Below are 115343 nucleotides of genomic sequence, written 5' to 3' on the forward strand. Positions count from 1 at the left end.
TTTCGTACCTGTTTGGTCTATGTTTTTGGTCGGAGGTCACTCCTCCAACCTGATAGATAAAATTACAATCAACAGGAACACACATGAAAATAAAAACACTCTCACTAGTGCCAGCTTTAGTGTTGGCAGCGGGTATCAGCCACAGTGCTTTTGCTGCGCAAGGAGTCGCATTTGTGCACGGTACAGGCCAGCAAAGCGATGCGTATAATGACTATTGGACTGGTAGCTTTGTCGACACGGTTCGTCAAGGTTTACCCAATAGCAGTAATTACACCGTCATTAATTGTGATTTTGAGCAGTATATGTGGGCAGATGCGGCATCTGGTTGTTTAGCGGGGCAGCTTACTACATTTATCAATAATAAAAACATCACCGATTTAACCCTGATCACTCATTCTAACGGCGGTAATGTGGTGCGTTGGATTTTATCTAACCCAACATGGGATAGCCGTTATCCAAATATTATTAGCAAAGTCACGCGTACTATTGCCCTGGCTCCTTCAAGTGGTGGTACGCCTTTGGCTGATGCGGTTATTGCAGGTAATTCGTTTGAGCAAAGCTTGGGTTGGCTGTTAGGTTATGGCAACGATGCGGTTAAGCAACAACAGGTGTCTTGGATGGCGTCGTATAACGCACAGTGGCTATACGGCACACCGAACCGCCCGAGCTTACCGTCTCGATTTGAAACTGTGGTAGGTAGTGACGTTGAATCAGCTGTATGGGACAGCGACAGTTATTGTGGCGGCTATCAAAATCAAGTGGGTCTTGAAGTAACACAAAACTGGTTAGACAGCTGCTCAGATGGTTTTTTAAATTGCAGTTCTCAGTCGTTAGCTGGGGTGGTGTGGTTTACCGATAAATCACGAACTCAAGGTAGCGAACCTTTGAGCCATCAGCAAAGTCGTCGCAATTGTTTTGGCTTACCAAACATACTTAAAAATCGAATTTAGGAGCTAAGCCATGATTAATAAGTTAACCACACTTTGTGCTGCAATGATGCTTGTAAGCACGGCGACGTATGCTAATGAGCAAACGGTTTATCAATTTCCTCAGGTGCAATCTTCATCTGCGGTGCAGTTACACATGCTTGAAAAAGATAGTGTTGAGTATTGGCAGAAGGTTTCGGGCAAAGAGCTTAAGCGCGGTGTGCCACTGTATGTAAACCAAGTAGATAATTTTATTCGTATCGCGCCAAAAGCACGCTTTGATAGTGGTGAAGTGTTTAAGCCTGATGATTTACAGCTCGATAAGTTATCAATCAGAGATGCAAACTCGCAGCTGTTATCAGTACAAGCTGTTGCGTCACAACAAAAAATGCAAAATGCTGGATTTAATGATGGTAGTGTAGGGCTTAGGCTTGGTCAGGTAGGTGCTAAGGCAATGTTAAAAACAAGCCAAGCCCTAAACGACAGCGATACTTATTTAGTACATGTAATTGAAAAAGGCTCACGTAATGCCTTACATGCTAAAACACAGTTTAAAGTGAAGGATCAGCAGCAACGTTTAGGCATACAGTTAAGTATGGGTCAAAAGCGCTTTAAAGATAAGCAGGTAAAACTAAGTTTATACAGCCCTAAAGGCGAGCAGCTTGATGTGCGTTATGAAAATGGTGAAGCGGTGCTTAAATACCCACTTGAAACCCTAGGTGCCGTAAATGGTTACTATGAACTTGAGGCAAGTGTTAAAGCGGTGGTAAATGGGCAAATAGTTAAACGCTCTATAAAAATGCCGTTTGTGCACAGTTCGCAAACCATCACTATGGATAACGCGAAAGTGACAGCTCTTGGTAATAATCAATACCAAGCTCAGGTACCTGTGCAAGTAACCGATGCTGGCCGCTACGCGATTCGTGCAACGTTAACAGGCATGGGCGATAAAGGTAAACGTGTAAAGCTTGCAACGGTTGAGGTCGCAAAGCAGATTAATGGTCAAGATAACTTTATGATGCCGTTTTCTGTGACTAAAGCTGCCAAAGCACCATTTGAGTTGGTGGATATTGAACTTACCGATCAAACACGAATGTTAAAGTTTGCAGGAGAATAAAGGTCAAGCAATATGCAATGGGTTGGAGGTTGTAGTGCAACCTCCGACTTTTTAGGGATTATTGATAGCCGCTTTAGGGAATTATTTAGCGAGTATGAATACGCTGGTAATGGATTTATTCGTTATTCGCCAAAACGGGTATTTCTGTCATTGTGGTTACTATTTTTTCAATACATGCGTGTTTGTCTACAACCCACAGTCCGTAACTTATGGGTAGCATTTCAATGCCAGCACGTTTGAATCGTTTGTAGGTGTTTAGCTCAAAAAAAGTGGCCCAAGGGCCAGGAAAACCAATCAGATCAACCGCTAAGTAGCGGCCATTGTAACGACATAAAATATCAACTTCTGTGCCAGCAATTGTGTAACCTGGCCATGTTTCAATAGCTCGTTTATTCAGTTCATTGATTACCTCATGCTGAAATTGATCAAGTTGGTTATGAACAGAGTGTTTAGCTTCAAATTCACTGATGCTTGTAAGGTACTTTTGTAATAGGTTTTGTTTGGGAAGTTGGGTTGCATCAACCGATAAAAATAGCACTTGTAGTTGGCGTGCTCGGGTGATTGTGACGTTAAAAACATCCGCTTTATTTAAATAGGCTGCGGCTCGTTTAGATTCATTGTCGAGTGAAAAAGAGATCAACATTATATCTCTTTCTTCGCCCTGAAAGCCAAACGGGGTAGCGGCACGTATTTTATGTTTTGTTATCTCCGATTCACTAAAGGTTGTGGCTATTTCTTTAGCTATGTCGTCGGCTTGTTGCCTAAACGGTGAAATTACCCCTATGCTATGGTTAACCCCCGTTTTTTCATCTTCCTGTATTTGTGTTTTTATAAACTCTATAACACTCAAGGTTTCTCGATGATTTACCCCTGTTTTATTTCTTATGCCGTTAATGCTTTTTACATGTAAATAGCCACTGCTGGTACAGGGCTTATGTTGCATTACTTTTAATTTATTTTGATAAAAGTGCTGGTTACTAAAGTGAATAAGCTCTGGCTTACTTCTAAAGTGTTCATCAAGAAATGCAATGTCTGCTTGGCTATTAATTGAGTTCAGTGCTAAATCTAAAATTGAGTTATCACGATAACTTACTACACCTTGGCTATTATGGGATAAGTTATGTTGTGTTTTAAAATGTGCTTCTTTATGTTTTGCCAAAAAAGAGTAGTGTCTTAATTGTTTAGTATCGCCTACGATGAGTGCTCTTTTTGCGCGATAAAGGGCAGGAACACAACTACTAATATTACATTGAGTTGCTTCATCAATAATAACAAGATCAAACATTTCTGCTTTTAGTGGCAGAACACGGTGTAAGGTATTTAAGCTCACTAACCACACTGGAAATGCAGACAAAAGCGCACTGTACTCAATATTATCAAATAACTCGAACTGTCGTTTTGATGTGCGGCTACGTATTGCTTTATTAAAGGCTTGCAGAGACTGGCGCTGTGTTTCTACAAGTGTTTTAAGGTTTTTGAGTTTCAGTGCATTTAAATAGTTACTCGCGAGTAACTCTCTTTGCATATGTTGCGTGTTTATTTTATCTAAGGCTGACCACTGCTTTGTTAGTTGTTGAATTTTGCTTTTCACTAAAGTTAAGTAAAGGCGCTTTAGCCATTGAGGCGATTTGTCTTCAATATTTTTTAACCGTTGTCCTCTAATAATCGCTTTTTCACAAAACTTTAGGAAGCGTAGCTCTAGCGTATTTAATTGGCTGTTGAGCTGTGTAAGCTCTTGCTCACATTCATTGGGCTCTTTATTTAATTCATTTGAAAAATAGCCTGCTAGTAAAGATTCTAAATAATCTTTTAGCTTCGATAAAAATGCGTTTTGACCCGCTCTTATAGAGATATCACTTAAGTTGAAGTTTTCATCGAGTTTACTGGCAATGACGTCTAAAGCCGCATCATTATTTGCGACAACAAGCACTGACTGACCCCTTGCTATGTGCTCAGCAGCAACAGCGGCTATAGTGTAGCTTTTACCTGTTCCTGGCGGGCCAGATACACACCCTAATGAGCTATTAGCAGCAATTTCAATCACCTTTTTCTGCGAAGAGGAGAGCAATCCTGGCAAGTAATTAAATTTTAGTTGTGCTGCGTTACCAGTTGTATTTGTATGGCTAAACAGACTAGCCAGTGGGGCAGGCAATGTGTTTGAAGCTGTAATTTCTTCTAACTCATGGAGTATACCGCGAGAGCTTCTTGAGCGCTCAACAAAGGTAAGCATAGATACCGGTAATAACGAGGCTGTTTTTCTTTTTAGAGCACGCTGAATGGCGCTTGCATCTGTAAGCTCGGGATAGTTAAGTAACTCAAGTAGGTTAAGCTCAATAGGGCTGCCTTTGAGTCGTGAAGTCCAATAATGAGGTGATTGAATATCTACAGAGTTGGTAATGTGATGAACTGAGTCTTCCTCAGGCATCAGTAGTTGAATCAACGGTTCATTGACTTCAGGTACTGGGTTATTAGTTGAAAAGTAATAATCTTCACCGTCTTTTTCTATGCTTGCTTCGTTGAATAAAATAGGGGAAACAACCGATTTCATTTCACCTTTTATGTCTAATTTACCAACGAGAATAAACCTGACATAAAGCAAAACCCGCTCGCGTTGATATATTTCAACACGTTTAACCATTTGCTCGGCAAATTCGCTAGGCAATGGAAGCCGAGGTAAAAAGCCTGAGCCCAGCTCATCTTTTCCTTCGAGAACGAAACAATCTTCCTTTTTTAACTTATTGAGATTCCATAAATTAAGATCCGCGCTATCTTCTTTATAGCAATCTCGGTAATAAGAAAGGATGTTTTGAAGGTTCAAGATTAAATTCCATTTTTAAAAGTCAGTTTGCTGGTAATTTATAACATAAAACTTGGCGTTAATAGTGAGATTAACAGTAGATATCGGCATAGATCATACAAGTTTTGCTTGTAAAAAGTGTTACATCCGCTTTGGCAGATACTTGAAAGAAGTCACTGTAGTGGTTAACCATTTTTGGCCACCTCGTTATAAGTATTTCCAATACTGTTTTTTAGTATTGGCATCGTTTTAACGTAGGCCTTTTGAGTAATTTCAAATAGGTGAGTTCTCAGTGTTTAAAATTTACAGAACAAGATTACCTTACATTTTCACAAATTGGCTACTGAGCCTAGCGCTAGATAACCACAATTAAAGCGCTCTACAAGAGCTTTTTCATTGGGGATGAATACCCATTAGTACGATCATAATAGTGCAAGATTTTTCAATCGACATCTAGCTCTTTTATTTCTATTTATTTATAATATTACAAATGATAATAATTTTTGTTAACGATTGAGTTTTCACCTTGCCAGTAGAAGGGAGTTATGTGAGTGAAAACTTAATCGATTAAGTTTTGCTTAAGAGTTAAAATGAATAAATCAAACCTATTTAACGTGTCAGTTCTTTCGCTTGCTATTAGTGCACTTTTTTCACCACCGGTAGTCGCTGTAACATCATCAGATATAGAGAAGATATCTGTATCTGGAGTAAGACAGGCTTTTCGCGGTGATGTACCTATGAATCAGCAGCCTCAAAGTATTGAATTTATTTCAGCCAATAGTCTTGAATTTGCTGGTGTAACTGAGCTAAACGACATTTTTGATCTAACGCCAAGTATCACAGAGCAAAATGATTTTGGTGGTCTATGGGAGAGTTTCGCGATTCGTGGCTTAGTGGGTGATGAGAATATTCCATCGGGCTTTTTAATTAATGGCTATTCATCGGGCAGAAGCTTTAGTGGTATCCGCGATGCAAGCAATATTGATTATGTTGAAGTTATGAAGGGGCCAGGTTCTGCACTTTATGGGCGCTCAGAACCTGGTGGAACGATTAACATCATGACGAAAAAACCACAGTTTGAAGAGCAAGGCTATGTAAAAGTAACTGCGGGGAGCTGGCAAAACTACCGTGCTGAGGGAGATTACACCAATGCACTTTCAGAGCAGATTGCTTTTAGAGTTAATGGGGCGGTGGAAGATAGTGAAAGTTTTAGAGATTATCATGAAGCTCAAAAAACAGTTGTAACCCCTTCAATTCTTTGGCTTATTTCAGAACGCACGAAGTTAAATTATGAACTTGAATATGTTGATCAAAGCACAACCTTTGACCGCGGTATTGTTGCAATTGATGGTGATATTGATGCATTACCTATTGAATCATTTTTAGGTGAGCCAAACGATAAGCCGACAGAAGTTGATACGATTTCTCATCAGCTTACATTTGAGCATCAACTTGGGCAGTGGTCACTTTTAAATGGTTTTAGTTATAGTGATTCGAAGTTTATTAGTGAGTCGAGCGATGCCGAACTAGCACCTGCTAGGCAAATCTATTTTATGGATGGTGTAACATTAAGCAGACAACATAACCAACGTGACTTTCAAACCAAGTACTTCTCTACTCGACTAGAGCTCAGTGGTAGCATTGATACTGTGGGTTTCACTCATCATTTACTAATAGGTGCTGATGCCAGTAAATTTGATTTTGATAAACTTTGGCACCGATACCGTCCAACGATTGATGACACTCGATATGCAATCAATATGTACGAACCTGAGTATGGAAAAACAGCCCCAGAGGGAGCTCTGTTATTTGACAGTTCGGAGGTTCAGCATAGTTATGGGGTTTACATTCAAGATCAAATTGATCTGACTGAACAATGGAAAGTGCAGGTAGGTGGTCGATTTGATTGGTTTGATCAACAAATAGATAATCACATAAACAAACAAAGCTTAAAGAGCGACCAAACTACGTTCAGTCCTCGTGTGGGTATTGTGTACGCATACTCTGATGAGATTCAATATTATACTAGTTACTCTGAAGGCTTTAGACCAAATAGCGGCTACGATAAAAATGGTGATGCATTTGAACCTGAAGAAACAAGCTCTTTCGAAGTGGGTGTTAAATTCAGTTCAAATAGTGTCAATGGTAGCGTCACAGTATTTAGTGCAAAAAAGACTAATATGCTGACTACTGATTTGCAAGCAGGTATATCAACGGCGCTTGGAGAGGTAAGCAGTGAAGGGGTCGAGCTTGATTTACATGGTTACATCTCAGATAGTACATCTTTTGATTTTGCCTATACTTATACAGATGCAAAAACAGCCAATGATACAGTTAATACTGATTGGTGGGTCAAGTTACCCCAAGGCAGTCCTTTGTTGAATATCCCTAAACATAGCGCTAATGCTCAAATCAAAAGAGACTTAAACGACTTAGTGGACTTCGATGCAACAGTTGGCGTTGCGGTGCAGTATGTTGGTGAGCGTTTAGGCGAAACGATAGATCTAGACTATTACTTACCTTCTTACACCTTGGTAAACTTGTTTGCAAATTACGCTGTTAATAATGATGTCACTATACAGTTTAATGTAAATAACTTACTAAATAAAACTTACTACGCTAATTCTTATTCTGCAATTTGGACACAACCAGGTGAGCCGGTTAATTATAAGTTGAGCTTAAAATATAGCTTCTGACAATCTTAATCCAGTAATAGAGGAAAGGGGGCACCTTTCCTCCTAAAGTACGCTTTGCTCTGTTTTTTATTAACAGCCAATTTCTATTACAATCTATAAAACGACTTAATTTAGAGTATGTGTTGAACTACTTAGCTCACCTTTATTTTGCAAAACCGACAGCTGATTCACATTTTGGTAATTTGCTAGGGGATTTTGGCGGGCGTAGGCATGTAAACGGCTTGCCTATTACAGTCAAAAATGCGCTTGAGAATCACTATTTAGTAGACCGATTTACCGATGCACATCCTTTAGTAAAAGAAGCTAAACACTTCTTTTCTCCACAGCGTAAGCGTTTTGCCAGTGTTGCAATTGATGTGGTATTTGATCACTTCTTAATTCAGCATTGGCATCGTTTTAACGACCAGCCATTAGCAGATTTTAAACACCAAAGTTATGGGCTGTTAAATACACGCCAAGCCTTGATGCCCTCCCGTATGCAACAAGTTGTCACGAGTATGACCAATAATGACTGGTTCAAAGAATATGAAACAGTGGCTGGAGTAGGGCTTGCGCTTGATAATATCGCAAGGCGTATTCGTTTTAGTAATAACTTTTCAGGGGCTGCTGAGGATATTACCCGTCACTACCATGAGTTAGATGCCGTTTTTTTAGCATTTTTTCCAGAGCTAGTTGAGCACGTGAAGATACACAATCTTGAAAGATGATAGGTTGTACTAAACAGTGTTATGTATTTACTGTTTAACTAAGCAAGTATTGGTAGTTTATTTATAAAAATAGAATAATTAATGCGCTGTGTTTTTCTTTGTACTATTTATAGTATGTTTTTAGTTAAGTTTATTTTTTACTTATTTTATTCTTTCGTTCGGTTTTGTGTTTGATAATTATTTGATTCTATATATTTCATGTGCGATTCAAATTAATGCAGTTGAAGCCTTAAGTCTTATTTAGTATTGTTTTTTCGTAATATATTTAACAAGGAATTTTATTTCTAAGCTAGTTTTAACTAGCTGATGTTGTAATAAAAAGGGTTTAACACTGTTGATAAATGAAATGACGTATTAAAAATAAAATTTTATCAACTGGTGTGGTTAAATCGTTTATTTAAAGGTGTGAACTTTACTTAAGTTCACACCTTTTTAATTATAGGCTCAAGTTATACCATTTATGGTATTAAAACCGCTACTTGTCGATAGACAAAGTTAATCATCAGGGCCTTTTAAGGTAAACACTAAGTGCCTGCGCATGTCTTTTAGAATCACGCCTTTTTTCAGCATTGCTGCACTCAAGCGTTTCTGCCATTTCAACAGCTCAGGGTTTGCTGCATCTAATGTTTGCTGGTTTTCAAACTGAAAGCACAAAAGTAAAGAGCCTGGGAATAAGTGATATTCAACATCAAACCAGCATTGCAGCATACCTTCGAGCTCAGCGCGGCCTTGCTCTTCAAGGGCGTCGGCAACGTTAAGAACCAGTGCCTGTTGCTTTTGTTGTACTTTCGAGAGTGTTTTCATTGGGTGCCTTGTATTCATCAACAAAATTTAAATCATTAAAAGTAGCCACTTCTAATGATTGCGTGCAATTTACCATAGATTTTTTATTTGATGGCATTTTAGTTTTGAGCGAGGTTCGTTTTATATTTACTCATGGTGCTGGTTCAGGTATAAAATCTTTAAATAGCAATAAGTTACTTATTACAAATTTTAATATAAAAAGGAATTTTTATGGGGTCGATGGCCAAGCATTCACTTGAATTAGATTTAAATGACAAGAACTGGTTTCGATACGCCGCTTTTAAAGGGAAGTCGTCATTAACCGAGGATTCAATAACTGAGTTAGAGACATTACCAGGCCTTGCGGTTTTATCTGGCAAGGCAGAAGTTCTGTTTGCATTTATGGTATTCGCTATTTCGCTATCGGCCTTTTATTTAAAAGGTGCAGTGCTCCCTTGGTTGGCTTTTTTGATTTGTCTTGGTAGTTTTTTAGCTGTGTTTATCACAAAACGCATCATGACTTACAAAAAGTATGGCTTTGGCTTTAAATGGGCAATGAGCATAAGTAAGAATGAGCTTAAAATTGATAAATTGACGTTTAAAAAGCACACAAATCGTACAGTTACAATTGCTAGAGACGACATTGCAGAGGTGATATTTAATTATACAATGGATCTTAAGTACAGGCGGAAGTTTGGTGAAGCACATAGGAGGCTACCAAGTTTGCATGTTTGTGAAATCCACTTAAAAAATGGCGATACGCTTGAAATTGACGGGATGCGGGTAGGGCTATTTAACGTTTTATACTTAATGGTATTCCATGATTACCCGCTGAGTTTTAGAGGGACTCTAGCCGGTGGTGCAGGCAATGTTTCAATTTTATTGCTTCGCATGTTTGCTCTTTCGGCAATTGCGAGTTCACTTAGTATGCTTTTTTTAATTTGAAATAGAGTGTACGTTAAAGCTCACATTACAGACGTTCTGTGAGCTTTAATAATCGTATTAGTTTGCTAATTGGCAAGCATTATTAGCAAGTTTCCAAACGCCCCATTGGTCTGAGCTAGTCGGTTGTTCACCTTTAGTCCACCAACCGGCTCTATAAATATTTCCTTCATAGTTTACTAGTTGGTTTGCTAGATAGACTGTGTCTTTATCCCATTGGCTTGCACATAGTGTGCTGTCTGAAATTGTAATAGTTCTAACCACTGTTGAGGTTTGTGAAGCACTGTCAGATACTGAATAGGTTAGGGTGTATTGACCAACTCTTGAGTTATCAACACGACCTGAAACTGAGACGTTAGCTGTTAAATCACCGTCCTCAGTGTCATTTGCTGTGACACCTGCCATTGGTTCAAAAGTACTACCTAGGGCAAGCTTCACGTTATTAACCCCGCTGAATAAAGGCTTATCACTAAACACCTCGACTTTGCGGCTTTCTTTACTTTCGTTACCAGCAGAGTCTTTAACAGTATAAACGAGAATATATTGTCCGAGAGTTGATGTATCGACACGGCCCGTGACGACAATACTACTGGTGAGGTTATTGTCTTCTTTATCGATGGCGCTTACATTTGCTAGCTCGTCAAATGAGGCTCCTTGGCGAACTCTTGCGTCAGTTATACCACTTAGTACAGGTGCATTTTTTGGAGGTTCAATAATTTGACCATGAATAAAGGGACCATAGTTTTTTATAAAAGTGTTGTTATACATTGCACCTGCGGCATTCGTCCCCATGTCCCAATTGATAGACCAAGTCATCACGCCTTTGAGAGGCTGTCCTTGCTGAGTTAATTGATTAAAGGCACTGTAAAGCGTTTCAGGATTTTGAATAAACCCAGATGCCGCTGCATCCATATTGGCAGGAATACCAAACACGAGTTTATCATTCGGGATTTTATGAAAGCCGCGAGTACCATTTGCTAAAGAGTCAGCCATATAGTAGATGAACTCCTGCTTTAGAGATTCATTTGTTTGGGCAACCCAACCTACACCATCAACAAAAACACCGTCACCACCCTGATTATAAAACTGCGGGTTTATCCAATCATAATACCCTGCAAGTGCGGTAATATAAGGAATGTACTTACCACCTTGTCTAAGGTAAGGAAATTCTGGAGCCATGGTAATTAAAAAGTTTTTACCTTGCGCTTTGTAATGATCTTTTACCAAACGAAGTGCGGCAGGTATCACGGTTTGATTATTAGCTGCTGTCACGGCTGCTTGTTCAAGATCAATATCGAGTCCGTCAAAGCCAAATTTATCGGTAAGGCGAATTATTTCGTCGGCAAAAGCGTGTTCATCGCCCTGTTGTAACTCTATATGGGCATCGGCACCCCCTAAAGCGAGTAATACGCTACGCCCTTGGCGGTTTAGTTCACTAATTTCGTTGATAAACGCTTGTTCTGATAAACCTATGTTTGGATCTAAGCGAAAAGTGGGAATGCGGCCTTCTGCTACATCAAATACTTTCATAAATGAGACATTAACCACGTTATATTGGCTATTAACTTGTTTTAAACTAACGCAAGGTGCCTTCCCGCCTTTATAGCCTGCACCATCACACCAATTATGCCAGTAACCGACGACAACGCCACTTTGTTGATTGACCATTAGGTTACCATCATTTGCATTTGCTGGGAGTATTGAGAGTACAGATACGCTTATTGCAGTCATTGCAAACAGGTTTTGGGTTATTCTAATCATGTTGTTTAATTCCTTTCATAAAAAGTTACTTTCCTACTAAAAGCATACGTGCGTTTAGTTGATTAAACTGAACTTTGAACCATTATTAGGTACAATGTTCGGTGTTAAGTTATATGTGTTGATGTGAATTTAATGTGAATGGTAAGCGGCTTAAAAAGCGTTTAATTAACTTTTTATGTTTGGAGTTAAAGTCACTATTTTTGGCGCCCATATAAATACAGGCGTATTATTGTGTTTAGTTTGAGGTTTAATTAGGCAATAAAATCTAATGTGAGTAGTAAGCGCTTTTCCCCAGTTGCAACCTGTGGTGAGCGATGTACAAGGCCTAAACCTTCATTGTCTTGCCATGTTTCTCCTTTTAATAAGGCAACATCACCGACAGTTAATGATTGCACTTTAGTGTGTGGGGCAATTAAACCAGATTCCTGATCACTTAAACCTTGGTTTCCTGCACCCAGTTTACTGCGGTCGAGTCCGCTATTCTGTAGCCATTCAGAGCCACTACCGCTATAGGTGCTCACTAATCGACAAGGAACACGATCAACATGAAAGCGTGGGCACATAGCCCGCTCAAGTACTTTTAGTCTTAAACCCACACGATTAAGCTCAAATAAATAGCAAAACATATCAACAAGCTGAGCAAGATCGGCTTTAAGCGCTTTTGCTTGAGGTCGTTTTTCGAGTGCTTTATCAATGTCTGCCGCAATCGCGTTTTGATTGATCACAGCGTTAATACTGAGATCTGCAAAGGCTGCAACAGTCTCGGTTACTTCAGTTTGCAGCTGCTCTGATAAGCTACGCTGCCAAATTGCGATGTTATGCTCGGGTTTATAGATTTGTGAAAATACCACTGGGCTTAATGCTATTGCTGCCTCTGCTGGTAGGTTATCAGTATCATGTTCAAATGCGTGGGCTGTCATTTATGCTTCCTCCCAAATTGGAAATGGATCGGGTAGTGTTTGCCAAAGCTCTTTTCCTGCTAGCAGTTCATCATCGCTAAGCAAGCAGTTGTCGAGTGCGCGTGTGATTTCTGCTTGATTGAGGTTTTGACCAATAAAAACCAGCTCTTGACGCATATCGCCAAAGGGTTCTTGCCAAACTTGGTTAATTGAATTTAAGTAATCGTTATCGGTTGGCCACTGATCTTTTGGTAAGGCCTTCCAAAATATCCCGCCAAAACCATAACGTGCAATACCGCCAGCTTGGTTCCATTGACAAGCAAACTGTGGTCGAGAGGCTAGCCAGAAATAGCCTTTTGAGCGGAGTAGTTTGCCTTCGCGTTGATTATTATGGATAAAGTTATAAAATTTCTCGGGGTGAAAAGGACGCCTAGCCTCATAGGTAAAGCTACTAATACCGTATTCTTCGGTTTCTGGGATATGCTCACCGCGCAGCTCTTTTAACCAGCCTGGTGCTTGTTGCGCTTTTTCAAAGTTAAACAAGCCTGTGCCTAAAATTTTATTGATATCAATTTGACCATTTTCAATGGCAATAAGCTCTGCGGAGGTATTTAATGAGCTTAAAATGGCTTTTAAACTTTCAAGCTCATCTGCGTTAATTAAATCGGTTTTACTAATTAAAATCACATCAGCAAATTCAACTTGATCGATCAGTAAGTCGGCAACGCTGCGCTCATCTTCGTCACCTAAGTGTTCAACGGTTTCTTGCAAAAACTTGGCTTCGTTAAAGTCTTTTAGAAAGTTTACAGCATCAACTACTGTGACCATGGTATCAAGCCTAGCAACATCTGAAAGTGATACGCCGTCTTCATCGGCAAAGGTAAATGTTTCGGCGACCGGAAGGGGTTCTGAAATACCGGTTGACTCGATAACCAGATAATCAAATTGCCCCGTCTCTGCTAAAGCGCGTACTTCTATGAGTAGGTCTTCACGCAGAGTACAACAGATACAGCCATTACTCATTTCAACCAGTTTTTCTTCGCCGCGATTAAGTGACACATCGTTTTTAACTGTCGCCGCATCGATGTTTATTTCGCTCATATCATTGACGATGACAGCTACTTTTTTGTCTTGACGGTTATTCAAAATATGGCTGAGTACGGTGGTTTTACCTGCACCCAAAAAACCAGAGAGCACGGTGACGGGGAGTTTGCTCATGTTAGTGACCCTTAAGTAGATTAAATAAAATAACGCTAAATGTTTTGTTATAATATATCAATTTCGTATCATTTAGAAATAGCTATACCTGATCTCGTTAGACTATTTGGCAGTGTACTTATAGGTACAGCTCACTTAAGCTTTATAATCGACTGCTTAATAAGGATTTGTATGCGCTTAACCAAACTGTTTTTAACGCTTTTTATTACTTGTTTGCCTTACACTTTATCGGCAAGTGAGGAGTTCGCACCTGAGCTTCCTGAGGCTATACAAGAAATTTACCCCACAGTAATGAATAAGCAAATTTGGGTTGCTGGCGGTATCTCTACTGAGCTGCCAGCATCAACGGGTAAAATGACGGAAAAAGTGCACTTTTGGTCACCTGATTATGCAACTTGGCAATCAGCTCCAAGCTTGCCTGAAGGACGCCACCACACCTATTTAATTGCAGTAGAAAACAAATTATTTGCCTTTGGTGGTTTTGTTAATACCCAAGGTCAGTGGACCAATAGCCGTGATGTATTAATGCTAGGTAAGGGCGCCAAAGCATGGCAAAAGGTGGCGCGTTTACCTTTTGCGTTAAGTGAAACAGTAGGTGCAGTGCTTAATGGAAAGTTGCATTTAGTGGGTGGCCGCAGTCCAAGTAATGAACAAAATGGGCAGTGGCAACATAGTTTAGATAAAGCAGAACACCTTGTGTTCAACCCAAATAACTATGAGTTTGCTAAAGCAGCACCGTTACCATTTGCACGTAATAGTGCGGCAAGTGTGCAGGTGAATGGCCGCTGGTTTGTGCTTGGCGGCAGAACCGTTGGTGGCGAACCTTTAAAAGATGTACTTGAATACGTGCCAGAGCAAGATCAGTGGCTAACTCATCCGGCCCTGCCAAAAGGTAGGGCAGGGCACGCTGCGGCAGCAATCGACAACATGATCTACATTTTTGGAGGGGAGCATAATCAAGCTGTCGATAGTGAAATCTTTAAATATGATGTACTTAAAAAGCAATGGCATAAAGTGACCACGTGGTTAGCCCCTCGCCATGGATTGGGTGCTGTTACTTTAAATAATCAAATTTGGCTAATAGGCGGCGCAAAGGCTGTCGGATTATCACAAACAACCAATGAACTAACATCTGCGCATGAGCTATTAAATAAGCGCTAATACAAAAATGTAAGATTCTGATTTGGTTTTAACACATTAAAACCAAATCAGAAAAGATTACAAACGTTATGTAACCTATTTACTTTATGTTGTAACGCTTTTTATTAACTTATTGTTTGTAAGGCTATTTTTTATTGGTCTCTTTTTTGCTCACTAGTTTTTCACGTGTACCCACGTGATGTTATATAAACCAGTAAATAAGAAAGGGAAACTCATGGCAGAGTCATTTAAATATTCAGGTCAAAAAGGGCATGGTGGCGAGCTTCACCAAACTGCGAACAATCAACATCCTACCATGACAACAGCACAAGGTTGTCCTGTTAGTGATAATCAAAACTCCTTAACAGCAGGCAAGCGCGGCCCAACATTAATGGAAGATCACGTCTTTCGTGAAAAGATGTTTCATTTTGATCATGAACGTATTCCAGAGCGAGTTGTGCACGCAAGAGGCTATGGTGCACATGGTTACTTTGAAACATACGATACACTTGAGGATCTTACGTGCGCGGATATTTTTCAGCGCAAGGGAGAAAAAACACCTGTTTTCACACGTTTTTCGACTGTGGCAGGTAGCAAAGGTTCACCCGATTTAGCACGAGATGTGCGTGGATTTGCAGTAAAATTTTATACCAAAGAAGGTAATTGGGATTTAGTCGGCAATAATATCCCTGTTTTTTTTATTCAAGACGCAATGAAATTTCCAGATTTGATCCACAGCGCCAAAGCTGAGCCTGATCGTGGTTTTCCGCAAGCACAAACGGCGCATGATAACTTTTGGGATTTTATTAGTTTATCGCCTGAGTCTATGCACATGGTTATGTGGGCAATGTCAGACAGAGCCATTCCACGGTCATTACGTTTTATGGAAGGCTTTGGTGTGCATACATTTAAGTTTGTTAATGCAAAGGGTGAGCAGAAGTACGTTAAATTTCACTGGAAACCAAAAGCAGGAATGCAGTCTGTGGTGTGGAATGAAGCATTAAAACTTAATGGTGCAGATCCTGACTTTCATCGTCGCGATATGTGGGAATCAATTCAAAATGGCGACTTTCCAGAATGGGAGCTAGGTGTACAAGTATTTGACCAAGCTTTTGCAGATGAGTTTGAATTTGATGTTTTTGATGCTACAAAACTTATACCTGAAGAACAGGTGCCAGTAAAAATTATTGGCCGTATGGTGCTCGATAGAGTTGTCGATAACTTTTTTGCAGAGACAGAGCAAGTTGCTTTTTGTACTCAAAACATAGTGCCAGGTATTGATTTTACCCCTGATCCACTATTGCAAGGTCGTAACTTTTCCTACTTGGATACGCAAACTAAACGGTTAGGCGGGCCAAACTTTACTCATATTCCTGTTAATGCACCTAAATGCCCAATGCATCACTTTCATCAAGATGGTCATATGGCGATGCATAATCCTAAAGGGCGAGTAAATTACGAACCCAACTCGTGGCAAGGTGATGAAAACAACCCTCGCGCATGCCCTGCACATGGTTTCAAAAGTACAGACGAAGACACACAAGGTGGCAAGCTGAGATACCGCTCAGAAACCTTTAGCGACCATTACAGCCAAGCAAGGCAGTTTTATTTAAGCCAAACTCAAGTAGAACAATCACATATTCAAGATGCGCTGGTTTTTGAGCTTTCAAAAGTTGAGCATTTAGCGATAAGGGAGCGTGTCGTGTCTCATTTACTTAATATTGATAGCGAATTAGCTAAATTAGTGGCCTCTGGCTTGGGCTTACAAACAATGCCAGAACCTGCCGAAGCTGCACTTGAAACACGCCAAGACCTTCCAGTGTCTGATGCCCTGAGCATTCAAAAAAGTGCGCTAAATACATTCAAAGGGCGTAAGCTGGGTATTCTTGTGAGTGATGGCTTTGATGCTCAGCTATTTGATTCATTGCGTTGTGCGCTTAAAGAGCAAGGTGCAAATTTTGAAGTTATTGCTGCTCAAGTGGGTGGCGCGAAAAGCTCGATTGGTGAGCATCTAAGTGCCGATCAAGTTATTAATGGTGGCCCTTCGGTTTTATATGATGCGGTGGCGCTACTGACAACAAAAGAAGGGGCCGAAAAACTGAGTCATATTCCTGAGGCAAAAGACTTTGTTTCAGATGCGTTTTCGCATAATAAATTTATTGGTTATAGCAAGGATTCAGTTGAGCTGCTAAAAGCGGTTGGGCTTGCTGAAAACCAAGATGATGGCGTCATTGATTTAGGCACCTGTCAGGTAGATGAGTTTTTGAATAGATTAAAAAATCTTCGCTATTGGAAACGATAGAAGCACACCTCAAGGCGGGCTTAGCTCGCCTCGAAAGGCTGTATTACTTAAGGTAGTAAGGAAATGTAATGAAACTGATTTATGTTGATGATAATTTGCCAGGAATTACTCGAAAACGACATTCAAAATGCTGGCTTTACTACGACCCCGCTGGCAAACGAATTACAGCAAAAAAAGAAATTAAGCGTTTAAATGCGCTGGCATTCCCCCCTGCATACAAAGATGTTTGGCTTTGTCCTGAAGAAAATGGGCATATTTTAGCAACAGGGTATGATACAAAAGGCAGAAAACAATATCTTTATCATCCAGATTTTAGAGAGCAGCAGGAGCTAAAAAAGTTCGAGGCCTGTGAGCTTTTTGGCACCAAACTTCCTTTATTGCGAGCTAAATTATCTGAATACTTACAAGGTAATGAGCTGGATTATCAACGAACATTAGCTGCGGTTGTCCGGTTAATGGACTTAGGTTCATTACGTGTAGGCTCTAAACGAAACGCGAAAAAAAATAACAGTTTTGGTGCAACAACGTTACGTAATCGCCATGCCAAATTAACGGGTAAAAATATTCGCTTAGAATATAAAGCTAAATCTGGCAAAGTGAGAGAGGTTAATCTTACAGATCGTGTTTTAAGCAGCATTATTAAAGAGTTGCAAGATTTACCAGGGCAAAATCTATTTCAATATAAAGAAGGTGGGGAATGTATTCCCGTGACCTCCCGTGAGGTTAATCAGTTTATTCAGCAAGTGATGGGAGAGGAGTTTAGTGCTAAACACTTTAGAACATGGCGCGCCAGTGTTTTAGCATTCGAAGCTTTTTATAATGCTAAGAAAAAGCTCCCTTTGTGCGATATGCTAGAAACGGTATCGAGCCATTTGGGTAACACACCAACGATAGCCCGTAATTCTTATGTTCATCCTGCGCTGATTGATTTATGTAAAGAAAGTGAAGCCACACAGGTACGTACAAGACAACAACTTAAGTTACCGCGTAAAACAAAATACTTGAGCCGATATGAACGTGGCTTACTACTTTTTTTAGCACAGTAACAGCTGTCTAATTGATGACGATTAGATCAACCACTCGATTTACATTTATGCTCACTGTCTGATAAAAATGATGTTATATTTGTGTTCTTAGCTAAAAGTAATAAAATAATACAAATTAAATTTACGACCAGGTTTAAACATGACATTACAAACAAACAGCCCGTTAGTCGAACAGCGGGCCGACCCGTTTGTGCATAAGCACAGCGATGGTTTTTATTATTTTACAGGTTCTGTACCAACGTATGATCGCATTGAACTGCGTAAATCTGCGACATTAGAAGGCTTAAAAGACGCTGAGACCTTTGATATTTGGTTTAAGCATGACAATGGCCCAATGAGTCGCCATATTTGGGCACCTGAAATTCATTATCTGGATGGTAAATGGTACATCTACTTTGCAGCCAGCCAAGAAGACGATATATGGGCATTACGCCCGTATGTATTGGAATGTAAAGGCCAAGATCCATTAAATGATGAATGGGTTGAGCTGGGTATGATGCAAGCGGCTGAGGATGATGAAAAGTCGTTCACAGACTTCTCACTGGATGCGACGATTTTTGAGAACAATGGCAAACGTTATTTCTGTTGGGCAGAGAAAACCGGCGGCCAATTTGCTGCATCAAACCTGTATTTAGCTGAGATGGAATCACCAATTAAGTTAAAAACAGCACAATTTATGCTAACTACGCCTGATTACGATTGGGAGCGTGTGGACTTTTGGGTAAACGAAGGCCCTGCGGTACTTAAAAATAACGGCAAAATCTTTATCGCTTTTTCTGCCAGCGCAACAGGTGCATGTTACTGCATGGGCTATATGGAAGCAGATGAAAACAGCGATTTACTTGATCGAAATTCGTGGACTAAAACACGCATGCCAGTGCTTGAAACAAGTGTTGAAAAGAAAATTTTCGGCCCTGGTCATAACTGTTTTACCGTTGCTGAAGATGGCGAAACACCATTATGTATTTACCATGCCCGTGACTATGAGCATGCCGTCGGTGAGCCAAGTGTGGTGCCAAAAACGGATACACGTCCACTTGAGGAAATTGTAAAAGATCCGCTTTACGATCCAAACCGACATGCCCGCATAATGGAAGTAAAATATGACGAAAATGGCCGACCATTATTCGAATTGTATTAATTAATGTTAGCTTCAATTCAGGCCACCTCTAGGTGGCTTTTTTATTTCTGTATCCTGTTTTGTTTTCTTAAAGTTAAATTTGTTTACATAAAATAAACAAAACACTTTATTTTGGGAACGAATGGTTTAGACTTTACCTCTTAAGTATTTTTATATTACAAATTTGAGAGGGATAGTTTTGAAAACAATAAACGTCATTAAACAAATTGGCTTGGCTAGTCTATTTCTGAGCTGTTTACCAGTACAAGCGGAAAATTGCACTGCAATGCCTGAATCAGGTCAGTTGTATTCTGTTATTAACCGTGGGTCTGGCTTAGCGTTAGATATTAATACAAGTGATACAAGTGCAGCGCCTAATGTCATAACTTATGACTATTGGGGAGGAAATAATCAAAAGTTTCAGTTTATTAAAGAAAGCGATGGATATTGGATTATCCGATCTAAGTACAATAATAAGGTGTTAGATGTACTTGATTCATCGCAGTCAAATGGTGCTAATATTATCGTTTATGATGATTGGCAAGGAGCCAATCAACGTTGGCAACTTAAAGCATCGTCATCAGGTGGTTTTAATATAACGAATAAGTTAACCAATAAATCATTGACTGTTGCAGGCTCAAACAATGCGGCTAATGTGTATCAAAATGATGACGCAGGTATAAGCTCTCAAAGGTGGTTTATAAACCCTGTCGATACAACGTGTGGTAGTGACGGAGGCACTCAGCCAACACCAAGTGATTTAGTTGGTTTTGCTGCACAACCAGGTCAAGATGGCCTAACGACAACAATCGGTGGCGGTAATGCAACACCTGTTAGGGTTACAAGCTGCAGTGCTTTAAGTGACGCTTTAAGCTCGCCTTCTGCTAAAGTGATCCACATACCTGATAATACGACGATTAACTGTCTCACTAACAATAGAACGGTGCAAGCATGTCCTTTAGATTGTGGCCAATGGAATGATTACGGTAAAACATGGTACCGAGTGCCTGTAGGGAATCAAAGCTGTAGTGAGCTGGGCAGCTCTTCCAATTCACCAGTTAATGTAACACGTAATGAGCGCCGTATTATTGTAAAGTCCAACAAAACGTTACTAGGCTTAGGTAAAAACTCAAAAATTGTTGGTGCTAGCTTAGTTATTAGCAAGCAACGTAATATTATTATTAAAAATGTCATGCTGGAAAATATTAACCCTGCACTCGTCGAAGCGGGCGATGGCATTTCAATTGATGATAGTAGCCATATTTGGGTCGATCATATGGCCTTTAATAAGATAAGTGACGGTTATATCGATATTGATAATAGTCAGAATGTGACCCTCAGTTGGAATCGTTTCTATGGTTATAACACCCAAGTTTGCGCTAATCAGCATTGGTACACGCATTTATTCAAAAACTCGCAAGTAACAGCACATCATAACTTTTGGGATACTGCAGCAGGGCGTAATCCAAAAATAGATGGTTACAACTCACGGGTTCATATGTTTAATAATTACTGGAAAAACATTACTTATTTTGCAATTAGTGCCAGTGATGGTGCAGAAGTATTAGTCGAGAATAACTATTTTGAAAACTCAGCAAAGCCACATTGGAATCAAGGCTCGGGTTACTTCAGTGCATCAGGAAACATTTACACAGGGCGCTCAGCGACAGATCAATACCGTGATAATGGTGCAACAGTGTTTAGTGATGTGCAGCTTTACCCGTATAGATTAGAGAGTGCAAATACTTTGGGGAGCCAAGTAGATGGAGGAACGGGCCCGCAATAGGTTATAGGTTTTATTGCTCAGCGAATGCATTAAACACTCGCTGAGCTAGTTAACTAGAGTGCTACAAGGCTGTGTTCGAGCATAGCTTTGATTTGTTTAACGATTTTTGCTTCTGTCTCTGGCTCAAATTGCGCAATACGAGGGGTATGAATATGCCCTGTTGGAATATCTGAGTTAAGTTCATCACGTAGGCGAATACTACGGTACGAAATTTCGTTTGATAAGTAACCACCGCCACCACCTTTTACTGCGATGGCACCTTCAAGTTCTTTGAGTGATGTTGGCTCAAAAGCCTTTTCAAGTGTAACGACCTTGTGATTATCGTTAATTGGGAAGGGGCCTTTCGCTTTTTGCATTTGCTCTACGGGTAGGCTAAACGTCACAAACTCATTACCTGGTAAGGGACGGTTATGCAAGCTTGATATTTTTGGGTTAGTTTCTGTTCCACCATAAACAATATTGGCGTTATCGGGTGCCGTTACGCTGCGACGTTTACCAGGGAAGCGTTCTAAGTCAAAGTCTTTACTACCCATACTGATGGTAGCAATCATATCTACGTTGTTTAGTGCATAATACGGTGCAAGTAATGATTCGATAATACCTTGATCAAAGTCTTCATAGCGCACAGGCACCATCACTGTGTTGATCTCCGCAGTAATACCCTGATAGCTAATTACTTGCCCGTCGAGTAATAATGCGGCCACGCCAGATGGATTACTTTGGTTGATATTTCTATCAAGTAAAAAAGGATCAAAGCCGGTAATTAATATACGTTTGTCGGTTTTTTTACTGAAATCAAGGTCGGTACGACCACGGCTACCATTTTCTAGCATGGTTAACAGCGCAGCTTGCTCGCTGTCAGTGATTGCAAACTGGGGCTTGCTGGTACGAATAACTTTACTTGAAAGTAAGCGTGCCCAATAAAGTTCACGGTCGTCGTAGCTGTTGGTTTTTTTGATCCGTGCTTTTGCATCACGCCATAATTGTTTTGAGTAGTCATCAATAAGATCACTTGCTTGCTGGTAGCTTGTGGTTGCTTGCCAAGCATTTTTAAAATGACTTATGTCATCACTGTAAGCGTTTAAGACCTTTGGCATTGCCTTTGTCGCTTTTTCAATACGCAGTTCTTCAACGGTTAAATTGGCTGCAAATGCCGTAAATGAGAAAGCGATTAAGCTGGTGGCAAGTAAAACTTTTTTCATGATTATCCTATTGTGTAACAGCAAGTTTTTAGGCTTTTGTTAACTATCCTATGGATAAAAGCTGATCGCAAATAAAATCGCCCGTTGGCAAGTAAGTTCATGCTATTTAAGTGAGTTCGATAATCGATATAGAACTTTTATTTGATGAATTTAATATACCGATTTCAACGCATAATGAGTTTGGTTTTTTTAGTATGCGTGTTATTCAATAGTTTCCGGTATCTTGCTGGTGTAATATGCATTATCGCTTTGAATTCTTTAATGAAATGCGGCTGGTCAGTAAAGCCACACTGTTGAGCAATATCTGCAAAGCCCATCGTCGGGTTATCTTTTATTGTTTGTTTGGCCATTTTTACGCGGTAAATTCGTTCAAAATACTTAGGTGTAACGCCACACTGGCTTTTTATTTGCCGTTCAAGCTGCCTCTTACTTAATGGAGCCAGTTGATAAGCGGTTTGCAGTGGCGTTAACTCAATCAGTTTACTAATTAATTGCTTTGCATATGTGTGACCAATACTAGGTTGGTAGTTAAAATGCGTGCTTATGAGCGCCTCAAAAGCCTGCAGATTGGCGTTTTTTTGAAGGCCTTTGGCAATAGCCATTAATGATTGCTCACAAATAAGTGGGTGGTTGTGGTGTTTGAACTCAGCTAAAACAGTTGGGTTAAAGCGAATACCACAAAATTGTGCATTTTCTGAAAATGTGATCTTTGCTGCGTGAGTAGACGTTTCTTGAAATGCATAAGGTGGAGAAAGCGCTTTATCATCAAGTAAAAGCGCCCCTGCAAGAGGAAAAATTACCCCAGTCGCACCATCGCAAGCAAGCCATTGCTCACCGTGTGAATGCGCCGTCGCATACCAGATAGCTTGAATATAATTAGCGATGTCACCCTCAGGTGTTTTTAGTTCTAAAGTTAAATGGTTACTCATTAAACTCAACGTCAGGTTTAAACATTTTCACAATGCGGTTCCAGCTGTTGATTGCGTTAATAGCAATCGTCAGTGCAACTAACCCCTGTTCAGAAAATGTATCACTAAGAGATTGATAGAAAGTATCATCAATAGGTTGGGCAAGTGTCAACTTTTCGCATAATTTTAAAGCCATACGTTCTTGTTTTGTATAAATTGGCATGTCTTGCCATGCACTTAAACCAATAATACGGTTGGTCGTTTCACCGTATTCCCTTGCTTGTTTGGTATGCATTGCAATGCAAAAAGCACATTGATTTATTTGTGATACTCTTAGTTTAATCAGCTCCCATATTGTTAGACCAAAACTTGTTTCAACCGCTTTTTTAATTAATTGTTCTTGCTCAACAAGGTGTTTGATTAATGCAGGTTGAAGGTTGTAATAGTCACCACGTTTCATCGTAAGTTAGCCTTTTAAAATTAAATGAGAATTCAGTTTAGGCCGATTGCAAAGTTGAGGATTGCAAAAAAACGACGTTTATATGGGGAAATTCGGTTTACCTAGTTCGCACCAAAATTTTAATCCTGTTATGCTAGGCCGATTAGCAATCACTGAGTATTTAAGATGATTAACGATAATGATGTAATCGAAACTTTAGACGAATTAGAAACGTTTTTGCGCCTTGTTGAAAATGGTGGCTTGGGGCTAGAAAATGTTGCGGGTGTTGCGCTTGCTACAAATAACAGTGATGGTCGTCCATTTGTCGCTGTGCTGGATGATAATCATCAGCTTTTATTAGGACGTTATGTGAGTAGTGACGTTTATGAAAATGGTAAAGATATGGTGAGATACGGCACTAAAAAACCGCATTAAGTACTATTTTGTACCTAAAAAATTTTATTTTAGGGCTGCAATATAATAGTATGTTCTTAATAAACACTGAATCAATATAAAAAAAGGGAAGTCTATGAAATTTTTAAGTGTTATTTTATTAGCCGTTTTAATGAGTGGCTGTGCAAGTTCAAGCGACGAGCAAGCAAGCAATGATGGCTTAATTTGTAAAAGGGAAAAACCAACCGGCAGTAACATACCAACACGTGTATGCCGTACTCCTGAGCAAATTGCTGCGATGGAAAAGGAAAGTAAAGAAGGTATTCGTGATATCCAGCGAAACAGTACAAATACAGTAAGAATGAATTAGTACAAGTACTAAACGACTTTACATTATAAAAATGGCCGCACTCATTAAAAGTGCGGCTATTTTGTTTATATCTTTGCGTGGATACTCATCGCAATACTGCGCCTTAGTTTAGGCTTGTTGTGTGGTTAATCAACTGACGCTTTAAAGTTGTCAAATTGCCAATGCACTGCTGTGCCATCGTTGTCGGTTGGTGTGTGACCAATACTGCCGACTTCGAGTTGACGGAGAGTACCTGGCTATTTTAGGATTGCTTAGCGTGCTCCAGTTACTAAGGAGCACAGTCGATTGTCAAAGCCTTACTGAGAGAGTTGTTGGTGGATGTTATCAACCAGTTCATTTGGAATACATAACTGATTTGCTAACGCTTCTAAATAATGTTTAGAGATACTCTGGTTTAAGTCGATGGCACTGGCACTTGCAACATACACTTCAATACCCATTTGAGCGTTAGGTACAGCATTAATAAGCGCTGATAGTTGCATGGGTTTTCTTAGCTCATCGAATAACATCGCTTTTTCTTGTGCACTCAGTTCTAGGGTATCGACTTGTGCAAAAATCTTTTGTCTCTCTGTGTCGTCAATATGGCCATCTGCATAGGCGGCAGCGATCATTGCTCGCATTAATAAGAGTTGCCCGTCGGTGTGGTTATCATCAATGACTTCATTAAATGACTGCTCTGGCATTGCTGCTGGAGTAAAGTCAAAAGTGCGAGAAGAAGTAGCTTGAGCTGTTGTTGGTTTTTGCTCTGAATATTGCTTATATGCTTTCCAAGCAAGGCCACCAATGGCAGCAAGCGCACCATACTTTACTACTTTTTTCCCCGTTTTCTTGCTTTTGCTTCCCATTAAGCTTGTTAGTCCACTACCAGCCACACCACCTAGCAAGCCACTGAGCGCACCCGATTTATTTAAATTACCTACTAGTTTTTGCAAGTCTTTCATTATTATCTCCTTATCATCTACTACTGAGAGTAGAGTTTTTAGAAACAAAATTAAATAAGTATTATGTTACCAAGCATGATAGAGCGCATTTTGTTGGCATTTTCCGATCTAGCCAATTCAAATAAAAGTAAGCCTGTGGTTAGTTTTGTGCCTTTATAAACTTCTGCTAGGTTTGTAGTTGGCATTAGAAAGGTTAAACAGTACTTCTCGTTTTTTGGTGAGTTGAATAAGTGCAATTCGTACTGCTGATGGTTATCAAGCTTTGGAGAAAGAGCAATGCATTTATTTTGCTAAAAAGGTGTATTTAGCTTGATAGTTGCTGGTACTATTTTGTCACTTAGGTAAAAAAGAGTGGGGCATATGTTAAGATTTTTTTCAATCAACCAAGGTGTAATAACACAAATCGAACCAGCCCCCGATACGCCATTAGCCACATCCATTAAAAATGCCCATTGGATTGACACGATTAACCCAACAGGCGAAGAGCGTCGCGCCCTCGCGAGTACCCTAAATATTACTTTGCCTGCGGCTGATGATGTTGAAGAAATTGAAGCGTCGTCGCGTTGCTTTATTGATCATGAAGGGCTTCATGTACATGCTCTGTTTATGTCGCCAAATGAAGGACGTTTTAATACGGTGACAGTTGCGTGTTTACTGCAAGATAATTGTTTATTGACGATTCGTGATGATGAATTAGCTGATTTTCGTTTATTAAGACTCCGTGCTCGTAAAGGGCAAGTGGCGTGTGATAACCCTAAACAATTACTCGTAACTTTATTTGATCAAAAAGTCGAAAATCATGCGGATATGCTTGAAGACATGCACCATCAGCTAGAAAATCTCAGTGCTTATGTACTTGAAGAGGATGGCTCAGACTTAGAGCAAGCGGTAAGTCGGATTGCACGGCTTGAGGACAACAACGGTAAAGTACGCTTATGCTTGATGGATACTCGCCGCAATATTTCGTTTTTACTGCGTTACCTTGGCGCACCTACTGAAGACCGTGAGTCACTTCGCGAGATTGTACTTGATATCGATACCCTGATGTCTCACTGTACTTTTTTGTTTGATAAAGTTAATTTCTTGATGGATTCAACTCAGGGTTTTATCAATATTGAGCAAAACCAAATCATTAAAACTTTCTCGATTGCATCGGTGGTTTTTTTGCCTCCCACAGTGGTTGCAAGTATTTACGGTATGAATTTTAATAGCATGCCAGAGCTTGCGTGGGCTTGGGGCTACCCATTTGCTATTGCCATTATGCTACTGTCCGGCTTCGCGCCTTATTTATTTTTTAAACATAAAGGTTGGCTGTAAAGGCATAAAAAAGCCCAGCGCTAGCTGGGCAAGGGGTCTTCGGATAGAAGTGTTAACCTTTTAATTCGCCTGTAGACGATTCGATATGTGCACGAACAAACCATTGGAACTGTTCAAGCTCTGCAAGTTGGCCTGTGATCATATCCTCAGAAACAGGGTCTAATTCAGCAAGTTGCTCAAGCGCCTTACGGTGATCTTTATTGACGCCGTTATAAACTTTATCAAGAGCAGTTAAGTGATCAGATACTAGCCCTTTGCCTAGTGAGTAATCTTTCCACTCGCGGCGATCAACGATTGACTGTGGTGTGCCAACCGGAACACCGCCCATAGTTGCAATACGCTCGGCAATAGTGTCGGTCATTTCTTGAACGGCACTTACTTGTGGATCAAGCATTTCATGCACACCGATAAAGTTTGGACCGACAACATTCCAGTGGATATGCTTAAGAGTAAGATGTAAATCGATTAAAGCGACCATGCGCTTGTCTAAAATAGCAATTGTATCGGCTGCTGATTCGTTATTAACGCCTGGGGCCGTGAATTCAGCGACTTTTGATGATGTATTACTCATTACTCCTCCGAGATTCTCTAAAATTGTATTTCCATAAAGCTTTTAAGTTACTTAGTCGTTACTTAAAAAGCGAAGTTATTAGAGTAGAAGCAATCGTTATGCCGATATCTGAAATTTTTTAAGTTGATGATTTTTAATGTTTTATTTTTGTTTTTGTTTTCAGGGCGCTCAACAAGATACTGAATGAATATGAAAAGTCTGCACACTCTATGTAAAAAATTCAGTGTGCAGAAGCTAGGAACATAAATCGTTAAGAGAGCAGGGCCGCTGCTAAACGAACAAAGTCAGAAGAAGTTAAAATACCAACTAAGTTATTATCATCATCGACAACGGGCATACAGCCGTGTCGATTTTCAACAAAAAACTTTGCTACTTCATGCAATGGTTGATTAGGTGAAATACTTGTGAAATCAGTGGCCATAATATCTTGCACTTTAGTTTGCTTTTCTTTTCGTTCAAGTGCACTGGCACTGAAGTTAGCCATAATACTCATTACTTGAGCGATCATGATCTTTTGAGTCAGCATGCCAACTAAACCACCATGCTCATTAATGACAGGAATGTGTCGAATATTTTTTTCTTTCATTAAGTTATGAGCATCATGCAATGAGTTTGCTGCGGTGATAGCCAGCGGATCGGGCGTCATCAAGTCTGAAACAAGGTGTGTCATGGTAAAGTCCTAGTAATTTAATCATGTTGGTATCAGTGTAGCCTGAATATGATTGAGTGCACTTCACCTAGATCAAAGTTTATGATTAATTACTTAATTTTTTTAATGATTAGGAATTAAAATTAAACTGTTCAAATGATTAAAATGTGGTTTCAATTCGGTTGCGACCATTGTTTTTAGCCGAATAGAGGGCTTTATCTGCTCGGTTAATTAAGTCGTCAAATGTGTCTGCTTGTTGCCAATGAGTAAGGCCAAAGCTGGCTGTGAATGAAATGATTTGTTGTTTATATTCAATTTGACTTGTTTCTATGGTCTGGCGAAGCTTTTCAAGTTTTTGGTAGGCTTGCTCTGGGGATTTTTCGATACTGAGAATGAGAAATTCCTCGCCCCCTAAACGGCAGCATAGATCTTCTCGGTGTAGGTGACGTTGTAAAAGCTCTGCTAACACTTCCAGCACTAGGTCTCCTGCTTCATGCCCGTAGTTATCATTTATGCTTTTAAAAAAGTCGATGTCTAAAGCGCTTGCATAAAGGAAAGTCGCATGCTGATTAGTCAATAACTGCCGTTTGTCTAAAACATACTGAAGACCTCGACGGTTATATAAATTTGTGAGTGGATCCTTGAGTGATAGTTCAGCATAGCGCCGTTTTTCATCGATTAGAAGGGTGGTGATAAGCCCAAGCCCTGTCATGACAAATACCGTGGCATGAGCAACCACGGTTAATGAGTAAAGTGTCAGTAGGTTATGTGAATGAGTGATAATAGTTAACTGAGTAATAGGCACTAAAAGTAAAATACATTGTGCTGCTAAGAGCACAGTATTACCTATATTGCTCTTGTATAGTGCTCGGGTAAAAGTAAAGTAAATAAGGGCAGGTAACGCGGTTAGAGTAAAACATGCCTCTACTAAAGCAAGTTGGTTAATACTGTTTGTAAATAATACGCAAACTGAAAAAATAGCACCGTGGCCAATCATTAATCGATTAAAGCGGCACTTTTCATCGTGGTTATAAATCGAGAGCTGAAGTAGTACCATTGACAGAATATAAATAATAACACTGGGCCGAAAATCACTGGGAAGCCCGAAAATATTTTGTATCCACAGCCAAGCAAAGCCAGCAACACCTAGATAGAAAAATAAGTTAAAGAAGACAATTGACTTACTTTTAAAACGGCTAATCATTAATCCGGTTGCAATGACCGAGCAGGTTATTACAGTGATCAGCAAAAAAACAAAGAAGCCGTGATAAAAATAACTTTCGAGGTTTATAGCCATAACTCACATAGAAAAACGAGCAATAGTTAAAAGCTTAGCATAGAAAGATTTTTACACTAAAATCTACTCTGTTGTTGTGCTGGCCTTTTTGTGCTGCGACAAGTTCAAAATAAGCTAAACAATACAGAAACGATTAATAGCCCTGCCATAATGTGATTAAATCCTTTTAATCGTACTGGATTTCTGAGGTAGTGTTGAAGCTTTTGTCCGAGCAAGGTCCAAGAGCACACGCATGGTAAGTTAACGACGCCAAAAACGATACTAACAATAAAAACAGAGAGTAGATTTTTATCAGGTGCGTAAAGACCAATAGCACTTAGTGCCATTGCCCACGCTTTTGGATTAACCCATTGAAATAATGCAGCTTGGGTAAAAGTAAAGGGCTCACTCTTGTTATTAGAGGCTTGTTGCCCATTGCTAGTGGCAATCTTAAACGCAAGATAGAACAGGTAAGCAACACAAAATACTTTGAGAATCAGGTAGCTTGATGGAAAAAAGTCAAACACTTGCATAACACCTAGTCCAACAAGTATTAGCATTAACATGAATCCAAGTGTTACGCCAAGTAAGTGTGGCATTGTTCTACGAAAACCAAAATTCGCGCCAGAGCTCATTAACATCAAATTATTAGGACCAGGTGTAATTGATGAAACTAAGGCAAATAGCGCCAGTGCAGTAAGGATCTCAAAAGTCATTATCACTTCTCCATATTTTTAGAAATGCAATGATAGCTTGATGTTGATGCAATTTTATCGCTTAATGTTGTTTTCATGGTTAATTTGAAGCAATAATGAATGAAAAAAGACAATATAAATAACAGAATATTGCATGAGCTAAAGCGCAATGGCCGTATGGCTAATGCTGAGCTTGCAGAGAAAGTTGGATTATCACCATCAGCCTGCCTACGAAGAGTACAGGAACTTGAACGCTCAGGCGTTATTTCAGGTTATCGGGCTGTTATTAATAACCAAGCAGTGGGTCTAGGGTTTATAGCCTATGTGGGGGTTGGCCTGAATGAGCACTCAACACGATCGCAGCTAGCATTTGAGCAAGCCCTTGAATTTATTGCTGAGGTTAAAGAGTGCCATAACGTGACGGGTTCGTACGAATATTTGCTAAGAGTCGAAACAACAGACCTTAAAGCCTATAAATCGTTTCACGCTGATGTACTGGGCTCAATCCCTCAGGTGAGAACAATTACTTCACATGTGGTTATGGATTCGCCAAAAGATGAACGAGCTTAATAGGTTAAAATGATTACTATTGTTATTTTATAAAGTTATTTAGTTTTAGTTTTTTCATATAAATAAAAAATGAATCTCAAATTAATATAAATAACAGAAATACAAATAATAACATTACCTCTGTTAAGCTAAAGTTAATTCTTGTGTTGACAGAATGTCCCGATTAAAGACGTATACCATTAAATATAATAATATTTATGGTGCTTATGTTCTGATGTTGGTAGTTGGACTAATAATTTTTGTTGGTTTATTATCCACGCCTAAAATTTCACATGCAGGGACAATAATAAGAATGGATCTTCACACATTGCTCATTTGCACCGCCCTAGTAAGCTTTATTATGATGCTTACAATGGCAGCGCTTTTCATCGTTAGTCGTAATGAAAAATACTTGCTTGATTGGCTTGTTTGTGGAGTGTTATTTTTTGTATCTAACTTAGTCGGAATTGTTGCGACTCAAGTTTCTCTTTCCTGGATTTTCCATCCTTCTTTTGCTAATGCTTGTTACCTTGGTGCACATGCAGCCTTATTTAGTGGTGTATCACGTTGCTTATATGGTCGCTCCACTTGGGGGTTGGTCGTTATAGTATTTGTGGGTATTTACTTGCTTAATCTGGTTCCTCCTTTGGTTGAGTCTGTTGAGTTAAGAATCGTAGCCTTGTATCCAGTAATTGCGGCGCTTGATATTTCAGCAACTATGGCACTTTGGAAACACCGCAAAGAAGAAGTCGGCAGGGGATATTATTTATTAATAGGTATTTTATTTATATTCGCTGCTCAACTTTTAATACGAGGTTATTTTTTATTGGCGGGTGTAGAAAATTATCCGTGGTTAGATAAAGGTCTTTTATTAGATATTGGTAGTTTGGCTGTTATCGCATTTGTATTTTTATTAACCATTTCATTTTCAGTCGTCGTAACATGGCGAAAAGAGCTAGCCCTTAGAGAATACTCTTTTACTGACCATTTAACAGGTTGGTATAACCGAAAAGCGCTTGAAAAGGTCGCTAGTAATGAAATTAAACGCTGCTCCAGAAATAATTTTCGCCTCGCATTCATCGTGTTTGATATTGATTATTTTAAATCAGTGAATGATAGGTTTGGTCATATACAAGGTGATAAAGCCTTGAAACATGTCACCAAGATAGCAAAGCAACAGTTAAGGGGGTATGATCATAATTTTCGCTTAGGCGGCGAAGAGTTTGCTGTTTTGGTCAGCCACTTAAAGCCTCAAGATGTTGAATTGCTTGCACAACGTATTCGTAAAAAAGTCGCAAGAACACCTTTAAATATTGAAGGTGAAGCAGTGCACTTAACCATTAGTGTGGGTGTTGCGATATCAAAAAATCAAGAAACCTCTTGGGAGGATGTTTTAAAGCGTGCGGATGATGCCCTTTACCGCTCTAAGCATGATGGCCGTAATTTAGTAACGAGCTATGGTGATTTGGCCGAGGCTTAGCACTAGGTAACTCGCTTTAAATTAAACCTAAATCAATCGCTTTTAGAGCGGCTCGTGTTCTATCGCGCACATCTAGCTTTCGTAATATAAACGATACTTGATTACGTATTGTACCTTCTGATTTATATAATGCTTGGGCTATTTCTGAATTTGAGTAGCCCGCAGCAATTAAATTAAGTACCCTCAGCTCACTTTTACTTAACTTATCAGGCAATAAGGTTGGCTCACTGTGAGACTTAATTGGATTGTTAAGTATTCTCTGCGTAATTGCCGGTGAAAGTGCAGAGCCGCCACTAGCCAGTGTTTCGATGGCAGACACTAGTCGTTCTAAATTAATATCCTTTAATGCATAACCTTTTGCACCATAGCGAATACATTCAAGTACTTGCTCACTATCATCGAAAGTTGTAAGCACTAATACTGGGTGAGTGAATTCCTGTTTCTGCATTGTTTTGAGTACGCCAATACCATCTAAAATAGGCATGCGAATATCTAAAAGCACAACATCCACAGCACATTGATTAAGTATTTCTAAAGCAGTGCGACCATTATCTGCTTCAGCGACAACGTGGATGTTGTCTTTTAACGCCAATAAGCTTTTGAGCCCTTCTCTTAGTAAAGTTTGGTCATCAACTAATAGCACATTAATCATAATGTTACGCCAATGTATGTGGGTTAAGTTTATGGGGAAGGGTTGCATTAATAGCAAAGCCGTTATCACAGTGCTTGAACTCAATGGCTCCTTTGACTAGAGCCAGTCGCTCTTGCATACCTTTTAAACCGTTACCTAAATTAAGTTCAGTACTTTTATTGCCATTATCTTTTATATGTAATTGCACAGTTTGATTTTCGAGCCGTAAAGTAACGTTAAGCTCATCGGCATCACTATGCTTTATACTATTTGTTATCGCTTCTTGAATTGCATGAAATAGGGTTTGTGCTAAGAGTGCATCGCTTATTTTGATCGCCGGATCATATTCAAGCATAACATTTAAGCCTGCAACATCACTGCATAAAGAGTGCAGAGATGCGTATAAGTCGATAGTTTGGTTTTCACGCATAGATGACACTGAATCACGCACATCACTGAGTAATAAGCGCGTTATCTGCTGGGCTTTAGCAATATGCTTAGGTGCTTGGACGCTTGCGCAGTGACTCGCTACTTCTAAATGAATACTCAGCCCTGTTAAATGGTGACCAAGGGTGTCATGTAAATCACGGGCTATGCGAATACGCTCATCGCGAGTGGCAGTGTCGTTTAAAAGTGATTGCGTTGCTTTTAATTCACGTAATAAATGCGCGGCTTGCTCTTTCGCTTTACGTTCAGAAATAAGCCGTGTTGCAAAACGATATGCAAAGCTATTGTACAAGGTAAATGCTAGGCCATTTAACAAAACAAACTCTCTATTGAAACCATAATGAAGAACTAACGCCATACAAAAGGGCAAGCATATAAGGAGATAAAGTATTGATTTTCTTGGCTCGTAATCACTGAACTTAACTAAAAAAATGATCAATAAAATAGCGACAAAGCCAATATTAAATAACCACATTAATAGTAATACATTGGTGACAGTGACGTTTAAAATAACAGTTTGATAAACCTTAAAGTGGCGTCTAAAAAACTCAAAGTAAATTAAAAATGCGAAAAAGCTAGTAAATAAACAGCTGATCAATACAACATGCATCGGTGTGTAATCAAGTGGTGGAGGCGTGCTGAGCGACCATGCATGCAAGGTGTAAATAAACACAAATAGCCAAGTGACTGCTGAAAGCAGAAAGTCGCTGCGCTGTACAAAAAGACGTAAAAATTTGTTCATGTCTTTATTCTAATCCGCATTTATCTGTTTATGTATATGACAAATGTCACGTTTAAAGTTGTGACATTTGCAGCATGTTTGCCCATCAGATGAGCGTTATATTGTTATTAAACATCAATATAGGGACATTATCATGACCAAACATGAAATTCTGCGAAATAGTCTATTTTCTTATCCGTTCATCCTTGCTTATTGCTTTGCATCATTATTTATCAATGGTGCTCAAGCAAAAGAGCAAACAGATAAATGGCAAATGGATGTGGGAGCAGGGCAGCTTGCAATCGATACTCCTTGGCATGGCTACGATATACAAACGATGTCGCTTCCATACTTTAATGCGCGTAAAGGTGCGTGGCGTATTGGTCCTAAATACGGCTTAGTGCAATATGCTTTTTTATATGGTGCAGAATTTGAAGCTACCATGGGGCTTAGTTTTCGTGATGAGACCTATGATAGTAGCTTAATTTTTAGTGATGAGTTGTCAGACGATGAGGTATTTACAAATTATAAAGATGGCAAGGGCGAGCTTACTTTTAGAACTCAGTTACAGTACAAACAGTTGTTTTTACGTTTAGCGCAAGATGTTTCTAACCACTCACAGGGACTTACCTTACTTGCGCAGTATCGTCTACCTATTTACGGTAAAGGTTTGGGTTTACAGCTTAGTGCTGATCTTGGTCTCTACTGGCAAGATGAAAAGTACACCCAATACCTCTATGGCATCTCTAAGAAGAACATTGCCCCAGAATACGGTCGATATGCTTATCAAACTCGCTCTGCTATTAATCCATTTACTGCCTTGAATCTTGCTTATATTTATAACGAACATTGGTCCATCCAAGCGACTTACCGAATTGAAACGTTAGACTCAACAATTAAAAAAAGCCCATTAGTTGCAGACAGTGCTAAGCAGCAGTTGGCCGTTTTTGTAAATTATCGTTTTGAAAAGTAAGGGATATAAATGAAACTGTTAAGTACAATTCTTATCTTTTGTTTGCTTGCTGGCTGTAATAGCGCAGAGGATGAGGTATTCAATGAAGATGATTTATATGAGCCTTTTTTCTCGAGTGATTATTATGTGTATAACTTCAGCGAGTACCCAATTGATTTTTATATGATGAATCTAAGAAATAGCACCTCAGCTGACGCAATTTATAAACAGCATAATTATCAACAATCTGTGGATGCATATAATGGTTTTACCAAGCTCAGCTTTAAACGCTCAACCCTTGGTAATGTTGGTTTTGCAGCTTTTTATGATGATGAAATCAAAGCGCAAAGACAGAAATGGATTGCCAATGATACAGAAAATTATTTAATAGTATATGAGGCAAATTCACAGCTAAAACTTGGCTTTTTAGCCCGAACGAACGCTATTGATATTACCGGTGATCCCATGGTTCGACTTGTAAGCTTTGCAGGTGATATGAATTATACCTACAAGCGTGGTACGAGCTTACTCTTAGAGGAAATTGCTACGAGCTACTTGCCTATTACTGATTGTGGCACTGATTTGCAAATTATTGGGTATGAGTATGACTTTTGCAGTTTAGAGAGTCGTGGTTATTTAGTTTTAGTTCTTCCTAATCAGTCGCTTGCGATTATTGAAGAGTAGCTACGACAGTGGTTCATGACATTTTTGTGAATATTGTGATAATGTAACTTTTTGCTGCTTTATTGCTTTATAATGCTTTTTTATTTGTATGATAAAGCTGCTTTCAGCTTGGAGTTAACATGGTTTCACGTCGAGAATTTTTAGTAGGGGCAGGTACTTTAGCTTTTTTAGGGTTGTCTAAAAGTGCCATGGGGAATGTTTCATTCAGTGACCTTAAAGCAACAATTAGTGGTTTTGGTCCATTACTTCCAGATCCTAACAAATTATTAGATTTACCCGCAGGGTTCAGTTATCAAGTTATTTCAAGCCTAGGGGAAAAAATGTCTGATGGATTTACGGTCCCTGATAAAGCCGATGGTATGGGCTGCATCGCACTTGGTAATGACCACGTTGCTTTAGTGCGTAATCATGAGCTAAAGCCAAAAGATTTAGCAAAAGCTGAAGTAAGTATTGCAAACCATAAAACCCCCCTCGCATTCGATACCAACAGTGACGGTGTTGCATTACCAGGTGGAACTAGCCACATCATTTATAACTTAAAAACACACCAAAAAGAGCAAGAGTATTTGTCGTTAGTGGGAACTATTCGGAATTGTTCTGGAGGAATTACCCCATGGGGCACATGGCTAACCTGCGAAGAAACCACCGATACTAAAGCTGATGGATTCAATCAAGATCATGGTTATATTTTTGAAGTACCAGCAAATAGTAAAGGCCTAATTAAACCAGAGCCATTAACAGCAATGGGGCGATTCAACCATGAAGCTGCAGCGGTTGAGCCGCGTACGGGCATTGTTTATTTAACGGAAGACAAAGGCGACAGTGTATTTTATCGTTTTATTCCGAATGAATATGGCAAGCTGCATAAAGGCGGGCAATTACAAGCCATGGTTGTGAAGAATAAACCACAATTCGATAGCCGTAATTGGAATAAAAAAGCCATGGGGTTACATCAAGAATTTGAGGTTGAGTGGGTAAATCTGGATAACCCTGAAAGCCCAAAAGACGACTTACGCCTGCGTGGATATAAACAAGGAGCAGCATTATTTGCCCGTGGTGAAGGTATTCATTGGGGCGATAAAGAGCTGTACTTTTGTTGTACCAACGGCGGTAAAAAACAACTGGGTCAGGTTATGAAATATCAGCCATCAGAGTTTGAAGGCACGGATAAAGAAGGTGAGCGACCTGGTAAAATCTCCTTGTTTGTCGAAAGTAGCAGCAAAACCCTTTATAACTTTGGCGATAACTTAACTGTGTCACCTAATGGCCATTTAATTGTGTGTGAAGACCAATATACCGATGTGGTTGATAATCACTTGCGCGGTGTAACACCACAGGGCCAAGTTTATAATTTTGCTCGTTTAGTTGCGCAAACTGAACTGGCAGGTGCCTGTTTTTCACCAGATGGTAGTACTTTGTTTGTGAATGTTTACTCACCTTCAAAAACACTCGCTATTAGAGGTCCTTGGCATCAATTTAGTGCTTAAGTTATTCGCTCTCATAGTCATTTTTTAAAGTGGCTATGGGCATGCTTTGCTTTAGGTATACTTTTTTGTGACGCTTTATAGGCGTGTTTGCTAATCCATTTGGTTATCTTTTTCATTAAAGCAGGCGGAAAATCATGGCCCATACCAGGCACGACTCTTAATTTGCTGCGCTTTATTAACAGTGCGGTGTTGATACCCGCAGACAGTGGCATAACAGGATCTGCACTGCCATGGATTACTAAAGTAGGGGCTTTAATTTTCTTTAAAAGTTGCTCGCGATAGGGCGTTGCGGCAATGGCTGCAAGCTGACGTTTAAAGCCAGTTTGATTTGTGTAGGCCCGCTCAATATAGCGCTGTGCGTTGGCGTATAAAGCGTTTTCATCTTGTGGGTAGGCTGGACTGCCAATGAGTTGATTTAGCCGAACATTATATTCAATAGCGGCTTGTTTATTGCTGCTGCGAGGTCTTATTTTGGCAAGCTTTACTAGTAGGTTGATATTGGAACTTGAAAACGACAAAGGCGAGCTGCTCGACATAATAGAGGTTAAGCTCAGCACGCGTTTTTTATATTTTGCCGCAGCTATTTGTGCAATCATACCCCCCATAGAAGCCCCCACTAAATGGGCTTTTTTTATGCCTAAAGCGTTCATGAATTGCTTTACATCGCGAGCCATGTCATCTAACGAGTAAGGTAAATTAGCGCGAATAGGAAAGCGCCGACTTAGCCAATGTTTTAGCAAGCTCGGGTTACCAAACTCATCTAGTTTTGATGACAACCCCGCATCACGATTATCAAAACGGATGACCCTAAAACCTTTTTCAACGAGTCCATAATAAAGGCTGTCTGGCCACACCGTGTATTGCGCCCCTAAACCAATGATCAAGATAATAACAGGCGCATGTTTATCGCCTTCATCTTGATAACTAATAGATATGCCGCTGGCTGTAAGGATATGTTCCATAGACTGACAAATAAGCTTACGCAGGTATCATTAGCTTAGTGTGTGAAGTTGGCAGTTTAGTGACAGTAATAAGAATAGAGTCAGTAAGAGAAATAGACAGCACATAACTGCATGCTGTCTATTTTCAGAGAGTTAAAAATTAGAAGTAAGCGGTAACGCCAATCCAGAAGTTACGACCTTTATCTTTCACGTTGTAGTCGTCTGTGAATGTTACTTCACTAACTACACCGCGACCTGTTAGGTACTCATATTCACCATCACCATTTAAGTCGGTATAGCTTGTGCTATAAGACGTGAAGTCTTCGTCTAATAGGTTGTTTACACGGGCATTAATTTGCACGTACTCATTTACATAGAACTGCGCACCTAAGTTAAGTAGATTGTAGTTTTTATAGTAAAGAGCTTTGTCGTGTACGTTATCCCAACCGCGGTAACGATCTGAACGATATACACCTTGAAGGTACAGGTTCATAAAGTCAGTGGCTTCCCAGTTTAGGGTAAGGTTAGCCATATGCTCAGCTGAGTTAGTTAATGGCTGACCTTCTTCTGGACCGCTCTTTTGTTCGCTATCAGTCCACGTATAGTTACCGTTAATCGATACCGTTTTAGTGATAGTATATTGGCCTGCAATTTCAACACCTTGTAGGTCTACTTCATCGATATTGATTTTTTGGCTGTAGCTATCGTAGCCAAGTTGATCGTACTGACCTAAGTTCACACAAGGGCGAACATTGTTCGTTTGCTCACAGCTTAAAATAGTATCGCCGCGGGCTATTTTGTCTTCAAACTTGGTGTTGTAGTAAGTCACATTGATATTGTGATCGCCGTCTAAAGAGTTCCAGTAAAGTGCGATTTCTGAGTTCACACTGGTTTCTGGCTCTAGATCTGGGTTACCCGCAAATGGGCTTGTACCTTGGCCACCAAACCCGGTGATACCGTCGTAAAGATCGGTTGTTTGTGGTGTTTTATAACCTGTACTCACACCCCCTTTTAACGTCCAAGTATCTGATAAGTTGTATACACCGTAAACGCGAGGTGATACTTGGCTGCCAAATACATCATGGTCATCGTAACGAGCACCTAATGTGAAGGTAAAGTTGTCTGTTGCCATCCAGTTATCTTCGGCAAATACCGAGTACATGTTTTGCTCTTGTACTTGACCTGCTTGGTCACTTTCAAGGCCAAATACGCCGTCTTTTAACTCGCCGTCGATAAGTTGGCCACCCATTGCTAGGTTATGGCTACCAAAACGCCCTGTAATTGGAATATCAAAACGTAAGTCATAGGTGTATTGGCTGCTTTCAAGTGGACGAGCAGGGCGTGGTAAGAAGGTTTCTTCTGCTAAGTCTTTACGTGCCTGCTCATCTAACCCTTCGTATTCGCCAGTACCATCGTACATAGCTTGCAGCTCTAAACGCTCGCTTACACTAAGTGGTAAAGTACGGCCGTTATTTTGTGTATCAACATAAGAAACAGAGGCCTTAACGGTCGCCCATTCAAGCTCGCCATCGTAACTGAGTGACCACCATTCACGGTCAAACTCTTGATCAGCTGCATAACCAGCACGCGGGTTAACTTGACCACGGCGGTCTTGCCAAATTGATTCAATATTGTCTTTTGTGCCAAGTGGGTAAGTAATCGTGCCCGATTCAATGTCGTAGCTAGGCGTGTTGTCATACACTTGGCTTGAGTTATCATAATCAAAACGTAGATGATGAGACTCAAACGGGGTATAAGTTAAAGTAAAACCATACTGCTCGTTTGTGTTATCGACTGTACGACCACCACTACCAAAGCCAAGTGAGCGAACATGTACAACACCATTCGGATCCGTTGCTGGTTCGAATGTTGGCGATGATGCTTGTTGTTCATATACACTGCCGCGCACACCTAAGCTTAATACGTCTTTGATAAGCGGACCCATCACACTAAAGTCAGTGGTAATGTCATCACCAAAATCATCGTTTTGCTGTAATGAACGGCTAAATGAAACAGCACCGCTCCAGCTATCAGTGTGCTTTTTAGTGATGATATTAATTACACCGCCAAGTGCATCAGCACCATAAAGCGTTGATGCAGGCCCGCGAATAACTTCAACACGTTCAATGGCATCGACCGGTGGTACGTGGTTAAACGCGTTGCCACCAAAATTGTTTGGGTAAATATCACCATGGTTATTTTGGCGTTTACCATCAATCAATAACAGGGTGTACTCGCCTGTTAAACCACGCATACTCACACTGCCTTGGCCCGTTTTATCTCGTGTCGTGCCAATGTCGATACCTTCTAAGTACTGCACAGCATCTAGCACTGATGTAAATGCATGAGATTTTATATCTTCGTTAGTGATGATAGAGATACTTGCGGGCGCTTCAGTTACTTTCTGTTCGAAGCCCGTTGCAGTGATGACTAAGTGTTCCATATCTTGCTTAGGCTTAGCATCGTCAGCAAACGCTGAAAACTGAGCTGCAATAGCCAGTGTTAATAAGCTTGGTTTGATTGATTTCATTGTAGGTTCCAGTTCTTTTTATAAGTTATCCATTTATTGGACGTGCGTATGGTACAGAAATGGCGAATACAATCAATAATAATTTCTATTTAGATTAGTCTTTTTCAAGTTCACTTAACGGTATTCTCAATAAAGTTGCGTTAGTTTTTAGCTAATTAATACGCTGTTACAAACAAGTTTAGATTAAATGCCCAAGGCTGATTCAGTTCCTGTATAGTGTTTAATCATCATCATAAAAATTAAAATAATGAATTCAGATATTTCTTTAGCGCGCTTTAAGCAGTTTCCTGTGCTTATGTGGATCTTCTTATTTGGCTCGTTCATTACCCGTGGCAGCTATTACATGGTGTGGCCATTTCTTGCGGTGATCTTGTACGAAAAGTTTGCTTTAACAGCAACAGAAGTTGGTTTGGTGCTCACCAGTGCTGCCGTGATTTCGGTGTTTACCAGTTTTATTGGCAGCAGCCTGTCAGATAAAGTGGGCCGGCATACATTGATGTACATCACAGGTGTGTTGTACATCGTTTCTTTCTCGCTGTTGGCTGAGGTTGAAACCGTGGCAGGTTATGTAATTGTGATGACCATGTGCTCGATTGCTACTGCGCTTTGGCGACCGTTAACCAGTGCGGCGATTGGCGATATTATTGACGATGCGCAAACTCGCGAGCTGGCCATGCAGTCGCTCTATTTTATTGTTAATGTAGGCTGTGCTGTTGGCCCATTAGCAGGCGTATGGTTAGGTTTAACTGGTGAGCAGTCGAGCTTTTATGTTACCGCAGGGGCATTTGCTATCTTATTGGTGCTACTTGTTTGGGGTTTCAATTTTAGTCATAAAGCAGCAAAAAATACTGCCGCAGTCGATGAACTTGAAGAGAAAAAACCAGCAGAGCAGGGTCAACAAATTCTGCGTATTTTATTGGCTGATAAGCTGCTGCAATGTTTAATTTTAGCCAATATTTTGTGCATGTTTATTTATGCGCAAATGGATAGTTCACTCATACAATACCTAACTCGTGCAGAGGCTCCTGACTTATTAGCACTGATTTCTGCATTGATATTTACCAATGCATTGGTGATCATCTCAAGTCAATTTCTGCTGTTAAAAATGATGGCGCGATTTAGCCTAACGGTGCGAATTCAAATTGGCTTGGTGCTACTAATGGTGTCGCAACTTTGGCTAGCACTTAACCCAATAGATTTATTTTGGGGCTGGATTGGTGCGATAGTTGTGATGAGTTTGGCCGAAACCATTTTATTTCCGACGATGAACGTTCACCTTGATAGGCTTGCACCTTCTCATCTTCGTGGTGCGTACTTTGGTGCCGCTTCGTTTTATGATTTAGGGTTTGCTTTAGCGCCGCTCGGTGGTGGTTTAATTTTAGATTATTACAGTGGTCCAACTTTGTTCTTTGTAGCGGGAGGGCTTTGTCTTGTAGTGATTTATTTATATGCCATACTCGAAAAGCTACCTAGGCCCAATTTTGCAAAGCCATTAGCAAAGTAAATTTATAACGTGAAATTGCACAACAGCTGCTACCTTTATAAGTCACACATTTAACGTTGAGGTGTAATATGGCTGTTTCTGCAATTCCTAAAGGTTTCCATGCGGTAACCCCGTATCTGGTTATAGACGGTGCCACTAAGGCGATAGAGTTTTACAAACAAGCATTTGATGCCGAACTTATAATGCAAATGCCTTTACCAGATGGCGGAGTCGCTCACGGCGAAATAAAAATTGCTGATTCTCATATCATGCTATCTGATAACTGCCCTGATATAGAATTTAAGTCTCCACAGCAATTAGGGGGCTCTCCAGTGAGTCTTATGCTGTATGTTGAAGATGTTGATGCGGTATTCGCAAAAGCCTTGTCGCTAGGCGCAAAAGAGCTGCGCCCTGTGCACGACCAATTCTATGGCGACAGATCAGGGACGTTAGAAGACCCGTTCGGTCATATTTGGACTATAGGCACACACAAAGAAGATCTTACTGAGCAAGAGCTTATGCAACGCATGAGTGAGTTGATGAGTAAAGAGCAAGATGCTTAAACTTTCTGGCAGATAAAACTAAATAGCTCATTTACGCGTATCATTATTAAAATAATATGAGCGAAACCATGAAAGAGCGTGTTTTATACTGGCTACAAAATGATTTACGGCTGATTGATAATGTCATCTTGTCTGACTTAGCGGCGTTTCAAGGCGAACTTGATTTAGTGTTTGTTGTCGAGCCGCGTTGGTTCAAGCAGAGTAATTATCAATTAAAACCCTATGGCGAGCAAAAGTATCGGTTTTTACTTGAGAGTCTGCATGCTTTTGCTGATGCACTGGAAACAATAGGGCAAACCTTACATGTTATAACTGGTGAGCCTGAAACCGTTATTAGTCAGCGGTTAAAACAATACGCTATCAGCAAATTAGTTTGTACAGAGCAAGTCGGTTACTACGAGCAAAAGCAGCTAAGTAAAATCAGCGAGTTATGTCCAGATGTTACCGTAAAAACCTATCAGCAAGATACCTTATTTACAGAACGAGACTTACCATTTCAGCTTCATAATTTGCCTAAAAACTTTACCGCCTTTCGCAAAAAAGTAGAGTCTGAGCCAACATTCGTTGCGGCTCCGCTTGAGGCAGTATCTCAACTGCCACATCCTGTACAGCTATGTCCAGAAGATGTGATCCCTGAAAGTTCAGCTCAATCGGGGCGTTTTAATGGTGGTTTAGTTGCAGCCCAGCAGCATTGCAATGACTACTTCTCATCTAAAGCACCCAGTAGTTATAAAGAAACACGTAACGAGTTAGACGGCTTTAGCAATAGTACAAAATTCAGTGTTTGGCTTGCCAGCGGTACAATAAGTGTTAAGCAACTTTACCACGAGGTTGCCAAATACGAACAAGAAAATGGTGCTAATGAGTCAACCTATTGGATTAAGTTCGAGCTACTTTGGCGTGAGTATTTTAAATGGTATGCGAAGTTGTTTGGTGCAAAGCTGTTTCGTTTTAAAGGGCAAAAAAAGTCACCTCCCTTACATACATTTAACAGTCACCGATTTTTAGCTTGGTGCCAAGGCAGGACACCATTTCCACTAGTGAATGCAATCATGAACGAACTCAATGCAACAGGCTATATTTCTAATCGTGCACGGCAAATTGCAGCTAGTTGCTTAGTTAATGAGTTTGCAGTGGATTGGCGATATGGGGCTGCCTATTTTGAGCAACAGCTTATTGATTACGATGTGGCTGCGAATTGGGGGAATTGGCAATATATTGCAGGTGTGGGTGTTGACCCTCGGGGCGGTCGCCATTTCCACATAAATAAGCAAACAGCCTTATATGACCCGACGGGACGTTACATTCGTAAATGGGACGGAGAAAGGCAAACTACACCGACTATTGATAATACCGATGTGGTTGATTGGCCTATTTAACCCTTGATTTGCGCTAAATCAAACATTCAATTTTCATTTTTAGAGTTTTTAACCTTTGTTATCTAAAATAATAAATAAGGCTTGCTTTTTCGTGCTAGCCAGATAACAAGGCATGCTATGACATTCAGTGATGGTTATGAAAAAATAAAGTCCCAATTAGGCTTTGATATAGCAGAGTCAATATTAGAGTGTGGTGACGCAGGCATTTGGCTGTGGAACGTACAAACAGGTGAAACCGTTTTTAATGAAAAATGGGCAAAAATTATTGGTTTTTGTTTAGCTGATTTACAACCTGTTTCAATTGAAACGTGGTTAAACCACGCTCATCCTGATGATTTACCCCGTTCACAAGCATTATTAGAAGCACATTTTAATGGCCTTTCAGAACGTTATATCTGCGAAGCTAGGATGAAACATAAAAATGGGCATTGGGTAAAAGTTCTCGATAAAGGTCAAGTAAAAAGCTGGGATAAACATGGCAAACCTGAGTGGATGTTTGGTGTACACATTGATATTACCGAGCAATGGCAAAAAGAGTGTGAAGTAGAATCCTTACATAATAAATTACAAAGGTTTACAGATAACTTACCTGGCTTTGTGTATCAGCACGTTATAGATAAACATGATAACGAATCATTTCCTTTTGCCTCTTCTAAAGTGAAGGACATTTACGGCTGCTCTGCTGAGCAAATTCTTCAAAACGCTGAGCTGGCCATGCAAGCTGTCCATCCTGATGATCTGGAACGTGTTGAGCAAAGTATTGCAGATTCAAAAACAAACCTCACTCAATGGCATCAAGTGTATCGTATAAATCACCCAATAAAAGGGGTTATTTGGGTTGAAGGAAAGTCATCACCAATTGCTCAAAGTGATGGCAGTATTGAGTGGAATGGCTATTTAGAGGATGTGACAGATGAGGTTAAGCGTAATGAAAAAATAAAATTACTTACGGCGGTTTTTTCGACAACGAGTCGGGGTATTTTAATTACCACTCCCGCGCCTAAAATTGTTGATGTAAACCCCGCATTTGAGCGTATAACGGGTTATAAAAAAGAAGATGTTCTAGGTAAAAGCCCCGCAATTCTTTCAGCAAAACAACAACCCGCAGAGTTTTATGCAGCTATGTGGAAAGAGTTGCTATTGTCAGGCCGGTGGCAAGGAGAAGTATGGAACAAGCGTAAATCGGGCGAGGTGTTTCCTGAAATGTTGTCGATTGATGCTCTTTACGATGAAGCGGGCTGTGTTAGTCATTATATTGGTGCGTTCGATGATATTTCTTCGGTCGTCGAAAAACGTCAGTTTTTGACAGAACTTGTAAATCAAGATCCACTGACAAAATTGTTGAACCGGCGAGGCTTAGATATTCAGTTACATGCTTTTATGCAAGATAAGCAAGGCACACAGCACTTTGCAATTATCTATATTGATTTGGATAATTTTAAACTGATTAATGATACGTATGGTCACGAACAAGGCGACAACTTACTAATTACAATTAGTGAGCAGCTATTACTTCAGCTGCGAGAACAGGATATTTTAGCCCGTATTGGCGGAGATGAGTTTGTGGTTTTACTGCCATCACTCTCATCTTTGAAGCCATGTAATGAAGTCGCTATGCGCTGCACAGAGGCCGTTAAACGCGCAGCTAAAAAGTATCACACGTCTTATCCTGTGAGTGTAAGTTATGGTATTTCGCTATATCCAATTAATGGTAATAGTATTAAAACTTTGCTTCAGCATGCAGATACGATGATGTATAAAATGAAACAGCAACATAAAGTATAATATGTTTAGAATAGCACAAGGAAGAAAGGCCTTTCACAACAAGGCCTTTGGGTAACATTACAAAAGCAAATCAGCGATTGTGTAGTTGTTGGTTGATTTCATCAAAAATGCTTGCATCATCGATGGTTGAGGGAATTTGCAACTCTTCACCATCGACCAATTGGCGCAAGTTCTTTCTAAGTATTTTACCTGAACGGGTTTTCGGTAGGCGTTCAACGTGCAAAATATTCTTTAAACAAGCAATCGCTCCTATTTGATGCCTAACCGAATGAATAAGCGCTTGCTCCACCTCTTTACTGTCGCCAAGGTAGTCATCTTTTAGCACAATCATTGCCATTGGCAGTTGGCCTTTTAATGTATCGTTAACGCCAAAAACGGCACACTCAGCTACAGCAGGGTGGGCTGCAACAATCTCTTCCATTTCGCCGGTGGATAAGCGATGTCCTGCCACGTTAATAACATCGTCTGTGCGTCCCATAATGAATAAGTAACCGTCATCATCAATGTAGCCGCCATCACCAGATAAGTAAAAGCCTGGGTACTCACTTAAATAACCCGCTTTAAAGCGCTCATTATTTTGCCAAATAGTGGGTAAGCAACCTGGCGGCAAAGGCAGTTTCACTACCACAGCCCCGTTTTCGTTTGGTGCGCAACGCTCGCCATTCATATCTAAAATTTGTACATCAAAGCCTGGGGTAGGCACCGTCGAGCTCCCAGGCTTTGTAGTAAGCTGTTCTATACCAATAGGGTTGCAAGCAATAGCCCAGCCCGTTTCAGTTTGCCACCAGTGATCAAGTACTGGTAATCCGGTGTGTTCTTGAAGCCATTCGTAGGTGGGTGGATCTAGCCGTTCACCCGCTAGAAATAAACGCTTCAATGACGACGTGTCGTACTTTTTAAAGCCTTCTGCGTTAGGATCTTCTTTTTTTATTGCTCTAAATGCTGTTGGGGCACTAAAAAGTGCTGTGACATTATATTCGGCAACAACTCGCCAAAAGGCACTGGCGTCAGGTGTTCTAATGGGTTTACCTTCGTACAACACGGTTGTACAGCGATAAATTAATGGGGCATAGACTATATATGAATGACCGACTACCCAGCCGATATCTGATGCAGCCCAAAAAACCTCACCAGGCTTCATGCCATACACAGTTTCCATGCTGTAATGCATAGCTACCGCATGACCGCCATTTTCTCTAACAACGCCTTTGGGTGTACCTGTTGTGCCAGAGGTATAAAGAATATAAAGGGGATCGTCCCCATTCACTGCAACAGGCTGCGCTTGTGGTGCATTTTCACTTGCCGATTGCCAATCAATATCACGGCCATCTTGCATTGTCGCAATAGCTTGTTCACGTTGAAACACAATGCAGTGTTCGACTGGGTGTTTTGCATTGTCTAATGCTTCATCGAGCAGAGGTTTGTATTCAATAATGTGATTAATTTCAACGCCGCAAGAGGCAGTCAGCACCAGCTTTGGCTTCGCGTCGTCAATACGTACAGCAAGTTCATGTGGAGCAAAGCCCCCAAACACCACAGAATGTATTGCACCAAGGCGTGCACACGCTAGCATACCAATCACTGCCTGTGGGATCATGGGCATATAAATAACGACTCGATCGCCTTTTGTCACACCAAGGGATTGCATGAGCCCCGCAAATTGAGCCACTTGAGTTTGTAGCTCGCCATAACTGTATTGTTGTTTAGTGTTGGTAACTGGGGAGTCGTAAATAAGCGCAGTTTGCTCAGCAAATCCTGCCTCGACGTGCTGGTCTAGGGCTAAGTAGCAGGTATTCAACTTGCCATCGGCAAACCAGTGATAAAAATCGTTTTTGTCATATTGATACGGTTCAGTGGGTACATTAAACCATGGGATCCGTTTACTTTGCTCAAGCCAAAACTGACCTGGGTCGCGCTGAAATTGTGTATAGTGTTGTTTATATTCGCCCGCCATGATGAGGCTCCTATATTTTTAGTGAGAGATGTTTACAACATGTTAAAAATATAGGGCGCTTTTTGATTAAATAATATGCGACCTTGGTCGGCAGTCATTTAGTGTCGGGTATTAAAGACTACTCTTTCGCTGAGGCTTTGCTGCGCGGTGCGCCAAGTAAAATTCCAATGTGACAAATACATACGGACAAAAATGCACTTAACCCTAATGCGCCGCCATAGCCATTTAATAGCGGCACTAAATACTCAAATAATATTGAAAAAAGCAATGCCGAGATAGCGAGTGTAAAAATTCCAAAGCGTTTTGGGGCACTCATACCAATAAACGTACCGCCAAAAAAGGCAACGCTGTACAGCTCAACATCTGGCGTAACAAAGTACAGTACACAATATGCAATAATTGATAATGATGCAGACGCTCTAATACCGTCAAAGCGATTATGATGAGCTAACAAGTAGGTTGCAAATGCTGCCAGCACAACAAGTGATATGATGACTGAGTTCATGCAACAACCCCTTTAGCTAACATGTAAAGTGCAACACTGGCAAACGCGATACTGCCTAATCGCCCACCAAAGCCAGCAAATAGGTTCATGGTTAAAATGTATAAGCATGCACCTAAAAATGAAATAAGCCCAAGCTCCCAATAATTCGCAATTAAGCTTGAAGAGCACATACCCGCGAAACTACCCGCATAAATAGCTGAGTAAGGGTGTGACTTAAAATACCTTGGAAAAGGAATAAAGGTACCTAGTAAACCAGTCCCCGCCGCTGCAACAACAATCGGTACGTTAAACTTGTCGTGCAATATAAAGCTTAAAAAGCAGCCACAAAAGAAACAAATATACTTAACTAAAAAAAAACTAAAATGAGAGGACAGGGTATGAATATAAAGTTTAGAGGAATGTCGAAAGTGCGGCTTGAGCGGTTTCATACTTACTTTTAGGTAGTTATAAAGGAGCTAATTTTCACATTTTCTACTCATAAAGTACAATGCGAAAAAGCGCAGTCGATTGGCAGCGTTCAACTTGCGCTCAGTCGTAATTATTTTTAAGCAGGCGCGAGAGCAACGCGCCTGCTCTTAAGAAATTACTTCTGATACTGCTTGAACCACGCAAGTGTGTATTCAATTTTTGAGATCATACGTGAAGGGCGACCTGCAATCCCGTGAGGTGAACCAGGTACACGAATAAGCACGGTATCTACTTTTTGCAGTTTTAGTGCTTGATAGAATTGCTCTGATTCTGAAATAGGCGTACGGCGGTCTTCTTCACCTGTCATAATAAGTGATGGCGTGGTCACGTTACCCACTAATGAAAGCGGTGAACGTTTCCAATAGTGCTCAACATTGTCCCAAGGCATACCCGGAAATTGGTTACGAATTTGGCCAATATAGCTGTCGGCTGTCAGGGTTTTACTTAACCAGTTGATCACCGGTTTAGTAATCGCCGCAGCATTAAAGCGGTTTGTTAAACCAACTGCATAAGCCGTTGCAATACCACCCGCTGAACCACCAGCAATAAACAGGTTATTTTTATCAATAAAGCCCTTTTCAATCATCGCATCAACCGCTGAGTTATGATCGGCAAAATCTTCCTCTGAGCTGTATTTACCATCAAGTAATAGCGCAAAGTCTTTACCATAACTTGTTGAGCCACGGTAATTTACATACACAACTACGTAACCTTCTGCGGCATAGCGTTGTAACTCAGCGGTAAAACTTGGGCCATACGCAAGGTGCGGGCCGCCGTGAATTTCAACCATCAGTGGGTATTGTTTGTTTTCATCAAAATCAGGAGGGGTGATATACCAACCTTGGATTGCTTGGCCATCGAACTGAGACTTCACATTCAACTCGTGTACTTTACCAAGCTTTTTATGGCCTAATACATCTTCATTTAATGACGTAAGAGTTTTGCTTTTACCTTTGTAAAGATAACCTAGATCAGCAGGGCGGTATTCACTGCCTGTTGTAAAAGCAATGGCCCCATTATTTGCCATACTAAAACTACCACTAATATACGGGCGGCCAATTGATGTACCCGAGAGTGTGTCTGTTAAGTCAGTGACTTTGCCACGACTTGAGACCTTAGCCAGTTTACGCTTACCAAAGTCATCATACTGAATGATAAAATCGCCATCTCCAGACCACTTATAGTCTGCAACTGAGCGGTCTAGCTCCTTGGTTATATGGTTGACTGACTTATCGTCTAAATCAAGCATTGAAAGGGTTGAATTAATGTAAGGCACAGGGGCATTGTCGCGAGCGATAAATGCAAGCTCGTCGCCATCTTCACTATAATGAGGATTGGTTTCTCGCCCTGGTTGGTCGGTTAGCTGAGTTAGTTCCGCTGTGTTGATATTAATTTCGTAAAGATCAGACTCGGTCGTACGGTATTCCCATTCACTATTTCGATCTGCTGAAAACGCGAGTTTTGTATTATCAGGGCTCCATGCGAGTGGACCACGATGTTGATAGTCGCCCGTGGTTAGTTGACGAGGTGTGCCACCCGATACAGGAATAACAAATACATGTCGGTAGGCAGGTTCAAGCATACCCGCACCATCCGCTTGATAACGTGCTTTCTCGATTACTTTTACAGGTTTTGACCAGTCTGCGCCTTTTGGTTTTTTAGGGAGTTTGACCGATTTAGCAAAGGCTGTTTTGCCTTCTGGGATATTCATTGTAAAGGCGATTTGCTCTGAGTCATGAGACCAAGTTAAATTGCCAACTGATTTTGGAAGCTGAGTTAAGAGGGCTTGTTTGTCTTGCGCTAACCAATAAACATGTAATTGATTAGAACCACTTACATTACTGGTAAAAGCAATTTTTTTGCTATCCGGTGACCAAGTCGGTTGGCTGTAACTGTGTTCATCAGCGAAAAGAGGAGTGTGCTGACCTGATTTTAGATCGTATAGCCAAAAGCTACGTTTATTACCATCTTTCATGATGTCGTAGCCGCTGCGTACGTAGACAATTTTTTTCCCATCAGGACTAATTTGTGGGTCGCCAGCGTACTCTAATTGAAAGATATCCTCAGAAACAAACTTGTCGTTTGCATAAACAGGGGCCGTATTTGCAGCACATAGCAAGCTGGCCCCGATTATCATTGTTTTTTTAAATTGCATGGTATGGTCTTTTTTATTTGGAAAATTTCATCCTAGAAGTAGACTTTTATTCACGCAAGCTCAATGAGATAAAGTAGCATTAACCAAAGGTGAAAAATCCATCCCAGCGCGCATCTAAACGTTGCTTTGCTGTTTTTAAATCAACCGCTTGATATAAACCTTGGGTTTCTTCAACAAGGTTGAGCTTGACGAGTTTGCTAAGTGCATCGTCAATTTCAAAGTCGAGTTGGCATTGCTGAGTGCTGTAAAACCATGCTTCAATGCGCTGATCTAATTGGACTGAGCTAATTGCTTCATCTGCTTTGAGTAAAAACGTATAAGCGAGCAGAGCTTCTTTTACATCTTCCTCTTCGGCTGCATCTACTAAGGTATGAAAAACGCCCGCATTGTTATCGAGATTTTTAAAATATAAGTTATCTGCCAAGGCTTTCATAAAGCGAATTTTACGGTTTTTAAACTTGCTCCATTCCTTAAAAATAAAGCTGCCAAATACACCCATACCAATAGCAAAAGTAATAAAGTGCTGTTGGCTCATGTGCACTTCTTCGCTGCGCCAGCCTCCCCAAAAAGCAATCATGGCAATTAACAGTAAAATAGATGCACCTAATTTAGTAACCAATACCACAGTTCCGCCTACCAAAGCTGAAGAGCCAATAATAAGTTTATCGATAGGGCGCATTTTCACTTCGCTATTTGGAAATAGCATTTCCAAGTCAGCTTTTGGAACATTCTGAAATAGCTTAACAATGGTTGAGCTAGGCTCAAAACCCATAGGCTTTTTGCCCTTCTCTAAAAAATATTGTTCATCTTTAAAGCGAATGAATATGGCAACGCGATCGTAATTAGTAAACTGAACTTGCTTTTTTCTTAAGCCCCACCAAGTACGTAGCGTTTCTGTTTTTTGAGATTCTCCACGGCGATAGAACACCACTTCGGCAAAGTCAGCAAACTCCACAGCTAAACGTACTTTAAAAAGCGATTCTTCATTAAGTGCTTCTTGTAAGTCCTGATTGGTGATGGTTTCATAATTTGCTGCATTAAGCACAGTGGCAAACTGTTGCGCGAATTTAGCTTGGTGCGCTTTACGTGTTTTATCGTCAATCGGGTTTAATAAACGTGTGTCTGCATTGGGATCAAACGGGGCATAGTTATTTTTTAATGACTCTAATAAGTCATGGTATTGGTAATGAATAACACTTTGCAAAATAGTCGAAAATTCAGCGAATGACTGATGATCCGCTTCGTTTAGATAGGCTTGGCACAGGGAGATAATGTCGTATTTACGAAAAGGAATAAAGCGAGCGTTCGTCATTTCTAAATAGCGTGTTATTAAATATGGTTGGCATCATAAAAAAATAATCACGTAAATGCGATATTTTAAACAGAATAAGGCTTAACTTGGGCTGTTGGAGCCTGATAACTAGGTATGTGCTGTGAGTTACAATAACTATAGACTATCTATAATTATGTTAAAAAATGCTTAAAATTGTTTTTACAGGTGTTTTTCACTTAGTGACGTTTGCGGTAAAGTGGTGAACTAACCGCAAACCAGAGTAAAGCGAAAAATGTCCTGATGATAAACATTTAAGCTCTACTTATTTCGCTTCACAACAGACGGGATTGCCCAAAAAAGTATACAAATTAAAATAAAAAGTGAAATTGTTAAGTATATATTTTCAAAAGAAACCCAACATAGGAATGCAATTATAGCCGCAATATAAAATACAAATTGCTCTACAAATGCGTAAAACACTTTTAATGTATTTTGGAAAAAAACCTTCATTTACAAAGCCCCTTTAGATCAATGTTTTCAGGACGAAGACAAAACTCTGATACAGGCACTGGTGCGGGGGAAAGAGCTGTTAACGCATTCATTTTGACTAGCTTTTTAACTCATCGTAGGGTGGGGATAGTAGTTCTTCTAAAGGGATATTGACGTTTCCTTCTGCTTCTGCTTTTTTGTATAGTTTAACCAATTGACATAGTTGCCTTTCATACATAAAAATACATTCTTGATAATCATCAAGATCGACAGTTTCTGATTGCGATAAAAATTCATAGTATTTGATAGCATCTTGTAATGCTTGAATGCACACAGACATCATTCGGTGATCAGGAGTTTGCATGTTTTCTAACCTGTATTCTAATTCCGGCATCTCTCGCTAATTCATCTAGCGCGTCTAAAAACTCTGTTACTGGCATATCGTAATTTGGGGAAATTGAATAATGCCATACAGGTCCATTATCCTTTGTCTTTTTTCTGGGGATAACATGGTCTTTTGTGATGATAAGCCTATTTCTGATAGGGGTTCCTGCGGGGATTATAAAATACTCCCATTTTTTGTAGCCAAACATACCATCAGTATTTACAACTGAAGTACCTTTACCTTCCTCAGATTTGACATACTGTTTTCCATTAACCTCTGAGTTGTAAACCTCAACATCAGGCTCTCAAATCTTACCATTTTGAAGTCTTTTTCGAGCAAGGTCTGGATACAGTGGGTTTGTCTTGATGTTAACCTCATCAATATGTAATCCGCGCCAGAGTGTAAGGTCATGATCCGAGCGGTATATTTTCTCAAGATCACCACGCTCAATTATAATGTTTTCCATTGTTCTCATATAGATCTTCCTGTATCCATGAAGCTTAAAAGTGCCAACTCCCGCTAGAGCAAAATTCGATTGGATGGATGACAAAAACTAGCACTTACTTTATTTACCCGCTTAAACAAATTAGCAGCATTGTTTATCAATAACAATGAGATTATGTTTGTTAGAAGCGGAGCGTTCAAGACAACTGTGCCACAAGTAATATCCTACAAGCGCTAAGCAGATCCCTTTAAGCTCATTGGTTCTACTTTAGGTAATTTAAATCATCCTGAAGGATTGCTTTTAGATTAATTACTCCATTCCAAATACTGTTTTTATCTGAAGATTATTGCAATTTTCTGTACTTATTTTTGCTCTTTGTTACTGTTTTACTCACTTGCCGTCATGGTGGTTGTGCTTGATGAAAAAAACAATGATACCAGTAGAGGGCGGTGTTAATTCACCACCGGCTTCAAAACGATTAAAACAATGCTTTATTAGCCTATTCATTATTACTCTGTTGGGTATTGTTGTTGGTTATTTGTCGATTTACCATCACCTCGAAGCAGACATTTACATAAATGGTGTACTCTCTGATGTTATCAACTTACTAATTCTGATTTTTATCTTTTCGTTTGTGCAAACCTCGGCAGTTGTCAAAGTCAGTTATCTATTTCTCAGTAGTGGTATATTTCTATGGAGTATCGGCTTAACGTTTGATTTTTTAGATGAGTTTGTTTATCAGCCTAAGTGGATAGGTATTTACGTTGAAGACATGTTTAGAACAATCGGTATGCTGATTACGGGAGCAGGGCTTTTTTTGGCGCTATCAGATCTCTCTAAAGCATATAAAAAGTTAGCTGACGAACTAAAAACAGATGTACTAACCAAGGCTTATAACCGCCGCTATTTCTATCATTTCATGCAGCAAAACCAAATAAAAAAGCATAGTCTGGCAATAGTGGACATTGACCACTTTAAAGCAATCAACGATCAATATGGGCATGACGTGGGCGATCAAGTGTTAATTGATTTTGTTGATAGATGCCAGCAGAAGCTAGACCCTGCGATTTTATTTGCCCGTATCGGAGGTGAGGAGTTTGCCCTTTTTATACCTACAGATGATGTGTTACAGCTAAAGCAAATATGTGAACAATTAGTGTGCTTAGCAAATAATGTAATGGTTACGTCTAATAAAGTATTAAGCGTGAGTGTAGGCTCCGCGACAAAGCGTCATGCAGAGACTTTTGGCTGTACGATGAAGCGTGCCGACCAAGCGTTGTATAAGGCTAAAAATGCAGGGCGAGGACGCTATAGCCACTCTTTGTAAGGGACGGTTAAGGATTTTTGCTGTACGCTAAAACGAACACGACTCTTAAGGATAGATGATGGCAATAGGAAAAAAGCTTAAGCAAAAAACGCGGCAGTTTGTTGATTCTAAACATATGCTTAAATCGATTACGGTGGCATCCTTTTTAGAGTCAACCATAGTGCCTATCCCGTTAGAAGCGGTGCTTGTTCCTTTAATGCAAGCGCGCCGTGAAAAACTCTGGCTTATTGCGCTAATGGCGACTGTTGGTTGTATTATTGGTGCAGTATTTGGCTATGCCTTGGGTTATTATTTGTTTGATATTGTTGGCGATTGGGTCATAAATACCTTTTCGAATCCAGAGCAGTTCGAACAAGTGAAGCAAAAAATGCAGTCACAAGGTTTTTGGTTTGTTTTAACGTTAGGTATTGTGCCCATTCCGTTTCAGATTGCGATGCTCGCTGCTGGCGCCACGAAATACTCCATTGTATTGTTTTTATTAGCGACGGTTATTGCCCGCTCAATACGGTATTTTGCTTTAGCTGCCGTAGTATATTATGCGGGTAATCAAGCTGAACGTATTATTCAAAAGCATAAAACCAAAGCGTTGGTAGGTATCTCTATTCTGGTCTTGTTGCTTTGGTGGTTAAGTACACTGATTTAATCCTTAGCGCTTGATTTACTGTAAATTATAGAAATAAAAAAGGTGCTGAGTTACCTCAGCACCTTCCTAAGTTCTGCAACTTCATTATTTAAGTGCTTTTTTTACTTCACGCCAGTCAATAATTTTAAAGTTTTGCGGCGCTTGTGGCATTCGGTTATACCCATCTTGCACTATGAGTACACCTTCAGGGTAACCAGGTAAAGATGCAGGTGTAACGGTTAAGCCATCAGTTTCTGATACACCGTCAATGGTTTGTTCAAGGTTATTGCTTATTGCAAATTTACCCGCAAATTCAAGGCTAGGTGTACTACCATCAATTATTTTATAGAGCACATATGTATAGTCACCTTGGCTAGAAACCACTAAATAACGGGCATCTTTAGCGTGGTAGATTTCCATGCCTTCGATATCATCCACCAGTATATCGTTTACTGTTTGTAGCATAACAGGTTCACTGCCAGCGTTTGGCTCAGCACCTATAAACCAAATACCTTCATCTTCTTCGCCTAAGAATAGCTCTGCGGTTGTATCATCAGCACTACACCCCTCAGGTTGGCTTGGAACACTAAATTCACGTACTAGTTGTGCTGATACACCCTCATTATTACCAGTTAGTTTATATTGTTGAAAAAGCCCCGATTTATCATTCATAAACACATAGTTGCCTGTGTTTGATGAATACATACACATACCGTAAATTTCTTTTAGAGTAGTTGGCAGCTCAGCTAAGTGTTGTACTTTATTTCGTTTATCAACGGTATACACACTAATACTGTTATAAGTACGATTACTGCCTGCTATCCACGTATTTGTAGAGTTATCAATGCTTGAATGTTGGCGTACATCTACATTATTTAATCGGCCTGTTTCCAATGCTTGTAGTTCTTTGCCTGCAAGGTCGTATACCATCAAGCCACGACGTTTATCAGTACCCAGAATTAAGCTGTTAGCTGCATTATTAGGGTTAACCCAAATAGCAGGATCATCGGCGGCATCACCAAAAGCACGCACTGCATCGGTTTGTGCTTGTGCATGGATATAAGTAATAGCCGTTGTTTTAGCCTTGTTTTGTTGCTCTGGCAGGGCGTCGATTTGCCCCTTAAGATAATGACCTGATTCATCATCGTAAAGCACGATATCGGCTTGATTGTTGTTAAAGCGTATTGCAGCAGATTCGATTGCAAATTCATCTGCAAATTGCCAGTTGTTAAAGCGCTTTGTTTTGCTCTCAAGGCGGTGCAATTGGTTATTTTCTGAGGTCGTGAACCATAAGCTACCGTCACTTGTTGTTGCTAAACCGCCAACCTCTGGGGCTAAAGTGCCAAATGGTGCCATCATAGCAAGGGGTTTTTTATCGGCACGAGATTCGGCATCAGCGTTAATTTGCCAAATGCCTACTTCGCCTTCACTTACATAAAGGGTTTTACTGTTATCATCAACCGCACAGCCTGATGTTTCACTAACCCCTGCAAATTCGCGCAATTCAATATTTAATGAGCGCTTATTTTCAATATCAAATACTAAGGTTTCACGAATAAGACCACGAGCGTCTGCTACAAACGCCGACACAGCTTGAGTCGTTGGGTTTGCAAATAAGCACACTGCCTCTGGTTTTGCTTTTGGTGGTGTAATACGGCTAATTTCAGTTAACTGCCATTTCGGTGTTTTTTGTAAGCTAAAAATAACCGCTTGGTCAGTTTCGTTATCAATACTTGCAACGAGGTAGTTATTATTATTGATTGATTTAACAGATAAGGCTTCAAAATTCCCTTTTTTAAGAATATGCGTAGCGCCTTTCGCATCTATCAGTTGTAAGCCTTGGCTTTGTGAGCTTAATAGCCAAGCGTCATCAGCAATGGCTGCTGCTTGTGAGCCTTGCATATTTTCAGTTGTGCCAAAGGCAGTTAATTGGTTTTTACTTGGTGCCTCGGTTGCCGTTGTTTGGCTACAGGCTGCGAGGGTGCTTAGCAATATTGCACTGGCAGCAAGGTTTAGTGGTGTTGTAAAATTCATGGGATCCCCAATTATAAAACAAGGCAGCAGTGAGCTGCCTTAATAACTCTTTGTGTATTAAAACGCGTAGCGCAGCATTAACTGAATGACTGGGCCTGCTTCTTCAGATTCCAGTTCATACTCGTCAAAGTCGCGGTTGATTTGGTCATCAACGGTGTCGAACTTGTTAAAGCTCTCGTCTTTGCTTGCATCTAGTAGGTTTGAGCCCACTAGACGAAGCGTGACGTCTTGCCAGCGTTTTTCTACGAATACTTCAAGGTCTGCGCCGTAGTGTGTAGTCACTTCTTCACCCACGATACGACCATAAGCATCACCTTGTTTACGGTAAGTTGCACCGAATGAAGCGCCTAAATCAGGTAGGTCTTGAATAAAACCAACGTTAAATACATAGTCAGATTGGTCGTTAAATTTACGGCTACCAAAGGCGTCATCTACTTCTGAATCAAGCCATGAGTAGTTAAAGAATACCCCAGTGTTTGGCATGCTAAGGGCCGAAAGAGGCGTTGATAAGTCAAGTTCAACCCCTTTCACAGTACCATCACCTGTGTTACGTGGTTGCAATATATAGGTGCCTTCGCCTTCTGAGCCTTCTACGCCAGTATTAGCAATTTCAATCAGGTCAGAAACATCACGGTAGAATACATTGAGTCCTACTACGCCGCTTTTGCCTAAGCGATACTCATAACCAAGGTCCATACCCCACGATGATTCTGGCTGAAGGTCTGGGTTACCTAAAAAGTCGTTATCACCTAATTCTTTTTCAAGTAGAGCTGGGGTGATGTAATCAAAATCTGGGCGGCGCAGGCTGCGTGCAACTGAGGCACTTACACGGCCGTTTTCAGAAACGTTGTAGCGTAAATGGGCTGACGGTAAGAAAAAGTCGTAGTCATTGTCTGCTGTTACACCTTCAGTTTTATCGGTAATGTTTGAGTCGGTTGACTCATAACGCACACCCATTTCCCACGAGAAATCTTGATCTTCGTGTTTTACCAGTGCAAACACATCTAAGCGGTCTTCTTCAAGTGTATTTACACCGCCAGCCGCTGCTTCAAACTCGTTGTTAAAGCCTGCCAGCGACAGTGGGGTTTTGCTGAACTGATCCCAGCTTGCAAAGTTTTGTTCGCTTTCCCCTTCGGCTTGATAAACCGCCGTATCACGTTCTTTACCTTGTAAAAACGCACCAAATTGAATGGTTTTATTTTCACCCGCAAATAGGCTGTGTTGCCATTGCAATGACCACTCTTTATCGTCGATATCAACGGTTTCTTCCTCTTCTTCGAATACCATAGGAAGTTCAGAGGTATCAATTTCTACTTCTTGTTCGTACACAGACTCTTCAAAGCGTGCAAACCCTAATTTGAATTTACTGGTGCCACCAAAAAGTGGTAGCTCATAGCCTGAGTTAATGTTGTAGTTGGTTTGATCAATGTAAGATACATTGGCATTGTCGGTTTCAAGATTCCCCCCTTCAACAATCGAATTGCTGGTGGCGGTTGGGTCGTCGTATTCAAATGAACGTTCATCTTCTGTTCGGTCTGTATCAACCCAAATAGCGCTTATATCGAATTTACTGCCATTATCAAAGGCGATTTCGTAGCTGGCATTGAGTGAGGTATCGTCACCGTCGCGGGTGTCGGTTTGATCTTCGCGGTTATCAAACTCTTCCGTTTGATAATTGGCGTTATTTTCAGGGCTGTCGCCATAGCGTCGGCTTGATTTTTGTTTTGGGTTATAACGGCCTTGTAAGTTTGCGCCAAGTAATAAGCGACCACCTGCAAATTCAGTACCGTAAACGCCTGCAAAGCTTTCTTTTAATTCGCCATCATCATAACGTAGGCCACCCGCACGCAAATAACCACCATCTAAACTGTAGCCATCACGAAGAACGATGTTTAGTGTACCTGCAATGGCATCGGCTGAGCGGTTTGCACTTGATGCACGAATAATTTCTACACGCTCAATGAGCTCTGCAGGAATGCGGTCAACAAAAAATGAGCGGTCTGCACCTGCGCCTGGCACTTCTTCGCCATTAATAAGCACCTTAGTATAAGCAGGGCTCAAGCCTCGCATACGTGCTCCATCTGATTCTAAAACGTCAGACAAAAACGTCACACTTGGTACACGCTTCAATGCGTCACCTGCGGTAAGTGGCTCAAAACGCTGGAAGTATTCTTGCGAATACTCAAGTGTGGGGGCAAGTTCTTGTGAACGGTTGCGATAACCAATTTCACCATACACAACAAGCTCTTCTGAGACTTTTACTTTTTTTTCATCTGCCGTTTGTGCATCTTGTGCATAGGCACCGAATTGGCATAAGGCGAGAGCGCTGACTAACGCCTTCGTTTTAAATTGTTTCATGGGGTTGCTCCTGATTGTCCTTGGTTTGGAGAGCAAACTACCCAGCTTAAATGACGCAAATGTGACAAAAAACCGCTAACAACCAGTAAAAACAAGCAATTAAAGGTGTTTTGAAAGCATTTTGAGCTGCAATCACCCCATTCAATTAAAGTAAATACAACGCTGAAAGGGGTTAAAAAGGGAGCATTGTCGTTTTGCTGTCACATCATTGAGCTAATATGACCCTGCTGCTTTAAATGCTAACGGGTTAGCATGGCAGTGTGATTTATTGTTAGGTATAGAAAATGCGATTTAACCCTTTTACTCATCATCGATTGTTAACCAATGTTGTGATTGCCCTGTTTGTAATTGCATTTTTGCTAAGCGCACAAGCAGGGGAGTTAAAACCACTTGCCGACATTGCATGGTTAGATATTTTAGGTGAAGGTGGCATTGTGTTGATGACACTGACATGGATTGCAGCACTGCTTATTTCAAGGCCTCCCAGTAAAGTCACCAGTTTTTTAGTTTTGGGGCTTGGGCTTTTTATGTTTTCAGCTTCTCTCGATTTATTTGATGAATGGCTGCATCAGCCCACTAATACTTGGCTTACTTGGATCGAATCTTTACCTGCCCCTGTAGGGATGATTTTTACAAGCATTGGTCTCTATCAATGGCACAAAGAGCAATATGTATTAAATCGCCAACTAAAACGTCGTGAAGCAATGCATCGCGAGCATGAGTTAGTGTGCTCGATAACAGGGCTTTACAAAGCCAATTATTTGCAAAGCGTACTGAAAGATCAATTAACCGTGCCACAACCCTTGCAGTTGGCGGCAATTGATATTCGAGACTTTTCAAACTTTAACGCTGAATTTGGCTTTATGGAAGGCGATCGCTTATTGAGCGAAGTAAGCGAACTGGTGTTAATGAACTGTCGCTTGAGTGATGTTGTGTGCCGCTATGCAGGTGACTGTTTTATGGTGTTGATGCCAAATACAACTGAACAGCAAGGCAAAGAGTTGGTAACGCAAATAATCGCCGCGCTGACACATTGTGCTTTTAAAGTTGAAGGCGCTAAACAGGCTAAGTTTCAACATGTTTCGTCTGCTTTAGTGAGCCGAAAACAAGATGATTCAGCGCACAGTTTGAGCGCTCGCTTGCATACCCAGTTACAACAACAAAAACAACAAAGAGTGAGTCATAGTGAAGCCGTATCTTAATCAAGATGACAAATACCTCACTGCACAGGGGCTTATCACCACGCTAGTAGAGCTTGCTTTGAGCCGTGGAGTGGAGCTTCATAAATTGCTTAGAGGCACAGGGGTGTTTGAGCAAGACTTAATGAGCGTGCAACATCAGTTTAGTATTTCACAGCAAGTACGTTTACTGGCTCAATTTAAGGTGTTGATGAAATCCGCTGACAGTGGGTTTTTGCTTGGCAGCCAGCTTGCTAACGATACCTCCGTTGCCGCCCAAGGCGTACTGCAAAGCCAAAGTATTGGTCAGGCACTTAAGCAATTACACACATTGCGTATGCAATTGGCTCCGTTGTTGTTTAGTTATAGTTATCTACACAATGAGCAATATCATATTGTGCTGCAAAACGCTGTCGGCCTTGATGATGAAATGAGCCAATATGTTATGGAAATTTACAGTGCAGCGTTTTATCAAACCCTTAAAAAAGTAGCGGGCGAGCGTATTCATTGCCAATTTGACTTTGCTTATAAACGTGCCAGACATAGCCAAGAATACGAGCAACATCTAGGCTTAAAAGTTGCGTTTGAAAAGCCAATAACGCAATGGATATTAAATAAAGAAGTATTGCGAATGAAAAATCCTGCTTTTAGTAGTTTTCGTTTTTCGCAAATTAACTCACAGCTTGCAGCATACAATTATGCCAATACAACGTTTGTCGAGGCTGTAGGGCGATTAATTTATCAAAATCCTGCTCTTAACTTAGAGCAAGTGGCCTGTGCTTTTGCTATGAGCTCAGCAACCTTTAAACGTAAACTTAAAGCGCATAATGTGCGTTTTTCAACATTGTATGATGAGCAAAGTAAGCGTAAAGCGATTTACCTGCTTGCCATGCGTAAGCAATGTAATGAGCAAGTGGCTATGCGCTTATCGTTTTACGATATAGCAAACTTTAGGCGTGCGTTTAAACGCTGGACAGGGATCACCCCAAGCCAATTAAAAATTTAGTTTAAAAATAAATTTATTGAGTAGCAGTTATTTTTATAAAGCTAGGTTAGACTGTTGTTATTGATGTATTTAACCGAGTTTGCAGATGATTGAATACCCTGTTGACCAACTTCCGCAGCTCATTGATGAGCTACTACAGTGTGATACCACCACCCGTAAAAACAAGTTACTTGCTGATGCCAAAGAAAAACTCTCTACAGAGCATCTTTCGCTTTTATTTGAAGCCTTACCAAAAGAACAGCGTTTAGAGATATGGCAGCTACTTGATGAAGATACACAACACGAAATTTTCATTAATTTAGGTGGCGATAGTTGTCGTTGGCTATTACAAAGCTTAGATGAAGCTGAGGGGTTTAAGTTACTTGATGAAGTCAGTGTTGAAGAGTTACTTGAACTGGAAGAAATCATTCCTGAGCGGTTTGTTGATTATGCCCGTCGCCAACTCGATGAAGTTCAAACAAAACAATATGAGCTAGCACAACAATATAATCCAGAACAATTAGGTCACTGGTTAGATTTTGATGCCTTAAAAGTGTCGGAAAAGCTTACCGTGGCAGGTGCCCGTAAGATTTTTCAAAAAGGGTTACCGCAATATACCGAAGTAATTTATTTAGTGAGTCGCAAAGGCACATTGATAGGTGAAGTGGCAATCAATGCTCTATTTAAAGCCAACGATAACGACAGCTTACTTGATTATGCGAACCTTGATGTGTCGGCTTTGCATGCTGATGATGACCTATATGAAGCTGCTGAAGTGGTAATACATAGCGAAAAAATGGCCATGCCGGTGGTGAATGCCGACAACAAACTGCTAGGCCGCTTATCAGTGTCATCGGCGTATGAATTACGCCAAGAAGTAACCGACGAAGCCGCTGCTAAAGCGGGTGGTCTTCGTGAAGACGAAGACCTGTTCTCAAGTGTAACAAAGTCTGCAAAAAACCGCGGTATTTGGTTGGGTATTAACTTGGCTACTGCGTTTTTAGCTTCTTGGTTTATCGGCTTATTTGGTGCGACCATTGAACAGGTTGTAGCACTTGCGGTACTGATGCCTGTGGTTGCGTCGATGGGCGGAATTGCAGGAAGCCAAACGTTAACGGTTATTGTGCGCGGTTTAGCACTAGGTCAGGTGACAGACTCTAACCGCAGAGCACTATTGAAAAAAGAACTTAGGGTTGGTGCATTAAATGGATGTGTATGGGCGTTTGTAATTGGTGTGCTCACTTACTTCTGGTTTAACGACGGAATGCTGAGTTTAACCATTACGATTGCCATACTATTAAACTTAGTTGCTGCATCACTATCAGGTGTGGTGATCCCATCTATTTTGGATAAGCTTAAGATAGATCCTGCACTTTCGGGCTCCGTTATTTTGACTACAGTCACTGATATTGTCGGCTTTGTCACGTTCCTTGGTTTGGGTAGTTTACTGCTACTTTAGCGTCAAAAATAAACAAGAAGCCTTTATAAAGGCTTCTTGTTTAATTACATTTGTAACAATAAATTAAAAATATACTGTCAAAATTCATTCTTTTTTGTTACTTTTTATATGTGTACTCACTGGAAAGTAGTGAATGAAAAATAGATTAATGCTGTTATTACTCGGTTTGTTGTCTTTTCAGAGCAGTGCTTCTGAAAACTTCAGTGACCATGAGGTTTATTGTGCGCAGCGAAAGCAATTAAGTTGCCTAGACTATATAAACCTACAGCTTAAAAACAGTGAGTTTCATTCAGACCGTTGGTATGAAATTAAGTCTTATCAGTTTGATTATTATTATGATCAAATGGACTTTCTTCCTTTAAAAGAACATACCGAACCTTTCATTCAAACTCCCGAACTACCTGAAGTATTTCAAGTTCAGGTGTACTTTTATTACGCTAAATCAATGCATTACCTCGGGGAGCACGAAGTAGCTCAAAAATATGCAACGAAAGCGTTTGAAAAGCTACAGGCTATTTTTGACTCGTTTGGTAACCCAATGCGCATGGTTGAATTGGCAAATTTACAGCATGTATTTGGTAATAAAGAAACGGCTTTACAAATTCTTGATAAAGCCGAGCGTCGATTTGGTAAGAGCAAAGACCCTATTTTTCATTTTGAGTTGTCATCAAACAAAGCCCATGTATTTCATTCTTTGGGTGATTTAGAGAGTGCTTTGATCAGTAGAGAGGCCGCAGTTGACTGGATTTTAAAGACCAGTCATGCCCGTAAAATAACCCTTGCACTAGGGAACTTGGCACGGACTCATCAATTATTGGGGCATTACTCAAAAGCAGAACGCTATTATCAACAAGCACTTGAGTATATGAGTGAATCAGCTGATCAACTTATTTTTGCTATCTAAAAGTTACGTTTAGCCGAGCTAAACTGGCAAGCAGGTAAACATGAGCAAGCTGTTAAGTGGTTTAAGCAAGTGCATAAAGAGGATATTCGTCAAACGCATACCGCTCTTTATACACAGCTTAAAAGCGCGCTTTAGATAGAGTAAAAACAGCCTGATTTTTCAGCTTCGCCTGGCGCTAAAATTTGCAAATGAGTCGATTCACCCTGCTGCATCATAGGTTTCATAGCCTCATCAAATAACTTAGCCGCTTTTTCCATTTGTTTAGCTTGCTCATTTAACGCTTTAAAGTCGGCATCATGAGAAGCAATGAGCGAATCAAGTTTATGAGTTAATTCATCTTGCTCTTTTAATAAATCTTTGTTGATTCTTAGGTGGTTTTCATCTTCTACCACGGCCTTTACTGTAATTGCTTCTATTTGCTGTGAATATTCTGTGACTTGCTGCTCCATCTCAGTGAGGGGAAGCTCCAGTGATTCAAGTTTTTCTTGCTCACGCTTTAATTGTTGATAGGCGGCGATTTGCTCATTGTTTAACGTGCCTTCATGCACTTTTTTACAGTCCTTAAAGGTGATAACACGGTAGTTGTTATCGTCAATTGTTGTGCTTGCGTTAGAAAGACCAATACAGGCAGTGGTGGCTGCGGCAAATAGAGCTGATGCTGTGATGCGTACTAAATTCATAATGCTGTCCTTAATGGGTTGCGTTATTAAGTTAGTCGCAGCAAGTGTGAAAAAAGTTGGTTAAACGAGTTATATTTTTATAAGGAAGCGGTGCTAGCCTAAGCCAGCACCGATTATTTTTAGAAGTTATAAGTGATGTTACCGTAGATGAAACGGCCATCTAAACTATAAGGTGTAAACGCACTATAAGTGAAAATTTGATTAAAGTCGCTGTAACCTATGTTGCTTACAGTATCTTGTGGGTACTGATCAAATAAGTTGTTTGCGCCAACAGCAAATTTCCATTGTGCAGATGGGCGGTATGCCACCTCTAAATCAGTGATCCATTTTGCATCAATGACTTCATCACCTTCTGGTGTGCTTGATGTATCCACCACTTCGCCGTAACGCGTGGCGCGAAGTGTTGTTTGGAAGTTTTCAACGTCCCATGTTGCAGACAAGTTCCATTTATTTGCTGGCGTGCCTTCTTCAAAGCGGGTAATTTCACGACGCGCAAAGTATTCGTAGCTATCACCAAGGGCTTCAAGCTCAGCAGGGTTTTCTTTAACATGAGTAACTTCGGTGTCATTAAAGTTAACAGCTGCACTTAAGCGTAAGTCACCGTAGTTTTCTAAACCTAATGAATAGGTTGCAACAATATCAACACCTTGCGTACGTGAATCAATGGCATTGGTGAAGTAGCGAACACGTTGAGTATTTTGCTCACCGGCCTCGGCTAAAATAGCCTCGACGGCAGGGCCACTTAAGTTCTCAGACAACACAATACGGTCATCAATGTCGATGCGATATGCATCAAGCGTTAAACTAAAGTTACCTTGCGTAAAGATAAAGCCCGCAGTCATGTTAACTGATTCTTCTGCATCAAGGTCACGAGCACCCAATGCGCGCGCCGCAGGTTCATCAACAGGGAACAAACCAACTTCACTTGGAATACCATTTTCAAATACCGTGCTTACCGATTTGTAAGACGTTTGTGCAAGTGACGGCGCTCTAAATCCAGTACTAATTGCACCACGTAGAGACAATGATTCATTCACGCTGTAACGAGAAGCCAGTTTTGATGTAAAAGTACTACCAAAGTCACTGTAATCTTCAAAGCGGCCAGCAAGAACTACATTCCAGTCGCTTGTAAGGTAGGTATCAAACTCAGCAAATACAGCGACATTATGGCGGCTTTCATCAGTTGCACTGTCAGGTGAAAAGCCTGCTAAAACTTGTGCACCACCGGCAGCAACAGGGTTACCTGCATCATCAAGTACCGTGATATAAGAAGCTGTTTCACCTGCTTTAATCTGGTAGTTTTCGTGGCGATACTCTGCACCAATGGTGACAAACACATCGTCAGGTAAGCCTAAATCAAGCGTGTTGCTGGCATCCATGTTAACTAAGTATTGCTCATACACAAGCGCACCGTTATCAAACTCTGTTGGGCTATTTACACCCATTGACGTGTTTAAACTGTTGCTAACACCTAAACCAAAGTCATTACGACCATAGTTGCTGCTTAGATCCCATGTCCACTCATTGGTTTCGCCGTTCAGGCCAATAGCAAATGAGTAGTCATCTACGTCGGTATCAATTTGTGGCAAGAAACCGTCAGGATATACTTCAGGTAAGTTACGAGAGTCTTTCGCACGGCGGTAAAAACCAGCCGAATTACCTTTACGGTTTGAGTAACTAGCAAATGAATAAAGCGATAACGTGTCGTTAAACTCATAACCTAGGTTATAGAATAGGGCGATATCTTCGATATCGGCTTTACCAAAACGGTGGTTGTAGCGGTCAAAGTCGAATTCACGTGGGTCTAGGTTACCGTTTACATCGCGGCTATATTGTTCACGCTGGTCAATACCTGAGCGGTTAGTTGGCTCGTTATTACGCGATTCAATTGAAATATTAATAAAGCCATTATCTGCAAATGAGAAACCCGCATTAGCACTTGCGGTGCGCGAAATACCATCGTTTAATTTGCGGTCAGCGCCTTTTGCAAAGCTTAAGTTGCCTTCGCTATCTGCGCTTGTGCCTAATAACTGTGGCGAGCCTGCCATTTGTGTGTCGTACTCACCATAGGTGTAGCTTACACTACCGCCTTCGTCGGCATCTTTTAGTACAATGTTAATTACCCCAGCAATGGCGTCAGAACCATATTGCGCGGCAGCGCCATCACGCAGTACTTCTACGCGTTTAATTGCTGAGGTAGGAATATTATTTAAATCAACCGCCGTTGAACCGCGGCCCACTGTGCCACCTAAGTTTAATAGGGCACCCGCGTGGCGGCGTTTACCGTTGATTAATACCAGAGTGTGATCAGGTGCAAGGCCACGTAATACAGCAGGTTTTGCGTGGTCAGTACCATCGGCAAGGGTTGCACTTGGGTAGTTAAAACTAGGCAACTGAGAGGCAAGTACTTGGCTAATTTCAAGCTGACCTGTGCTTGCTAAGTCGCGGCTTGTTAATAAATCAACCGGAACAGTACTTTCTGACAAGCTACGTAAACTACGACGTGTGCCCGTCACTGAAATAACTTCAATATCTTTTGCTGTATTTTCAGTAGGTTGCTCAGCAGCGATTGCTGTCACTGATGCAGCAAGCGTACTTGCGATTGCAAGTTGCAAAGGTAATTTGTTGAATAATGCCATTATTGATTTCCATCTGACTTATCTATTTTAGCGCAGTGTAAAACGTATAATGGGAACAAACAAATAACATAAAAGTATAGTATATGTGTAACTAACGCGACTTGTTAATTAGTTTTTTACGTTGTTAATTATGTGTTTACGCGCTAATGCTGATCTTGTTGCGTCCCTCTGTTTTGGCACGGTACAACGCGGTATCGGCTGCGCAAATTAACGCCTCTGATGTACGGTATTGGTTATTAAATTCACACGCAATGCCTTGGCTTACACTTATTCTAAAATCACTGGGCAAACCTATATCTGTAAATGACATTGCATTGATTTTAATTTGAATATGTTTTGCAATTGCTGCGGCTGTGTCTTTTTGACACCTTGGTAATATAACGGCAAATTCTTCACCACCGTAACGCGCTGCTAAACAGTCATGAGAGGGCAGTGACTCGGCAATTATACTCGCTACTTTTTGTAAGCACTTATCACCTTTAACATGACCGAATCGATCGTTAAATAGTTTAAAATAATCAATATCAATTAATATAGTACTAATAGCCTGATTTGTTTGCACACTTTCTTGCCAATGTTTTTTTAATGATTCTTCCAAAGTAAGGCGGTTTGCAAGGCCTGTTAAGTGATCGGTTGTGGCTTGTTTTATTAAGCGGTTATATTGCTCTTTATGTGATGATAAATCATGTAAAACGCAAATAAATAAATTATCTGCAATAGCGATATTTTTAGGTAAGCTTGATATACATAAATCAGCATCAAGTGTTTTATTGTCGGCACGATTAATTTTAACTTCGTTTGGCCCTAAACTAATTGGCGAGTCTTTATGATCTAACCAGCTTAGTAGGGTATACATATATTTATCGCGGTCGGTATCGTGCAGGTAATGCAATAGGTTTTGACCAATTAACGCCTCTTGGTTATCACCAAAAAGTTGCGCAGCCATCGGGTTGGCAAATTCAAACGTGCCTTGACCATTGATGATAAAAACACCCTCAGCCATGTGTTGAAACATTTGTGCAATTAAAGCGAGCTGATCTGAGTTTATAGAGTTAGGTAACGCCCCCCCTGCGTGGTTTGTGATTTTGCTTGTTTGTTTATTTTTGTTGTTGGAAATAGACACACTCGTTCCTTTTTGCCAATGCAAACGTTTTTGGTGTCTATAAAGTTACTTAAAAAAGTGCAAATAAACCTTCCGGTAATCTTCTGGTTTTAAGTTGTTGTTTTAAAATAATAAAAGGCTCATTCTAAAGAGCCTTTAACAACATGATTTTAGTTTTCTCTATCATTTTCTACTTGTGGATCTGTACTTTCATAGTTTACACCGTTGCATTCAACATTAAAAATCATACAAACTATTCCTTTATTATCATCAGCGTCTGTAATATGAATACTTTGACCATTATCAATAATTTCATAGCTAAAGTCTTGAACACAGTTACCTTCAAGATTTGAAAACCTTGCTCCCGTAAATTGAAAACCTTTAGCAATAGTTGCCTCATCTAAAGTATATATTCCAAGGCTGTTTCTTTCTTTAACAGTACCACCACCTGAAACTTCTTGGCCATTTTGAAAATACGTAAATACCGCCTCATTGTTACTGTTAAGTGAAATGTTGACTGTAAAGTTGTAAGTTTGATTTTCGCGCATGTTGTTACCTTCTAATTGCGTTTTATAGTTTAAAGTTAGTAATACCTAACTCGATTAGTTTATTTCTAATTTCACTAATTTCACTTTCTTTTTCTAAGCAGGTATAAGCTTGTAGAAGAGGGTGGACTATTTTAATGCTTTTACTGCCATTGTTATTTTTTTTTATAGAGCTAATAATATTTTTACAGTTAGCTTTTCTAATTTCTTTGTCCTTTGCAAGCTTTGCTTTTATCAAGGTTATTTTTATAAATTCAGAGAAGTTTTCCATCTTTGAGGTGTTATTAATCCTCTCTTTAAATTCAGTGCTGCTTTCTAATTTTTTTAAAAGGCTTTCTGCTTTATTTAAATTGTTACGATTAATGAAGTAATGTATTAGACTAATTTGCATATTCACAACTTCTAAATTAGAAAACCCATTTATATCAATGTAATTCCTTATCCCATCTATTTTATTACTTTTGATGCTTTTTTCTAGTAGCATCAATTGATATGAAATAGCTCTATAATATTTACGTTTGAAGTATTTGTTTTCGGGATCTTGCAGACGAGCTTTATTTATAATGTTAGCCGCTTTTTCAGCTTTTAAATAAGCGCTACGTTTTTCTGGGAAATAACTTAAAAGATAGCTTTGTTGCATATAGGTATTAGCTAATAGATTTTGTAAGCTTGCATTTGTAGGTGTGAGTTCAATCATTGAGTTTAGTTGGATAACCGCTTGCTCTAACATGTTTAATGCTTCGTTTAGATTACCTAGATTTTCTTCTGTGCTAGCAATCCAACTGAGAGTATCAGCCTTATCTCGTAATAGGTTTTTATTGTTTGGTTTAAGCTCAAGTGCTTTGTTTTTTAGGTCTAAGGATTTAATAAAGCTTTGTTTGGCAGGTATAAAGTTTAACTGTTTCAAATACAGTGAGCCAAGCGAGTTATGTGAATAAGATAACTCTACAATGGAATTAAAGTCATTGGGTGCTAACGCGTACATTCGCTCGCTGTATTCTTGATACCGTTTGAACCAAGGCTCTGTAGCAGGGTAGTCAAGGTTATCATAATGTAACTGCCCTAGCCAAAATGCATTAGCCCCTGCGAGCATCAGTAAATCAAGGTTATTGGGTTGAATTTTTAGTAAAGATTCTAGGCGCGTTCGCGCATTTTCAAAGGCGGTAAAGGCTTCGTCGGTTTTGCCGCGCGAGTAGGCGACTTCGCCCATGGCCTCTAAGGTTTGAGCGTACTGAAAGCGGTTATTAAACTGAGCTTGTTTATCGCTAAAGTCAAATAATGACGCTGCTTCTTCATCTTGATTGGAAAAATACTCAAGAGCCTTATTGCTAATACCATCCAATAAATCCATGCGCTTAACGCTTCTGAGTTTGTCGGCAAATTCACCGACCATAAAACCCAGTAAACTCTCAGCTTCTTGGCGTTTTTGTTTTGCTACTTGCTCAGCGTGGTAGCTACGCACGCTCATAAATGTAGCAATAAAGGTTAAGCACACAAGTGTTGCTGCCGTGATTTGTAACACACGCTTTTTACGTTTTGCTTTTTTATTAGAGGCTTTTATTAAAGCAAGTTCATCGTTCGACAAGCTAAACATAGGGTTACTCACAAGGCTGTGTGCTTCTTGTAAGGGTTTACCTTGCGCTAGTAGGAAGTCGGTGTGTTTGTGTTCAAGCAGCCATCGCTCGGTGGCAAGTTGCACACGGCTTTTTATCGCTAAGCTTTGTTGATGCACAGCTACCCAGTCGATAGCGCGCTGCCAATGACGCAGCAGCGCTTCGTGGGCAAGGCTAAAACAGGCTTGTTCATTTTTAAGGTGCGATACAAACAAACGACTCTCGACCATGGCTTGCACAAGCTTAGTCTGTGCGGGGTTTGTAAGCTCGCTCCAACGTGCCGCGCGGCTGGTGAGTGTTTCGCCGTCTGGGTTTAGCGTGATCAGCCTTGAAAGCACAACGGCAAGTTCTGCTTGTTGCTCATTGGGTAATTGGCAGAATACCTGCTCGGCTTTTTGGCCAATCGCTCCTTCAATGGTGCCTAGGGCTTGGTATTCTGAAAATAGCAGTTCGCTGTCTGGGCTGCGCTGCAAATACAGCTGCTGCAAGGTGTATTGCAGCATAGGCAGTGCATCAGGGTTATTGGCGGTGTCATTACACAGCTGCTCATCAAGGGGGGTGTGATGTTCTGGGTGTGTTTGCCAACTTAAACCCGCTGCAAGTGCAGGCAAGCGGATCATTTGCTTTAGCTCTGAGCGTGTGGGTGCTAATAAATCAAAATGTGCGCCATTGGCTTTACCTGCCATTAAACTTGGTTGACTCACCACTTGCGGGTAAAAATCATTACGGCAAGCGCTAAAAATGATTATACAGTCACTGGTTGCTAAGCATTCTATGAGTTTTAAAAACTGACTGCGTTCGTCATTTGTGAACAAAGGCGATGATAATAAAACTTCTAAGCGGTCAATAAATAAAAATAAGTAGGGTTTGGTGTGTTCATTATTAAGCTCAGCCAGTGCAGCTTTGCAGCGACTAATAATATGCTCTGGTTGTGAGGTTAATAACTCGCACAGTGTTTCAGCACTCATATCACTGAGCACTGGGGCATCGTTTATTTCTAAATCGAGCAGGGTAGAGGCTAAATCTAGCAATAAGCGGTCTTTATTTACATCGGCAAAGTCTAATTGGCAGTAACTATGAACACGTATGCCATCATAGCCACTGGTATTCATTAAGGCAGGTAATACACCCGCGTTTACAAGGGATGACTTTCCTGAACCACTCGAACCTAAAATTAAACAAAAGGCACGGCCAAATTGAATCTGTGCAGATACTCGCTGTAATAAGGTTTCTATTTGCTTGTTGCGACCAAAAAATACTCCTGCTTGATCAGGCGAAAAAGCACTTAACCCAACAAAAGGCGAGTCACCTTGCCAAGCTGTTTGGCTGGCTTTTTGCTCTTCATCAAGGGGGAAGTTTATATTGGCAATTACGCGGTAACCACGCTTACGAATGGTTTCGATGTACTGCGGGTTACTGGCTTTGTCGTCGAATGCTTTACGAAGCTGCGTAATTACCTTGTGTAGCGGGTTATCGCCAAGCGCTACATGTGGCCAGCAGTGGCTGATAATTTCTTCGCTGGTTAACAGTTCACCCTGTTTTTCGCACAACAGCAATAATACATCCATCGCTTTTGGTTCAAGATGTTTGACTTGTTCGCCACGTCGTATTGAATTTGTGCTTGGGGTAACTTGCCATTCGCCAACAAAAAACAGCGCCGTACTCATAGTTTATCTTCTTTTTATTATTATCGGATGGACAGATTCAGATTCTGTTCAGGTAATTCTAGATTAATACAATATTATGAGTTTAACAGCAAGTCTGTTGTCTTTTTTGAAACTAAAAAAATCTTTACATGTCGTGTTTATAAAACTTTTTGTAAAGTTTATTTGACTTTTTGTTTTTGTAGGTTAATCTTTAGTCAAGTTAACTTTACTTTTAAGGTGAGAATAATGAATCAAACAGGATTAACATTTAAACAGCGCAATAAACAAAATACTTTAAACCTTGCTAAGTGGACGGTAGCGTGGTTGCTAACGCTTGCTATTGCCTCGTTTGGGCCGCATTTTTTATGGCAAGATCAAACGGTGATAACTGTTGCCGCAATCGTTATAAATATACTTGTTGGCGTGATGATGATTTTAGCAAACAAGCGACAGCTTCAGGGCATGGATGAATTACAGCAACGGGTACAACTCAATGCCATGGGGATCACACTAGGTGCAAGCTTGGTATTTGGGTTAGCCTATTCGTTGTTACAATCGAGCGGATTAGTGCATTTTAACGAAGATATCTCACATTTAGTTTTGTTTATGGGCGTGACCTATTTAGTGTGCATTTTAGTTATGAATAAGCAGTTAAATGACGAGGATGAAGCATGAAAAACCGCTTGAAAGTGCTGCGTGCTGAGCATAACTACACCCAAGCAAAATTAGCCGAATTACTCGATGTATCAAGGCAAACAGTGAATGCCATCGAAAAAGGTAAATTTGACCCAAGTTTGCCACTGGCATTTAAAGCCGCACGTTTGTTTAACTTAAGTATCGAAGAGATATTTCAGGATGAATAAAGGTGTTGCAAGCAGTAGGTGGCGTTTAACAGCGAATGTTAAAGCATTCTTGTTAAACGCCATTTCTCTGGACGATATAAAATCGCAGCTACATTTTTTGCTAACTTTCGACTCGTAGCTTTTTCATTTGTATCGCGCTTAATGACCACATTAAAAAGCCACCCAAAAAGAGCGCCGCAGATACATAGCCTGTTTGGCTTGGCAGTGCGCCTTCGGCAATGGCCATACCGCCAAGCCAAGGACCAATGGCATTGGCTGTATTAAACGCACATTGCACGAGTGCGCCTATCATTGCATGGCCTTGTGGTGATACATCCATTAACAGCGATTGGATCACAGTACCTAAACCAACGCTAAAGCCAATAAAGAAAATAACCGCATATAACAGCCAAATATTGTGGCTGGCGCTCACATAACTGGCTGCAAATACAACAGCACCAATTAGCGCTGCCCCAGTGGTTTTTAATGGCGAGCGGTCAGCGGCTTTACCCAGTATATAGTTCCCTAAAGTACAGCCAATTCCAAACATAATCATGGCAATAGAAATCGTGTAAGCTGGTGTGTGAGTCACCACTAAAATAGTGTCGGCTATGTAGGTGTAAACACAAAATACGCCACCAAAACCAATAATAATGATACCTAGAATCGTCCACACCAGCTTATTTTTAAGCACACTGAGTTCATCTAAAATCGACGTGGGTGTCGTATTTTTTACGTTGGGTACGTACTTAACAATGAGTGCCAAAGCCACTAAAGCGAGTAAGGCAGTACCTGCTAGGCAATAACGCCAACTAAAGTTTTGCCCAACGAGGGTAACCATAGGCACACCGACAATTGTTGCAACGGTTAAGCCCATAAATACTTTTGACATAAAGCTTGCGCGTTTGTCGGCAGGGGCAATGTCGGCGGCGAGTAAAATAGCCGCGGCAAAGTATGCACCATGTGGTAAACCGCTCAAAAAACGAAATAAAATCAGCTGTTCGAGTGAGTTTGCAAAAGCGCTTAAGCCATTGAATAAAAACATCATACTGACAAACATCAAGAGCGCATTACGTTTACGCATATTTGCTGTGGTGATCATAAAAAGTGGTGCACCCACAACGACACCAATTGCATAGGCACTAATGGCATAACCGCTTTGTGCGGGCGTTGATGAAAATGTTTCGCTGATCAGGGGCAGCATTGGCATCATAGAAAATTCAGACAAGCCTAAAATAAACGTGCCCAAAGCCAGTACTATCAGAATGGTAAACGTGCTTACGTTGCCTTGATTATTGGCTACGGTAGTCATGGAGATCCTTTAAAAATTGATTTTGAAAACGCCAGCAACAGTAGGCTGTTCTGGTATGAGATGTGTGCCCATTGCTATTGTAATACAAATTAACGATACTGATATAGTATTTTTTGGAACGTTCTACATTTGTTTGTTATAAGAAATTAAGCTGAACTTCTTAAGTCTTTGCTGTTCAAAATAAATACATATAAAAAGCCGACTATACTTGGTTTTACTGGCTTGGTTTTGAAGGAGAGCATAATGAAAAAGATATTTGCTTGTATCGATGGTTCATGTATGACCAATGCAGTGACAGAAGCTGCTATTTGGATAGCCAAGCGTACTGATTACCCAGTTAACTTTTTACATGCTTTAGAGCCCCCTTTGCCACAAGGCCGTGATGATCTAACCGCGATTATTGGCTTAGGGTCGCAAACGTCCTTACTTAAGCAATTGACAAAACTGGAAGTTGAACGCAACAAAATGGCTTCTGAGCATGGCAAGCTGCTGCTTGAAGAAGCGGTAAAAAAAGCACAACATGCAGGAATGACTGCGGTTGAGCATCAGCAGTTTTCTATGAGTTTAGTGGACGCTTTACTTGATAATGAAGACGATGCAAGGGTGATGATTATTGGCCGTTCTGGCAAGGGCCACTATGATGACTTTAAAGTATTAGGCTCACATATCGAAACTTTAATTCGCCAAGTGCATACACCCGTTGCGATAGTGCCGCCACACTTCCATGAGCCAACTAATTTTATGCTTGCCTATGATGGTAGCGAACATACAGACAAAGCAATAACACAGATTATTAACGGGGGGATTTTAACAGGATTAGATTGCCATTTAGTGATGGTTGATAAACAAGACGGTCAATGCCAAGACAAGCTAGATACAGCCTCGGCAAGGCTGGTTGAGCATGGTTTTAATGTTAGAACCCGAATGCTTGATGGTGATGTATACGAGGCGTTATGGCGTTATAAAAGTGATCACGCCGTTGATTTAATGGTGATGGGGGCATTTGGTCACTCTAAATGGCGACAATTCTTTTTAGGCAGCACGACGCTAAAAATGCTTGAAGATAGCCGTATTCCTTTGGTGGTGCTGCGCTAATATTTTGACCCCTGCGCACTGGGTGCGACAATATGTCGCGTGTTCAGACTAATTAATGAGTTTTATAATCCACTTATTAATTAACTATCTTATTTTTAAAGATTTATGAACACGCAACTCTTTCGTCCTGGTTTTTCATTTTCTAAAATTGTAGCTGCACTTAGCTGTGTTTTAAGTATTTCGGTTTTTGCTGATGATTCGATTGAAGTAATCGAAGTACAAGGTCATGCCCAAAATAATCATCAACTCGTTGGCTCTGCCGATTCATTGTTATCTGATTTAGGCGTTGATTTTTCAGCGGCAGGTGGGGTGTCTAACTTACCTGTTATGAATGGCATGATGGGCGATAGAGTTAAAGTACTCGTTGATGGTGCTGATGTCCCTGCGGCGTGTGCTAATCAAATGAACCCGCCATTATCTTACGTGTCGGCGAATCAAATTTCGTCTTACAGCGTGGTTGCAGGTGTATCGCCGGTGAGCAGTGGTGGCGATAATATTGCTGGTGTTATCAGGGTAAACACGATTGCCCCCGAGTTTAGCGATACAGACTCACTTAATTGGCGTGCAGGTTATGTTACCGCTCAGTACAAAAGTGTTAACGACAGCCAAGCGTATGGCCTAGGTGCAAGCCTTACAAGTAAACAGTTTAGCCTGTCTTATCAAGGCAGCTTTGAAGATGCCAATAGCTATGATGATGGTCATGGTGACCGCGTACTCGATACTTTATATCGTGTGCAAAATCATGCCTTAACGGGTGCTGTTCGTGACAATAAACAGCAACTTGTCGTTAAATTAAGCCATCAAAAAATTCCCTACCAAGGCTTTCCCAATCAATACATGGATATGACCGATAACACCAGTTACGGATTAGTTGCTCAGTATCAGCGCGAACTTGCAGACAGTGATTTACATGTGCAAGTGAACTATCATGATGTGAAGCACGAAATGGGTTTTTTTAGTGCAGAAAAAACAGGCATGATGCCAATGAATACAGATGCTAAAGACTACAGTTATCAAATACATTGGCGCACTGACTTAACAAAGCAATCATCATTGATGCTAGGACAAGAGTATTATAATTATCGTATTGATGATTGGTGGCCTGCGGTTGCAGGGTCAATGATGATGGGCCCGAACGAATACATTAATATCAATGGAGGAAAACGCGATCGCCTAGGGGCATTTGCTGAGTACCAAAATCAAGTCAACCAAGCTTGGTGGTTATCGGCAGGTGTGCGTGTTGAGCAAGTAACAACTAATACAGGTGATGTACAGGCTTATAACGAAGGCGGCATGGGTCATATGGGCTCGATGATGCATATGTCGAAAACCGATGCGCAAGCGGCGATGGAATTTAACCAATTAGACCGTAAACGTGACGACACCTTGGTTGATATGAGCCTCCTTGCGCGCTACCAATTAACTAACAACGATGAGCTGCAATTTGGCCTTGCACGCAAAAACCGTGCGCCCAATTTATATGAGCGTTATAGCTGGGGTGTTGGTACGATGGCAACCACCATGATCGGTTGGTTTGGTGATGGTAACGGCTATATTGGTAACCCAGATTTAGAAGCCGAAACGGCTCATACTTTGAGCGCTAGCTACACTAAGCTCGCTAAAGACGATAGTTGGCAAATAACAGCAAACATCTGGTACACGCAAGTAAGTGATTACATTGATGCTGAGGTAACTAAAAGCTTTAACCGCACCGACATGGCGCATACAGAACGCAATATTCTGACGTTTACGAATCTAGATGCCACACTTTATGGCGCTAAACTTGCTGGATTAGTTGAGCTTCATAATTCAAAGCAAGCAGGAAAGTGGCAATTAAAAGGCTCATTAACCAGTAGTCATGGCGAACGTGATGATAGTAATGAAGACTTATATCAAATCATGCCACTAAACACTAAGCTGAGTGTGGAGCACGAATACAAAGGTTGGCAAAACGCATTGAGCTGGCAGTGGGTTGATAGTAAAACCAATGTTGATGAGCGTCGTTTAGAAAATAAAACCGACAGCTATCAGTTATTGGCTATCTCAAGTCAGAAAACATGGCAAAATTTAACCTTTAAGTTGGCAATTACTAACTTACTTGATGAATACTACCAACAGCCACTCGGTGGGGTGAGTATTGCTAATTACAAGCAAGATATGAGTAAGGGTTTTGAGCAGCTTGCAGGGCAAGGCCGCTCGTATAATGCCAGCATTAGTTATCGGTTTTAGGGAAGGGATTTTATATTTGTAGGCGTGAAATTTATTGCGCGTGTTGCGCGATGTAAAATCGCGCCTACAACCTGCTTACACGCCTCGTGTTACTTAATCGGCAAATAAATATCTGTTTGCAAGTCGCATTCATCAACTTCATGGATGAGGTTGAGGTAATGAAAGAAACACGGGAAATCACGAACTTCTTCACCACTTTGCACTAGCCATTCACGATACAAGTAGTAAACCATATCGCTAATAGTATCGTGAGAACCATTGTGGCGCACTACTGCGCAGCGACCTGCTGGAATTTCACCATTTCGCACACCTTGCGAATTTTCTGTTATAGGACGTGTGATACTGCCTGCAAAGTCAAAACGAAATGCATGATCTTCAGTCGTGGCAGGGTCGCTATACGGGATCCCATAAGTGCGACTGGTTTTAACGGGTGAAAAACCAGATTCTTTACGCCACTCAATAAATTTTGCGGCGGTATTCATAAGTGTATTTGCAGAACCTTGGTGAGTAAGTAACGCCACCGGCTGTGCTTTAAAATCAACAATGTTTACATTCATAGGGCAAACCTTTTTGTCAGGTAATGAAAATTCAAACTGTGTGTGCCAATTAGGCCAGTTTGGTTTGCTTCTGAACTCGCTAGGCGACTGCGTAAAAGTGCGCTTAAAAGCACGGCTAAATGCTTCAGGGCTATCGAATTGTGCCTCTAGAGCGATGTCGATAATTTTTATTTGCTGCTCAAACGCGAGCCGAAATGAGGCGCGTTTTAAGCGAGCAAGTTGCGTATACTTTGTGATGCTTATGCCTACACCAGCAACAAATAAACGATGAAAATGATATTTTGAGCAACACGCCACCTCACTTAATTTTTCCAGTGATAGAGACTCATCGAGATGTTGGCTTATATAATCACAGGCCAGCTCAATACGTTGTTGTTGCTTCGTTTTCATGGTTACTCGTTAATGCTTTTCAGAAGTGAGGCCAGTGTGCCATCACTTAAAAGTACCTACCTGATTGAAATTGCGCATTTTGAGTTTAGTTGATAGCCGTCACTTTAAAGGTGTTTTGATATAGCAATTGTTGGTTTGCGCCCATCACATCTAATGTCCAAGTACCTGGAGTCGATGTTTCATCTAAAGTGCGGTAAGTAGACCATTCATCAAGAGGGTTGCCCCATAAAGTTTGGTAATACACATAGTCATTTTCTTCAGAAGAGTTTGGTTTGAAGTGCCATTTTGTAAATACAACCAAGCGATCTTTTCGGTTATCAATACCTTCACGGTTCATTGAAAACTGAATTCCAAAGCGCTGTTTTTCGTTCAGTGTATATGAAAATTCCGTATCCTTATTGAGTTGTTCAATACTAGAACGGCCATTAAATTTTTCAGATAAAACTAGTTTAAATAACCCAGTCCGTTCTAACTCCAATATTGTATTTGGATAATCAAGCCCATACAGTTTTTCAATTACTTTCTGAATTCTTTCCAGTTCTTGAGCTGAATATTGACCTTCCAGCATTAGCAGGGCTATCTGCTCTCTAATATCTCCCTGTGAGTTACTGTCAATTTTTTCAGCATACTCTTCAATTAAACTAAGACATTTTTCTGTATTTCTAAACTTATTATCAGCAATGCAATAGACGACTGCTAAGTTAAATGCGTTCTTAACTGTTTGTTCTTTATCATAAAGCTCTTGAGAGTACTTTTGAGCCTTTTTAAAGTCAGGCTCCACAAGTAAGCTGTAAGAATAAATAAAACTTAGTCTTTCTTTAGCATTTACATAGCCTAAATCCGCCGAGCGGCTGTAATACTCAATAGCTTTTTTAATATCGACCAGTCTATCATCACCACGATGATAATAACTACCGACATTGAATATTGCTCGATCATGATCTAAGTTGGCTGCCAATTGGTAGTATTTAAAGCTATCTTTTTTACGATCAGTCTCTATTGCTTTACTGTCAAAAGTATCAGCTAACAATATTGCATCATGTTGAACTGTTTTTTTCTCTGATTCTCTATAGTGAGTCAATGCACTGTTAAGCTTGAGTTTTCTCTCAATAAAGTCGTTGGCTAAGGCTGCTTCTATTTGATCGTAATACCAATTCTGATGACCATGCCTAGAGCCTTCGAAAAACGCTTTTTCTACATCATGGCCTAAACGTTTTAAAACATAGTAAAAGCGGTTACTTTGCTCAAAGCCAGATATTTCATCTTGTTTGCCAGCGATAATAAGCACTGGGGCTTTTAAAGATGTAGCCTGATATACGGGCGAAATATCTTTTAAATCTTGGCTATATTCACCAACCGTACGCTTTATAAGCTCTTGATAATCTTTAGTTAAGGCGATATTACTTGCGTTATAGAGTAGAGGTAAGTCATAAATACCAAAACTTGCAATCACGCATTCATAAATATCAGGGTGTTTAATTGCTAACATAACCGCAGAGTAACCGCCATAGCTTGCGCCAATAGAGCAGATATGTTTAAAGCTATGTTGTGAACGAATATGTGCTACTGCGGCAGAAATGTCTTGTTCAATGAGATTACCAAATTGACCAACACCGCTTTCTAAAAACTCTTTACCAAACCCCGCTGAGCCTCTGAAATTAACACGTAAAATGGTAAAGCCACGAGAGGCAAGGTATTGTACTTCAGGGTTAAATTCATCACTTTCACGAATACCAATCGGGCCACCATGGGGCATCACTAATAGTACTTGCTTGTCGTTGTTTATAGGTTTGGTTAAATAACCTTCAAGGTTAGTCCCATCAAAAGCTTTAAAGTTAAAAAACGATGTTTTAGCGTACGTTGCGTCTTTATTTTTATCGGTAGAGAATAATAATTCAATTTGGTTAGCTTCAGCTCTGTATAAAAAGTACTTACCTGGAATCGTTGAGGAATGGTTGTAAAGAATATGAATTTTTCCGTCTAATGAGCTATTTACCCAGAAGAATTGCTCATCTCCTAAAGCTTCAGCAACTTTACTATGTAACTGTTTATATGTATCTACAAAATAGTCAGTCGTATATTTACCATGTTTGATATACGAGGCGGCGATTAATGTGCCATTATCACCAAGTTCTGCTGACTGAATGTCATATTTGGGATGTTGATAAAGAGTGTCGGTGATTTCTTGCGTGTTGATATTAAAGAGGCTTACTTGGCTCTTATCTGTATTTTTGTTGGTAATGACGGCTAGGTGATTTTGGTCAGTGAATCCAATAGGTAAAAACTGATAATCTGCGTCGGTGAGTGTAAAAAGGGGTATCCACTTCTCATTACCAATAACCTTATAGAAGAACTGTAAGCTTTTTTCGTCAATATCAAATTGAGCAGTGAATAATTGCTGCTTATGCTCGTCAAAAAAATAGTTGCTAGCGCCTTTTAAACCTTTCTCAATGGGGGAGAAAGAGCTTAGGTTATCTTCGTATAAAATATCCAGAGGTACCTTATAAAGAAACGTATTCTTTTTACCTGGTTTGGCGAATAAAATGTGTTCAGAATCGTTTGATAACCTATCGACTATGTATCCTTTGGTTGTTACTCTGTGCTGTTCGAACTTTGGCTTTTCTTCACTTTCTGTGACATTGATTACTGCGCTATAGTTTGAGTTATACTCACCATTCACACGTACGAAGATGTCGTCATTACTCAGCCATTCATAATTATAAAAATTATCCTTTTCCTTGAGTTTAACTGCATAGTACATTTCCATCGTTTTCATATCGATGATGTTGAGGGTTTTGGTTCTATCTTCTTGCGCTTCTAAAAAGCTGATCCATCGGCCACTGGGCGAGATCATAACTTGGCTTTGATCGGGCGAATACATTAAGTCTTTACTTGATAACATTTCAGCATGCAAAGGAAAGATAAAAAATAATAAGATAAGTAGCTTTTTCATTATTTTGCTTCCTGCTGCGAAAATGTTTGCTCTAAATAATCAAAGAAGGAGTCTTCTCCTGGGCCACCATAATTTAGCGAACGACCAGATAAAATAGAAGGGTAGGTTTGTTCCATGTATTGCAGTGCTTCAGAGCTTCTGTTCTCTAAAACAATGTGAGAGCGAGTATACCAAAAACCTATCGTAGAAATATCTAAATGACCTACATAATTAATTTTTTTAGCAGAAAGAGTGAATTGCCAACTTTCTTCATCGTTATCAAATTCAAGATAGGAATATCGGTTTAAGTTTAACCGAGTGATGGTGTAATCACCCAGTGGTAGATTGGCTAAAATATAATTACTACCACTACGAATATCCTTAGCTGTAAGAACTATTGACTTTGGACCATCAATATAAATGGCTTTTAAACTACGGTTAGTTTCTATACCAATCAGTAGATAACCTTCATCGGCTTTAGATAGCGTGTCTCGGTCTTCTTTAATATTGGTAACTTTAGATGCGCATGCACTTAATAAAAGCGCACAGCTAAGCAGCAATAAACGTTTCATTCCCTTGTATCTTATTGTTGTTATTTTATTAATTTTAAATTACTCAAAAATCGGAACTATGTGAAGCTCTTTTTGTGAATGAGTGTGAAAAGTAAGCGTGAAATTTATTTCGCGCGAAGGTTTATGTTTTGCGTGGCTTTTAAAACGCGCCAAGCAAGCGTGACGCCTACGGATAATATGGGGAATTTCGCATATTGCGCGATGTAAAATCGCGCCGACGATAACTTTTTAACTTTCTTGTTCAGCTTCTTGCTGTGCTCGCTTTTCGCGCTCTGCTTTTGACACATAAGCAGGTTTGTTGCTTTTATGCAGTTTCTCATTGGCGCGTTTATCTTTTTGTTTAAGTTTAGTGAAGATCTTTTTTCTACGATTCATGGGGTCAACAAACAATAAAATGGGGTGAGTCGACATTGTACCTTGTAATTAATTTTAAGCCGACACTTTTTGCTTAAATAAGAGATTTCATGTCAGAGCTATAACCGTTACAATTAAAACGTACTCTCTAAAAACCTTTAAAACTCTGGAGCTTATCTTGAAACATTCATTACTTGCTGCACTTTTATTAAGTGCATTTTCTAGTCAGGCAGCTGTGTCTGAGCAAAGTGAAAAGCTGGCAAATTATGCGGTAGAACAGTATCAACAAGCGCAAATACATACCCTTGGAAATTTAGTCTCTTACCCTACGGTAAACAAAGAAGGCCTTGCAACACCAGATAACCCAGACTTTATTGGTTTTAAGTCGTTTTTAAAAATGAAAGCGGCGCAGTTTGGTTTTGACTATCAAGATTTAGGTTACACCGTCCTGATTGGTATGGGTGATCAAAACGACAAAGTAACGATTGTCACTCATGGAGATGTACAACCTGCAGATGCCAGTAAATGGCAGCAAAGTCCATTTAAAATGGACAAAACCTCAGAGCCTGGCAAGCTCATCGCCCGCGGTACCGAAGACGATAAAGGAGCGATTGCGACTGCGCTTCACGCGATGAAGGCGATTAAAGATAACGGTATTACTTTAAATAACCGTATTGAGCTTATGGTTTACCTTGCAGAAGAGTCTGACTGGGCACCATTACAAGAGTTTATGAAAACTTACCAGCAGCCAAAATATGCTGTAACCATTGATGCGTCATACCCAGTGGTTGTAGCTGAAAAAGGCTGGAGCTTAATTGCGCCGACTTTCTCAGCGACCTCAGCGCAAACAGGTTTATATGTGAGTGATTTAAAAGGGGGGGCCTTTGTTAGTCAAATCCCTGAAGATGCGAGTGTACTCGTACATAATGCAGACGCGGCAACAGTGGCTAAATTACACGACAATGTAGCGAAACTTAAAAACGTCAAAGTAGCGATTAAAGAGCAAACTGACGGTTTATTAGTGCAAGTTAAGGGTACCTCTGCACATTCCTCTGAGCCTGAGTCAGGTGAAAATGCCATTGCACACTTAGCTGAGGTATTTAAAGGGATTGATCTTGAGAATAACAGTGATGGTCAAGCAATTGAGTTTATTAACCAGTTGATTGGCCTTGATTTATATGGCGCACAATTTGGTGATATTGGTTACGAGCATGATTTTATGGGGCCAATGACAGTGTCGCCAACAGTGCTTACTCGCCAAGGTAATGATATTAAATTGTCTGTTAATATGCGTCGCCCCGTTGGTAAAGAAGAAGCTGTGCTCAAGCAGCAAATTAATGAAGCATTGAGTAAATGGCAGTCACGTAATGAGGTGACTTTAAAAGACACGGATATCGTGATTGGCACACCAATGTTGTTAGATGGCGCTCCGCATGCACAAGCACTCCTAGATATCTTCAAGCACTTTAGCGGTGACCAAGACGCAGGGTTTGTGTCAATCGGTGGCGGCACAAATGCAAAGCTATTTGATAATGCGGTTTCGTTTGGCCCATCAATGCCTGGTAAAAAATACACTGGCCACTCAGAGCATGAGTTTATCACCGAAGAGCAGCTTGCGCTTAACTTAAAAATGTATACAGCGATGATGATGCAGCTTGGTAATATGTAATCGCAATGTTTAAAACGTAAAACGCCACTTTTTTAAGTGGCGTTTTCATTTAGAGTTTTGACTAGAACTGAGCAACAAACCTAAGATTATAAAGCTCTCCAGAGCCTCTTTCAGTGTAATTAGCAGTTACATAGTATTGGTCGTTAAAAAAGTACTTACCTTGTAAAACTAACTCAGAATCATCTATACCTGCACCTATGGCATAGTGATTACCAAAATAGTAGCTTAACATGGCATTGCTTGCAGAGTCATAAACACTGTCTTGGTGACCGACATCAACAGTAATGTATTGACTGCCGCTTAAATGATTAAAGTATCTGGCAGAGATGTTCCAATAGTCGAGTTCATCATCTGTTTCAGCTGTAAAGCCTAGGTAATCTTTCTCATTGATTTGGTGGTTATACTGGGCTTTCAGACGCCAATAGTCATCACCATACTCACGCTCATTTTTATTTACAGAGACTTTTAATGCATCGGCAAATAAGTAGCCTACACCTACTGTATAGTTATCCGCATCATCAATATCGTAAATTTCACCTGTAACAAACCAGTTTTTGTAATACCCCTCACCAAACATGCCAAGATAATCAGTGCTATCAGTATTAAAGTAATTTACTCGGATGTTTGAGTCTGTATCGAGGTAGCCATAATCATCGAGTACTCCAGAGTTTTGCTGCTCCTCAAAGTAGTAATGGCTTACTAATTGGTAGCCGTCAGAGTTATAATCGTCATGCTCGAGGTAAGTGTAATCAATACTGTTGAACCACTGCTTACCCACTTGTTGCTCTGTTGCTATTGAGCAGTTTGAATAGGCGAGTGTTGCAAGTGCAATGGGGGCTAGTTGTTTAAACATACATATCCTTGTTGTATTTTGATTTTCAGGTACTTTGACTTTCAGGTACATAGTACAACAAGTTGGTTAATGCATTGTAATAAAGTGTTAGAAGTATACGAATAGAGTTAATTTCGAAAGAGATATAAAAAAAACACAACAAATCGTAGTCGAGGTTTTATGAAGTGTTTTATTAACAAAAGCCACCTTGCTTAGAAGGTGGCTATTTCATTTTAGTTAAGCTTTATTTTAGTTAAGCTGTGTTGTTAGCGATATTTCTGCATTCATTAGTTTAGAAATAGGGCAACCTTGTTTGGTTTGCTGGCACAACTGGTTAAATTTTTCCTCTGAGATACCTTTAATTTTGGCACTAACATCAAGTGCAATGTGGCTTACTTCAAAGCCATCATCTACTTCGTCAAGGCTAACAGTTGCTTTGGTTGTAATATCATCAGCTACAAAATCAGCGTCGGTTAACGCCAGTGATAATGCCATGCTAAAGCAACTGCTATGTGCCGCAGCAATGAGTTCTTCGGGGTTGGTGCCAGGCTTGTCTTCAAAGCGAGTGTTGAAACCAAAAGGTTGGTTATCTAACGCGCCACTTTGTGTACTGATTTTACCCTTGCCTGATTTGATATCGCCAGACCAACTTGTGTGAGCCGTTTTTTTAATCGTCATCGTCATCTCCTTTGTAAATAATTTCGGCTAGTGTGAAATGATTTCAGAGTATTAGGCCGAAAAGTATGATTTGCTAAAGAAGTTGCAACTTAAACGCCAATTTTTCGCTTAGCTTCACGCTTGCAGCGCTCTGAACAATATTTTACATTTTCCCAATCTCGCTGCCATTTTTTACGCCATATAAAAGGCCGCTTACAGACAGAGCAAATTTTGCTCGGTAAATTAAGCTTTTTATGAGCCATGGCGTTGCCTTTTAAGACTTTTAACATGTTTTTGAAGCACAACTTTTGTACCCTGTTTCACATCATCGCGTTCTCTAAAAGACCATAATCGGTCCCGAGCTTGTTTTGCTGCTTGCTCTAAATCGACCATGGGCTCTGGGTAGTCTTCGCCGAGTTTAAAGTCATTAAAGAGGGCTTCCATCGGTGGTTGTAGCCATGGCTGATGAAGATCTTCTATGGGTAAGTCTTTAAGTTCAGGACACCAGGTTTTAATAAACATCCCCTCTGCGTCTTTGTCTTCAGATTGCTTTATTGGATTATATAAGCGAATGGTGTTGGTCCCTGTAACTGACGCCTGCATTTGGATTTGTGGGTAATGAATTCCAGGTTCAAAGTCTAAAAAATAACGCGATAGAATTAAACTGACAGGGTGCCAATGAATGTTCATATGATGGGTCATAAAACTCACTAACATGGCACGCATTCGAAAGTTTATATAGCCAGTTGCTGCCAAGCAGCGCATACATGCATCGATAATAGGGATACCAGTTTGACCTTGTTCAAAGCGTTTTAAGTGCTCTGTAACAAGTTCATCATCTCGATAAGGATAATGCAGGTAAGCAGGGTTTTGAGGTAGAAACTCCATACTGCATTGGCTTTCAAACTTTTGCATAAAGTGGCAATGCCAATGCAGCCTTGATTCAAACGCATGTAATGAGCGACGCCAGCTTAGGGGCTGCCTTGTGAAATAGTACTTTAGGGTTTGATAAACTTGCCGAAGGCTTAGGTTTCCCCAAGCTAAATAGGGTGAAAGCCGAGAGCAAGTCTCTCTACTTTTTGATGGGCTTGAGATACCGCTTTGATAGCCCTTAGCACGCTGTTCAATAAAGCTTTGTAAACAGGCTCTGGCAGCATGAGGGCCGCCATATTGAAACTGTTCATCCTGCTCTGATAAGCACTCAGTGTATTTAGCAACTTGATAATTTTCAGGTAGAACGGCTTTAAAGTTATGCCAATCTGGCGTTACAAGCGGTTGATTCATCACGCTGTGCCAATGAGCTTGCCAATCAAATTGTTTTGGTCGCGCTCTTATAACAGCACCAAGCGGGGTTTCATGCCATGGAATAGATTTAGTGAAAAGCCAATTTTTTATTGCTTTATCACGCTCGAAGGTATTTTTGAGGCCGATTTCTTGGTGGCTAAAAACGGCTCTAATATCAAACTCTTTTTCTAGCGATTCAAACACAGAGAGCATATCTTGATTATAAATCGCAATTTCAGCATCTTGTTTTTTTAACTGCGCATTTAGGTCACAAAGCGATTGATATACAAATCGCCAATGACGATGACTGTAATGAGGGTCATTTAGTAATAAAGGTTCGAAATTAAATAATAACAGACACGGATTAGATGAAGCAGCAGCTTCTGCCAGAGGCTGATGATCTGAAAGTCGCAAATCTCGTTTGAACCAAACAATATTGATTGCTTGTTTTACTGCGTTAAGCATTGCTATCTGTCTGTGTTAATTATGTATGCAGCAATACGAAGAGAGTAGAGGTTTAGATTACTTTATATCTGAGGTGTTTTATGTAAAAAGAAGCGGCCAGAATGACCGCTCTAATCGTTGCGTTTTATAACGCCGCAACGAATTTTTTAATATTCTCTTGTGCAGCTTCTAAGCTTTGTTCTGCGCCTGGCATTGCTAAGCCTTCTGCATAAATAAAGTCAACATCAGTCATACCAACAAAACCAAGCACATCTTTTAAGTATTTAGTTTGAGTGTCGATATCACTACCTTGGTACACACCACCGCGGGCAGCCAGTACCACAACTTTTTTGTTTTCAAGCAAACCTACTGCGCCTTGTTCAGTGTATTTAAACGTAATACCAGCACGTGCAATACGGTCAATCCATGTTTTAAACGTTGATGGAATACCAAAGTTATACATTGGCATACCGATAACGATAAGATCGTTGTCGTTAAGTTCGCCAATTAACTCGTCAGAGATTGCTGCAAGTGCTTTTTGCTCATCGCTGCGCTCGTTTACATCAGTCATCCATGCAGCCATTTCTGTTTGCGTAAGGTGATCAATAGCGTCGCTGCTTAAGTCGCGCACGGTGATCGCTACTTGGTCTTGTTCAGTCAGTTGACTTACAAATGTGTTTGTTAATTTAGTTGAGTTACCGTTTTCACCATTGAGTGAAGAATTTAAAACAAGTACTTTTTTCATCATTACACCTGCAAATTAGGAAGTTGTTCTCAGTATAAAAAAGTATAAAAAAAAATAATAATGCTATTTATCGAGCCGTTTGTTCGTTTTAAACGAATGTTTTTCTGTGAGCGAAGGGATGATTATGAATGTTATGTTGAACAAGTAAATGCATAAAGAAAGGGCGACCTAAGTCGCCTTTTTTATTGATATGCTAATTCAGCATCAATATTACGCATCAAGTTTGTTACCCAGTTGATGTATTGACGGTGAATCTTCTTACCATCGTAATCTAGGTTGATAGAGTCTTTGTAATCAATAGAATATTCTTTTTCATTAAAGCTAATTTCAACTCGTAATTGGTGCTTTCGAATATCTAATGTGCCTAAAACCTTACCTTCTTGATTTGCACGACATGTCCATCCAAGCTTCATACATGCCTTGAGTATATCGTTCTCGATACTTTTAAGGTCATGGCTTTTATTGGCAACTGTAGGTACGGGGTTAGAGTCAAAGTTACGAATAGGTACACTCGTGCTACATGCGGACAAAGTCAGTAGTGTAAAAAGTGCAAATACTCTCTTTTTCATGGTAAGTCCTTTTTGGAATTAAATCAGTGTAATTATGCGCTTTTTTAATAATTTGGTCTAGGTATCTTTTAAAAACCAAGCACTTACTGCACCAGCAAATCCAAGCACACTATAAAATAAGATCAGCTCAGCGGTGCTTAAATAGCTATTTAGCAAGCCTACACTCCCCAATAGCAACAGTATTAGCCCTATCACAGTATTACTAACTGACACATAATCAGTACGTTTATTCCCTTCAGCCATATCAACTAAGTAGGTTTTTCGGCCGAGCCGAACGCCCTGATGGGCAACTGTGAGTAAAAAATAACACAGCGGTAGTAACCAAAACTCATTAAGTGTTGCGGGACTAAAATACGCAACTAAATACACGGCTAAACCGTTAAGTGTGACAAGTATCGCTGCGAAAACGAGCACTCGGCGACTCGATAAGTCGCTTAATCTCCCCCAAATTGGCGCTGAAACGAGACTAGCAAGGCCAGAAAGAGCCATAAACGTGGCTAGTAGTGAAAAATCAAAGGCTTGTTCACTGGCAAGTACAATATAAAAGGGGGCGCTTAAAGCTGAGCAAAGTAACAATGCACGGGTAATAATAAAGTGGGCAAATTGTTTATCTTGATAGAGAAGTTTTAACTTTTTTAGAGCATGCAATAAGCCGTTTTCAGCGCCTTCAGTTGCCCCTTTATATTCTTTTATTCGGCTGTAACTCAGTGCTGCAAAAAGCCACATGAGCGCAGCTAATATGAGAGCAACATAAACGCCATTGTCATAACCCAAATGCTGTAAATACCATAATCCAAGGCCAAAGGTGAGCGTTGCAAAGCCTGCAAAACTGGCTGCAAAACCACTAATGCTTCCACGTTGCTGTTTCGGAATAACCTTACCCAACACATCTTTTGCTGCAATTGAATTAAAACCGCGGGCAAGGCTAAAGATAATCAAAATACCTATAATCGCAAAGCCTGCACTCGTACCTTGTAAGGTGAGGGCACAAATAAGGATAGCGATAATACATACTGCTTGAATGATAGCCCCAACCACCCACACCCATTTTCTAACCGCAAGCTGGCGAATTAAGTGAGCAATAGCAAGCTGCGGTAGCATAGAACCCGACTCACGTATTGGCACAAGCCACGCTATAAAGCTACTAGGCACATTAATACTTTGTAATAACCAAGGAAGCGTCACTTTAGGATTTAAAAGGGCATCAGCAAACTTGCTAAATAACTGACTCACTAAAAGGGTGATAAAGTTACCTGGCACGACCTTGCAGGCCGCTTCATCTATGGCTTTACATGCGCGCGCATCTTCGGTGTTACTAAGGCGTTGGTAGATGTCTTCTTTACTGAGCTTTTTCATGTTTTATAGTTCAGGAGAGGATCCGTTATTGCAATGGGCTGCATGGCAGCCCGATGGTTAAAAGTCGTTTTTGCTGTGTCGCTCGGCAAGTTGCTCTGCTTCATCACCCCAAATACGATTAACACGGCGACCACGTTGCACTGCAGGGCGGCGTTCAACTTGTTTTGCCCAGCGCACAACATGGGTATAAGACTCAACATCTAAAAACTCTGCTGCGTCATATAAATAGCCAAGTACAAGGCTTCCGTACCAAGGCCAAATTGCAATATCAGCAATTGAATACTCACTGCCTGCCATGTAGTCATGATCGCTTAAATGGCGGTTGAGTACGTCGAGTTGGCGTTTAACTTCCATAGTAAAGCGGTCTATTGGATACTGCATTTTAAACGGTGCATAACTATAAAAGTGGCCAAAACCACCACCTAAATAGGGCGCAGACCCCATTTGCCAAAATAGCCAGTTGCGACACTCGGTTTTACTTGTGTGGTCGCTTGGAATGAGTGCATCAAATTTTTCGGCCAAGTACTGTAAAATCGCACCCGATTCAAAAACACGGGTAACAGGCTTGGTGCTGTGATCCATCAATGCGGGGATCTTTGAGTTAGGGTTTACGCTAACAAAACCCGACGAGAACTGGTCACCATCAGCAATTTTGATCAAAAACGCATCATAGTCAGCGTCATTGATGCCAAGCTCAAGTAGCTCTTCAAGCATAATAGTGACTTTTTGACCGTTTGGTGTAGCAAGTGAATAGAGTTGTAATGCATGCTCACCCACAGGTAGATCCTGCTGGTGGGTAGCACCTGAAATTGGGCGATTTGTCTTAGCCCATTCGCCACCATTTTCGGCATCCCACTGCCACACTTTAGGCGGCGTATAACTGTCGTTATTACTCATTGAAACTCCTTTATTTGTGCTTTTGTGAATGTCACTACGAGACTACCATCCTAGTTGATCAACGTGAGCAAGGGAAGTAGAGTAATCAAATTATAAATATTAAGGAGGATGGTATGAAAAAACACGGTTTAGCAATTGGTTTAGAGCGCGTTGGCAGTACGTTTTATTTAACTTTTAAAGTCGTTGGAAAACTCACTCATGATGACTATACAAAACTCACTCCCTTAATTGAAAATGCACTAGCGTCAGTTCCTCACGCAAAAATCAGAGCTTATGTTGATATTACAGAGTTAGAGGGATGGGAGCTTCAAGCAGCATGGGATGATTTAAAGCTGGGGCTTAAGCATAACAAGGCGTTTTGCCGCATTGCTTTATTAGGAAATGCGAAATGGCAACAAGTGGCTAGCAAGGTGGGTAATTGGTTTACCAGTGGTGAAGTGAAGTATTTTGAGGATGCGAGCATTGCACGTGAATGGTTACATGAATAAGGTGGCCTGTGATAAAGCATAATCAAATAAAGGTGGCGACATTTAACCTTTATAATTATTTAGCGCCACCGAATGCATTTTATGATTTCCAGCGTATTTATAGTGCACAGCAATGGGCAAAAAAACAGCGCTGGTTAGCCGATTATCTTGAAAACCAACAGCCTGATATCATTGGTTTCCAAGAAGTGTTTAGTATTGATGCTCTAAAACAGCAAGTAAGCGAACAAGGTTATCCTTATTTTGCTGTCGTTGATGAACCCACTATTATTGATGAGTTTATATATCGTGATCCTGTTGTTGCGATTGCTTCACGCTTTAAAATAGTGGCTGTTGCCAAGGTGGAGTATGACACAGATTACGCAGCGCAAATGGGGCTCAAAGGGTTTCGTTTTAGTCGTGATATTGTTCGCGCTACGATAGATGTGCCACATATTGGCATTGTTGATTGCTATGTACTGCACTTTAAATCAAAGCGTAGCATGATTGATAACGAATACGATGACACCAGCACTGAGCAACAAAACTTACTTAAGCAGTTAAAAGATCAGGTAGCAGGGCGCTGGGCATCAAGCATACAGCGTGGCAGTGAAGCTGCACTATTTTTGATAGAAGTCATCAATCGCAGAGCGCAAACAAATAACCCTGTTATTGTGATGGGGGATTTTAATAATGAGTTGCATGACGGTGTACTCAATCATTTAATTGCCGATAATTCACGGCTTACTGAAAATCGTCAAAATAGTGCGTATCGCTCACATTTTACCTTACAGGATAGTTGGCAGCTTTATCAGCGTCATGTAGTGACCGAAAGCGACAGAGAGGCAACCCATTACTTTGGCAGTAGTAGTTCAGTGTTTGACTATATTTTGCTTTCAAGGGAATTTGATGCAGGGTTTCACAGCAGTTTTTTTGAAGTCGTTGATTATCACACCTATGATCAGCACTTGATCAACCCACAGTTTGCTTATGATGACCAAAGCACCGACCATGGTGTTGTGATGATCACAATGGCACTGCGTAGTTAATTGTTTTTGATCCAGCCAATACTAAGTAGATATCGGTTACCAGAAATGACTTTAGTGACTTGATGTTCACAGACATCGGGCCGAAATAATTTGATGCGAGCACTTTCGTAAATTGGTTGTGCACAAATAAACTCGCCACCAGTTCGCGCTTTTTTGAGCACAATGTTAAGCCGAAAGTGTTTACCCGCCGCTACCTTATCAGTGTGCGCAGGCACTTCGCTACCTTCAGGAAAGCGCAATATATAAACATCAAATTTAATTGGCCACAATAGCATTTTGTCGTAGCCCGAAAGTTGCCGACCTTTTTCAAAGCGAAAGCGCTTTTTAATCATAGGTTATTGTATTTTTTATCACGCTTTGCCATCAGATAACCTATAAACGCGCCACTTATAGCACCAAATAAATGGCTCTCAAAAGAGATATGAATACGCTGCGGGAATACTCCCCAAATCAAGCCGCTGTAAAGTACAACGACGGCAATGCTGATTAAAATTGCTTTGAATGAGCGGTGCATGATGCCATAGCAGATTAGATAACCCCATAAACCATAAATTACGCCACTCAAACCTACATGAATATTACTACGGCCGAATAACCAAACGAGTAGCCCACCAAGCAGTGCAGTGCCAGTAAAGACTAGCCAAAAACGTTTTACGCTGTATTGGCATACCAGCCACGCAAGAATAGCAAAAGGCACTAAATTACTGACCAGATGCGCCCAGCCGCCATGTAAAAAGGGGGCAAAGAACACGCCAGACACACCAGATATTTGACGAGGTAATATGCCAAAAACGTTAAGGTTTACACCAGGGAGTGAGTTGGCAATTTGCAGCACCACACAAAGTAACATGATGCCCAAAATAGCAAACCGTTTGCTACTGATAGGGGGAAGTTTGGCAGCTGATTTTTCAGTCATGGTTGAAGGCTCTTAAATCAATTCGACCGAATCAGTATAACTTATTAATAGTGAAGGTAAACACCTTGACGTACAAGGTGTTTACTGAATAATGAATTGTGATTTTTAACCTAGTTTAGTTAGCAGTTTTTTCGCTGCAAGCTCTGAACTTGCAGGGTTTTGTCCTGTGATTAATAAACCGTCTTCAATGGCAAGTACGCCCCAGTCATCGGTTTTTTGGTAGTGACCGCCTTGTTTGATTAGCTCATCTTCTACGAGCAACGGTACCACATTGGTAAGCTGTACAGCATCTTCTTCAGAGTTACTAAAGCCAGTAACTTTTTTATCAAACACGACTGATTTACCTGCTGCATTTTTCGCATTGAGTAATACAGCACTTGCATGACATACCGCGCCAACAGGCTTGTTTGAATTTAAAAATTGTTCAATCAAACTAATAGAGTCCTGATTATCAACTAAGTCCCACAATGGACCATGGCCGCCTGGGTAAAATACAGCGTCAAATTCCTCTGCATTTATCTCGCTCAATGGTTTAGTGTTTGCCATCAAGGTTTTTGCTGCGCTGTCTTCTTCAAAGCGTTTGGTTGCATCTGTGGCAGCGTCAGGTGCGGCGCTATTTGGATCGACGGGAGGTTGGCCGCCTTTTACTGATGCAAGGGTTACATCTGCACCAGCATCAACAAAGGCGTAGTAGGGGGCTGCAAACTCTTCTACCCAAAAACCTGTTTTATGACCTGTATCACCCAATTCATCGTGTGAAGTAAGTACCATTAAAATTTTCTTAGCTGACATAGTGAATCCTTTTGTGAGTTTTAAACATCGTTGATAACACTATAGGGATGAAAACTAAGTTAAACAACGCAGATAAACTTGACTTCATTGGTTTAATAATTGATACAATTATTCAGGCCATATTAGGAATCCATATGAAAGTATCGTTCGAGCAACTAAAAAGTATGGTGGTGTTTGCCCATATTGTGCAGCAAGGTAGCTTAACCAAAGCGGCTCAGCAACTAGGCTTGTCGCGAGCTGTGGTGAGTTATCACTTAAAAAAGCTAGAGCAGCAATTGCAACTCACCTTATTAAATCGTTCAACCCGCACTATGACACTAACAGAGGCGGGTATGGCTTATTACGAACGTTGTCAGGCCATTACAGAGCACGCAGAGGCAGCTAATCTGCATCTTGAGAGCTTAAAAAGTGAGCCCGTTGGGGTAATTAAACTGAGTTGTCCGGTGAATGTCGGCTTACAACTTGTAGTGCCCGCGCTGGCTCAGTTTAAACGTTTGTATCCTAAAATCGACATAGACTTACAACTGAGTGATGATGTGGTTGACGTTATCAAAGAAGGCTATGATTTGGCTATTCGAGGGGTTGCGCTTGAGAGTTCAAACTTACAAGCGACTAAGCTGGCAAGCATGGCAACATGCTTATGTGGTTCAGTTGATTACTTTACAAAACACCCCATACCAAAGAGCATTGCTGATTTAGCAGTGCATACTTGGGTCGTGTACCAGCCAAGCAGCGCTATTGTGACTCTTGAAAAAGACAAGCGTCGTTTTGATATAGCAGTCAGTGGTGGCATAAGTACTAACAATGCCGCAGCACGCACTGCTTTTGTTGAAGCGGGACATGGCTTAGCTAAAATCCCTGTTTATGATGCACTTCCTAGGATTAAGGCTGGCTTATTGCGAACAGTATTAGAGGATTACAAAACCGCAGATATTGAGCTTTATGGTGTGTTCCCGCCTGGGGCAGCGGGAAGCAAAAAATTGCGTGTTTTACTTGATTACCTAAAGGACTATTTCGCTAATCAAGTGGCAACGCTGGCGATTTAAACAAGCGTTCGATTAAATAAAGTAACGGCTTGTTGATACATGCTGATGGCAAGGGCAGGGTCGTAACGCTCGCCTTCATCGCGCATGAAGGCGTGTTGGGCATTAACTTCTTGCCACTGGTAATTAATTCCTGTTGCCACCGCTTGTTGGTAAATTTTAAGGCGGCCTTCTTTTGGTACATGTGGGTCTTGCTTACCCCAGACAAAGTGAATTTCACCTTTGATATCAGCCATGCGTTCGAACGAGTTATTACCTGCTTGCGCCACTAAGGTATCGCTGTGTATATCTGTTGCATATAAACAAAATGCGGCTTTAATATTAGAGTTTAACGCTGCGCGATATGCAAGGTGACCACCAATACAGACACCCATCGCACCGATGTGGCCTGTGCAGTAATCTTGAGTGCGTGCAAATGCAATTAAGGCTTCAGTATCACTGTCGTGGCTCTCAATTGGTTTAGCCCACTTGTCGGCATTGCCTTTATCCTTACCCGCATCATCGTAGGCAAGTACAGTACCTATAGGGTTTAACTCATGAAACACTTCGGGCACTAATACCACAAAACCATGACCTGCCAGTATTGCAGCAGCGCGTGCGATTGGCGCAGTTTCTTGAAAAATCTCTGAATAGAAAATAATACAAGGGAACTTCCCTTCATCTACTGGGCGATAAACGCTGGTGCGCATTGGCCCTGTTGGGGTGGCTATATCGTGGCTATGGTGTTGAATGATCATAAAATGCTCGGCTAAATAAAACTCTATGTTAACCGAGCACGATAAAATAAACGACTGTAGCCGTAAAACTTTTAAATACTGGCAGGCATGTTATTACAACTCGCGTAATAGCTAACCGTTGCAGGCCAATCAGAGAAGATACCTATGACACCAACATCTTTGGCTAATACATCAAGCACGGTCATCATATCGCCATCGTTATCAATAACATCGGCAACTGATTGATAATAATAGCCGCCACCATTATTTAACGGGCCTGAGCGTTCGAAACTCCATGCTATGATTTTAAGGCCTGCCGCTTTGGCATCAACTGCATATTGTGAAGGCACTATGTTATTGTCGTTATCAATGGTTAATAGCATCCAGATTGGTGGTGCAATAATCTTAACACCGTCACTGTAAAGTGCAGCCATACTGGGTTGCCAAGTGTCAGGATTATTAGGATCAAAGCCTGCATCACTATCACGACCATCCAAGTAAACACTTTGAGCAGCAAAGTCTGGATTGTTATTTATCCAATATTTTACATCATCTAAGTTAAATGACTGTGGAAAAACATGATTAGCGGGCACGTCCATTTGTATGTACTCATCGAGCATTTTTTGTGCGTACTGCTCTTGGCTCATACCATCAAAAGGCATGCTAACTGCTGGCGATTTAAGTTCAGGAGTCATTTTTACACCTAACTCTTTAAACAATGCAATACTTTGTTTATGTGTCATTAGGGTGCCTGTATTTGCATATAAATCAGTGCGCCAGCTAGGCGTTCCTTTCATATAGTCAGCCACATTAGTTGCGTTGGTGTTTGCACCATCCATTTTGCCTTCAAGGGTTAAAAACTCTGCGAGGCTGATATCGCTAGTACAACATTTAGCAGAGGCAGGCGTACCACTGTTAGGATCTGCTGGAGTAAAAGGTTCACTGCATTTTGCAGCTAACTCTGGAATAGCTAAAATATTCGTGGTGGTATGTAAGTCACACTGCGAATGGCGACATACTAATTCTTTATCGTTTGTAAAGGTGACATCACACTCGACAATGCCAGCCCCCATGCGAGCCGAAGCTATGTAAGACTCTTTAGTGTGTTCAGGGTATTGCATAGGCGCTCCTCGATGACCGATTGAAAAATCAGTACGGTAAAAGGGGCCTTCTTTACACGATTCTAGTTTTGTTTTTAGTGTACTGTCTGCCATGTCATCAATGAGGTAGTCTGGGCGAGTGCCAAGCTGAATATTGGTGCCCTGCGCCACTTCTACGACAATGGGGGTTGGAACTTCAACAACTTGAACATCAGTATTTGTGACAACAACTTCTTTTTCGACAACTTCTACATCATCATCACAACCAGCAAGAACGCCTATTAATAAGCAACTAGTCAGTAAGGGTATGTGTTTCACTATTTTCGCATCCTTTAAAATAAATGAGTGCATCACCTTAATCATCATTAATGACAATAAAACGACAGTAAGCTTAATTTATTTTTTCACAATGGCTTGGTTCACAATTAAAGCTAACAGTATAACGGCTGCGCCAATACTTAATCTGAGAATGTCGGCATCACGGTTCCAAATAACAATATTGACAATAATCCCCGCAGGGATCAGTAGGTTATTCATTACTGCGAGCGCACCCACATTGACAATAGTCGCGCCTTTATTCCATGCAAAATAACCAAGTCCAGAGGCAATTGTTCCGAGGTAAATCAGGACACCCCATTGTGTGGTTGTGGTAGGGAGCTTACTGGTATCACCAAATAAACCATAGCAAACTAATGCGACGATGAGTGCACCAATGAAAAACCATGCGAACACACGAGAATGCGCAATGTGTTCGTGTTGCATTAATCGTTTATAGGTCACTTGTCCTGTTGCAAAGCAAATATTGGCAGCCTGCACAAGTAGCATTCCAAGCAGGTAGTTTTCATCAATGCCTTCGTAACGAATAGCGACTGCTCCGACAATGGCCAGCATGGCGGCAAGCAAGAATTTAGCATTGAAGCGTTTTTCAAGAATATCGTTTAATAAGGTGATATAAAGCGGTGTCATAACCGTGAATAACAGCACTTCAGGCACACTGAGGTACAAAAACGAATGGTAATAAAAGCTGTACATCACACCCAGCTGCACCGCCCCTATTGCCATCAGTTTAAGTGCTAAAGCTTTAGGGGTTTTACGCCAGTGCAGAAAAGGTAAAAATACGCAGGTGGCTAAGCCAATACGCATCAACACACTGAACCATGCATCGACTTGTCCTGCTAAATAAACACCAATAAGACTAAACGAAAAGGCCCAAAGCAGGGTAACAGCAAATAAGTAGGTCATGTTTTATGGTAATTGATTCTAAAATTGCACTATAACAAAAAGCCCGCAATAATTGCGGGCTTTCATCACTTAGCGAATAATTTAACTATTACTCAACTAAACCACGACGCTTTAATAGTGCGTCTGTTGTTGGTTTTTGACCACGGAATTCAATGTAGCTTTGCATTAAGTCGCGGCTGTTACCTTTTGATAACACTTCTTTACGGAAGTTATCACCATTTTCACGGGTTAAGCCACCTTCTTCTGTCATGTGTGCAAACGCATCTGCTGCGAATACTTCAGTCCAAAGGTACGCATAATAACCTGCTGAGTAACCACCAGCGAATGTGTGGCTGAAGTAGCAAGACTTATAACGAGGCGGTACTGGGTAGTAGGCAATACCGTGCTTGTCTAATGCATCATGTTCAAACTTTTGCACATCTGTAATATCAGCATCAACACCAAATGAATGCCATTCCATATCAAGCAGTGCCGCGGCTAAGTACTCAGTTGTATCAAAACCTTGATTGAACTTTTGTGATTCGAGTACTTTTGCAAGTAATGCTTTTGGAATTGGCTCACCTGTTTTGTAATGCTTGGCATAGTTTGCCAGTACAGTCGGTTCGATGTTCCAGTCTTCATTTGCTTGTGAAGGGAATTCAACAAAATCACGTGCTGTGGCAGTACCGGCGAGGCTAGGGTATTTAACGTCAGAGAATAAACCATGAACAGCGTGACCAAACTCATGGAACATGGTTGTTACTTCAGAGAAGGTCATGAGTGTAGGTTGGCCGTCAGCTGGCTTAGGAATGTTCTGTGCGTTGTAGATTACCGGCATGGTGTCTTTTAGACCGCTTTGGCTGACATAAGAGCTCATCCATGCACCGCCGCGTTTGCCTTCACGTGCATATGGATCCATGTAGAATAGGCCGATAGCGCTGCCATCTTCGTTAAATACTTCAAATACCATTACGTCTTCATGATAAACAGGTAAGTCTGTACGTTCTTTAAAGGTAATGCCGTACAGTTTATTCATCGCAAAGAATAGGCCGTCGTGGATCACTGATTGCATTTCAAAGTAAGGCTTAACTAACGCAGGGTCTAAGTCGTACTTTTCTTGGCGTACTTTTTCAGCATAGAATGCCCAATCCCACGGTTGTAAGGCAAAGTTTTTGCCAGACTTTTTAATTACTTGCTGGATTTGTTCTGCTTCAGCTTCTGCTTTGGCAACCGCTTTCGGTGCTAAGTCATCAAGAATGCCGTAAACGTTTTCTGTTGTTTGCGCCATACGTGTTGTCATCACATACGAAGCCCAGTCTTGGTAACCCAGTAATGCTGCTTTTTCTGCGCGTAGCTTAGTCTCTTTAAGAATGATTGGGCCATTAGTTGCTTGTGCGCGAGTTGCAGAAGTGGTCCACACTTTTTCACGTAGCTTACGATTTTCAAGGCTTTGTAAGATAGGCTGACGAGTCGTGTTGACAAGCGTGATCATGTAACCTTCTTTACCTGCTTTTTGTGCCGCAGCCGCAAGGCTTGCAATTTCAGCCTCAGACAATCCAGCCAGCTCGCTTTTATCTGTTACTAAAATCACATCTTCTTTGAATGATTTTAAGATATTTTGTGAAAACTCTGTTGAAAGTTTGGCAAGTTCCGCGTTGATTTCACGCATTTTTGCTTTTTCAGTTTCGTTAAGCTTTGCACCCGCGTTAACAAACTTTTTATAGTAAAAATCGACAAGGCGTTGATCTTCAGCATTTAAAGATGATTTGTCATCGTAGATACTTTGCACGCGAGCGAATAAGGCTTTGTTTAGGTAAATATCATCAGTATGAGCAGACATAATAGGCGCCATTTTAGCGGCGATACGTTGATACTCACTGTCAGAGATCAAACCTGATAAATTAAAAAATGCCGCAGAAGTGCGGTCTAATAGCTCACCAGATAGTTCCATTGCAACAAGGGTATTTTCAAATGTTGCAGGCTCAGGGTTGTTTGCAATCTTTGCAATTTCAGCTTTTTGCTGTGCAATACCCGCTTCAAATGCTGGCTCGTAGTCTTTGGTTGAAATTTTATCAAACTCAGGAGCCATGTATTGTAAAGGGCTTGGCTTGAAAAGAACGTTGGTAACATTAGCTGTTTGTGTTTCAGCAGCAGTTTCAACTTGAGTTTGCGTGTCAGCTTGCTGTGAACTACAAGCTGAAAGTAAAAGTGCACTAGCAATCGTTGTTGCTATCAGGGTCTTATGCATGAGAACTCCAATTTAAAAATGTGCTTGGTACATTCATTATTCGAGAGAATACACCAATGATGAGAGCTTTTTTAAATTACCAAATTTTAGACTAGAAACAATTAAATCTATCGGTTTATTAGGATGGTTGAGCGCAAAACGGGAATAAAGTGTTTCAAAAATGCACAAAAAAGCCGTCTTACTATAAATCGGACGGCTTTATTATCTAGTAATGTAATAATAAGAAAAATTAATGTGATTTATACATCGACGGTTATGCATGAATCAATTATAACCGAGTACAAACTTTTTCTCCGAGCCGAAGTTTTCAGGCATCGCATTTCCGAACTCTTTGTTGATCAGTGCTAACGTGTTTTCTTGTTCTGCAAGCAAGTTTAAAATGCGGTTTCTGTAATCTAAGCTCGACTCAAACAAGTTTAAATCAACCATTGGCTGGAGTGTTGCTAGTTTCTGTGTAAGTGTCATTTGTGACATTGTGCTCTCCTCATGCTACTTATAGCTCTCACTGTTTATATAGCATCTGTGTTCAAAAATAGTTAATAATTAGCGCATTTCGTGCATAAAGAACTTAGTATTTACCAAGTTTTCACTTATTATGCCGTGCTAAACTTAGTCACAACTGAACCAAATTCATTTTTTCTAGGAATGTTAATTTATGAGCCTTGCTGATCTGCAATCTGCATTATCGTTTGTATTGTTTACTTACAACGATGTGCAAATTACTGTGCTAAAAATTATTCAAGTGCCTTTGGTGCTTTTTTTAATGTGGTTTGTGGTCACGTGGATAGGTCGATTAATTAAAAAAGCATTACTTGCAAAAAACCTAGGCCCTGATGCTGTTCATTTATTCACCCGTATATATCTTGTCGTTACGATAGCGGTGCTTGTGTTTACCTCACTTGAGGTACTCAATATTCCATTAACAGCGTTTGCTTTTGTCTCTGGTGCAATTGCTATTGGTGTCGGTTTTGGTGCACAAAACATTATTAATAACTTTATTAGCGGTTGGATACTCATGTGGGAGCGACCAATACGTATTGGTGACTTTCTAGAAGTAGGGACGGCGAAAGGGGTTGTTGAAACAATTAACACACGCTCTACACGCATTCGTCGTAACGATGGTGTGCATATGTTAGTGCCTAATAGCCAACTGCTTGAAAATACCGTAACTAACTGGACTCTGATTGATCGTAATGCGCGCTCATCCGTTAATGTCGGTGTTGCTTATGGTTCAGATGTGGTGTTGGTTGAAAAGTTGATTAAGCAAATTTTGGATGAGCATCCGGCTATTTTAAAAACACCCGCCTCATCAGTCTTATTTGATGACTTTGCAGATAGTTCATTAACGTTTAGTGCTATCTTTTGGGTATGTGCGGAATCAGAAGCGCCACTTCGACAGGTACGAAGTGAGCTACGTTTCAGTATATATAAAGTGTTTGCTGAGCACGATGTTACCATCGCATTCCCGCAGCGCGACATTCATATTGATGGCGAAATTGCCTTAAAACGTCGAAGTACACAAAAATAAAAAAAGCGGCTTAGCCGCTTTTTTTACGCTTGTTCATTGAGCTTTTTAAGCTTAAATGCGAGCAGTACCATCATGGTACCAAACACAATGGCGTAAGTGGCTACTAACCAAAGTAAGGTTAGGACACCTGCGCCAGGGTTAAACATTAAGTAAGCACCAAAAATGATGGATATGACACCACTGGCAATTAAAATCCACTCATTATTGATTTCTTTGCGAAGCTTACTAGCGATAATGATTTCAATTACCCCCATTGCGATAGCCCATGCCGCAATAAAATATAACATTAAAATAGCGGTAACATTGGGCGCAAACAAAGTGACTAATGCCGCAGCAATTGAGATAAGGCCGCCAATAAGTAGCATCCACCACAATGGGTTGTCTTTTTTAGAAGCAAAAGCCAGCCATGCGCGAATTGCGCCATCTACAAAGAAATAAGCAGCAAAAATAAACATCAACACAGCAAGTGATGCCTCGGGTGCAAGCCAGCCACAAAGCCCGAAGATTATCGCAATCACGCCATGAATAAATAGTGATGACCAATGTGGAATCAACGAATTTGAAATATGCATAAAAAGTTCCTTTGCCTAGGTTAGAGGGGCTAACAGGTTTTAATAGATCTAACATTTAAGCTACTTAAAGCAAAGGAATTTAATTAATATTTGTACAGTTAAAAAAGCATGCTCTAATCTAATATTATGAATTTGAGTCTATTCATTATCTTGCTACAAGGATGAGAGAGTGAAAAATTTAGCCACTACTTTTTTGTGCGTCATGTGTTACCTATTGGTTATCTGTATGGCCGCAGTAGGGAGTAAGGCATACGCTATGAGTACGCCAGAGGTCACTGTAAAGTCACTTATTGATAAAAATGATAAAGAAAAAACTGATGAAGAAAAAGAAGTGACGAGTGCAGAGGCAGGGAGCTCACTTACTAGTCAGCAAGCTGATGAGGCTTTATTTTTCGATGAATTCAATCGAATTACTCCGCGAAATACAATGTATGGTTTTTTAACCGCTGCACGGGCACGCGACTTTGAATTAGCTAGTCACTACCTCGATTATCGTAACTTACCGCAAGATGCTGCTGCCATTGGTCAGATGAAGCTGGCTGAAAATCTATCTTTAATATTAGATAGAACTTTATGGGTTGATATTGATAACCTGAGTAATAAGCCTGACGGCAAAAAAAATGAAGCGGTACCAAGTTATCGCGATCTTGTCGGTGAAATTTCCACTTCACAAGGGAAAGTGCAAATCTTATTACAGCGTGTTCCAAATAAACAAGGGACGCAAACGATTTGGAAAATTTCCAATGCGACAGTGAGCAAAATCCCCCTATTAATCAAAGAGTATGGGTATAACCGCATAGGAGAGTGGCTATATCAGTCTTTACCAAGTTTTGAATTTTTAGGTGTAATGCTGTGGCAATGGGTCTACTTTGCATGTTCTTTTATTTTCTTTGTACTCGTCGCAATTGTGTTAACACGACTCGTTTCTTTTGTTTTAGTGCACTTAAAGTTTCCCATACAGCAAGACATTGTTGATTTTATCAATGGACCAATCTGTTTATTAATAGCAGTAATAATGTCGCGTTCGTTAAGTGATGAATCTAATGTAACCATTGCTTTTTTGGCCGTAATTCATGGCGCCACGGTTTTGCTTTTAGCATGGACTTGGGTGTTTTTACGTATTGTTGATATTACGAAACATCGCTTGAGCCAGCGTTTTATTCGCCAAGATAAACCTCATGCTGTTTTCTTGCTTAGGCCTGTGAGTAACGTCATAAAAACCAGTATCGTGATTATTATGTTATTTGTCTGGTTCGAGAATTTGGGCTTTAACGCGACGACCTTACTTGCTGGTCTGGGTATCGGTGGGCTTGCTATCGCACTTGCTGCACAAAAAACGGTTGAAAATATCATTGCAGCAATCACGCTTTATACATCAGCACCTGTACGAATTGGTAATTTGTGTAAGTTTGACAATCACCTCGGAACAATTGAAGAGATAGGCCTGAGGGCAACACGTATACGCACACTTGATCGCTCGGTAATTTATGTAGCGAATGCTAAGTTTGTGGATATGCAGCTTGAAAATATTTCTGAGCGAGAACGCATTTCATATCGACCTAAGTTAATGCTCAGCGCAAAAACAGAGCAGCAAAACTTACATGCTTTTATGGCGTCTGTTCGTGCACTACTTAAAGAGCATGAACATATTGCCGATGAGCCTTGTCGAGTACGATTTAAAGGTTTTACGCCTTGGGCTTTACAAATCGATGTACTAAGCTACGTAGAGACAGTCGATTTTGCGTTTTACATGGAAATAATTGAAGAGTTAAATATGGCGATGTTAGGTTTGCTGAACGAGCATAATTGTGAATTAGCCAACCCAGAATTTGCTCGTGTAGTAGGTTCGTAATGAAAATTGTCGCAAATGAAAGTAGTTCTCAGTTGTGTGGATTCTCTACACATCGTTGTTATATAATGAACAGGACATATGTCCGCTAAAGTGTAAAATAGTTGCATAATTTCTTCTAAATGCTTTGATGTTGCCGCTAATTGTTGTAAAAAAATTGTATATTTATAATTTTTAATGCAGTAAAAGTGTCATAAAGTGTTATAATCGTCAGCGTTCGTTCAGCCTCTTTACCTCGTTTTGCACTCTCGATTTAGAGGTCCGCGCAGCTTATTATAAGGCGCGAAAAATTGGCCGAGCCCGTCAAATGATTTGACGCAACATCATCACCGTTGAATAAGAGTGCATAAAAAAGGTTAAAACCCGACATGAAAGCAATGAAAAGATCTACGTTAGCAACCCTAATCAATGCAACGTTGTTCTCTGCTGTAGCAGGTACTTCATTTTCAACTCTTGCTGCAGACGAAGCACCAGCAGCAAAAAACAACCAATTAGAAGTTATCCAAATCACTGCTCGTAAGCGTGTGGAAAATGCTCAGGAAGTACCTGTTGCAGTATCTGCGCTGCAAGGTGATAACTTAGATGCTTACAGCTCAGCTGGTATGGATATTCGCTTTATGAATGCGAAAATCCCAAGTTTATCAATCGAATCTTCGTTTGGTCGTTCATTCCCACGCTTTTATGTTCGTGGTCTAGGTAACACAGACTTTGATTTGAATGCTTCTCAACCTGTTTCTTTAGTGGTTGATGAAGTCGTTCAAGAAAACGCAATCTTAAAAGGTTTCCCTGTATTTGACGTTGCTCGCGTAGAAGTATTACGCGGCCCACAAGGTACATTATTCGGTCGTAACACGCCGGCTGGCCTTGTTAAATTTGATACAGTTAAACCATCACAAGAATTTGAAGGCTATGGTTCAGTATCTTACGGTAGCCGTGGCGCAGTTGATTTTGAAGGTGCTGTTGGCGGTGGCCTAACAGACCGTTTATCAACACGTGTTTCTGTACTTTGGCAAGAAAAAGACGATTACATTGATAATCGCGCACCAGGGTTTGAGCAAGATGACGTATTAGGTGGTTACACTGAAAAAGCGGCTCGTGTTCAATTCTTATATGAAGGTGATGATTTCACAGGTTTATTCAACTACCACACGCGTGATATGGACGGTAAGCCAATTGCATTCCGTGGTAACGCAATCAAAGCGGGTACAAACGATTTAGTTGATGGCTTTGAACACGATGTGGTTTTCCACGATGCAGCTTCACGTGCGACACAGCAAGTTGAATCACAAGGCGCAAGCTTAAAGCTTGAGTGGGACATCAACGATTTAACACTTACGTCAATCTCTGCATGGGAAAGTGCTGAAATCTATTCTCGCGCTGACATCGACGGTGGTTACGGTTTCTTTAATGCAGACGACCCGACAGCACCTATGGGCCCAGGTTTTATTCCGTTCACTTCTGAAAGTGCTGACGGTATTCCAGATCAAGACCAATACACGCAAGAACTTCGTTTATCAAGTAACTATGCTGGTGACGTAAATTTCCAAGTCGGTGTATTCTACTTTGACGAAGCGCTAACAATCGAAAACTTCAGCTACGACACATATGGTGCAACACCGGGTGAGTTAAACGGTTATGTTATCCAGCAGCAAGATACTAAGGCATGGGCGGTATTCGGTTCATTAGATTACACAATCACTGATGACTTAAAAGTAACAGCGGGTCTTCGTTACTCTGATGACGAGAAAGAGTTCTCAGCAAACCGTACTTTAAGCCCTGCTGGTGGCGGTGCGTTATTCTTAACAGAAAACCCAAGTGACGATCACGTTAGCTGGGATTTATCTGCTAACTACAAGATCAACGACGAGGTAAACTGGTACGCGCGTGTTGCTAATAGCTTCCGTGCCCCAAGTATTCAGGGTCGTATCTTATTCGGTGATGAAGTAACTGTTGCTGAGTCTGAAACTGTAACATCTTTTGAAACAGGTATTAAATCAGACGTACTCGATGGCCGTGGTCGTGTAAATGCGACTGTGTTCTACTACACAATGGATGACCAACAATTAACAGCTGTGGGTGGTGGTGCAAACTTCAACCGTCTAGTTAATGCTGATAAGACAACTGGTTATGGTTTTGAGTTAGACACTGAGTGGGTATTAACTGATAACCTAAATGCGACGTTTAACTTAAGCTACAACAACACTGAGCTTAAAGATAAAGATTTAGCCGTTGCTGTTTGTGCACAATGTACAGTGACAGATCCAACATTCCAAGTACCGGGCGCATTTGGTCCTGAAGACCGTGCTATCTTAGATGGTAACAGCCTACCGCACGCACCTGAGTGGATCTCTAACGTCACATTACGTTATAGCCGTGAAGTTGCTGACGGTGAATTCTTCACTTACGCTGACGTGTCTTACCGTAGCGAAATCAACTACTTCTTATACGAGTCAGTTGAGTTTGAAGGCAAGCCATTAACAGAAGTGGGTTTACGTGCAGGTTATGCTTGGGCTGAAGGCGACAACGAATATGAAGTATCAGCATTCGTTCGTAACATGTTCGACGAGCAACAATCAATCGGTGCTATCGACTTCAATAACAACACAGCAATGGTGAACGAAGAGCGTTACATCGGTGCTGAGTTCAAAGTAAGCTTCTTCTAAGCTGAAATAATAAGTCCTATTAAAACCCGCTGTATAGCGGGTTTTTTCGTTTATAATCGCGTTGGTAACTGCTAAAGTGGCAGGATTAATTTAAGAGAAAGAGAATAGCTATGGCTGGATTTTGGAACTACCGTGTGATTTTTTGTGAAGCAACAAAAGATGAAGCGGCACAATATCAAATTCATGAAGTTGAATATAACTTAAATGGTAAAGTGACTAACTGGTCAGAAACTGGAGCAGCGCCTTTTGGCAATACAGTTGAAGAGCTAGAAGCTGACGCTGATCGTTTAAAAACGGCGTTTTCTAAGCCAGTTTTAAAAGTGGTTAGAAAGCAACGTGGCTACGAGCTAGTTGATGTCGAAACAGGCGAAGACGCCTTTGCGGAGCCACCTGCGGGCTTAACTGAATAATCACGCTGAATTAATTAAAGGTGCCAATGGCACCTTTTTACTTTAACTTTGAAGGAATGAGGATGACTTTAAAAGCAGTATTATTTGATATGGATGGCACGCTGGTTGATTCTGAAAGTGTGCATTTTAATATTTGGAATGATTTACTCGCGCCTTTTGGCGTGCAATATGATGAGGCTACATTTTGCCAACGCTTTTCAGGCAGACCGACCCTTGAAGCCGCAAAAGAAGTGGTTGAAAAATATCAGCTTACGATTAGCCCTGAACAATTAACAAATGATAAGTATGCTGCATTTGGTCGCTTCGTAAGCTCGAATTTGCCAGCGTTTATGCCTTACGCAAAAGAAGTATTAGAAGAAATTAAAGCGAGCGGTTTAAAAATGGCGTTAGTAACAGGCAGTGCTAAAGATGAAGCGTATCCTATTTTAAAAGGCTATGGCATTTTTGATTGGTTTGATTGTGTAGTCACGAAAGATGATGTGATAAATCCCAAGCCTGCAGGCGATCCATATCAACTCGCTCTTGATACCTTACAGATTAAGGCAGATGAAGCAATTGCAGTTGAAGATACATTCACAGGTGTAAGCGCTGCAAGTAACGCAAACGTGCCTGTGTTTGCTGTACCAAACCACTTCACATTAGAGCATGATTTTAGTAAAGCGGCAGGAAAGTTCGTGAATCTAAAAGATCTTCTAAAATGGGTACAAAATAAGCTATAGTTTAGAAAATGATTCTTTGCAGGGATGCATTTATGAGCTTTCTATTTCGCAGACTCGTTACTTTACTGTGCTGTAGCCTATTTACAGCAATCGCTGTGGCAACACCAAAAGTTCAACTCGCTAAAGTATATGACGCTGATAGTGTTGTTGTCAGTGATTACCTCGTGAGTGAAAAGTACGATGGTGTACGTGCAATCTGGACTGGCACTCAATTCCTAACCCGCGCAGGAAATACGATTAATGCGCCTGCTTGGTTTACAGCTCCTTTACCTAAGGTTTGGCTAGATGGAGAACTTTGGAGCAAACGGCAAGACTTCGCTAACCTGAGTGGCATTATTCGAACACAGCTTCCCGTTGATAATGACTGGCAGAATGTAAGTTATATGGTCTTTGATATGCCAGACTCTAGCCTCCCTTTTAGCGAGCGTTATAAAAATTATCTAGGGTTGGTAGCGCAGTTAAACGTTAAGCACATAATCGCAGTAGAACAAAAACACTTTGAAAATAATCATCAACTTAGTATGTACATGGATGATTTAATAGCAAAGGGTGCTGAAGGAGTGATGCTACATTTAGCGTCTGCGGTGCATCGCTCTGGGCGCAGTGACGCTTTATTAAAGCTTAAACCCTATCTTGATGCCGAGGCGATTGTTATTGCGCATTTGCCAGGAAAAGGTAAGTATAAGAATATGTTAGGTGCACTTAAGGTACGTAGCGCTGAAGGAGTAGAGTTTAAAATTGGCTCGGGGTTTTCAGACCATCAGCGGCAATTTCCTCCGGCAATAGGCAGTACCGTTACCTACAAATACCATGGTTTTACCAAACATGGACTACCACGTTTCGCCAGCTTTTTACGTGAGCGAAGTGCCTTATAAGTTTAAACATTCAAAAACAGCTGTAATTATGGTAAATTTCGCGGCCTTTTTATTGATGTATAGGTAAGACGATGTTTGCAGGCTTTGATTATGGTAGCTCTAATTGCGCAATCGGTGTAATGAATAATGAGCAACAAGTCTCTTTAGTGCCACTTGAGCAAGGCAAACACTATTTACCTTCAACACTTTATACTCATCACAGCGCGTTGGTTGTTGATTTTGTAGCAAAGCACTTAGCTGGGAGCCAATTTGAGCACGGCTTTAGAACTCAGCGTCAAGCGCTCCTTAATACTTTACCTCGCGTTAAATCCGACTTAGATATCCAAGCAGGCGATGAGACCTTATTTATTGGTCGTGAAGCCATTAGTGAATATGTGCAGTTTCCTGAGGAAGGTTATTTTGTTAAATCACCTAAGTCATTTTTTGGCGCGGTTGGCTTGAAACAAGGACAAATTAACTTTTTTGAAGACATTGCAACGGCGATGATTTTAAAAATTAAACAGCGCGCCGAGCAATCACTGCAAGAGTCATTAACAGAAACGGTAATTGGACGACCGGTAAACTTTCAATCAGTCGGTGGTGAAGAATCTAATCAACAAGCACTAGGAATTTTGGAGCGAGCAGCAAAGCGTGCTGGATTCAAAGAGGTGTCGTTTTTATATGAGCCGCTAGCGGCAGGGATTGATTATGAAACTTCATTGCAGGAAGACCAAAAAGTATTGGTTGTAGATATTGGCGGGGGTACCAGCGATTGTTCATTTGTACAAATGGGGCCGAGCTTTCGACAAAGTGAGTGTCGTGATAACGACTTTTTAGCTCACAGCGGGAAACGTGTTGGCGGTAATGACTTAGATATCGCGCTGAGCTTTCACGGGTTAATGCCGTTGCTTGGTTTAGGCACTGAGTTTAAATCGGGTCTACCACTGCCTAATCAGCCGTTTTGGCAAGCCTGTAAAATCAATGATGTTAATCTACAAAGCTTGTTTTACAGTGATGCACACCATCGAGACCTTGTTACACAACTACGTGAAGTGCAACAGCCTGAGTTATTTAAGCGCTTAATTCATTTGCAACAAAATAAGCAAGGCCACCAATTAGTACAGCAGGGTGAGGCGGCAAAAATTGCACTCTCGTCAAGCAACGAATTTACCACTGATTTAGGGTTTTTAGACCCAGAGTTAAGTCAGTGCTTGACGTTAAATGATCTATCTTTAGCGGTAGATGACTCTATAAGCCAGATAGTAACGCTAGCTAAACAAGCCATAGCGGATGCTGGTACAACACCTGACGTTATTTATTTAACTGGAGGCAGTGCTCAGTCGCCATTAATTAAAACGGCGTTAAAAGCTCACTTAGGTGGAATTAAGATGCTCAATGGGGATCACTTTGGCAGTGTCACTGCTGGCTTGACTAAATGGGCACATAAGCTATATCGCTAAATGTGCTCATTTATAAAGACTACAACGTAACTTGGCGTGTTGCTAAGTATTTCTCGTAATCAGGTAGCGTGCGATTAAGCTCGCTCTCCATCATGGGTGAGCTTAAAAGCATATCGGCACTGACCTCATTACAGGCGACAGGAATATTCCACACAGCGGCTAAACGTAGGAGTGCTTTTACATCTGGATCATGCGGCTGTGATGCGAGTGGATCCCAGAAAAAGACCAACATATGCACTTCATGCTCAGCAATTTTAGCACCTAACTGCTGATCGCCACCCATTGGACCACTTAATAATTTAATGACTTCAAGCCCTGTTGTGCGCTCGATTAAATGGCCTGTTGTACCTGTACCATACAGTGTGTGCTTGCTTAAAATACCTTGATGCTTTTCACACCACGCTTGCAGTGCCGCTTTTTTACCATCGTGGGCAACAAGGGCGATATTTTTCTTGGCAGGTAAGGCTTGTTGTTTTTGTTCCATAAGTGCTCTTAAATTAGTAGGTTAATTGCTAAGGCTATAAAGACCAGCCCGGTGATCCTATCAATCCAAATTTGGGTTTGTGGATGCTCACGAAAGTAACTGGCAATTTTATCGCCGAAATAAATATACGTGCAGTCGATTGGAAAAGCAAAAAGTGGGTAGAGTAGGCCAAAAAATGCGAGTTGAAATGTCGTTGATGATAAACTCGGATCGACGAATTGTGGAATAAAGGCAATGAAAAACAAAGCTACTTTAGGGTTGAGTACTTCGGTCATCATGGCTTGAAACATCACATTTTGCTTTTTACTGGTACTGACATGAGGTTTTTCGTCGCAATGTGGTTCAGGCTGATTAAAAGTACTTTTTAAGGTCATTAACCCTAAATAGCAAAGGTATGCAGCACCTAAGTATTGTACTGTGGTATAAGCGACTGCAGATGCCTTTAATATGGCTGTTAACCCAATGACGGCAAAAAAGGTGTGCACAACGCCGCCAAGTGCAAATCCGAATGCGCTTTGCAGGCCCGCTGCTCTACCATTGGCAAAGGTTTGTGCCATTAAAAATGCGTTAGAAGGCCCAGGAGCTACGGCAATCAAAAAACTGGCGCCGAGAAACGAGAGCAAAAATTCGGGATTAATCATTGGCATAAGATAAAAAAGATGGATAGCTGATTCTAACAAGCTTACAGAAAAAGAAAAAGCGGGCATCATGGCCCGCTTATCTCGTAGGGTAGGAGATTAGAAATTAGCAGTGCTGTTATTTGAACAAATAGTTGTACTTTGCGCTTCACATACTTGGTAAGTGTAAGAGCCACCGCCTTTAGTTGTAATGGTATCTGTGTAGCTATTGGTGTTTGCCATAGAGCCCAGTTTGCTGCCATTACGATAGATATCAACAGTACTTGTTGCTGCACCATGCCAGCTTAAATCAACATAGGCAGTACCTTTTGATTTATAACCTGATGTTGAAAGATTGATAGCATCGCTGCCAGGTGTTGTGCCGCCACCATCATTGCCGCCAGCACAACCATTTGCTGTGAGATATGCATCTGCTGCAGCCGCTTTAACGATACCGTGACCAAAGTACACATCGTGACCTGCAGCACCTTGATCCTCTGCTGTTGCTTTAAGGGCATCACGGATTTCTGTACCAGTACACTCCGTGTGATTAGACCAAACGAGTGCTGCAATACCTGAAACAGCAGGTGTTGCCATTGATGTACCGCTCATGAAACCATAATCACTGGTACCAATTGCGATATCAATCGTTGTGCTTGAAAGAAGCGCTGAGCGGTCTTCAAGTGCAGCACCTACAGCTGGAATGCTGGTATCATTTGTATCGCCTAATGTAGCGTATAACATACCCGCTTCGTTATTGATGATAACAGCACCGATACCACCTGAGTTCTCGCAGTTATTTACCTTGTCATAGAACGAGATATTACCGCGGTCAATCATACAAATTTTGCCCGCTGCGCCCGCATCAATACTTTCAGCAGTACCCATGTAATAAGCCGTGCCTGATGCATTTCCTGAGTTTTCCATTGATGAAGTAGCAAAGCCTGCGCCATCAGCTGCTAAGCTAGCTGACGTTGCCATACCTGCAGGGTAAGTAGAAAGTGTATCAACCCCACCTGCGGTTACTTCGACACAGATTGTTTCGTCTGTTGTTGCACGTTTTCCACGGCCTGAAGTACAGCTAGGGAACTGTGAAAAGTCGGCAATTTGATTGTTTGCATCATTGGCACCCACCATCATCACTGAAGGGTAACCAGCAGGGTATGAACGGACACTATTGCCATCGTTACCAGCAGCAGCAACAACTAAGCCGCCAGCATTTGTGAAATTAGCAAACGCGTTAGATTCGGTGCTATTTGAACCACTGCCACCTAAGCTCATGCTGATGATATTCGCACCTGCTTGAGAGCATAAATCCGCTGCGTGCGCTAAATCTGATGAGTAACCCCAACCTTCAGCATTGAATACTTTGATGATATGCATTGCTACACCCGGTGCCATACCGACAACACCAATATTGTTATCTGCAGCACCAATAGTACCCGCTACGTGAGTACCGTGCGGGCCGCCATTATCGTACCAGTTACCTGTACCACTGTCGTTATCACCTGTAATGTTGCCCCAAATGAAGTCTGGATTGGTTGCATCTAGGCCAGAGTCAATTACACACACTTTCATGCCCGCATTCGCATCAAACGTCACCTGATCAGCCTGTGATTGATAAACCGCGTAAGGTGTTAACTGCTGCTGCATAGGATTACCAGCATCGTCATTGTATACTGCCATAGGTATACGCTTTTGATCTTCTTCAATTAGTTTAATGTGAGGGTTGTTAAGCAAGCCTTTTATACTTGCTAGGTCGTGACCGGAGAATTGTGCTGCAATAAAACCATTACCATCAACTTTGATATCACCGCCCAGTTTTTTTGCGAGTGCTTTCACAACGCCTTTTTTGTTATTGTCTACTTGGATGATGTAACGATCATCTGCTGCGTTGGCTGTTCCTGCTGCACACAATCCGCTGATGATTAACGCTAAAGCTAGTTTATTCTTTTTCATATTTTGTATCCCAAACGTGTATTAAGGTTAACCTTTTGTTAACTTGGGTAAACAATAATTTAATAACTACGCAGGTACAAGTTTAATTATACTAAAAATCGGAATAAAATGTTCTAGAAACAGTTCTTTAATAGCATTTAGTTATAACGGGAAGGCTAAATGGGTAAATAGAGTATAATAATTCTTATTTACCCATCTTGTTATGATAATTGTTTGTATTTAAAAAGTAAGTAGGCAAATGGAATGAGCATTAGAAAGTGCACGCTAATCAATACTGGCGTTGTTAGCTCCAGTAACTGGGTTAAAAATACTAAAAAGCTTGCTCCACTCATTTGCATAAGACCCACTAGTGCAGAGGCTGTTCCAGCTTGTTTTGGGAATAAACTTAGCGCTCGCCCTGCAGATGAGCCGAGTGTTAGCGCATAGCCAAAGGCGGCAATAAACATAGGAAACATTAAAGCTAAGGCTGAGCGTTGTTGGCTAAGAGCAAGCATAATACACCCAGATAACACTAATAATAAAAGTCCAGCTTTTAAAGCACGTTTGGGCTGTCTTTTAATATAAATGGGCATAATAAAGCTGGCAAGAATGCTCAAAGCAGCATTACAGGTAAACCAAAAAGTGAAGTCAGCCACACTGCCATCAAGTTCAGTGATTAGCCAGCCTGGCGCGAGGGTCACAAAGACTAAAATAGCCGACATCGTGACTAAACAAATTAAGCTATGAAATAAAAACAGCGGTGTAGAAATAATCGGTATAAAGCGTCTTAGGTCGAGAATATGGCCTCTGTAAACACTATCTGTTGGGCGTGTTTCTTTGAAGAGTAATAAAACAATACACAAGCTGACAAGCGCAAATCCAGCCATAAATAAAAAGTTCATTCGCCAACCAAATTGCACGGTTAACCAAGCGCCTAGAATAGGGGCGAGGGCAGGAATAAAGCAAACGATACCATTTAAGTAAGTAATGATCTGACCGCTACGTTCGCTACCAAATTTATCTCTGACTATTGCAAAAGCGACGACAAAAGTTGCGCATGCTCCCAAGCCCTGTAATGCCCTTGCGCTCATCAACGTGGTAAAGTCTGGAGCCAAATAGGCCCCGAATGCCGCTAGACCATAAATCGTAACACCGGTAATAGCCACAGGCTTACGGCCAAACTTATCGGCAAGTGGTCCCGCAATTAGCTGACCAAGACCCACTGTTAGCATAAAAATAGCCACTGTTTGCTGAAGTTGCTTTTCTGATGCATTGAGTTGTTCAGCAATGGTAGGGAATGCTGGAAGATAAATATCAATACCTAGAGGGCAAAAAATGACCAATAGGCCAAGGATGAATAATAAACTCAGATTTCTGTGCTGTGACTGCATTAGCTCTCCTTTAAAGCAATATTTTATGTGCCCGTTAAAGAAAAGAAAAGCGTTGATATCTATTTATCTGAGGTACATACGTAGTCATTTAGGAAAAGAAGGTTTGCTAACATAAAATTTCCATTTCGCTATCTGGTCTGATGTGTTAGTTTTTTTACTTACATAATAAAAATA

At 40.7% G+C, this 115343-nt stretch carries 99 protein-coding genes and 1 pseudogene; 43 read left to right on the plus strand and 57 right to left on the minus strand.

What is annotated here, in order from left to right; all coding sequences use genetic code 11:
- Nucleotides 1-83 precede the first annotated feature (83 nt).
- The gene (locus L0Z67_RS04995; RefSeq protein WP_062570395.1) at nucleotides 84-950 is read left to right on the plus strand and encodes a hypothetical protein; all 867 of its coding nucleotides are present in this window, start codon (nucleotides 84-86) and stop codon (nucleotides 948-950) included.
- Between the two features lie 10 nt (nucleotides 951-960).
- Entirely contained in the window at nucleotides 961-2043 is a 1083-nt protein-coding gene (locus L0Z67_RS05000) for a DUF4785 domain-containing protein (protein ID WP_193988493.1), read from the plus strand.
- Nucleotides 2044-2158: 115 nt separating this feature from the next.
- Here L0Z67_RS05000 and L0Z67_RS05005 read toward each other — a convergent pair whose 3' ends face one another.
- On the minus strand, nucleotides 2159-4861 hold the full coding sequence (locus L0Z67_RS05005; protein ID WP_405128528.1) for an AAA domain-containing protein: 2703 nt from the start codon (nucleotides 4859-4861) through the stop codon (nucleotides 2159-2161).
- Nucleotides 4862-5430: 569 nt separating this feature from the next.
- Here L0Z67_RS05005 and L0Z67_RS05010 point away from each other — a divergent pair.
- Nucleotides 5431-7536: a TonB-dependent siderophore receptor gene (locus L0Z67_RS05010; RefSeq protein WP_062570398.1), complete on the plus strand. Its 2106-nt coding sequence runs from the start codon at nucleotides 5431-5433 to the stop codon at nucleotides 7534-7536.
- Between the two features lie 122 nt (nucleotides 7537-7658).
- Nucleotides 7659-8243 (plus strand): ACP phosphodiesterase, encoded by a 585-nt coding sequence (locus L0Z67_RS05015; RefSeq protein ID WP_193988495.1) that lies wholly within the window; start codon nucleotides 7659-7661, stop codon nucleotides 8241-8243.
- Nucleotides 8244-8738: 495 nt separating this feature from the next.
- On the opposite strand, the gene L0Z67_RS05020 is transcribed toward L0Z67_RS05015, so the two are convergent.
- On the minus strand, nucleotides 8739-9047 hold the full coding sequence (locus L0Z67_RS05020) for a hypothetical protein (RefSeq protein ID WP_062570400.1): 309 nt from the start codon (nucleotides 9045-9047) through the stop codon (nucleotides 8739-8741).
- Nucleotides 9048-9257: 210 nt separating this feature from the next.
- Here L0Z67_RS05020 and L0Z67_RS05025 point away from each other — a divergent pair, with 210 nt between their 5' ends.
- A complete protein-coding gene (locus L0Z67_RS05025) occupies nucleotides 9258-9971 on the plus strand; it encodes a hypothetical protein (protein WP_405128529.1) in 714 nt (237 codons plus the stop codon).
- 57 nt (nucleotides 9972-10028) lie between these two features.
- Here L0Z67_RS05025 and L0Z67_RS05030 read toward each other — a convergent pair whose 3' ends face one another.
- From L0Z67_RS05030 to zigA, 3 genes are all read right to left on the minus strand, one after another.
- Nucleotides 10029-11729 carry an immunoglobulin-like domain-containing protein gene (locus tag L0Z67_RS05030; RefSeq protein ID WP_405128530.1) on the minus strand — a complete coding sequence of 567 codons (1701 nt, stop codon included), beginning with the start codon at nucleotides 11727-11729 and terminating at the stop codon, nucleotides 10029-10031.
- A gap of 251 nt (nucleotides 11730-11980) precedes the next feature.
- Nucleotides 11981-12649 carry a DUF1826 domain-containing protein gene (locus tag L0Z67_RS05035; RefSeq protein WP_405128531.1) on the minus strand — a complete coding sequence of 223 codons (669 nt, stop codon included), beginning with the start codon at nucleotides 12647-12649 and terminating at the stop codon, nucleotides 11981-11983.
- Nucleotides 12650-13846: a zinc metallochaperone GTPase ZigA gene (gene zigA, locus L0Z67_RS05040; RefSeq protein WP_405128532.1), complete on the minus strand. Its 1197-nt coding sequence runs from the start codon at nucleotides 13844-13846 to the stop codon at nucleotides 12650-12652.
- Between the two features lie 171 nt (nucleotides 13847-14017).
- On the opposite strand from zigA, the gene L0Z67_RS05045 reads away from it, so the two are divergent.
- The 5 genes from L0Z67_RS05045 (at nucleotide 14018) to L0Z67_RS05065 (ending at nucleotide 21240) form a co-directional block, all read left to right on the plus strand.
- Nucleotides 14018-15007 (plus strand): Kelch repeat-containing protein, encoded by a 990-nt coding sequence (locus tag L0Z67_RS05045; protein WP_405128533.1) that lies wholly within the window; start codon nucleotides 14018-14020, stop codon nucleotides 15005-15007.
- Between the two features lie 214 nt (nucleotides 15008-15221).
- Complete coding sequence (locus tag L0Z67_RS05050; RefSeq protein ID WP_405128534.1) at nucleotides 15222-17288, plus strand: catalase; 2067 nt, start codon at nucleotides 15222-15224, stop codon at nucleotides 17286-17288.
- A 68-nt stretch (nucleotides 17289-17356) separates the two neighbouring features.
- Nucleotides 17357-18334: a DNA topoisomerase IB gene (locus L0Z67_RS05055; RefSeq protein WP_405128535.1), complete on the plus strand. Its 978-nt coding sequence runs from the start codon at nucleotides 17357-17359 to the stop codon at nucleotides 18332-18334.
- Nucleotides 18335-18473: 139 nt separating this feature from the next.
- Complete coding sequence (locus tag L0Z67_RS05060; protein ID WP_405128536.1) at nucleotides 18474-19475, plus strand: family 43 glycosylhydrolase; 1002 nt, start codon at nucleotides 18474-18476, stop codon at nucleotides 19473-19475.
- Nucleotides 19476-19653: 178 nt separating this feature from the next.
- Entirely contained in the window at nucleotides 19654-21240 is a 1587-nt protein-coding gene (locus L0Z67_RS05065; RefSeq protein ID WP_193988503.1) for an RICIN domain-containing protein, read from the plus strand.
- Between the two features lie 53 nt (nucleotides 21241-21293).
- Here the strand turns inward: L0Z67_RS05065 and L0Z67_RS05070 are convergent, their stop codons facing one another.
- The 3 genes from L0Z67_RS05070 to L0Z67_RS05080 all read right to left on the minus strand — a co-directional run bounded on the left by L0Z67_RS05070 (nucleotide 21294) and on the right by L0Z67_RS05080 (nucleotide 23810).
- Nucleotides 21294-22442: a hypothetical protein gene (locus L0Z67_RS05070; RefSeq protein ID WP_237114986.1), complete on the minus strand. Its 1149-nt coding sequence runs from the start codon at nucleotides 22440-22442 to the stop codon at nucleotides 21294-21296.
- 164 nt (nucleotides 22443-22606) lie between these two features.
- A complete protein-coding gene (locus tag L0Z67_RS05075; protein ID WP_193988505.1) occupies nucleotides 22607-23371 on the minus strand; it encodes a helix-turn-helix domain-containing protein in 765 nt (254 codons plus the stop codon).
- Nucleotides 23364-23810 carry a carboxymuconolactone decarboxylase family protein gene (locus L0Z67_RS05080; protein WP_405128537.1) on the minus strand — a complete coding sequence of 149 codons (447 nt, stop codon included), beginning with the start codon at nucleotides 23808-23810 and terminating at the stop codon, nucleotides 23364-23366. Before L0Z67_RS05080 ends, L0Z67_RS05075 begins: the two co-directional genes overlap by 8 nt.
- Before the next feature lie 165 nt (nucleotides 23811-23975).
- Here L0Z67_RS05080 and L0Z67_RS05085 point away from each other — a divergent pair, with 165 nt between their 5' ends.
- Both L0Z67_RS05085 and L0Z67_RS05090 read left to right on the plus strand, forming a co-directional pair.
- Nucleotides 23976-24224 carry a hypothetical protein gene (locus tag L0Z67_RS05085; protein ID WP_237114988.1) on the plus strand — a complete coding sequence of 83 codons (249 nt, stop codon included), beginning with the start codon at nucleotides 23976-23978 and terminating at the stop codon, nucleotides 24222-24224.
- A 94-nt stretch (nucleotides 24225-24318) separates the two neighbouring features.
- Nucleotides 24319-24552, plus strand: a complete 234-nt coding sequence (locus L0Z67_RS05090; protein ID WP_193988508.1) for a hypothetical protein — start codon at nucleotides 24319-24321, stop codon at nucleotides 24550-24552.
- Between the two features lie 296 nt (nucleotides 24553-24848).
- Here the strand turns inward: L0Z67_RS05090 and L0Z67_RS05095 are convergent, their stop codons facing one another.
- On the minus strand, nucleotides 24849-25493 hold the full coding sequence (locus L0Z67_RS05095; RefSeq protein WP_062570415.1) for a tellurite resistance TerB family protein: 645 nt from the start codon (nucleotides 25491-25493) through the stop codon (nucleotides 24849-24851).
- 360 nt (nucleotides 25494-25853) lie between these two features.
- Here L0Z67_RS05095 and corA point away from each other — a divergent pair, with 360 nt between their 5' ends.
- On the plus strand, nucleotides 25854-26810 hold the full coding sequence (gene corA, locus L0Z67_RS05100; protein WP_405128538.1) for a magnesium/cobalt transporter CorA: 957 nt from the start codon (nucleotides 25854-25856) through the stop codon (nucleotides 26808-26810).
- 52 nt (nucleotides 26811-26862) lie between these two features.
- Here the strand turns inward: corA and dps are convergent, their stop codons facing one another.
- From dps to L0Z67_RS05120, 4 genes are all read right to left on the minus strand, one after another.
- The gene (gene dps, locus L0Z67_RS05105) at nucleotides 26863-27381 is read right to left on the minus strand and encodes a DNA starvation/stationary phase protection protein Dps (RefSeq protein ID WP_062570417.1); all 519 of its coding nucleotides are present in this window, start codon (nucleotides 27379-27381) and stop codon (nucleotides 26863-26865) included.
- A gap of 250 nt (nucleotides 27382-27631) precedes the next feature.
- The gene (locus tag L0Z67_RS05110) at nucleotides 27632-28051 is read right to left on the minus strand and encodes an HPP family protein (RefSeq protein WP_062570418.1); all 420 of its coding nucleotides are present in this window, start codon (nucleotides 28049-28051) and stop codon (nucleotides 27632-27634) included.
- A 139-nt stretch (nucleotides 28052-28190) separates the two neighbouring features.
- Nucleotides 28191-29327 carry a GGDEF domain-containing protein gene (locus L0Z67_RS05115; protein ID WP_405128539.1) on the minus strand — a complete coding sequence of 379 codons (1137 nt, stop codon included), beginning with the start codon at nucleotides 29325-29327 and terminating at the stop codon, nucleotides 28191-28193.
- Nucleotides 29328-29431: 104 nt separating this feature from the next.
- On the minus strand, nucleotides 29432-30022 hold the full coding sequence (locus L0Z67_RS05120; protein ID WP_405128540.1) for a LysE family translocator: 591 nt from the start codon (nucleotides 30020-30022) through the stop codon (nucleotides 29432-29434).
- A 99-nt stretch (nucleotides 30023-30121) separates the two neighbouring features.
- On the opposite strand from L0Z67_RS05120, the gene L0Z67_RS05125 reads away from it, so the two are divergent.
- Complete coding sequence (locus L0Z67_RS05125; protein ID WP_237127697.1) at nucleotides 30122-30571, plus strand: Lrp/AsnC family transcriptional regulator; 450 nt, start codon at nucleotides 30122-30124, stop codon at nucleotides 30569-30571.
- Nucleotides 30572-30725: 154 nt separating this feature from the next.
- Nucleotides 30726-32030, plus strand: coding sequence for a GGDEF domain-containing protein (locus L0Z67_RS05130; RefSeq protein ID WP_083515354.1), 1305 nt, complete (start codon nucleotides 30726-30728; stop codon nucleotides 32028-32030).
- A gap of 16 nt (nucleotides 32031-32046) precedes the next feature.
- On the opposite strand, the gene L0Z67_RS05135 is transcribed toward L0Z67_RS05130, so the two are convergent.
- Both L0Z67_RS05135 and L0Z67_RS05140 read right to left on the minus strand, forming a co-directional pair.
- Nucleotides 32047-32682 carry a response regulator gene (locus L0Z67_RS05135; RefSeq protein ID WP_405128541.1) on the minus strand — a complete coding sequence of 212 codons (636 nt, stop codon included), beginning with the start codon at nucleotides 32680-32682 and terminating at the stop codon, nucleotides 32047-32049.
- A gap of 4 nt (nucleotides 32683-32686) precedes the next feature.
- Nucleotides 32687-33850: a sensor histidine kinase gene (locus tag L0Z67_RS05140; RefSeq protein ID WP_062570424.1), complete on the minus strand. Its 1164-nt coding sequence runs from the start codon at nucleotides 33848-33850 to the stop codon at nucleotides 32687-32689.
- Between the two features lie 133 nt (nucleotides 33851-33983).
- Between L0Z67_RS05140 and L0Z67_RS05145 the strand changes: the two genes are divergently transcribed.
- The 3 genes from L0Z67_RS05145 to L0Z67_RS05155 all read left to right on the plus strand — a co-directional run bounded on the left by L0Z67_RS05145 (nucleotide 33984) and on the right by L0Z67_RS05155 (nucleotide 36952).
- The gene (locus tag L0Z67_RS05145; RefSeq protein WP_062570425.1) at nucleotides 33984-34802 is read left to right on the plus strand and encodes a MipA/OmpV family protein; all 819 of its coding nucleotides are present in this window, start codon (nucleotides 33984-33986) and stop codon (nucleotides 34800-34802) included.
- A 9-nt stretch (nucleotides 34803-34811) separates the two neighbouring features.
- Nucleotides 34812-35465 carry a hypothetical protein gene (locus tag L0Z67_RS05150; protein WP_237114992.1) on the plus strand — a complete coding sequence of 218 codons (654 nt, stop codon included), beginning with the start codon at nucleotides 34812-34814 and terminating at the stop codon, nucleotides 35463-35465.
- Between the two features lie 119 nt (nucleotides 35466-35584).
- Nucleotides 35585-36952 carry an alkaline phosphatase PhoX gene (locus L0Z67_RS05155; protein WP_405128542.1) on the plus strand — a complete coding sequence of 456 codons (1368 nt, stop codon included), beginning with the start codon at nucleotides 35585-35587 and terminating at the stop codon, nucleotides 36950-36952.
- A gap of 17 nt (nucleotides 36953-36969) precedes the next feature.
- Here the strand turns inward: L0Z67_RS05155 and L0Z67_RS05160 are convergent, their stop codons facing one another.
- Both L0Z67_RS05160 and L0Z67_RS05165 read right to left on the minus strand, forming a co-directional pair.
- Nucleotides 36970-37914, minus strand: coding sequence for an alpha/beta fold hydrolase (locus tag L0Z67_RS05160; RefSeq protein ID WP_405128543.1), 945 nt, complete (start codon nucleotides 37912-37914; stop codon nucleotides 36970-36972).
- Between the two features lie 139 nt (nucleotides 37915-38053).
- Entirely contained in the window at nucleotides 38054-40423 is a 2370-nt protein-coding gene (locus L0Z67_RS05165; RefSeq protein WP_237127694.1) for a TonB-dependent receptor domain-containing protein, read from the minus strand.
- 247 nt (nucleotides 40424-40670) lie between these two features.
- On the opposite strand from L0Z67_RS05165, the gene L0Z67_RS05170 reads away from it, so the two are divergent.
- The 4 genes from L0Z67_RS05170 to L0Z67_RS05185 all read left to right on the plus strand — a co-directional run bounded on the left by L0Z67_RS05170 (nucleotide 40671) and on the right by L0Z67_RS05185 (nucleotide 45633).
- Complete coding sequence (locus L0Z67_RS05170) at nucleotides 40671-41927, plus strand: MFS transporter (protein WP_062570430.1); 1257 nt, start codon at nucleotides 40671-40673, stop codon at nucleotides 41925-41927.
- 68 nt (nucleotides 41928-41995) lie between these two features.
- Nucleotides 41996-42469 carry a VOC family protein gene (locus tag L0Z67_RS05175; RefSeq protein WP_062570431.1) on the plus strand — a complete coding sequence of 158 codons (474 nt, stop codon included), beginning with the start codon at nucleotides 41996-41998 and terminating at the stop codon, nucleotides 42467-42469.
- A 68-nt stretch (nucleotides 42470-42537) separates the two neighbouring features.
- Entirely contained in the window at nucleotides 42538-43848 is a 1311-nt protein-coding gene (locus tag L0Z67_RS05180; protein WP_405128544.1) for a DASH family cryptochrome, read from the plus strand.
- A gap of 117 nt (nucleotides 43849-43965) precedes the next feature.
- Nucleotides 43966-45633 (plus strand): diguanylate cyclase domain-containing protein, encoded by a 1668-nt coding sequence (locus tag L0Z67_RS05185; protein WP_405128545.1) that lies wholly within the window; start codon nucleotides 43966-43968, stop codon nucleotides 45631-45633.
- A gap of 70 nt (nucleotides 45634-45703) precedes the next feature.
- Here the strand turns inward: L0Z67_RS05185 and L0Z67_RS05190 are convergent, their stop codons facing one another.
- The 7 genes and pseudogenes from L0Z67_RS05190 to L0Z67_RS05220 all read right to left on the minus strand — a co-directional run.
- Nucleotides 45704-47587 carry a propionyl-CoA synthetase gene (locus L0Z67_RS05190; RefSeq protein WP_405128546.1) on the minus strand — a complete coding sequence of 628 codons (1884 nt, stop codon included), beginning with the start codon at nucleotides 47585-47587 and terminating at the stop codon, nucleotides 45704-45706.
- 118 nt (nucleotides 47588-47705) lie between these two features.
- The gene (locus tag L0Z67_RS05195; protein WP_405128547.1) at nucleotides 47706-48092 is read right to left on the minus strand and encodes a hypothetical protein; all 387 of its coding nucleotides are present in this window, start codon (nucleotides 48090-48092) and stop codon (nucleotides 47706-47708) included.
- A complete protein-coding gene (locus L0Z67_RS05200) occupies nucleotides 48089-48394 on the minus strand; it encodes a hypothetical protein (RefSeq protein WP_062570436.1) in 306 nt (101 codons plus the stop codon). Before L0Z67_RS05200 ends, L0Z67_RS05195 begins: the two co-directional genes overlap by 4 nt.
- 281 nt (nucleotides 48395-48675) lie before the next feature.
- On the minus strand, nucleotides 48676-50715 hold the full coding sequence (locus L0Z67_RS05205; protein WP_062570437.1) for a S9 family peptidase: 2040 nt from the start codon (nucleotides 50713-50715) through the stop codon (nucleotides 48676-48678).
- A gap of 79 nt (nucleotides 50716-50794) precedes the next feature.
- A complete protein-coding gene (locus L0Z67_RS05210; protein ID WP_193988521.1) occupies nucleotides 50795-52027 on the minus strand; it encodes a TMEM143 family protein in 1233 nt (410 codons plus the stop codon).
- A gap of 568 nt (nucleotides 52028-52595) precedes the next feature.
- A complete protein-coding gene (locus tag L0Z67_RS05215) occupies nucleotides 52596-52841 on the minus strand; it encodes a hypothetical protein (RefSeq protein ID WP_193988522.1) in 246 nt (81 codons plus the stop codon).
- Nucleotides 52828-53151 (minus strand): annotated as a pseudogene (locus tag L0Z67_RS05220) (hypothetical protein); the annotation flags it as partial. The gene L0Z67_RS05215 and the pseudogene L0Z67_RS05220, both read right to left, overlap by 14 nt.
- A 574-nt stretch (nucleotides 53152-53725) precedes the next feature.
- Between L0Z67_RS05220 and L0Z67_RS05225 the strand changes: the two are divergent.
- Complete coding sequence (locus tag L0Z67_RS05225) at nucleotides 53726-54634, plus strand: GGDEF domain-containing protein (protein ID WP_062570441.1); 909 nt, start codon at nucleotides 53726-53728, stop codon at nucleotides 54632-54634.
- Nucleotides 54635-54692: 58 nt separating this feature from the next.
- Nucleotides 54693-55277 carry a YqaA family protein gene (locus tag L0Z67_RS05230; RefSeq protein WP_130151173.1) on the plus strand — a complete coding sequence of 195 codons (585 nt, stop codon included), beginning with the start codon at nucleotides 54693-54695 and terminating at the stop codon, nucleotides 55275-55277.
- An 84-nt stretch (nucleotides 55278-55361) separates the two neighbouring features.
- On the opposite strand, the gene L0Z67_RS05235 is transcribed toward L0Z67_RS05230, so the two are convergent.
- Nucleotides 55362-57290 (minus strand): phytase, encoded by a 1929-nt coding sequence (locus L0Z67_RS05235; protein WP_237127692.1) that lies wholly within the window; start codon nucleotides 57288-57290, stop codon nucleotides 55362-55364.
- 57 nt (nucleotides 57291-57347) lie between these two features.
- Complete coding sequence (locus tag L0Z67_RS05240) at nucleotides 57348-59648, minus strand: TonB-dependent siderophore receptor (protein ID WP_237127691.1); 2301 nt, start codon at nucleotides 59646-59648, stop codon at nucleotides 57348-57350.
- Nucleotides 59649-59932: 284 nt separating this feature from the next.
- On the opposite strand from L0Z67_RS05240, the gene L0Z67_RS05245 reads away from it, so the two are divergent.
- The 4 genes from L0Z67_RS05245 to L0Z67_RS05260 all read left to right on the plus strand — a co-directional run bounded on the left by L0Z67_RS05245 (nucleotide 59933) and on the right by L0Z67_RS05260 (nucleotide 64174).
- Nucleotides 59933-60850: a GGDEF domain-containing protein gene (locus L0Z67_RS05245; RefSeq protein ID WP_062570445.1), complete on the plus strand. Its 918-nt coding sequence runs from the start codon at nucleotides 59933-59935 to the stop codon at nucleotides 60848-60850.
- On the plus strand, nucleotides 60834-61832 hold the full coding sequence (locus tag L0Z67_RS05250) for an AraC family transcriptional regulator ligand-binding domain-containing protein (RefSeq protein WP_193988525.1): 999 nt from the start codon (nucleotides 60834-60836) through the stop codon (nucleotides 61830-61832). Before L0Z67_RS05245 ends, L0Z67_RS05250 begins: the two co-directional genes overlap by 17 nt.
- A gap of 85 nt (nucleotides 61833-61917) precedes the next feature.
- Nucleotides 61918-63270 (plus strand): magnesium transporter, encoded by a 1353-nt coding sequence (locus L0Z67_RS05255; RefSeq protein ID WP_062570447.1) that lies wholly within the window; start codon nucleotides 61918-61920, stop codon nucleotides 63268-63270.
- A 133-nt stretch (nucleotides 63271-63403) separates the two neighbouring features.
- Nucleotides 63404-64174: a tetratricopeptide repeat protein gene (locus L0Z67_RS05260; RefSeq protein WP_405128548.1), complete on the plus strand. Its 771-nt coding sequence runs from the start codon at nucleotides 63404-63406 to the stop codon at nucleotides 64172-64174.
- A gap of 131 nt (nucleotides 64175-64305) precedes the next feature.
- Here L0Z67_RS05260 and L0Z67_RS05265 read toward each other — a convergent pair whose 3' ends face one another.
- The 5 genes from L0Z67_RS05265 to L0Z67_RS05285 form a co-directional block, all read right to left on the minus strand.
- The gene (locus L0Z67_RS05265; protein WP_237127689.1) at nucleotides 64306-64854 is read right to left on the minus strand and encodes a hypothetical protein; all 549 of its coding nucleotides are present in this window, start codon (nucleotides 64852-64854) and stop codon (nucleotides 64306-64308) included.
- Nucleotides 64855-64973: 119 nt separating this feature from the next.
- Nucleotides 64974-67493 (minus strand): TonB-dependent siderophore receptor, encoded by a 2520-nt coding sequence (locus tag L0Z67_RS05270; protein WP_237127688.1) that lies wholly within the window; start codon nucleotides 67491-67493, stop codon nucleotides 64974-64976.
- Between the two features lie 136 nt (nucleotides 67494-67629).
- Nucleotides 67630-68610, minus strand: a complete 981-nt coding sequence (locus tag L0Z67_RS05275) for a GGDEF domain-containing protein (protein ID WP_405128707.1) — start codon at nucleotides 68608-68610, stop codon at nucleotides 67630-67632.
- Nucleotides 68611-68765: 155 nt separating this feature from the next.
- Nucleotides 68766-69143 carry a DP-EP family protein gene (locus tag L0Z67_RS05280; RefSeq protein WP_237127686.1) on the minus strand — a complete coding sequence of 126 codons (378 nt, stop codon included), beginning with the start codon at nucleotides 69141-69143 and terminating at the stop codon, nucleotides 68766-68768.
- Between the two features lie 22 nt (nucleotides 69144-69165).
- Complete coding sequence (locus tag L0Z67_RS05285) at nucleotides 69166-72420, minus strand: winged helix-turn-helix domain-containing protein (protein WP_237127685.1); 3255 nt, start codon at nucleotides 72418-72420, stop codon at nucleotides 69166-69168.
- A gap of 225 nt (nucleotides 72421-72645) precedes the next feature.
- Between L0Z67_RS05285 and L0Z67_RS05290 the strand changes: the two genes are divergently transcribed.
- Both L0Z67_RS05290 and L0Z67_RS05295 read left to right on the plus strand, forming a co-directional pair.
- Complete coding sequence (locus L0Z67_RS05290; protein ID WP_237115008.1) at nucleotides 72646-73074, plus strand: hypothetical protein; 429 nt, start codon at nucleotides 72646-72648, stop codon at nucleotides 73072-73074.
- Nucleotides 73071-73262, plus strand: a complete 192-nt coding sequence (locus tag L0Z67_RS05295; RefSeq protein WP_062570454.1) for a helix-turn-helix transcriptional regulator — start codon at nucleotides 73071-73073, stop codon at nucleotides 73260-73262. The genes L0Z67_RS05290 and L0Z67_RS05295 overlap by 4 nt, the downstream gene beginning before the upstream one ends.
- A 100-nt stretch (nucleotides 73263-73362) precedes the next feature.
- Here the strand turns inward: L0Z67_RS05295 and L0Z67_RS05300 are convergent, their stop codons facing one another.
- Nucleotides 73363-74553: an MFS transporter gene (locus L0Z67_RS05300; RefSeq protein ID WP_193988534.1), complete on the minus strand. Its 1191-nt coding sequence runs from the start codon at nucleotides 74551-74553 to the stop codon at nucleotides 73363-73365.
- 243 nt (nucleotides 74554-74796) lie between these two features.
- On the opposite strand from L0Z67_RS05300, the gene L0Z67_RS05305 reads away from it, so the two are divergent.
- Together L0Z67_RS05305 and L0Z67_RS05310 are read left to right on the plus strand one after the other, a co-directional pair.
- On the plus strand, nucleotides 74797-75648 hold the full coding sequence (locus tag L0Z67_RS05305; protein WP_062570456.1) for a universal stress protein: 852 nt from the start codon (nucleotides 74797-74799) through the stop codon (nucleotides 75646-75648).
- Nucleotides 75649-75753: 105 nt separating this feature from the next.
- Nucleotides 75754-77877, plus strand: coding sequence for a TonB-dependent receptor (locus L0Z67_RS05310; protein ID WP_405128549.1), 2124 nt, complete (start codon nucleotides 75754-75756; stop codon nucleotides 77875-77877).
- A gap of 89 nt (nucleotides 77878-77966) precedes the next feature.
- Here L0Z67_RS05310 and L0Z67_RS05315 read toward each other — a convergent pair whose 3' ends face one another.
- From L0Z67_RS05315 to L0Z67_RS05330, 4 genes are all read right to left on the minus strand, one after another.
- Nucleotides 77967-78824, minus strand: coding sequence for a GyrI-like domain-containing protein (locus L0Z67_RS05315; RefSeq protein ID WP_237127682.1), 858 nt, complete (start codon nucleotides 78822-78824; stop codon nucleotides 77967-77969).
- A gap of 85 nt (nucleotides 78825-78909) precedes the next feature.
- Entirely contained in the window at nucleotides 78910-81777 is a 2868-nt protein-coding gene (locus L0Z67_RS05320) for a prolyl oligopeptidase family serine peptidase (protein ID WP_237127681.1), read from the minus strand.
- A complete protein-coding gene (locus L0Z67_RS05325; protein WP_237127680.1) occupies nucleotides 81777-82328 on the minus strand; it encodes a hypothetical protein in 552 nt (183 codons plus the stop codon). Before L0Z67_RS05325 ends, L0Z67_RS05320 begins: the two co-directional genes overlap by 1 nt.
- Nucleotides 82329-82556: 228 nt before the next feature.
- Nucleotides 82557-82703: a DUF2986 domain-containing protein gene (locus tag L0Z67_RS05330; RefSeq protein WP_083515370.1), complete on the minus strand. Its 147-nt coding sequence runs from the start codon at nucleotides 82701-82703 to the stop codon at nucleotides 82557-82559.
- A 157-nt stretch (nucleotides 82704-82860) separates the two neighbouring features.
- On the opposite strand from L0Z67_RS05330, the gene L0Z67_RS05335 reads away from it, so the two are divergent.
- Nucleotides 82861-84351, plus strand: a complete 1491-nt coding sequence (locus L0Z67_RS05335) for a dipeptidase (protein WP_062570460.1) — start codon at nucleotides 82861-82863, stop codon at nucleotides 84349-84351.
- A 61-nt stretch (nucleotides 84352-84412) separates the two neighbouring features.
- Here the strand turns inward: L0Z67_RS05335 and L0Z67_RS05340 are convergent, their stop codons facing one another.
- From L0Z67_RS05340 to yghU, 8 genes are all read right to left on the minus strand, one after another.
- Nucleotides 84413-85204, minus strand: coding sequence for a putative porin (locus tag L0Z67_RS05340; protein WP_062570461.1), 792 nt, complete (start codon nucleotides 85202-85204; stop codon nucleotides 84413-84415).
- Nucleotides 85205-85432: 228 nt separating this feature from the next.
- Nucleotides 85433-85861 carry an OsmC family protein gene (locus tag L0Z67_RS05345; RefSeq protein WP_062570462.1) on the minus strand — a complete coding sequence of 143 codons (429 nt, stop codon included), beginning with the start codon at nucleotides 85859-85861 and terminating at the stop codon, nucleotides 85433-85435.
- Between the two features lie 89 nt (nucleotides 85862-85950).
- Nucleotides 85951-86103, minus strand: a complete 153-nt coding sequence (locus L0Z67_RS05350; RefSeq protein ID WP_237127679.1) for a DUF2256 domain-containing protein — start codon at nucleotides 86101-86103, stop codon at nucleotides 85951-85953.
- The gene (locus tag L0Z67_RS05355; protein ID WP_237127678.1) at nucleotides 86093-87589 is read right to left on the minus strand and encodes a cryptochrome/deoxyribodipyrimidine photo-lyase family protein; all 1497 of its coding nucleotides are present in this window, start codon (nucleotides 87587-87589) and stop codon (nucleotides 86093-86095) included. Before L0Z67_RS05355 ends, L0Z67_RS05350 begins: the two co-directional genes overlap by 11 nt.
- A 124-nt stretch (nucleotides 87590-87713) precedes the next feature.
- Nucleotides 87714-88313: an FMN-dependent NADH-azoreductase gene (locus L0Z67_RS05360; RefSeq protein ID WP_237115240.1), complete on the minus strand. Its 600-nt coding sequence runs from the start codon at nucleotides 88311-88313 to the stop codon at nucleotides 87714-87716.
- A gap of 182 nt (nucleotides 88314-88495) precedes the next feature.
- Nucleotides 88496-88882 (minus strand): hypothetical protein, encoded by a 387-nt coding sequence (locus L0Z67_RS05365; RefSeq protein WP_062570465.1) that lies wholly within the window; start codon nucleotides 88880-88882, stop codon nucleotides 88496-88498.
- A 57-nt stretch (nucleotides 88883-88939) separates the two neighbouring features.
- Nucleotides 88940-90238: an MFS transporter gene (locus L0Z67_RS05370; protein WP_237127677.1), complete on the minus strand. Its 1299-nt coding sequence runs from the start codon at nucleotides 90236-90238 to the stop codon at nucleotides 88940-88942.
- 57 nt (nucleotides 90239-90295) lie between these two features.
- On the minus strand, nucleotides 90296-91135 hold the full coding sequence (gene yghU, locus L0Z67_RS05375; RefSeq protein ID WP_062570467.1) for a glutathione-dependent disulfide-bond oxidoreductase: 840 nt from the start codon (nucleotides 91133-91135) through the stop codon (nucleotides 90296-90298).
- 113 nt (nucleotides 91136-91248) lie between these two features.
- Here yghU and L0Z67_RS05380 point away from each other — a divergent pair, with 113 nt between their 5' ends.
- Entirely contained in the window at nucleotides 91249-91623 is a 375-nt protein-coding gene (locus tag L0Z67_RS05380) for an STAS/SEC14 domain-containing protein (RefSeq protein ID WP_062570468.1), read from the plus strand.
- 8 nt (nucleotides 91624-91631) lie between these two features.
- Complete coding sequence (locus L0Z67_RS05385; protein WP_237127676.1) at nucleotides 91632-92648, plus strand: endonuclease/exonuclease/phosphatase family protein; 1017 nt, start codon at nucleotides 91632-91634, stop codon at nucleotides 92646-92648.
- On the opposite strand, the gene L0Z67_RS05390 is transcribed toward L0Z67_RS05385, so the two are convergent.
- From L0Z67_RS05390 to L0Z67_RS05400, 3 genes are all read right to left on the minus strand, one after another.
- Nucleotides 92645-92980 (minus strand): 2OG-Fe(II) oxygenase, encoded by a 336-nt coding sequence (locus L0Z67_RS05390; protein WP_237127675.1) that lies wholly within the window; start codon nucleotides 92978-92980, stop codon nucleotides 92645-92647. The genes L0Z67_RS05385 and L0Z67_RS05390 overlap by 4 nt on opposite strands.
- On the minus strand, nucleotides 92977-93564 hold the full coding sequence (locus tag L0Z67_RS05395) for a rhomboid family intramembrane serine protease (RefSeq protein ID WP_237127674.1): 588 nt from the start codon (nucleotides 93562-93564) through the stop codon (nucleotides 92977-92979). The genes L0Z67_RS05390 and L0Z67_RS05395 overlap by 4 nt, the downstream gene beginning before the upstream one ends.
- A 105-nt stretch (nucleotides 93565-93669) precedes the next feature.
- A complete protein-coding gene (locus tag L0Z67_RS05400) occupies nucleotides 93670-94356 on the minus strand; it encodes a type 1 glutamine amidotransferase domain-containing protein (RefSeq protein ID WP_193988546.1) in 687 nt (228 codons plus the stop codon).
- A 134-nt stretch (nucleotides 94357-94490) separates the two neighbouring features.
- Here L0Z67_RS05400 and L0Z67_RS05405 point away from each other — a divergent pair, with 134 nt between their 5' ends.
- Nucleotides 94491-95402, plus strand: a complete 912-nt coding sequence (locus L0Z67_RS05405; protein WP_062570473.1) for a LysR family transcriptional regulator — start codon at nucleotides 94491-94493, stop codon at nucleotides 95400-95402.
- Here L0Z67_RS05405 and L0Z67_RS05410 read toward each other — a convergent pair.
- The 5 genes from L0Z67_RS05410 to L0Z67_RS05430 all read right to left on the minus strand — a co-directional run bounded on the left by L0Z67_RS05410 (nucleotide 95399) and on the right by L0Z67_RS05430 (nucleotide 101158).
- Nucleotides 95399-96136, minus strand: coding sequence for a dienelactone hydrolase family protein (locus L0Z67_RS05410; protein ID WP_237127673.1), 738 nt, complete (start codon nucleotides 96134-96136; stop codon nucleotides 95399-95401). The two genes, L0Z67_RS05405 and L0Z67_RS05410, sit on opposite strands and share 4 nt — an antisense overlap.
- A gap of 71 nt (nucleotides 96137-96207) precedes the next feature.
- The gene (locus L0Z67_RS05415) at nucleotides 96208-97533 is read right to left on the minus strand and encodes a glycerophosphodiester phosphodiesterase family protein (RefSeq protein WP_237127672.1); all 1326 of its coding nucleotides are present in this window, start codon (nucleotides 97531-97533) and stop codon (nucleotides 96208-96210) included.
- 78 nt (nucleotides 97534-97611) lie between these two features.
- Nucleotides 97612-98457: a carboxylate/amino acid/amine transporter gene (locus L0Z67_RS05420; protein ID WP_062570475.1), complete on the minus strand. Its 846-nt coding sequence runs from the start codon at nucleotides 98455-98457 to the stop codon at nucleotides 97612-97614.
- 88 nt (nucleotides 98458-98545) lie between these two features.
- Nucleotides 98546-100684, minus strand: a complete 2139-nt coding sequence (locus L0Z67_RS05425; RefSeq protein WP_237115019.1) for a M3 family metallopeptidase — start codon at nucleotides 100682-100684, stop codon at nucleotides 98546-98548.
- A gap of 264 nt (nucleotides 100685-100948) precedes the next feature.
- Nucleotides 100949-101158: a hypothetical protein gene (locus L0Z67_RS05430; protein WP_062570477.1), complete on the minus strand. Its 210-nt coding sequence runs from the start codon at nucleotides 101156-101158 to the stop codon at nucleotides 100949-100951.
- A 181-nt stretch (nucleotides 101159-101339) separates the two neighbouring features.
- On the opposite strand from L0Z67_RS05430, the gene L0Z67_RS05435 reads away from it, so the two are divergent.
- Complete coding sequence (locus L0Z67_RS05435; RefSeq protein ID WP_237127671.1) at nucleotides 101340-102212, plus strand: mechanosensitive ion channel domain-containing protein; 873 nt, start codon at nucleotides 101340-101342, stop codon at nucleotides 102210-102212.
- 23 nt (nucleotides 102213-102235) lie between these two features.
- Here L0Z67_RS05435 and L0Z67_RS05440 read toward each other — a convergent pair whose 3' ends face one another.
- Complete coding sequence (locus L0Z67_RS05440) at nucleotides 102236-102784, minus strand: HdeD family acid-resistance protein (RefSeq protein WP_062570479.1); 549 nt, start codon at nucleotides 102782-102784, stop codon at nucleotides 102236-102238.
- Nucleotides 102785-103040: 256 nt separating this feature from the next.
- Here L0Z67_RS05440 and L0Z67_RS05445 point away from each other — a divergent pair, with 256 nt between their 5' ends.
- The 6 genes from L0Z67_RS05445 (at nucleotide 103041) to yegD (ending at nucleotide 110739) form a co-directional block, all read left to right on the plus strand.
- Entirely contained in the window at nucleotides 103041-104636 is a 1596-nt protein-coding gene (locus L0Z67_RS05445; protein WP_237127670.1) for a mechanosensitive ion channel domain-containing protein, read from the plus strand.
- Between the two features lie 365 nt (nucleotides 104637-105001).
- A complete protein-coding gene (locus L0Z67_RS05450) occupies nucleotides 105002-107296 on the plus strand; it encodes a TonB-dependent receptor (protein ID WP_062570480.1) in 2295 nt (764 codons plus the stop codon).
- Between the two features lie 110 nt (nucleotides 107297-107406).
- A complete protein-coding gene (locus tag L0Z67_RS05455; protein ID WP_062570481.1) occupies nucleotides 107407-107706 on the plus strand; it encodes a hypothetical protein in 300 nt (99 codons plus the stop codon).
- A gap of 62 nt (nucleotides 107707-107768) precedes the next feature.
- Nucleotides 107769-108425, plus strand: a complete 657-nt coding sequence (locus L0Z67_RS05460) for an HAD family hydrolase (protein WP_405128550.1) — start codon at nucleotides 107769-107771, stop codon at nucleotides 108423-108425.
- Between the two features lie 32 nt (nucleotides 108426-108457).
- The gene (locus L0Z67_RS05465; RefSeq protein ID WP_228074435.1) at nucleotides 108458-109300 is read left to right on the plus strand and encodes a DNA ligase; all 843 of its coding nucleotides are present in this window, start codon (nucleotides 108458-108460) and stop codon (nucleotides 109298-109300) included.
- Nucleotides 109301-109371: 71 nt separating this feature from the next.
- Nucleotides 109372-110739: a molecular chaperone gene (gene yegD, locus L0Z67_RS05470; protein ID WP_405128551.1), complete on the plus strand. Its 1368-nt coding sequence runs from the start codon at nucleotides 109372-109374 to the stop codon at nucleotides 110737-110739.
- A gap of 19 nt (nucleotides 110740-110758) precedes the next feature.
- Here yegD and L0Z67_RS05475 read toward each other — a convergent pair whose 3' ends face one another.
- The 4 genes from L0Z67_RS05475 to L0Z67_RS05490 all read right to left on the minus strand — a co-directional run bounded on the left by L0Z67_RS05475 (nucleotide 110759) and on the right by L0Z67_RS05490 (nucleotide 115169).
- Nucleotides 110759-111223, minus strand: a complete 465-nt coding sequence (locus tag L0Z67_RS05475) for a methylglyoxal synthase (protein ID WP_062570485.1) — start codon at nucleotides 111221-111223, stop codon at nucleotides 110759-110761.
- 8 nt (nucleotides 111224-111231) lie between these two features.
- A complete protein-coding gene (locus L0Z67_RS05480; protein ID WP_062570796.1) occupies nucleotides 111232-111864 on the minus strand; it encodes a LysE family translocator in 633 nt (210 codons plus the stop codon).
- Between the two features lie 96 nt (nucleotides 111865-111960).
- Nucleotides 111961-113799 (minus strand): S8 family serine peptidase, encoded by a 1839-nt coding sequence (locus L0Z67_RS05485; RefSeq protein WP_405128552.1) that lies wholly within the window; start codon nucleotides 113797-113799, stop codon nucleotides 111961-111963.
- A 200-nt stretch (nucleotides 113800-113999) separates the two neighbouring features.
- Nucleotides 114000-115169, minus strand: a complete 1170-nt coding sequence (locus L0Z67_RS05490) for a multidrug effflux MFS transporter (RefSeq protein WP_405128553.1) — start codon at nucleotides 115167-115169, stop codon at nucleotides 114000-114002.
- Between the last annotated feature and the right edge of the window lie 174 nt (nucleotides 115170-115343).

This window comes from Pseudoalteromonas sp. PB2-1, assembly GCF_045040605.1.
In the GTDB taxonomy this organism is placed as follows: domain Bacteria; phylum Pseudomonadota; class Gammaproteobacteria; order Enterobacterales; family Alteromonadaceae; genus Pseudoalteromonas; species Pseudoalteromonas arabiensis.

Excerpts from the sequence above, each read along its gene's own strand:
- L0Z67_RS04995 (WP_062570395.1), top strand. The coding sequence starts at position 84 with ATGAAAATAAAAACACTCTCACTAGTGCCAGCTTTAGTGTTGGCAGCG.
- L0Z67_RS05000 (WP_193988493.1), top strand. The coding sequence starts at position 961 with ATGATTAATAAGTTAACCACACTTTGTGCTGCAATGATGCTTGTAAGC.
- L0Z67_RS05010 (WP_062570398.1), top strand. The coding sequence starts at position 5,431 with ATGAATAAATCAAACCTATTTAACGTGTCAGTTCTTTCGCTTGCTATT.
- L0Z67_RS05020 (WP_062570400.1), bottom strand. The coding sequence starts at position 9,047 with ATGAAAACACTCTCGAAAGTACAACAAAAGCAACAGGCACTGGTTCTT.
- L0Z67_RS05025 (WP_405128529.1), top strand. The coding sequence starts at position 9,258 with ATGGGGTCGATGGCCAAGCATTCACTTGAATTAGATTTAAATGACAAG.
- L0Z67_RS05030 (WP_405128530.1), bottom strand. The coding sequence starts at position 11,729 with ATGATTAGAATAACCCAAAACCTGTTTGCAATGACTGCAATAAGCGTA.
- L0Z67_RS05035 (WP_405128531.1), bottom strand. The coding sequence starts at position 12,649 with ATGACAGCCCACGCATTTGAACATGATACTGATAACCTACCAGCAGAG.
- zigA (WP_405128532.1), bottom strand. The coding sequence starts at position 13,846 with ATGAGCAAACTCCCCGTCACCGTGCTCTCTGGTTTTTTGGGTGCAGGT.
- L0Z67_RS05045 (WP_405128533.1), top strand. The coding sequence starts at position 14,018 with ATGCGCTTAACCAAACTGTTTTTAACGCTTTTTATTACTTGTTTGCCT.
- L0Z67_RS05050 (WP_405128534.1), top strand. The coding sequence starts at position 15,222 with ATGGCAGAGTCATTTAAATATTCAGGTCAAAAAGGGCATGGTGGCGAG.
- L0Z67_RS05055 (WP_405128535.1), top strand. The coding sequence starts at position 17,357 with ATGAAACTGATTTATGTTGATGATAATTTGCCAGGAATTACTCGAAAA.
- L0Z67_RS05060 (WP_405128536.1), top strand. The coding sequence starts at position 18,474 with ATGACATTACAAACAAACAGCCCGTTAGTCGAACAGCGGGCCGACCCG.
- L0Z67_RS05070 (WP_237114986.1), bottom strand. The coding sequence starts at position 22,442 with ATGAAAAAAGTTTTACTTGCCACCAGCTTAATCGCTTTCTCATTTACG.
- L0Z67_RS05075 (WP_193988505.1), bottom strand. The coding sequence starts at position 23,371 with ATGAGTAACCATTTAACTTTAGAACTAAAAACACCTGAGGGTGACATC.
- L0Z67_RS05080 (WP_405128537.1), bottom strand. The coding sequence starts at position 23,810 with ATGAAACGTGGTGACTATTACAACCTTCAACCTGCATTAATCAAACAC.
- L0Z67_RS05085 (WP_237114988.1), top strand. The coding sequence starts at position 23,976 with ATGATTAACGATAATGATGTAATCGAAACTTTAGACGAATTAGAAACG.
- L0Z67_RS05090 (WP_193988508.1), top strand. The coding sequence starts at position 24,319 with ATGAAATTTTTAAGTGTTATTTTATTAGCCGTTTTAATGAGTGGCTGT.
- L0Z67_RS05095 (WP_062570415.1), bottom strand. The coding sequence starts at position 25,493 with ATGAAAGACTTGCAAAAACTAGTAGGTAATTTAAATAAATCGGGTGCG.
- corA (WP_405128538.1), top strand. The coding sequence starts at position 25,854 with ATGTTAAGATTTTTTTCAATCAACCAAGGTGTAATAACACAAATCGAA.
- dps (WP_062570417.1), bottom strand. The coding sequence starts at position 27,381 with ATGAGTAATACATCATCAAAAGTCGCTGAATTCACGGCCCCAGGCGTT.
- L0Z67_RS05110 (WP_062570418.1), bottom strand. The coding sequence starts at position 28,051 with ATGACACACCTTGTTTCAGACTTGATGACGCCCGATCCGCTGGCTATC.
- L0Z67_RS05115 (WP_405128539.1), bottom strand. The coding sequence starts at position 29,327 with ATGGCTATAAACCTCGAAAGTTATTTTTATCACGGCTTCTTTGTTTTT.
- L0Z67_RS05120 (WP_405128540.1), bottom strand. The coding sequence starts at position 30,022 with ATGACTTTTGAGATCCTTACTGCACTGGCGCTATTTGCCTTAGTTTCA.
- L0Z67_RS05125 (WP_237127697.1), top strand. The coding sequence starts at position 30,122 with ATGAAAAAAGACAATATAAATAACAGAATATTGCATGAGCTAAAGCGC.
- L0Z67_RS05130 (WP_083515354.1), top strand. The coding sequence starts at position 30,726 with ATGTCCCGATTAAAGACGTATACCATTAAATATAATAATATTTATGGT.
- L0Z67_RS05135 (WP_405128541.1), bottom strand. The coding sequence starts at position 32,682 with ATGATTAATGTGCTATTAGTTGATGACCAAACTTTACTAAGAGAAGGG.
- L0Z67_RS05140 (WP_062570424.1), bottom strand. The coding sequence starts at position 33,850 with ATGAACAAATTTTTACGTCTTTTTGTACAGCGCAGCGACTTTCTGCTT.
- L0Z67_RS05145 (WP_062570425.1), top strand. The coding sequence starts at position 33,984 with ATGACCAAACATGAAATTCTGCGAAATAGTCTATTTTCTTATCCGTTC.
- L0Z67_RS05150 (WP_237114992.1), top strand. The coding sequence starts at position 34,812 with ATGAAACTGTTAAGTACAATTCTTATCTTTTGTTTGCTTGCTGGCTGT.
- L0Z67_RS05155 (WP_405128542.1), top strand. The coding sequence starts at position 35,585 with ATGGTTTCACGTCGAGAATTTTTAGTAGGGGCAGGTACTTTAGCTTTT.
- L0Z67_RS05160 (WP_405128543.1), bottom strand. The coding sequence starts at position 37,914 with ATGGAACATATCCTTACAGCCAGCGGCATATCTATTAGTTATCAAGAT.
- L0Z67_RS05165 (WP_237127694.1), bottom strand. The coding sequence starts at position 40,423 with ATGAAATCAATCAAACCAAGCTTATTAACACTGGCTATTGCAGCTCAG.
- L0Z67_RS05170 (WP_062570430.1), top strand. The coding sequence starts at position 40,671 with ATGAATTCAGATATTTCTTTAGCGCGCTTTAAGCAGTTTCCTGTGCTT.
- L0Z67_RS05175 (WP_062570431.1), top strand. The coding sequence starts at position 41,996 with ATGGCTGTTTCTGCAATTCCTAAAGGTTTCCATGCGGTAACCCCGTAT.
- L0Z67_RS05180 (WP_405128544.1), top strand. The coding sequence starts at position 42,538 with ATGAAAGAGCGTGTTTTATACTGGCTACAAAATGATTTACGGCTGATT.
- L0Z67_RS05185 (WP_405128545.1), top strand. The coding sequence starts at position 43,966 with ATGACATTCAGTGATGGTTATGAAAAAATAAAGTCCCAATTAGGCTTT.
- L0Z67_RS05190 (WP_405128546.1), bottom strand. The coding sequence starts at position 47,587 with ATGGCGGGCGAATATAAACAACACTATACACAATTTCAGCGCGACCCA.
- L0Z67_RS05195 (WP_405128547.1), bottom strand. The coding sequence starts at position 48,092 with ATGAACTCAGTCATCATATCACTTGTTGTGCTGGCAGCATTTGCAACC.
- L0Z67_RS05205 (WP_062570437.1), bottom strand. The coding sequence starts at position 50,715 with ATGCAATTTAAAAAAACAATGATAATCGGGGCCAGCTTGCTATGTGCT.
- L0Z67_RS05210 (WP_193988521.1), bottom strand. The coding sequence starts at position 52,027 with ATGACGAACGCTCGCTTTATTCCTTTTCGTAAATACGACATTATCTCC.
- L0Z67_RS05215 (WP_193988522.1), bottom strand. The coding sequence starts at position 52,841 with ATGCAAACTCCTGATCACCGAATGATGTCTGTGTGCATTCAAGCATTA.
- L0Z67_RS05225 (WP_062570441.1), top strand. The coding sequence starts at position 53,726 with ATGAAAAAAACAATGATACCAGTAGAGGGCGGTGTTAATTCACCACCG.
- L0Z67_RS05230 (WP_130151173.1), top strand. The coding sequence starts at position 54,693 with ATGGCAATAGGAAAAAAGCTTAAGCAAAAAACGCGGCAGTTTGTTGAT.
- L0Z67_RS05235 (WP_237127692.1), bottom strand. The coding sequence starts at position 57,290 with ATGAATTTTACAACACCACTAAACCTTGCTGCCAGTGCAATATTGCTA.
- L0Z67_RS05240 (WP_237127691.1), bottom strand. The coding sequence starts at position 59,648 with ATGAAACAATTTAAAACGAAGGCGTTAGTCAGCGCTCTCGCCTTATGC.
- L0Z67_RS05245 (WP_062570445.1), top strand. The coding sequence starts at position 59,933 with ATGCGATTTAACCCTTTTACTCATCATCGATTGTTAACCAATGTTGTG.
- L0Z67_RS05255 (WP_062570447.1), top strand. The coding sequence starts at position 61,918 with ATGATTGAATACCCTGTTGACCAACTTCCGCAGCTCATTGATGAGCTA.
- L0Z67_RS05260 (WP_405128548.1), top strand. The coding sequence starts at position 63,404 with ATGAAAAATAGATTAATGCTGTTATTACTCGGTTTGTTGTCTTTTCAG.
- L0Z67_RS05265 (WP_237127689.1), bottom strand. The coding sequence starts at position 64,854 with ATGAATTTAGTACGCATCACAGCATCAGCTCTATTTGCCGCAGCCACC.
- L0Z67_RS05270 (WP_237127688.1), bottom strand. The coding sequence starts at position 67,493 with ATGGCATTATTCAACAAATTACCTTTGCAACTTGCAATCGCAAGTACG.
- L0Z67_RS05280 (WP_237127686.1), bottom strand. The coding sequence starts at position 69,143 with ATGCGCGAAAATCAAACTTACAACTTTACAGTCAACATTTCACTTAAC.
- L0Z67_RS05285 (WP_237127685.1), bottom strand. The coding sequence starts at position 72,420 with ATGAGTACGGCGCTGTTTTTTGTTGGCGAATGGCAAGTTACCCCAAGC.
- L0Z67_RS05290 (WP_237115008.1), top strand. The coding sequence starts at position 72,646 with ATGAATCAAACAGGATTAACATTTAAACAGCGCAATAAACAAAATACT.
- L0Z67_RS05295 (WP_062570454.1), top strand. The coding sequence starts at position 73,071 with ATGAAAAACCGCTTGAAAGTGCTGCGTGCTGAGCATAACTACACCCAA.
- L0Z67_RS05300 (WP_193988534.1), bottom strand. The coding sequence starts at position 74,553 with ATGACTACCGTAGCCAATAATCAAGGCAACGTAAGCACGTTTACCATT.
- L0Z67_RS05305 (WP_062570456.1), top strand. The coding sequence starts at position 74,797 with ATGAAAAAGATATTTGCTTGTATCGATGGTTCATGTATGACCAATGCA.
- L0Z67_RS05310 (WP_405128549.1), top strand. The coding sequence starts at position 75,754 with ATGAACACGCAACTCTTTCGTCCTGGTTTTTCATTTTCTAAAATTGTA.
- L0Z67_RS05315 (WP_237127682.1), bottom strand. The coding sequence starts at position 78,824 with ATGAAAACGAAGCAACAACAACGTATTGAGCTGGCCTGTGATTATATA.
- L0Z67_RS05320 (WP_237127681.1), bottom strand. The coding sequence starts at position 81,777 with ATGAAAAAGCTACTTATCTTATTATTTTTTATCTTTCCTTTGCATGCT.
- L0Z67_RS05325 (WP_237127680.1), bottom strand. The coding sequence starts at position 82,328 with ATGAAACGTTTATTGCTGCTTAGCTGTGCGCTTTTATTAAGTGCATGC.
- L0Z67_RS05330 (WP_083515370.1), bottom strand. The coding sequence starts at position 82,703 with ATGAATCGTAGAAAAAAGATCTTCACTAAACTTAAACAAAAAGATAAA.
- L0Z67_RS05340 (WP_062570461.1), bottom strand. The coding sequence starts at position 85,204 with ATGTTTAAACAACTAGCCCCCATTGCACTTGCAACACTCGCCTATTCA.
- L0Z67_RS05345 (WP_062570462.1), bottom strand. The coding sequence starts at position 85,861 with ATGACGATTAAAAAAACGGCTCACACAAGTTGGTCTGGCGATATCAAA.
- L0Z67_RS05350 (WP_237127679.1), bottom strand. The coding sequence starts at position 86,103 with ATGGCTCATAAAAAGCTTAATTTACCGAGCAAAATTTGCTCTGTCTGT.
- L0Z67_RS05355 (WP_237127678.1), bottom strand. The coding sequence starts at position 87,589 with ATGCTTAACGCAGTAAAACAAGCAATCAATATTGTTTGGTTCAAACGA.
- L0Z67_RS05360 (WP_237115240.1), bottom strand. The coding sequence starts at position 88,313 with ATGAAAAAAGTACTTGTTTTAAATTCTTCACTCAATGGTGAAAACGGT.
- L0Z67_RS05365 (WP_062570465.1), bottom strand. The coding sequence starts at position 88,882 with ATGAAAAAGAGAGTATTTGCACTTTTTACACTACTGACTTTGTCCGCA.
- L0Z67_RS05370 (WP_237127677.1), bottom strand. The coding sequence starts at position 90,238 with ATGAAAAAGCTCAGTAAAGAAGACATCTACCAACGCCTTAGTAACACC.
- yghU (WP_062570467.1), bottom strand. The coding sequence starts at position 91,135 with ATGAGTAATAACGACAGTTATACGCCGCCTAAAGTGTGGCAGTGGGAT.
- L0Z67_RS05380 (WP_062570468.1), top strand. The coding sequence starts at position 91,249 with ATGAAAAAACACGGTTTAGCAATTGGTTTAGAGCGCGTTGGCAGTACG.
- L0Z67_RS05390 (WP_237127675.1), bottom strand. The coding sequence starts at position 92,980 with ATGATTAAAAAGCGCTTTCGCTTTGAAAAAGGTCGGCAACTTTCGGGC.
- L0Z67_RS05395 (WP_237127674.1), bottom strand. The coding sequence starts at position 93,564 with ATGACTGAAAAATCAGCTGCCAAACTTCCCCCTATCAGTAGCAAACGG.
- L0Z67_RS05400 (WP_193988546.1), bottom strand. The coding sequence starts at position 94,356 with ATGTCAGCTAAGAAAATTTTAATGGTACTTACTTCACACGATGAATTG.
- L0Z67_RS05405 (WP_062570473.1), top strand. The coding sequence starts at position 94,491 with ATGAAAGTATCGTTCGAGCAACTAAAAAGTATGGTGGTGTTTGCCCAT.
- L0Z67_RS05410 (WP_237127673.1), bottom strand. The coding sequence starts at position 96,136 with ATGATCATTCAACACCATAGCCACGATATAGCCACCCCAACAGGGCCA.
- L0Z67_RS05420 (WP_062570475.1), bottom strand. The coding sequence starts at position 98,457 with ATGACCTACTTATTTGCTGTTACCCTGCTTTGGGCCTTTTCGTTTAGT.
- L0Z67_RS05425 (WP_237115019.1), bottom strand. The coding sequence starts at position 100,684 with ATGCATAAGACCCTGATAGCAACAACGATTGCTAGTGCACTTTTACTT.
- L0Z67_RS05430 (WP_062570477.1), bottom strand. The coding sequence starts at position 101,158 with ATGTCACAAATGACACTTACACAGAAACTAGCAACACTCCAGCCAATG.
- L0Z67_RS05435 (WP_237127671.1), top strand. The coding sequence starts at position 101,340 with ATGAGCCTTGCTGATCTGCAATCTGCATTATCGTTTGTATTGTTTACT.
- L0Z67_RS05440 (WP_062570479.1), bottom strand. The coding sequence starts at position 102,784 with ATGCATATTTCAAATTCGTTGATTCCACATTGGTCATCACTATTTATT.
- L0Z67_RS05445 (WP_237127670.1), top strand. The coding sequence starts at position 103,041 with ATGAGTACGCCAGAGGTCACTGTAAAGTCACTTATTGATAAAAATGAT.
- L0Z67_RS05450 (WP_062570480.1), top strand. The coding sequence starts at position 105,002 with ATGAAAGCAATGAAAAGATCTACGTTAGCAACCCTAATCAATGCAACG.
- L0Z67_RS05455 (WP_062570481.1), top strand. The coding sequence starts at position 107,407 with ATGGCTGGATTTTGGAACTACCGTGTGATTTTTTGTGAAGCAACAAAA.
- L0Z67_RS05460 (WP_405128550.1), top strand. The coding sequence starts at position 107,769 with ATGACTTTAAAAGCAGTATTATTTGATATGGATGGCACGCTGGTTGAT.
- L0Z67_RS05465 (WP_228074435.1), top strand. The coding sequence starts at position 108,458 with ATGAGCTTTCTATTTCGCAGACTCGTTACTTTACTGTGCTGTAGCCTA.
- yegD (WP_405128551.1), top strand. The coding sequence starts at position 109,372 with ATGTTTGCAGGCTTTGATTATGGTAGCTCTAATTGCGCAATCGGTGTA.
- L0Z67_RS05475 (WP_062570485.1), bottom strand. The coding sequence starts at position 111,223 with ATGGAACAAAAACAACAAGCCTTACCTGCCAAGAAAAATATCGCCCTT.
- L0Z67_RS05480 (WP_062570796.1), bottom strand. The coding sequence starts at position 111,864 with ATGATTAATCCCGAATTTTTGCTCTCGTTTCTCGGCGCCAGTTTTTTG.
- L0Z67_RS05485 (WP_405128552.1), bottom strand. The coding sequence starts at position 113,799 with ATGAAAAAGAATAAACTAGCTTTAGCGTTAATCATCAGCGGATTGTGT.
- L0Z67_RS05490 (WP_405128553.1), bottom strand. The coding sequence starts at position 115,169 with ATGCAGTCACAGCACAGAAATCTGAGTTTATTATTCATCCTTGGCCTA.